Source organism: Litoribacter ruber (assembly GCF_018500185.1).
Classification (GTDB): domain Bacteria; phylum Bacteroidota; class Bacteroidia; order Cytophagales; family Cyclobacteriaceae; genus Litoribacter; species Litoribacter ruber.
In genome coordinates, this window is record NZ_JAHBGI010000012.1 from 1 (window position 1) to 115,343 (window position 115,343).

99 protein-coding genes (1 of these 99 running past the window's edge) are annotated in these 115,343 nt (G+C 43.9%); 52 read left to right on the forward strand and 47 right to left on the reverse strand.

The window, feature by feature from the left end; translation table 11 throughout:
- The first annotated feature begins 323 nt into the window (after positions 1 to 323).
- Positions 324 to 1,463: a 1-acyl-sn-glycerol-3-phosphate acyltransferase gene (locus tag KIH41_RS14850; protein WP_213945708.1), complete on the forward strand. Its 1,140-nt coding sequence runs from the start codon at positions 324 to 326 to the stop codon at positions 1,461 to 1,463.
- 11 nt (positions 1,464 to 1,474) lie between these two features.
- Here the strand turns inward: KIH41_RS14850 and KIH41_RS14855 are convergent, their stop codons facing one another.
- Positions 1,475 to 1,744 (reverse strand): GNAT family N-acetyltransferase, encoded by a 270-nt coding sequence (locus KIH41_RS14855; protein ID WP_214162890.1) that lies wholly within the window; start codon positions 1,742 to 1,744, stop codon positions 1,475 to 1,477.
- 52 nt (positions 1,745 to 1,796) lie between these two features.
- On the opposite strand from KIH41_RS14855, the gene KIH41_RS14860 reads away from it, so the two are divergent.
- The 4 genes from KIH41_RS14860 (at position 1,797) to KIH41_RS14875 (ending at position 3,923) form a co-directional block, all read left to right on the forward strand.
- Positions 1,797 to 2,378, forward strand: a complete 582-nt coding sequence (locus KIH41_RS14860) for an alpha-ketoglutarate-dependent dioxygenase AlkB family protein (RefSeq protein ID WP_214162891.1) — start codon at positions 1,797 to 1,799, stop codon at positions 2,376 to 2,378.
- 215 nt (positions 2,379 to 2,593) lie between these two features.
- A complete protein-coding gene (locus KIH41_RS14865; protein ID WP_213945705.1) occupies positions 2,594 to 3,184 on the forward strand; it encodes a hypothetical protein in 591 nt (196 codons plus the stop codon).
- Between the two features lie 152 nt (positions 3,185 to 3,336).
- A complete protein-coding gene (locus tag KIH41_RS14870) occupies positions 3,337 to 3,543 on the forward strand; it encodes a type II toxin-antitoxin system VapB family antitoxin (protein ID WP_213945704.1) in 207 nt (68 codons plus the stop codon).
- A complete protein-coding gene (locus KIH41_RS14875) occupies positions 3,540 to 3,923 on the forward strand; it encodes a PIN domain-containing protein (protein ID WP_213945703.1) in 384 nt (127 codons plus the stop codon). Before KIH41_RS14870 ends, KIH41_RS14875 begins: the two co-directional genes overlap by 4 nt.
- 11 nt (positions 3,924 to 3,934) lie before the next feature.
- On the opposite strand, the gene KIH41_RS14880 is transcribed toward KIH41_RS14875, so the two are convergent.
- Positions 3,935 to 6,883 (reverse strand): DNA polymerase III subunit alpha, encoded by a 2,949-nt coding sequence (locus KIH41_RS14880; protein WP_214162892.1) that lies wholly within the window; start codon positions 6,881 to 6,883, stop codon positions 3,935 to 3,937.
- 154 nt (positions 6,884 to 7,037) lie between these two features.
- Here KIH41_RS14880 and KIH41_RS14885 point away from each other — a divergent pair, with 154 nt between their 5' ends.
- Positions 7,038 to 7,937 (forward strand): mechanosensitive ion channel family protein, encoded by a 900-nt coding sequence (locus tag KIH41_RS14885; RefSeq protein WP_214162893.1) that lies wholly within the window; start codon positions 7,038 to 7,040, stop codon positions 7,935 to 7,937.
- Positions 7,938 to 7,974: 37 nt separating this feature from the next.
- Here KIH41_RS14885 and KIH41_RS14890 read toward each other — a convergent pair whose 3' ends face one another.
- Positions 7,975 to 8,700 carry a DNA alkylation repair protein gene (locus KIH41_RS14890; RefSeq protein WP_214162894.1) on the reverse strand — a complete coding sequence of 242 codons (726 nt, stop codon included), beginning with the start codon at positions 8,698 to 8,700 and terminating at the stop codon, positions 7,975 to 7,977.
- Positions 8,701 to 8,758: 58 nt separating this feature from the next.
- Complete coding sequence (gene dinB / locus KIH41_RS14895; RefSeq protein ID WP_214162895.1) at positions 8,759 to 9,949, reverse strand: DNA polymerase IV; 1,191 nt, start codon at positions 9,947 to 9,949, stop codon at positions 8,759 to 8,761.
- 184 nt (positions 9,950 to 10,133) lie between these two features.
- On the opposite strand from dinB, the gene KIH41_RS14900 reads away from it, so the two are divergent.
- Positions 10,134 to 10,829 carry an XRE family transcriptional regulator gene (locus KIH41_RS14900; protein ID WP_213945698.1) on the forward strand — a complete coding sequence of 232 codons (696 nt, stop codon included), beginning with the start codon at positions 10,134 to 10,136 and terminating at the stop codon, positions 10,827 to 10,829.
- 37 nt (positions 10,830 to 10,866) lie between these two features.
- Positions 10,867 to 11,775, forward strand: coding sequence for a cation diffusion facilitator family transporter (locus KIH41_RS14905; RefSeq protein ID WP_213945697.1), 909 nt, complete (start codon positions 10,867 to 10,869; stop codon positions 11,773 to 11,775).
- Here the strand turns inward: KIH41_RS14905 and KIH41_RS14910 are convergent.
- Entirely contained in the window at positions 11,747 to 12,118 is a 372-nt protein-coding gene (locus KIH41_RS14910; protein ID WP_213945696.1) for a hypothetical protein, read from the reverse strand. The two genes, KIH41_RS14905 and KIH41_RS14910, sit on opposite strands and share 29 nt — an antisense overlap.
- A 116-nt stretch (positions 12,119 to 12,234) precedes the next feature.
- Here KIH41_RS14910 and KIH41_RS14915 point away from each other — a divergent pair, with 116 nt between their 5' ends.
- From KIH41_RS14915 to KIH41_RS14950, 8 genes are all read left to right on the forward strand, one after another.
- A complete protein-coding gene (locus KIH41_RS14915; RefSeq protein ID WP_213945695.1) occupies positions 12,235 to 13,035 on the forward strand; it encodes a phytanoyl-CoA dioxygenase family protein in 801 nt (266 codons plus the stop codon).
- A 147-nt stretch (positions 13,036 to 13,182) separates the two neighbouring features.
- Positions 13,183 to 14,337 (forward strand): glycosyltransferase family 4 protein, encoded by a 1,155-nt coding sequence (locus KIH41_RS14920; RefSeq protein WP_214162896.1) that lies wholly within the window; start codon positions 13,183 to 13,185, stop codon positions 14,335 to 14,337.
- A 1-nt stretch (position 14,338) separates the two neighbouring features.
- Positions 14,339 to 14,923 (forward strand): acetyltransferase, encoded by a 585-nt coding sequence (locus tag KIH41_RS14925; RefSeq protein WP_213945693.1) that lies wholly within the window; start codon positions 14,339 to 14,341, stop codon positions 14,921 to 14,923.
- Between the two features lie 161 nt (positions 14,924 to 15,084).
- Positions 15,085 to 15,906, forward strand: a complete 822-nt coding sequence (locus KIH41_RS14930; RefSeq protein WP_213945692.1) for a polysaccharide biosynthesis/export family protein — start codon at positions 15,085 to 15,087, stop codon at positions 15,904 to 15,906.
- 1 nt (position 15,907) lies between these two features.
- Complete coding sequence (locus tag KIH41_RS14935) at positions 15,908 to 18,349, forward strand: GumC family protein (protein WP_214162897.1); 2,442 nt, start codon at positions 15,908 to 15,910, stop codon at positions 18,347 to 18,349.
- Positions 18,350 to 18,359: 10 nt separating this feature from the next.
- Entirely contained in the window at positions 18,360 to 19,652 is a 1,293-nt protein-coding gene (locus tag KIH41_RS14940) for a nucleotide sugar dehydrogenase (RefSeq protein WP_214162898.1), read from the forward strand.
- A gap of 237 nt (positions 19,653 to 19,889) precedes the next feature.
- On the forward strand, positions 19,890 to 22,991 hold the full coding sequence (locus tag KIH41_RS14945; RefSeq protein ID WP_214162899.1) for a T9SS type B sorting domain-containing protein: 3,102 nt from the start codon (positions 19,890 to 19,892) through the stop codon (positions 22,989 to 22,991).
- A 19-nt stretch (positions 22,992 to 23,010) separates the two neighbouring features.
- On the forward strand, positions 23,011 to 23,964 hold the full coding sequence (locus KIH41_RS14950) for a PorP/SprF family type IX secretion system membrane protein (protein ID WP_213945688.1): 954 nt from the start codon (positions 23,011 to 23,013) through the stop codon (positions 23,962 to 23,964).
- Between the two features lies 1 nt (position 23,965).
- Here KIH41_RS14950 and KIH41_RS14955 read toward each other — a convergent pair whose 3' ends face one another.
- Positions 23,966 to 24,889: an endonuclease/exonuclease/phosphatase family protein gene (locus KIH41_RS14955; protein ID WP_317194962.1), complete on the reverse strand. Its 924-nt coding sequence runs from the start codon at positions 24,887 to 24,889 to the stop codon at positions 23,966 to 23,968.
- Positions 24,890 to 25,271: 382 nt separating this feature from the next.
- Between KIH41_RS14955 and KIH41_RS14960 the strand changes: the two genes are divergently transcribed.
- Positions 25,272 to 26,066 (forward strand): thymidylate synthase, encoded by a 795-nt coding sequence (locus tag KIH41_RS14960; protein ID WP_214162900.1) that lies wholly within the window; start codon positions 25,272 to 25,274, stop codon positions 26,064 to 26,066.
- Here KIH41_RS14960 and KIH41_RS14965 read toward each other — a convergent pair.
- Positions 26,063 to 26,890, reverse strand: coding sequence for an aminotransferase class IV (locus KIH41_RS14965; protein WP_214162901.1), 828 nt, complete (start codon positions 26,888 to 26,890; stop codon positions 26,063 to 26,065). The two genes, KIH41_RS14960 and KIH41_RS14965, sit on opposite strands and share 4 nt — an antisense overlap.
- A gap of 156 nt (positions 26,891 to 27,046) precedes the next feature.
- Between KIH41_RS14965 and sdaAB the strand changes: the two genes are divergently transcribed.
- The 3 genes from sdaAB to KIH41_RS14980 are packed head-to-tail and all read left to right on the forward strand — an operon-like array spanning position 27,047 to position 30,387.
- Positions 27,047 to 27,724 carry an L-serine ammonia-lyase, iron-sulfur-dependent subunit beta gene (gene sdaAB, locus KIH41_RS14970; RefSeq protein ID WP_213945684.1) on the forward strand — a complete coding sequence of 226 codons (678 nt, stop codon included), beginning with the start codon at positions 27,047 to 27,049 and terminating at the stop codon, positions 27,722 to 27,724.
- A gap of 1 nt (position 27,725) precedes the next feature.
- Positions 27,726 to 29,069, forward strand: coding sequence for a TolC family protein (locus tag KIH41_RS14975; protein ID WP_214162902.1), 1,344 nt, complete (start codon positions 27,726 to 27,728; stop codon positions 29,067 to 29,069).
- A 4-nt stretch (positions 29,070 to 29,073) separates the two neighbouring features.
- Positions 29,074 to 30,387, forward strand: coding sequence for an efflux RND transporter periplasmic adaptor subunit (locus KIH41_RS14980; RefSeq protein ID WP_213945682.1), 1,314 nt, complete (start codon positions 29,074 to 29,076; stop codon positions 30,385 to 30,387).
- 52 nt (positions 30,388 to 30,439) lie between these two features.
- Here KIH41_RS14980 and KIH41_RS14985 read toward each other — a convergent pair whose 3' ends face one another.
- Positions 30,440 to 31,543, reverse strand: a complete 1,104-nt coding sequence (locus KIH41_RS14985) for an alanine racemase (protein ID WP_213945681.1) — start codon at positions 31,541 to 31,543, stop codon at positions 30,440 to 30,442.
- Positions 31,544 to 31,711: 168 nt separating this feature from the next.
- On the opposite strand from KIH41_RS14985, the gene KIH41_RS14990 reads away from it, so the two are divergent.
- The gene (locus KIH41_RS14990) at positions 31,712 to 34,867 is read left to right on the forward strand and encodes an AsmA-like C-terminal region-containing protein (RefSeq protein WP_213945680.1); all 3,156 of its coding nucleotides are present in this window, start codon (positions 31,712 to 31,714) and stop codon (positions 34,865 to 34,867) included.
- Positions 34,868 to 35,162: 295 nt separating this feature from the next.
- A complete protein-coding gene (locus KIH41_RS14995; RefSeq protein ID WP_213945679.1) occupies positions 35,163 to 35,375 on the forward strand; it encodes a hypothetical protein in 213 nt (70 codons plus the stop codon).
- 77 nt (positions 35,376 to 35,452) lie between these two features.
- Here KIH41_RS14995 and KIH41_RS15000 read toward each other — a convergent pair whose 3' ends face one another.
- The gene (locus KIH41_RS15000; RefSeq protein ID WP_214162903.1) at positions 35,453 to 37,522 is read right to left on the reverse strand and encodes a S9 family peptidase; all 2,070 of its coding nucleotides are present in this window, start codon (positions 37,520 to 37,522) and stop codon (positions 35,453 to 35,455) included.
- Positions 37,523 to 37,713: 191 nt separating this feature from the next.
- Between KIH41_RS15000 and mscL the strand changes: the two genes are divergently transcribed.
- Positions 37,714 to 38,130, forward strand: coding sequence for a large-conductance mechanosensitive channel protein MscL (gene mscL, locus KIH41_RS15005; RefSeq protein ID WP_214162904.1), 417 nt, complete (start codon positions 37,714 to 37,716; stop codon positions 38,128 to 38,130).
- A gap of 41 nt (positions 38,131 to 38,171) precedes the next feature.
- Here mscL and KIH41_RS15010 read toward each other — a convergent pair whose 3' ends face one another.
- From KIH41_RS15010 to KIH41_RS15020, 3 genes are all read right to left on the reverse strand, one after another.
- On the reverse strand, positions 38,172 to 40,268 hold the full coding sequence (locus KIH41_RS15010) for a ComEA family DNA-binding protein (protein WP_214162905.1): 2,097 nt from the start codon (positions 40,266 to 40,268) through the stop codon (positions 38,172 to 38,174).
- Entirely contained in the window at positions 40,265 to 41,089 is an 825-nt protein-coding gene (locus KIH41_RS15015) for a PorV/PorQ family protein (protein WP_246539157.1), read from the reverse strand. The genes KIH41_RS15010 and KIH41_RS15015 overlap by 4 nt, the downstream gene beginning before the upstream one ends.
- Before the next feature lie 87 nt (positions 41,090 to 41,176).
- Entirely contained in the window at positions 41,177 to 42,613 is a 1,437-nt protein-coding gene (locus KIH41_RS15020) for a BamA/TamA family outer membrane protein (RefSeq protein WP_246539158.1), read from the reverse strand.
- 166 nt (positions 42,614 to 42,779) lie between these two features.
- Here KIH41_RS15020 and yidD point away from each other — a divergent pair, with 166 nt between their 5' ends.
- Positions 42,780 to 43,001: a membrane protein insertion efficiency factor YidD gene (yidD, locus tag KIH41_RS15025; protein ID WP_213945675.1), complete on the forward strand. Its 222-nt coding sequence runs from the start codon at positions 42,780 to 42,782 to the stop codon at positions 42,999 to 43,001.
- A 2-nt stretch (positions 43,002 to 43,003) separates the two neighbouring features.
- Here the strand turns inward: yidD and KIH41_RS15030 are convergent, their stop codons facing one another.
- From KIH41_RS15030 to KIH41_RS15050, 5 genes are read right to left on the reverse strand one after another with little or no spacing between them, the layout of a single operon-like run.
- Positions 43,004 to 44,095, reverse strand: coding sequence for a prolipoprotein diacylglyceryl transferase (locus KIH41_RS15030; RefSeq protein WP_214162906.1), 1,092 nt, complete (start codon positions 44,093 to 44,095; stop codon positions 43,004 to 43,006).
- A gap of 26 nt (positions 44,096 to 44,121) precedes the next feature.
- The gene (gene nadE, locus KIH41_RS15035; protein WP_214162907.1) at positions 44,122 to 45,978 is read right to left on the reverse strand and encodes an NAD(+) synthase; all 1,857 of its coding nucleotides are present in this window, start codon (positions 45,976 to 45,978) and stop codon (positions 44,122 to 44,124) included.
- 60 nt (positions 45,979 to 46,038) lie between these two features.
- Positions 46,039 to 46,773 (reverse strand): ribonuclease III, encoded by a 735-nt coding sequence (gene rnc / locus KIH41_RS15040; RefSeq protein WP_246535394.1) that lies wholly within the window; start codon positions 46,771 to 46,773, stop codon positions 46,039 to 46,041.
- A gap of 2 nt (positions 46,774 to 46,775) precedes the next feature.
- Complete coding sequence (gene fabF, locus KIH41_RS15045; RefSeq protein ID WP_213945672.1) at positions 46,776 to 48,029, reverse strand: beta-ketoacyl-ACP synthase II; 1,254 nt, start codon at positions 48,027 to 48,029, stop codon at positions 46,776 to 46,778.
- Positions 48,030 to 48,053: 24 nt separating this feature from the next.
- Positions 48,054 to 48,290, reverse strand: a complete 237-nt coding sequence (locus tag KIH41_RS15050) for an acyl carrier protein (protein WP_010855324.1) — start codon at positions 48,288 to 48,290, stop codon at positions 48,054 to 48,056.
- Between the two features lie 149 nt (positions 48,291 to 48,439).
- Between KIH41_RS15050 and KIH41_RS15055 the strand changes: the two genes are divergently transcribed.
- Positions 48,440 to 48,868 carry an IPExxxVDY family protein gene (locus KIH41_RS15055; RefSeq protein WP_214162908.1) on the forward strand — a complete coding sequence of 143 codons (429 nt, stop codon included), beginning with the start codon at positions 48,440 to 48,442 and terminating at the stop codon, positions 48,866 to 48,868.
- 15 nt (positions 48,869 to 48,883) lie between these two features.
- A complete protein-coding gene (gene pyk, locus KIH41_RS15060) occupies positions 48,884 to 50,314 on the forward strand; it encodes a pyruvate kinase (RefSeq protein WP_214162909.1) in 1,431 nt (476 codons plus the stop codon).
- A 55-nt stretch (positions 50,315 to 50,369) separates the two neighbouring features.
- Here the strand turns inward: pyk and KIH41_RS15065 are convergent, their stop codons facing one another.
- From KIH41_RS15065 to KIH41_RS15085, 5 genes are read right to left on the reverse strand one after another with little or no spacing between them, the layout of a single operon-like run.
- On the reverse strand, positions 50,370 to 51,938 hold the full coding sequence (locus KIH41_RS15065; RefSeq protein ID WP_214162910.1) for an NFACT RNA binding domain-containing protein: 1,569 nt from the start codon (positions 51,936 to 51,938) through the stop codon (positions 50,370 to 50,372).
- A gap of 2 nt (positions 51,939 to 51,940) precedes the next feature.
- Positions 51,941 to 52,702 (reverse strand): MBL fold metallo-hydrolase, encoded by a 762-nt coding sequence (locus KIH41_RS15070; protein ID WP_214162911.1) that lies wholly within the window; start codon positions 52,700 to 52,702, stop codon positions 51,941 to 51,943.
- Positions 52,699 to 52,977, reverse strand: a complete 279-nt coding sequence (locus KIH41_RS15075; RefSeq protein WP_213945667.1) for a hypothetical protein — start codon at positions 52,975 to 52,977, stop codon at positions 52,699 to 52,701. The genes KIH41_RS15070 and KIH41_RS15075 overlap by 4 nt, the downstream gene beginning before the upstream one ends.
- A gap of 4 nt (positions 52,978 to 52,981) precedes the next feature.
- The gene (locus tag KIH41_RS15080; RefSeq protein WP_213945666.1) at positions 52,982 to 53,362 is read right to left on the reverse strand and encodes a response regulator; all 381 of its coding nucleotides are present in this window, start codon (positions 53,360 to 53,362) and stop codon (positions 52,982 to 52,984) included.
- Positions 53,363 to 53,380: 18 nt separating this feature from the next.
- The gene (locus KIH41_RS15085) at positions 53,381 to 54,148 is read right to left on the reverse strand and encodes a response regulator (protein ID WP_317194963.1); all 768 of its coding nucleotides are present in this window, start codon (positions 54,146 to 54,148) and stop codon (positions 53,381 to 53,383) included.
- Between the two features lie 50 nt (positions 54,149 to 54,198).
- Here KIH41_RS15085 and miaA point away from each other — a divergent pair, with 50 nt between their 5' ends.
- Entirely contained in the window at positions 54,199 to 55,110 is a 912-nt protein-coding gene (gene miaA / locus KIH41_RS15090) for a tRNA (adenosine(37)-N6)-dimethylallyltransferase MiaA (protein ID WP_262897969.1), read from the forward strand.
- On the opposite strand, the gene KIH41_RS15095 is transcribed toward miaA, so the two are convergent.
- Both KIH41_RS15095 and pfkA read right to left on the reverse strand, forming a co-directional pair.
- Positions 55,098 to 55,427 (reverse strand): hypothetical protein, encoded by a 330-nt coding sequence (locus KIH41_RS15095; RefSeq protein ID WP_214162913.1) that lies wholly within the window; start codon positions 55,425 to 55,427, stop codon positions 55,098 to 55,100. The two genes, miaA and KIH41_RS15095, sit on opposite strands and share 13 nt — an antisense overlap.
- Before the next feature lie 8 nt (positions 55,428 to 55,435).
- On the reverse strand, positions 55,436 to 56,410 hold the full coding sequence (gene pfkA, locus KIH41_RS15100) for a 6-phosphofructokinase (RefSeq protein WP_213945663.1): 975 nt from the start codon (positions 56,408 to 56,410) through the stop codon (positions 55,436 to 55,438).
- A gap of 88 nt (positions 56,411 to 56,498) precedes the next feature.
- Between pfkA and KIH41_RS15105 the strand changes: the two genes are divergently transcribed.
- Positions 56,499 to 57,785, forward strand: coding sequence for a glycosyltransferase (locus tag KIH41_RS15105; RefSeq protein ID WP_214162914.1), 1,287 nt, complete (start codon positions 56,499 to 56,501; stop codon positions 57,783 to 57,785).
- Here the strand turns inward: KIH41_RS15105 and KIH41_RS15110 are convergent.
- From KIH41_RS15110 to KIH41_RS15135, 6 genes are all read right to left on the reverse strand, one after another.
- Positions 57,782 to 59,260: an oligosaccharide flippase family protein gene (locus KIH41_RS15110; protein WP_214162915.1), complete on the reverse strand. Its 1,479-nt coding sequence runs from the start codon at positions 59,258 to 59,260 to the stop codon at positions 57,782 to 57,784. The genes KIH41_RS15105 and KIH41_RS15110 overlap by 4 nt on opposite strands.
- Before the next feature lie 30 nt (positions 59,261 to 59,290).
- Positions 59,291 to 60,313 carry a glycosyltransferase family 4 protein gene (locus tag KIH41_RS15115; RefSeq protein WP_214162916.1) on the reverse strand — a complete coding sequence of 341 codons (1,023 nt, stop codon included), beginning with the start codon at positions 60,311 to 60,313 and terminating at the stop codon, positions 59,291 to 59,293.
- 20 nt (positions 60,314 to 60,333) lie between these two features.
- Positions 60,334 to 60,597, reverse strand: a complete 264-nt coding sequence (locus KIH41_RS15120) for a hypothetical protein (RefSeq protein WP_214162917.1) — start codon at positions 60,595 to 60,597, stop codon at positions 60,334 to 60,336.
- A gap of 6 nt (positions 60,598 to 60,603) precedes the next feature.
- A complete protein-coding gene (locus KIH41_RS15125) occupies positions 60,604 to 61,314 on the reverse strand; it encodes an SAM-dependent methyltransferase (RefSeq protein ID WP_213945658.1) in 711 nt (236 codons plus the stop codon).
- Positions 61,298 to 63,736, reverse strand: a complete 2,439-nt coding sequence (locus KIH41_RS15130; RefSeq protein ID WP_213945657.1) for a YfhO family protein — start codon at positions 63,734 to 63,736, stop codon at positions 61,298 to 61,300. Before KIH41_RS15130 ends, KIH41_RS15125 begins: the two co-directional genes overlap by 17 nt.
- Positions 63,737 to 63,886: 150 nt before the next feature.
- Entirely contained in the window at positions 63,887 to 64,486 is a 600-nt protein-coding gene (locus KIH41_RS15135) for a hypothetical protein (RefSeq protein ID WP_214162918.1), read from the reverse strand.
- A gap of 881 nt (positions 64,487 to 65,367) precedes the next feature.
- Here KIH41_RS15135 and ffh point away from each other — a divergent pair.
- Positions 65,368 to 66,705 carry a signal recognition particle protein gene (ffh, locus tag KIH41_RS15140; protein WP_213945655.1) on the forward strand — a complete coding sequence of 446 codons (1,338 nt, stop codon included), beginning with the start codon at positions 65,368 to 65,370 and terminating at the stop codon, positions 66,703 to 66,705.
- Positions 66,706 to 66,746: 41 nt separating this feature from the next.
- Here ffh and KIH41_RS15145 read toward each other — a convergent pair whose 3' ends face one another.
- From KIH41_RS15145 to KIH41_RS15155, 3 genes are read right to left on the reverse strand one after another with little or no spacing between them, the layout of a single operon-like run.
- Positions 66,747 to 67,295, reverse strand: coding sequence for a hypothetical protein (locus KIH41_RS15145; protein ID WP_214162919.1), 549 nt, complete (start codon positions 67,293 to 67,295; stop codon positions 66,747 to 66,749).
- Between the two features lie 18 nt (positions 67,296 to 67,313).
- Entirely contained in the window at positions 67,314 to 67,796 is a 483-nt protein-coding gene (locus KIH41_RS15150; RefSeq protein WP_246539162.1) for a nucleoside deaminase, read from the reverse strand.
- A gap of 56 nt (positions 67,797 to 67,852) precedes the next feature.
- Positions 67,853 to 69,277, reverse strand: a complete 1,425-nt coding sequence (locus tag KIH41_RS15155; RefSeq protein WP_214162920.1) for a phytoene desaturase family protein — start codon at positions 69,275 to 69,277, stop codon at positions 67,853 to 67,855.
- A 104-nt stretch (positions 69,278 to 69,381) separates the two neighbouring features.
- Here KIH41_RS15155 and KIH41_RS15160 point away from each other — a divergent pair, with 104 nt between their 5' ends.
- Positions 69,382 to 71,124 (forward strand): L-aspartate oxidase, encoded by a 1,743-nt coding sequence (locus KIH41_RS15160; RefSeq protein ID WP_214162921.1) that lies wholly within the window; start codon positions 69,382 to 69,384, stop codon positions 71,122 to 71,124.
- A 274-nt stretch (positions 71,125 to 71,398) separates the two neighbouring features.
- Here KIH41_RS15160 and KIH41_RS15165 read toward each other — a convergent pair whose 3' ends face one another.
- The 3 genes from KIH41_RS15165 to KIH41_RS15175 all read right to left on the reverse strand — a co-directional run bounded on the left by KIH41_RS15165 (position 71,399) and on the right by KIH41_RS15175 (position 74,236).
- Positions 71,399 to 72,376: a pyruvate dehydrogenase complex E1 component subunit beta gene (locus KIH41_RS15165; protein WP_213945650.1), complete on the reverse strand. Its 978-nt coding sequence runs from the start codon at positions 72,374 to 72,376 to the stop codon at positions 71,399 to 71,401.
- An 89-nt stretch (positions 72,377 to 72,465) separates the two neighbouring features.
- Positions 72,466 to 73,827 carry an NAD-dependent succinate-semialdehyde dehydrogenase gene (locus KIH41_RS15170; protein ID WP_214162922.1) on the reverse strand — a complete coding sequence of 454 codons (1,362 nt, stop codon included), beginning with the start codon at positions 73,825 to 73,827 and terminating at the stop codon, positions 72,466 to 72,468.
- Between the two features lie 4 nt (positions 73,828 to 73,831).
- Positions 73,832 to 74,236, reverse strand: coding sequence for a rhodanese-like domain-containing protein (locus KIH41_RS15175; RefSeq protein WP_213945647.1), 405 nt, complete (start codon positions 74,234 to 74,236; stop codon positions 73,832 to 73,834).
- 176 nt (positions 74,237 to 74,412) lie between these two features.
- Here KIH41_RS15175 and KIH41_RS15180 point away from each other — a divergent pair, with 176 nt between their 5' ends.
- The gene (locus KIH41_RS15180) at positions 74,413 to 74,931 is read left to right on the forward strand and encodes a metallophosphoesterase family protein (RefSeq protein ID WP_214162923.1); all 519 of its coding nucleotides are present in this window, start codon (positions 74,413 to 74,415) and stop codon (positions 74,929 to 74,931) included.
- A gap of 54 nt (positions 74,932 to 74,985) precedes the next feature.
- On the opposite strand, the gene KIH41_RS15185 is transcribed toward KIH41_RS15180, so the two are convergent.
- The gene (locus KIH41_RS15185; protein WP_214162924.1) at positions 74,986 to 75,129 is read right to left on the reverse strand and encodes a hypothetical protein; all 144 of its coding nucleotides are present in this window, start codon (positions 75,127 to 75,129) and stop codon (positions 74,986 to 74,988) included.
- Between the two features lie 219 nt (positions 75,130 to 75,348).
- Between KIH41_RS15185 and hisS the strand changes: the two genes are divergently transcribed.
- On the forward strand, positions 75,349 to 76,719 hold the full coding sequence (gene hisS, locus KIH41_RS15190; protein WP_213945644.1) for a histidine--tRNA ligase: 1,371 nt from the start codon (positions 75,349 to 75,351) through the stop codon (positions 76,717 to 76,719).
- A 154-nt stretch (positions 76,720 to 76,873) separates the two neighbouring features.
- On the opposite strand, the gene KIH41_RS15195 is transcribed toward hisS, so the two are convergent.
- Positions 76,874 to 77,155 (reverse strand): hypothetical protein, encoded by a 282-nt coding sequence (locus KIH41_RS15195; protein ID WP_213945643.1) that lies wholly within the window; start codon positions 77,153 to 77,155, stop codon positions 76,874 to 76,876.
- A 206-nt stretch (positions 77,156 to 77,361) separates the two neighbouring features.
- Between KIH41_RS15195 and KIH41_RS15200 the strand changes: the two genes are divergently transcribed.
- On the forward strand, positions 77,362 to 77,694 hold the full coding sequence (locus KIH41_RS15200) for a YbaB/EbfC family nucleoid-associated protein (RefSeq protein ID WP_213945642.1): 333 nt from the start codon (positions 77,362 to 77,364) through the stop codon (positions 77,692 to 77,694).
- Entirely contained in the window at positions 77,694 to 78,710 is a 1,017-nt protein-coding gene (locus KIH41_RS15205; protein WP_214162925.1) for a glycosyltransferase family 2 protein, read from the forward strand. Before KIH41_RS15200 ends, KIH41_RS15205 begins: the two co-directional genes overlap by 1 nt.
- Here KIH41_RS15205 and KIH41_RS15210 read toward each other — a convergent pair.
- The gene (locus KIH41_RS15210; protein WP_213945640.1) at positions 78,699 to 78,917 is read right to left on the reverse strand and encodes a PspC domain-containing protein; all 219 of its coding nucleotides are present in this window, start codon (positions 78,915 to 78,917) and stop codon (positions 78,699 to 78,701) included. The two genes, KIH41_RS15205 and KIH41_RS15210, sit on opposite strands and share 12 nt — an antisense overlap.
- An 83-nt stretch (positions 78,918 to 79,000) precedes the next feature.
- Between KIH41_RS15210 and KIH41_RS15225 the strand changes: the two genes are divergently transcribed.
- Both KIH41_RS15225 and KIH41_RS15230 read left to right on the forward strand, forming a co-directional pair.
- On the forward strand, positions 79,001 to 80,812 hold the full coding sequence (locus tag KIH41_RS15225; protein ID WP_246539166.1) for a TPR end-of-group domain-containing protein: 1,812 nt from the start codon (positions 79,001 to 79,003) through the stop codon (positions 80,810 to 80,812).
- 180 nt (positions 80,813 to 80,992) lie between these two features.
- Positions 80,993 to 81,454 carry a CBS domain-containing protein gene (locus tag KIH41_RS15230; RefSeq protein WP_214162927.1) on the forward strand — a complete coding sequence of 154 codons (462 nt, stop codon included), beginning with the start codon at positions 80,993 to 80,995 and terminating at the stop codon, positions 81,452 to 81,454.
- Between the two features lie 19 nt (positions 81,455 to 81,473).
- Here the strand turns inward: KIH41_RS15230 and KIH41_RS15235 are convergent, their stop codons facing one another.
- Positions 81,474 to 82,244 carry a YdcF family protein gene (locus KIH41_RS15235; RefSeq protein WP_214162928.1) on the reverse strand — a complete coding sequence of 257 codons (771 nt, stop codon included), beginning with the start codon at positions 82,242 to 82,244 and terminating at the stop codon, positions 81,474 to 81,476.
- 165 nt (positions 82,245 to 82,409) lie between these two features.
- Here KIH41_RS15235 and KIH41_RS15240 point away from each other — a divergent pair, with 165 nt between their 5' ends.
- The 3 genes from KIH41_RS15240 to KIH41_RS15250 all read left to right on the forward strand — a co-directional run bounded on the left by KIH41_RS15240 (position 82,410) and on the right by KIH41_RS15250 (position 88,849).
- The gene (locus tag KIH41_RS15240) at positions 82,410 to 82,619 is read left to right on the forward strand and encodes a PLDc N-terminal domain-containing protein (RefSeq protein WP_213945634.1); all 210 of its coding nucleotides are present in this window, start codon (positions 82,410 to 82,412) and stop codon (positions 82,617 to 82,619) included.
- 92 nt (positions 82,620 to 82,711) lie between these two features.
- Positions 82,712 to 85,951 (forward strand): UvrD-helicase domain-containing protein, encoded by a 3,240-nt coding sequence (locus tag KIH41_RS15245; RefSeq protein WP_214162929.1) that lies wholly within the window; start codon positions 82,712 to 82,714, stop codon positions 85,949 to 85,951.
- Positions 85,952 to 85,975: 24 nt separating this feature from the next.
- A complete protein-coding gene (locus KIH41_RS15250) occupies positions 85,976 to 88,849 on the forward strand; it encodes a PD-(D/E)XK nuclease family protein (protein WP_214162930.1) in 2,874 nt (957 codons plus the stop codon).
- Between the two features lie 44 nt (positions 88,850 to 88,893).
- Here the strand turns inward: KIH41_RS15250 and KIH41_RS15255 are convergent, their stop codons facing one another.
- Positions 88,894 to 89,361: a YciI family protein gene (locus tag KIH41_RS15255; RefSeq protein WP_213945631.1), complete on the reverse strand. Its 468-nt coding sequence runs from the start codon at positions 89,359 to 89,361 to the stop codon at positions 88,894 to 88,896.
- 390 nt (positions 89,362 to 89,751) lie between these two features.
- On the opposite strand from KIH41_RS15255, the gene KIH41_RS15260 reads away from it, so the two are divergent.
- From KIH41_RS15260 to KIH41_RS15275, 4 genes are all read left to right on the forward strand, one after another.
- Positions 89,752 to 90,120: a response regulator gene (locus KIH41_RS15260; RefSeq protein ID WP_213945630.1), complete on the forward strand. Its 369-nt coding sequence runs from the start codon at positions 89,752 to 89,754 to the stop codon at positions 90,118 to 90,120.
- 78 nt (positions 90,121 to 90,198) lie between these two features.
- Complete coding sequence (locus KIH41_RS15265; protein ID WP_213945629.1) at positions 90,199 to 90,996, forward strand: MlaE family ABC transporter permease; 798 nt, start codon at positions 90,199 to 90,201, stop codon at positions 90,994 to 90,996.
- Between the two features lie 3 nt (positions 90,997 to 90,999).
- A complete protein-coding gene (locus KIH41_RS15270; RefSeq protein WP_214162931.1) occupies positions 91,000 to 91,749 on the forward strand; it encodes an ABC transporter ATP-binding protein in 750 nt (249 codons plus the stop codon).
- The gene (locus KIH41_RS15275; protein WP_213945626.1) at positions 91,749 to 92,729 is read left to right on the forward strand and encodes an MlaD family protein; all 981 of its coding nucleotides are present in this window, start codon (positions 91,749 to 91,751) and stop codon (positions 92,727 to 92,729) included. Before KIH41_RS15270 ends, KIH41_RS15275 begins: the two co-directional genes overlap by 1 nt.
- A 338-nt stretch (positions 92,730 to 93,067) precedes the next feature.
- Here the strand turns inward: KIH41_RS15275 and KIH41_RS15280 are convergent, their stop codons facing one another.
- Positions 93,068 to 93,211: a hypothetical protein gene (locus tag KIH41_RS15280; protein ID WP_213945625.1), complete on the reverse strand. Its 144-nt coding sequence runs from the start codon at positions 93,209 to 93,211 to the stop codon at positions 93,068 to 93,070.
- 195 nt (positions 93,212 to 93,406) lie between these two features.
- On the opposite strand from KIH41_RS15280, the gene acnA reads away from it, so the two are divergent.
- From acnA to pgi, 3 genes are all read left to right on the forward strand, one after another.
- The gene (gene acnA, locus KIH41_RS15285; protein ID WP_214162932.1) at positions 93,407 to 96,193 is read left to right on the forward strand and encodes an aconitate hydratase AcnA; all 2,787 of its coding nucleotides are present in this window, start codon (positions 93,407 to 93,409) and stop codon (positions 96,191 to 96,193) included.
- Between the two features lie 54 nt (positions 96,194 to 96,247).
- Positions 96,248 to 96,982 (forward strand): hypothetical protein, encoded by a 735-nt coding sequence (locus KIH41_RS15290; protein ID WP_213945623.1) that lies wholly within the window; start codon positions 96,248 to 96,250, stop codon positions 96,980 to 96,982.
- 252 nt (positions 96,983 to 97,234) lie between these two features.
- Positions 97,235 to 98,881: a glucose-6-phosphate isomerase gene (gene pgi, locus KIH41_RS15295; protein WP_214162933.1), complete on the forward strand. Its 1,647-nt coding sequence runs from the start codon at positions 97,235 to 97,237 to the stop codon at positions 98,879 to 98,881.
- A 38-nt stretch (positions 98,882 to 98,919) separates the two neighbouring features.
- Here the strand turns inward: pgi and KIH41_RS15300 are convergent, their stop codons facing one another.
- Both KIH41_RS15300 and KIH41_RS15305 read right to left on the reverse strand, forming a co-directional pair.
- Entirely contained in the window at positions 98,920 to 99,711 is a 792-nt protein-coding gene (locus KIH41_RS15300; protein WP_214162934.1) for an alpha/beta hydrolase, read from the reverse strand.
- Entirely contained in the window at positions 99,708 to 100,118 is a 411-nt protein-coding gene (locus KIH41_RS15305) for a VOC family protein (protein ID WP_214162935.1), read from the reverse strand. Before KIH41_RS15305 ends, KIH41_RS15300 begins: the two co-directional genes overlap by 4 nt.
- Positions 100,119 to 100,238: 120 nt before the next feature.
- Between KIH41_RS15305 and KIH41_RS15310 the strand changes: the two genes are divergently transcribed.
- Complete coding sequence (locus tag KIH41_RS15310; protein ID WP_214162936.1) at positions 100,239 to 102,797, forward strand: glycoside hydrolase 5 family protein; 2,559 nt, start codon at positions 100,239 to 100,241, stop codon at positions 102,795 to 102,797.
- On the opposite strand, the gene KIH41_RS15315 is transcribed toward KIH41_RS15310, so the two are convergent.
- Complete coding sequence (locus KIH41_RS15315; protein WP_214162937.1) at positions 102,775 to 103,446, reverse strand: ion transporter; 672 nt, start codon at positions 103,444 to 103,446, stop codon at positions 102,775 to 102,777. The two genes, KIH41_RS15310 and KIH41_RS15315, sit on opposite strands and share 23 nt — an antisense overlap.
- Before the next feature lie 203 nt (positions 103,447 to 103,649).
- Here KIH41_RS15315 and KIH41_RS15320 point away from each other — a divergent pair, with 203 nt between their 5' ends.
- A complete protein-coding gene (locus KIH41_RS15320) occupies positions 103,650 to 105,005 on the forward strand; it encodes an alanine/glycine:cation symporter family protein (RefSeq protein ID WP_214162938.1) in 1,356 nt (451 codons plus the stop codon).
- Positions 105,002 to 106,102, forward strand: coding sequence for a glycerate kinase (locus tag KIH41_RS15325; protein ID WP_214162939.1), 1,101 nt, complete (start codon positions 105,002 to 105,004; stop codon positions 106,100 to 106,102). The genes KIH41_RS15320 and KIH41_RS15325 overlap by 4 nt, the downstream gene beginning before the upstream one ends.
- Before the next feature lie 153 nt (positions 106,103 to 106,255).
- On the opposite strand, the gene KIH41_RS15330 is transcribed toward KIH41_RS15325, so the two are convergent.
- Both KIH41_RS15330 and KIH41_RS15335 read right to left on the reverse strand, forming a co-directional pair.
- Complete coding sequence (locus KIH41_RS15330; protein WP_213945615.1) at positions 106,256 to 106,681, reverse strand: nuclear transport factor 2 family protein; 426 nt, start codon at positions 106,679 to 106,681, stop codon at positions 106,256 to 106,258.
- Positions 106,682 to 106,704: 23 nt separating this feature from the next.
- Positions 106,705 to 107,688: an NAD(P)H-quinone oxidoreductase gene (locus KIH41_RS15335; protein WP_317194964.1), complete on the reverse strand. Its 984-nt coding sequence runs from the start codon at positions 107,686 to 107,688 to the stop codon at positions 106,705 to 106,707.
- Positions 107,689 to 108,034: 346 nt separating this feature from the next.
- Here KIH41_RS15335 and KIH41_RS15340 point away from each other — a divergent pair, with 346 nt between their 5' ends.
- The 3 genes from KIH41_RS15340 to KIH41_RS15350 form a co-directional block, all read left to right on the forward strand.
- The gene (locus KIH41_RS15340) at positions 108,035 to 110,242 is read left to right on the forward strand and encodes a sodium-translocating pyrophosphatase (RefSeq protein WP_214162940.1); all 2,208 of its coding nucleotides are present in this window, start codon (positions 108,035 to 108,037) and stop codon (positions 110,240 to 110,242) included.
- Positions 110,243 to 110,703: 461 nt separating this feature from the next.
- Complete coding sequence (locus KIH41_RS15345; protein WP_213945613.1) at positions 110,704 to 113,853, forward strand: SusC/RagA family TonB-linked outer membrane protein; 3,150 nt, start codon at positions 110,704 to 110,706, stop codon at positions 113,851 to 113,853.
- Positions 113,854 to 113,877: 24 nt separating this feature from the next.
- Positions 113,878 to 115,343 carry the 5' portion of a SusD/RagB family nutrient-binding outer membrane lipoprotein gene (locus KIH41_RS15350; protein ID WP_214162941.1) on the forward strand. It continues 7 nt past the right edge of the window, so the window shows 1,466 of its 1,473 coding nt (coding positions 1-1,466); its start codon is at positions 113,878 to 113,880; the stop codon falls past the right edge of the window.

Here is a 115,343-nt window from a genome sequence, read left to right on the forward strand (position 1 = left end):
GCCTTCAGAGAGATCTGGAGGCTTTTTTGCGTTTATCCGCCACACTTCTTCCCATCCCGATCCGCCGCAGCGGATAAGCTCCGCCACAGAGGGACAGGTCTGCAGCGCCGAGTAGTTTTAAGTCACATTTGGGGAGAGTAGCCCCGATGGCTATACCTGGGGTCTTTCTTTATTACAAGAACCTTTCGGGTAATCTGAAGGCCTTTCTGAGGATTAAGGGACATTAAGTGGAATACTAAGGGAATAACCACATGCTGAACCCTAACTAAGGGTTTTTTCAAGAAAATTTTGTTTCTTTGCAGTTAAGCCCAAATATAAAAGAGATGTCAAAATTTGATCATATAAGACCATATTATGATACTGAAGTAAATGCAGCGCTTCATGAATTCGCCCATGATCCCATGATGAAAGCGATCATGAATTTTACTTTTCCAGGCATGGAGGATCAGGAGTGGGTTGATAGATTGAAAAGAACTCACTCTATCCGTGATTTTCAGATCAATTTCATTTACCCGGCTTTAAATATGGTCCTTGAGAAAAGCTCCCAGGGTCTAACTACTTCCGGTTTTGACAAATTAGATGGGCATACTGCATATTTGTTCATTTCCAATCATAGAGACATCATCCTGGATACCTCACTTCTTAATTATAGCTTGTATAATCATAATATGATGATGACCACATCGGCTATAGGGGATAACCTGGTCAAGAAACCGTTCTTGATGGCCATGTCAAGGCTGACTCGGAATTTCATAGTGCAGAGAGGCTTGCCGGCAAGAGAGTTATTACTAAGCTCCAAACTGCTGTCTGAGTACATCAATAATTCCCTTTTCCATGAAAATAGATCCGTGTGGATGGCTCAGCGAGAAGGGCGGACTAAAGATGGCAATGATGCAACTCACAAGGGGGTGTTAAAGATGCTTGGCATGGCTAGGGGGGATATGAGTGAAATGGAATACTTCAAGAAAATGAAGATTGTTCCTGTTTCAATCTCTTATGAATATGATCCAACTGACGCCTTAAAAATGCCAGAGCTGTTGGCAAGGTCAAGAGCCGAAAAGTATGTCAAGGAAAAGAATGAGGATTTCATTAATGTCTTGACCGGCATTATGGGGCAAAAGAAAAGAATTCATTTTCATACAGGGGATGTTCTCCAAGATGAAATTGATGAAATCATTGAACAGCATGCTAGTCCCAATAAGCAAATACAAGCTTTATGTGACGCGATTGATGCTTCAATAATTTCAAATTATAAACTTTGGCCAACAAATTACATTGCTCATGACCTGCTTCATGAGTCAGATCAATTTGCCGATAATTACACAGCAGATGAAAAAAAGGAGTTTGTGGAAAGAATGACAAAAGGGATTAAGGTGGATAATCCCGAAATTGTTAGGAACTTCTTGTCCATGTATGCCAATCCTGTAATCAATAAAATGGCGCCACTCGTACATAAGGAATAAGGCCTCCAGCCTTATTCTTTTTCTTTCTGCAACACTTTTTTCGCATAAGGGCAATTTGATTCAATTCCAATATTTTTCTCTTCAGATAACTCTTTGGTTTTAAAAACTAGAGTTTTGGCTAATTCACCGCCTCTTTTTTCGGGACTGACTTCGGTATGATTGATAGTCAATTTTGATGATTGAAGGGAGAATTCAATCCTTCCCACTTCTTTTTCTTGTTCTACAGCTACAATGGAACTGTTTGATTGATCAAGATTTCTTTTGAATGTTATATCTTCCATAATTCTATTTTCTTAAAAGTAAACCGAACCAATGTCCAAAAGTTATAGGAATATGTCTAAGAATCTGCTTCCATCTTTCGGAGAGGTGTATTACCCGAGCATTTTTACTCCTGAGGAAAGTAAGAGATATTTTTCTCTATTAAGAGAACATGTTAAGTGGGAGCATCGGGCGATTCAATTGTTTGGAAAAAAAGTGATGCAGCCACGGTTAACCGCTCTGTATGGTAATTCTGATGTACCTTATAAATACTCCGGCTTGGAGCTACAGCCTCTACCCATGACCAAAGAGCTATTTGAAATCCAGGAAAGGATAGGAAGCCAAGTGCAATCTTCATTTACACACGTGTTGCTTAATTATTATAGAGATGGAAATGATAGCATGGGCTGGCACAGGGATAATGAAAAATCTTTAGGCGTAGACCCGGCCATCGCTTCTGTTAGTTTTGGTGCAGCGAGAAAATTCCTGTTAAGAAGGTATGAAAATAAGCAAGAAAAAGTACAAGTTCTGCTAGAGGATGGTAGTTTGGTCTTAATGAAAGGTTCTACTCAAACTTATTGGGAACATTCCCTGCCCAAGAGTACAAGAATTGCTGAAGGGAGAATCAATTTGACTTTTAGGAGTTTAACTGCTTGATATTCAGTAATTTTATTTGTCTTTTGGTTCTCTAAATAACAAATTTTTTGTAAATTTACAGTCTTTCTTAACGGGTGAATTGTTCTTCATGCAAGAACCAAAATATTATTCGGGTTTAATAATTAGTAATATCGCCCAGCCCTTCCCGCCAAAGGTCCTTTCCTATAAAGGTTTTTAAACATACTATTTCAATTTAACCTACTTTAAATTTTATTATGCAAGCCAAAAAAATAAGCATTTGGCTAAAGCTATCCATGATAGCCATGGCCTTGTTAGTGATGGGGTGCATGCCCGATCAATTGGAAGATGTGGATCTGGTGAATAATCCAGAGGTTATGTTTGTAGAGGAGTTGAGTGAAGAAAACTTAAGAGTAAATCCTGCAGCCCAAAATCAATTGGAAGCTGTTGTGAGAAAAGCTACGGCAAAGTATCAACGTGTGGAAGTGGCAGTAGCCGATGGTTATGAATTAGCTTCGCCATGTGTGGCAACCGCTGCCGGAGGAATGGGATTCCATTATGTAAATTTTGCACTGATGGATGGTATTCTTGATCCTTCCAAACCTGAAGCGTTGGTTTATGAGCCCTTACCTAATGGCCGCTTGAAGTTGGGAGCTATAGAATATATCGTGGTGGATAGTCTTTTAGACGTCAGAGGTGTAGCTCCAATGTTTGGTCGTGTACCCATGGATAATCATCTTCAAGGTGCCCCATTAGGTTTCCCCCATTTTCAGTTACACGTCTGGGTTTGGACACATAATCCAGCAGGAGTGTATACTCCATTTAATCCAAAAGTTAGGTGTTTTTGATCTGGTTTTCTTATGCAAATTGAGGCTGTTTCTTTAATAGAGACGGCCTTTTTTAATCCCTCTAAAATTGATGTCTCAGTTGTTAAATAATTTTTGCATGCTGTTTGCTTAATACGATAGTGTATCGTATTTTTATATAAATATCTAAAAACATGAAGGTTACAGCCATAATACCAGATGAGATGATTGAAGAGGCTATGAGGCTGTCCCAAGCTGGGACTATCACAGAGGCCCTCAAGACAGCGTTGCAGGAATATATTTCCATGCAAAAATTAAAGGAGCTGAGCAGTTCGGTCCTAAACGAGCCTTTGGAATTTAATTACTCGGCCAAGGGCTTGCGTAAAAAGAACAGGGAATGAGAGGGGTTGTCTTTGATACTTCGATATGGATAGAGTATTTTAAAGCCAACCCCAATTATTTCCCAGTCTGCCAAACTTTGCTTGAGCAAGGAAGTGTGTATGCAATGGATATAATTTTTGCAGAACTGCAGCAAGGTGCCAGAGGTAGACGTGAATTAAGCATTATTGAAGGGTATTTTGAAAGTCTTCCCAGATTACACAATGGCGGGATTATTTATGAAGCCGGTGTTTTTTCCCAGCAGGAAAAGCTAATTTCCAAAGGAGTAGGTTTAATTGATTCCATAATCATCTATGGAGTCATGAAACATCAACTGCAACTGTGGACCTTGGACAAGAAAATAATTAGCTTTTTAGATAGTGATTACCTTTATTCCCCTTAAACAAAAGCCCATCAATCTTCAGCATTCCAGTAAGCCATCCTTTCGCAGCGGCTCACTTCAATGGTGTAAAAGCTGAACTCTTCCGTTACTTTTCCCCGAATCAAATATATTCCCCTTCCCTTGAAGGGATGTTTTTTTACCACGGGAGGGAAGTGTACGGTATCTACCCAGTCTCCAGATCGATCTACAAATGTTCCAAAATTCATGATGTCCCCCTTTACAGTACGGGTGTACTTGATGGTGACCAGGTACCCGATGACCTGAACTTCCTTTCCCAAGAACTTTTTGAGTTTCTTGGCGGAAATACTGGGAACACTTTGGTCTTTCACCAAAAGGAATGGGGAGTCCAGCGGGAATTCCAGAATGTCAATCTGGTCAATAATTTCCTGGCGGGGATCATTGGCTTCCAGCTGAGGGACTTGGGCTTTGCGAAGGCCCTGTTTTTGAAAAAGACCCCCGGCCGGAACTACCTTCCGTTGTTGGTTGAATATAAAATGAGCTTCCCATAAGCACTCCTGCTTGGTCTTTTGCGTAAACCTGAAGCATCCGATACGGATAAGGATAAGCAACTGCTCAAGGCTAATCTCCACCCTGGCGATGAAATCCTCCAAGCCCGCAAAAGGACCGTGTTGGGAACGCTCCCGCAGCAAGCGTTCTGAGGTGGCGGTTTCTAGATTTTTGAGATGGATAAAACCCAGATAGACCACCCGGCCCTTGATATTGGTCAGGTAATCGCTTTCATTGATGTGTGGAGCCTCTATTTGGGCGCCGTTCATGCGGAGTTCATGGATGTAAAATTCGGTATGGTAAAAGCCCCCGAAATTGTTGACCACCGCCACCATGAATTCCAATGGAAAGTGCACTTTGAGAAAAAGGCTCTGATAGCTTTCTACCGCAAAGGAAGCCGAATGGCCTTTGGCAAAAGAGTAGCCGGCAAAGCTCTCAATCTGGTGCCATAGCTCTTTGGTGACATTGGGGTCCCTGCCCAGTTGCTGGCAGTTAATGAAAAATTGAGATTTCACCCGTTGAAATTCATCTTTGGAGCGGGATTTTCCGCTCATGCCTCTGCGGAGAATGTCGGCTTCACTCAGGCTGAGTTTGGCAAAATAATGGGCCACCTTGATGACATCCTCTTGATAAACCATGATCCCATAAGTTTCGGGCATGATGTCATAGAGTACCGGATGGGCCAGCTTGCGGCGGGCCGGATTGACATGCCGGAGGATGTATTCACGCATCATGCCCGAGCGGGCCACCCCTGGGCGGATGATGGAGCTTGCCGCCACCAGCTCTAAGTATTCGTCGGCTTTCATTTTGGCCAAAAGCATTCGCATGGCAGGGGACTCGACATAAAAAGCCCCGATGGTTTTGCCTTCCCGAAGGTGCATCTTGATTTTGGGATCCTTTTTGAATTCGCTGACTTGATGGATATCTACTTTTACCCCCTGGTTTTGCTCAATGATCTCTACGGCAGTTTTGATGTGGCCCAAGCCGCGTTGGCTGAGGATGTCAAACTTGTGCAAACCAATATCTTCGGCCACGTGCATGTCAAAGTGGGAAATGGGAAAGCCTTTTGGGGGCAATTCGGTGGCTGTATAATAATGGATGGGCTTATGGGCGATCAGAATTCCCCCTGCATGGATGCTTAGGTGCGATGGGAAGTTTTTCAACACCTGACTGTATTTGATAATCAGGCGGCCAAACTGGTCCGGTTGATAGCCAGGCTTGTCGGCATGGTAGATCAATGATTCAATTTCGGTCTTGGGCAAGCCAAATACCTTTCCCAGTTCCCGGAATACAGAATTGTATTGAAAGGTGGTGTGGGTGGCGAGCAGGCATACGTGCTCCTGCTCAGGAGTGTTGTATTTCTTGAAAACATAATCAATGATGTCATCCCGATCTTTCCATGAGAAATCTATATCGAAATCCGGGGGATTTTCGCGATACAAATTGATGAAGCGCTCAAAGTACAGGTCGAGCTCAATGGGGTCCACATCGGTGATGAAAAGGCTGTACGCCACAATGCTGTTTGCCCCGCTGCCCCGGCCAACGTGGTAATACCCTTTTTGCTGGGCATAGCGGATAATGTCATAATTGATGAGGAAATAGGAAACGAATCCTTTTTGCTGGATCAGCTCAAGTTCTTTTTCTATGCGGGTTTCGATTTCCGGAGTGGTTTTCCCGTACCGCAGAGTAGCCCCTTTGAAAGTCTCCTCCCGCAGGTAGTCGTAATCCTGCCAATCGGAACCCAAGATGTCCCGTTTGTTTTTGACCGCCTGAAAATAAAAGGAAAACTGGCATTGCTCAAGCAGTTTTTGGGCATTGTAGATCAGGTAGCTGTGGTTTTCGCAGCGAGCCACCATTTCCGCATATCCATATAGCCTATCGGATGCATTTCCCTGCTCAGAAAGGGGGAGCTTGCTCAATAAAGCATTCAGATCAATGGACCGCAGCAGGCGATGGGCGCTGAAATCCCTTTTGGAGGTAAAAGTGGCGGGTTGAAGCAGTACTAAACGGTCCTTGTGGCGAAGCCAAGGAGAGCGGTGAAACTGATTGAGGCGCTCGGGAGATACACCGATATATTCATTTTCCCGAAGGGAAAAATACTGATCAGGTAAGGGGTATATGATAAAGCTATTGGTGAATTCTGGCGCCCGGTCGGCAAAAGGAACCTGCTTTATCCTATGATGGGAAAGGTGCTTATTCAACTCAAAAAAGCCCTCCTGGTTTTTGGCAAGGCCAATGTATGCCTGCTGGGTGCCATTCCTGAAGTCAATGCCAATCACAGGGTGTATGCCATTCCTGCTGGCTTCCCTGAGAAAGGGAAACACACCAGCCGTGCTGTTGATGTCCGTTAAAGCCAATGCATCCAGCTTTTTCCCTTTGGCTTCGGAGATCAATTCTTCAATGGGCAGGGTCCCGTATTTGAAACTATAATATGAATGGCAGTTGAGATGCAAATGTTTATTGTTTTGACATTTTGTTGTTTATAATTTAATCAAAAAATAGAGAGAGAAGAAAAGTTTTAACAGAGAAATATGGAAAAAATCGGATTGGATGGAGAAGGGGGATTTTCTACCTATATTAGACTTCTTTTGAACGACCACCGCATTTATGAATGAGCTTTGGAATTATATAGATGAATTTGTGCCCTATGATGTCAGGCTGAAAGTACTGCAGACAATCATCATTATCCTCATCCTCTGGCTGATCAAAAAAGGGGCTACCAGGCTGGTGAGTCAAAACGTAAGTGGGGAGCTGAAGCGGCAGTATCACTGGCAGAAAACCATTCAGTATGTGGTGGTGCTGATCGGATTACTATTGGTGGGAAGCATTTGGATCACCAATTTTCAATTTGTGACCACCTACCTCGGATTGCTTTCCGCAGGTATTGCCATTGCGCTTAAGGATATCTTCGTCAATATAGCCGGCTGGTTTTTTATTTATTGGAGGAGGCCTTTTGATGTGGGGGACAGGATTCAGATAGGGGAGCACAAAGGGGATGTGGTGGATTTGCGGATGTTTCAGTTCTCGATTTTGGAAGTAGGCAGCTGGGTGGATGCCGAGCAGAGTACGGGCAGGATTATCCATATCCCAAATGGAAAGGTTTTTTCCGATGCGCAGGCCAATTACAGCCAGGGATTTGATTATATCTGGAATGAGCAGCATGTTTATATCAGCCTGGATAGTAACCATAAAAAAGCCCAGCAGATTTTGCTTGACATCATGAATGAAGAGTTGAAGGATGAGTTTAAGAAGATTGAAAAGGCTTTTAAAAGGGCCGAGAAGAAACATCTGATTTCCTTCATTTTTTATACGCCCACCGTTTATATCAACCTTAATGAGCGGGGGATACAGTTGTCCATGCGTTACCTTTGCCCGCCAAGAAAGCGGCGGGTGCTACAGCATGCCATGATTGAAGCGGTGCTGGAGAAGTTTAGAGACGAGGAGGATATCAGGATTGTCTACCCAATTACTTCTGTCCATTTGGAGAATAGAGGAGGGGAGAAGTGATCAGAGGCGCAAAGGGGCCAGAGAAATGAACGGGGTTTTAGATCAATCCCTTCAAGAATCCCATCCTTATCTCCGGTTCAAACTTTTCAATAGTATATCGGAGCATGGTGCGTGGCATTTGTTTATAGCATTTTTCCAAGAACGTGTAAGCGGTGTCGAAATCCTTTTCTCCAACTTCCCGCAACATCCAGCCCACGGCTTTGTGAATGAGATCATGGGGATGGTCAAGGAGGAGGTCAGCTAGTTGAAGCGTGTCGTCAAAATGGCCTTTCTTGATAAAATACTGGGTGGAAATGATGGCAGTCCGCTGTTTCCAAAGTTGACCGGATTGGGCAAAATCGTATAGCAGGCTTTTGTCCTGATCATACAGATACGCCCCCAAGATCTTGGGCGCAGATGAATCTACGAGATCCCAGTTGTTGACAAAATCCAGATGGTCTAGGTAGAAGTCCAGCAAGGTCTTCCGGTCTTCCGCGGATTTAGCTTTTTCAAACTTGAGTACTAGCATAAATAAAGCGGTCAGCCTGTATTCATGGACCTCTTGGGTAAGGAGGGCTTCGAGTTCATCCAGGAAGAGATCCCGATAATGCTTCTGAGCGACTTTCCGCTGGAAGGGAACCTTCACGCCAATAAACCGATCCCCTTCCCCATACCCTCCCGGGACTGCTTTGAAATATTTGGGCAAGAATTCCGCTTTTTCAGGGTCGGCATGTTGTAGCAGTTCTTCTTGGATGAGGGTTATTTGTTGGGAGGGGTTTTTCATAGAGATAAAGTTAATAATCTTCGAGAAATTAAACTGGTAGAATGTTTAATGCGGTTTTCTACATTTTCCTGCCGTTAAAGGGGTTAAACCTCCTTCTTCCCACCTGCATGCCCACTGCCCGGCATACGGTTTTGTCGCCGTATTTGATGTTGAGCTTGTCCAAGGCTTGATAGAGGTTGATCTGCTCTTGGGTGTCTTCGAAAAGGTTGATTTGATAATTTCCATACACCAGACTGCTAAATCTCACCCCAATCAGGCGGATGAGGATACGGCGGTTGTACAGTTTTCGGAAAAGCTCCTTCACCAATGGGATAAGGGTATGATCGGCAGAGGTATATGGGATTTTGCGCTGCATGGTGTGGGTGTCAAAATCCGAGTAGCGGATTTTCACGCTAACACATGCGGTCAGCTGGCCTTTCTGTCTGAGTTTGGAAGCAATTTGCTCGGTCATGGCTACCAAGGTGGCCTCCAGCATCCGCACATCTATAGTGTCCTGCTCGAAGGTGTTTTCAGTAGAAATGGATTTTGCTTCCGAGTAGGGAATCACCAGAGATCGGTCGATACCGTTGGCTTTTTCCCAGATCATGTTCCCGTTTTTTCCAAAAGTGGCTTCCAGTAACTCTGAAGGCATCGCTTGCAAGGTGTGCACCTTTCGGACACCCATATTGTAAAGTGTCTGCGAGGTTTTTTCCCCGATCATAGGGATCTTGCGGATGGATAAAGGTGCCAAAAAAGGCTTTTCCTCTCCATAAAGGATTTCCTTTTCATTATTGGGCTTGGCTTCCCCGGTGGCGACTTTGGATACGGTTTTATTTTCCGACAGCCCCAGAGAGATGGGGAGGCCGGTTTCTTTTATGATCCTCTGGCGTAGTTGGTGGGCCATTTTGGCACAGCCGAAAAATCGATCCATACCGGTATAGTCGATGTAGAATTCATCGATTGATGACTTTTCGAATAGCGGTACGTCTTCCTGAATGATAGCGGTGACCTCATGTGATTTTTGGCTGTATTTTTCAAAATCCCCCCGGATGATCAGCGCCTCCGGACACAGCTGCCTGGCCGTGCGCATAGGCATGGCCGAGTGCACGCCAAATTTGCGGGCCTCATAGCTGCAGGACGCCACCACGCCCCGGTCGCCCGATCCACCGATGAGGATGGGTTTGCCGTTGAGCCTGCTATCGTACAACCTTTCCACCGACACAAAAAACGAGTCCAGATCCATATGGACAATGCTTCTTCTTCCCTGCATATTTATATTGACAACATTATTGACATTTTTATGTTTATAATGTAGTCAAAGATTTTTATATTTGAGAGAAAAAAGGTTTCACGCAAAGGCCGCAAAGAAGTCGCAAAGGTTTTCATTTAGAAGATAAAATTTTCATCGCTTAGCCTAATCTGCTGGCGGATGGGAATGATAATTACAATGAGATATGTATTTAAACTCAAACATCAAATTTCTCCGTAAGAAAAAAGGCCTTACCCAGGTGGTGATGGCGGAGGCGATAGGCATCAGTAGGTCCAAGCTGGCCGGGTATGAGCTTAACATTACCCCGCCACTAGAGACGGTGCTTAAAATTGCGGACTATCTCGGGGTGTCGGTGGATGTGCTGCTTAGGCAAAATCTGGAGACTTTCTCCGAATACAAGCTCCGGGAGCTGCTGGAAACGGACCGGTACCTCAGCGGGCGCAACTTGAGAATCCTCTCAACCACTGTGGACGCAGAAGGGAGGGAGCTGATCGAGGTGGTTTCCCAAAAAGCCAAAGCAAGTTATCTAGCCGGTTTTGCGGATCCGGATTTCATCGGGGAGCTGCCCCGTTTTTCGCTTCCGTTTTTGCCGGCAGACAAAAAACACCGCGTTTTTCAGGTGGATGGAGATTCCATGCTGCCGATTCCTGAAGGGGCGTGGATTGTGTGTGAGTATGTAGATGATTGGAGAGATGTAAAAGATGGGGAGAAATACGTGATCGTAACTGAGCAGGATGGGGTGACATTCAAAATTGCCTACAATCACCTGAAAGGGGAGGAAAAGCTGCTTCTTTGCTCTGGGAATCCTATTTACAAGCCTTTTGAGGTGAAGGCAGAGGATATCCGGGAGGTGTGGAGATACAGGTTGGTGATGTATTGATGTTAAACCTTCCCGATTAGACTGCTGTTTCGCTAATATGGAGCCAGTCAGTGAAAGGTTTGTTTTAAAGGTTTCCGCCTATGGAGCCTTGGTTTTTGCCGTGATTGCCATGGTATGGGGTGTGCTGGGGCAATCCCAGATGATATTGTTTGATGGGGTGTACTCCCTGATCAGCGTTGCCCTTTCGGTGGGTTCGTTATGGTCGGCAAGCTATATCCAGAAGTATGATTTCAAAAGGTTTCCTTTTGGCAAGGAAATGTTGGAGCCGATTATCATTTTGCTGAAAAATGTGGTGATTATCATTCTTTGTGTGTTTGCCTTTTTCAATGCGGTGGCCAGTATCCTTTCAGGTGGGCAGATGATTGATCCGGGGATGTCGGCCTTGTATGCGCTTTTGGCTACCATCGGTTGTTTATTGGTATATCGCTATTTGGAAAGGAGGCACAAGGCTTTGCTGTCAGGCTTTATCAAGGCCGAAGCCGTGCAGTGGAAAATGGATTTTTTTCTGAGTATGGCGGTGCTTTTGGGTTTTCTCATAGCTTTTGGCCTGAATTTTACTATTTACAAAAACTTTGTGCCCTATATTGATCCCGTGATGGTGGTGCTGGTGTCAGGCTATTTTATAAAAGTGCCCATGGGGCTGATCAAAAAACAAGTGCGGGAGGTGATGGAAATGTCCCCCGACAGTGAGCTGAAACAGGAAGTTGACCAAATCATTTCAGCCACCAAGACCCGGTACGGGTTTGAAGAGTATTTCCTTCGGGTTTCCAAAGTGGGGAGCAAGCTTTTTGTTGAGGTGGACTATGTGGTAGACAGAAAGGCTTTTGAACCCACGATAGAGGAGATGGACCTGATCCGGCAAGAGATTTCAGACGCCCTGCAGGAGGTGCCCTATAAGAAATGGCTCACGATATCCTTCACCTCTGATCGGAAGTGGGCCCTTTAGCGCGCTTGTCGATGCGTTTTTCTGCGTAGTACTCACTTAAAACCCGCAACAGTTTTTGGTAATTTTCAGGTTGAATGCGGGAGTTGATGGATTTCCATTTGTTGCCTGCAAACTGCATGTTGATGGCGTACACTTTTCCCCACCACAGGAAATAGGCTTCCTGAACCTGCCAACTTATGAGGTCTTTTTCAAAGCTGATGCTTTCAGATTGTATGGGGGAAATAAAAGTGACTTCACTACCTTGGATTTTTAATTCAGTGCTTCTTCTCAAGAAAAGCCAAATGGGAAAAATTAGCACTCCGGCAATAACCAGAATGATCAGAATAATATACAGGTATTCCATGTTAGGTTCAGATTAAAATTATACAATTAAATTTCAGGGGAATTGTTTGTTTCTTGGATGAAATGCATTATTTTTAATACAAGATTTTTTATTTCGTATTTTTAAAACTCCCAGTCATGTTAGATAAATTTTTAGAGGATGGCTATACTGAAGCCATTGACCTGTTGAACGGGGATCAGATTGAGCAAGTTTTATCTGCCTGTGCCGCATTGCCTGAAAAGTTTCTGCCCTGGTTGAAAGGCAGACACAGTGTGGTGCCCGAAATGGTAGACCTGGGGAGCCATCCGGTGATGGTGGAGGCGGTGTCCAAGTTGCTTGGCGAGGATGTGCTGTTGTGGAGCAGTCAGATCATTTATCAAAAACCCCAAGTGACTCACAGGTGGCATATCGATGTGGAGCATTCTACTTGGGATGGCGTAACGGTTTGGTTGGCTATGCAGAATGTGACAGAGGGTTCGATGAAACTCATTTCCAAATCCCAGCATCTCAATATCACCCCGCAGGAATTGGGGGAGAAGTATTTTGTAGACCTCACTGATGACCGGCAGGTGCAGCATGAGGCGCAAAAGCGGAACTCGGAATGTAAATTAGTTCATGTCAAGGTTAAACCTGGGCAATTCATCATTTTTGACGGCAGATTGTGGCATGGTACTCAGAATTCTACTCCTAACACAAGGTCTTCCATGATTTTCCAGTATACCAGGCCTTCCAACAAGCTTTTTATCCCGTTGGACAACAATTATCCGGGCACAAGGTGGTCCCATCTTCAGCCTGATTGTGTGTTGGTGAAAGGAAAAGATGATTTTAAGTTGAATAAAATTATCGATAGGGATTATTCAGGTAGTTGGAAATCAAAGGCTAGAGTGATGATGGTGCATTTTCCACAAAAAATTCTAAGAAAAATCATTCCGGCGTAACTATCTAGGCATCCAATATGCTTATCTTTGATCAAGTGCAAAAAAATGGATTTAGGGTTCGGATTTTATGTTTTTTCCAGCGGGATCTGTACCCCATAATTGCCATGGTTTTATCTTTGCATTTTTCAGTTTAGTAATAAGAAATTCATGCCTAAATTAATACGGATTACCACAGTGCCCATGTCCCTGAAGCTTCTTTTGACGGGACAGATGAAGTTTTTAAAAGAGAATGGCTGGGAGGTAAAAATGGTCAGTGCTGAAGGAAGGGAAATTCAGGATGCCAAGAAAAATGAGGGGGTGGAACACATATCCATTCCTTTTACCCGGCAGATCACTCCTTTTCATGATTTATATTGCTTGTGGTTGTTAATTCAGCTTTTTCGCAAGGAAAAACCGGATATCGTCCATACTCATACGCCAAAAGCAGGTCTTTTGGGGATGTTGGCTGCATGGATCACCGGGGTGAAGGTTCGGATACACACGGTGGCTGGGATGCCCTACATGGTGGCCCATAAGAACAAAGCTAAACTTTTGATCTGGTGTGAAAAGCTCACTTTCAAATTGGCCCATCAGGTGTGGCCAAATTCTAAATCGCTGAAGGATTTTATACTCAAAGAAGAGCTGGTGGACCCCGCAAAGGTCAAGGTAATCGGCGAGGGGTCGTCAAATGGGGTGAACCTGAACCGTTTTAACCGTAATTCTTTGAAAGAAAACCATCTGGTAGCAGCGATGATGCGGGTGGTACCTGGAGATAACGAATTTGTGATCTTGGCTGTTGGCAGGATGGTCAGGGATAAGGGTATTGAGGATTTGGTGAAGGCTTTTTTGGATTCCAAAATTGTAAATAAGTCCAAGCTTGTCCTTTTGGGGCCTATGGAGCAGGAATTAAATCCTTTGGATGACGAAATTGTGAGGAAAATTGCCGACCATCCGAAGATTGTGCATATTGACTGGTCTGACCATGTGGAGCATTATATGGCCATTTCTGATATCTTGGTCCATGCTTCTCATCGCGAAGGATGTCCAAATGTTATTTTACAGGCAGGAGCTATGCAGTGTCCCGTGATTTGTTCGGATATTATAGGGAATATTGATATAATTACTCACAAAAAAACAGGTTTGGTTTACCCAGTGAAAAAGGCCCAAGTGCTTAAGGAAGCATTGGAGTTTGCCTATGTGAAGCGGGAAGTGATGTACGGATTTGCCCAAAACCTTTATGAGGAAGTTAAAACTAAATTTGACAGCAGGGTAATGCACCAGTTAATTCTGGAAGAGTATCAGCAACTTTTAAACAAAGAATAGAATGTACATCGTAGGCGCCTCCGGACATGCAAAAGTAGTAATTGACGCATTAGAATTGAGCGGAGGGCAGGTGTGCGGGGTGTTGGACAAAAATGAAATGCTCAGCAGTTGTCTGGGGCACGAGGTTTCCTTAAGGTCCCAATTTTTACCATCCTTGGATAAAACACTTTTTATTGCAATTGGCTGTAATCAAACTAGGGAGAAGATTGTGATGGAGTACTTGGGGAGAGTAGAGTGGGGAACGATCGTCCATCCCGCTGCTATTCTGAGCAAACATTGCAAGCTAGGCAAGGGGACCATCATCATGGCCGGGGCTGTGGTCCAAGCGGATTGCATGATCGGCAACCATTCCATCGTCAATACCAAAGCTTCGATTGACCATGACTGCATCATTGGGGATTTTGTGCATATCGCTCCCAGGGCTACGCTTTGTGGCAATGTGAGAGTGGACCACAATGTGTTGATTGGCGCAGGGGCTATTATCAAGCCGGGAATTCAGATAGGAGAAGGCGCGGTGATTGGTGCAGGTTCGCTGGTTTTGAGAGATGTGATGGATTGGGAAAAAGTCCATGGAGTAGTAAAGTAATTATCGTCAGTTTTTTTGCTTTGTCGGATTGAAAAATTGTGTATCTTTCCCCATAAAGCATAAGCCCAGTTAAGCTTATTGAAAGAAAATGGTACTGGGGTTTTATTGCTTAAAGAATTAACTAATTTTGAGCGGGATTTTTATACTTCCATTCAGTACTGATGAATAAAGGGATTTACTTATTACTTCTTTTGCTGCTAGCAAGTTCGTGTATCAGCAATAGGAGAATTACATACTTTCAGAACTTGCCTGGCAATGAGCCGATCGGGCTGGAGGAATTTATCCCCTATGCTGAAGTGGAATATGAGTATATTCTGCAGCCATTTGATATTGTGGATATCGATTTTGCCACATCAGACGAGGAGCTTACCAAAGCATTTGAGTTTCAGGGATCACGTTCCATGCGTGGAGGCATGGCCGGAGGCCGGGGCGGCATGGGCGGAGGTGATATTTTTTATTTCACGGGTTATACCATTGACAAGGATGGGTTTGTGGACATTCCCAAGCTTGGCAAAATCGAAATTGCAGGAATAAGCGAGGAATCTGCCAGATTGAAAGTACAGAGAGAAATCAATGAGTTTTTTCAGGAAGAGGTGTTTGTCCGCTTGAGGACAGGTGGGATAAGGTATACCACTCTGGGGGAATTTTCCAGTGTGGGCACCCAGCTGATTATGAGAAACAGGGCGACAATTTTTGACGCACTTGCCAATGCAGGTGAAGCCAATATTTTAGCCAAAAAGAACCAGCTTTTTATCATCCGTCAATATGATGGAGGCACTAAAATCCACCAAATCAACCTCAATGATCGGAGACTTTTGGCCTCTCCGTATTATTTTATTCAGCCCAACGACATACTATATCTGGAGCCGATGCGGATCCGTCAAGTGGGGACAGGTGATAATCTCGTACAATCCCTGCAGCTTGGCGCTACACTGGTGACCATGTTTATATTTTTCTATGGTTTAACACAAGGGTTGTTTTGAGATGGAGAATATTGATTTGTCAAAATTTGAGGAAGAGGAAAGACCCATTGATATAAAGTATTATATCACCAAGTATTCCCGTTATTGGCCATTGTACCTCACTTGTATAGCCATCGGCTTGGTGGCGGTATTCTTGTTTCATCGCTATACTGTGGAGCAGTACCAGGTGAAGGGCAGTATTATGATCAAACGCAGCCTTTCCCCTGAGGTGAGGATTTTGGACAGGTCGCAGATTTTTTCCGGAAACAACAACCTGGAAAATGATATTCTCCTTTTTACCTCAAAAAATCTCGCGGAAGAGGCACTCAAAAAGCTCCATTTTGATGTGAGCTATTATGCGGCCACTCATATCAAGGAAATTGAGATGTACGAAAACTCGCCCATCCGAATTGAAGTGGATTGGGAGTTTCCTCAAAACCTTCAGGGGATGGTGCATTTGAGCATACTTTCAGAAGATACTTATATGCTATCCCGTGAGGAAACCAGCTTTATGGATTACCTTTCGGCCAAGGCATCCGTAGGTGAGGAAGACATCCTCGGCAAGATTTTTAGGTTTGGGGAAACAGTGCATACAAGTAAATTCAAATTTAAAGCCCATTTGGTAAACCCCAACCGGGTGGGGGATATGGTTGGATTTAAGATCCATCATCCGTCTACCTTGGTTGATAATTACGCTAAATCGGTTACTGTAAGACCACAGAACAATTATGGTTCCGTGCTTGAAGTGAGCATGGTGTCGACGGTAGTTGAAAAAGGTAGGGATTATGTCAATGCACTGATGGATTCCTTTTTGGAATATGATCTCAAAGAGAAAAACCGTATTTCGGAAAATACCTTGGCTTTTATTGATGATCAGCTATTCTTGGTGGAGGATTCCCTCAAATCGGTAGAGAGAAGAATGCAAAACTTCAAAGTCAGCAACAAATTACTGGATGTAAATAAAGAATTTGGCGGGCTGCTTACCCGAATTGAGTCATTGGAAGAAACCATTCAGGGGTTTGAATTTGAATTGGCATATTACCGTTCACTAGAGCAATATCTTTCAGATAAGGGCAATGATTACAGTGAGGTGGTGGCACCTTCATTGGTTGGCGTTTCGGATTTACTTTTAAATGGCTTGGTTCAAAATCTGGTACAATTATCGTTAGAAAGACGAAAGTTACTTTCTGTGGTCAAGCCCAATCACCCCGATGTGGCCCAGCTTGATCAGCAGATAGATAGGCTCAGAGAAAACGTCTTTGAGAACATTCAGAACTTGGTGCAGAACACCGAAAACCGAAAGCGGGAAATTTATGAAAAATTGAGGTCTTACGACCATCAATTTGCCAATTTGCCGGAAGCGGAATCCAATTACACCCATATTTTCAGGGAGTTTAAGCTTAGAGAAAATCTCTATACCTATCTTCTGGAGAAAAGGGCCGAGGCTGGAATTGCAAAAGCCTCCAATGTGCCGGATAATGCGATTTTGGATTATGCCAAAAAGGGGAATTTGATTTACCCCAAAAAACCGCAGAATTATGGTATGGCAGTGGGCTTGGGTTTTATGGTTCCGTTGGCGTTTTTGTTAATGTATCACTATTTGAATAACCGAATAGTGGATCAGGTTCAGCTAAAAAGCTTTTTGAAAATACCTTTATTGAGTACAGTTGGGTTTAGCACAAAAGACACAAACCTCATCGTGGCGGAACATCCCCGGTCTTTGGTCTCGGAGTCGTTCAGGTCACTTCGCTCGGCACTTTTTTATATTGCCAGTGAGAAAAAATGCAAGACAATTTTGGTGACTTCCAGCGTGTCGGGAGAAGGCAAAACTTTTGTGGCTCTAAACTTGGCCTCTGCGATGGCTCTAAGCGGAAAGAAGACTTGTTTGATCGGGATGGATCTTCGCAAGCCCAAGGTGTCCCAGTATATGGGTGTTTCCAACAAGAATGGCTTATCCTCTCTGTTGGTGGGAACGGCCTCACCAGAGGAAGTGGTGCAGGCCACCAAATACGAGAATTTATACATCGTACCTTCGGGGCCGGTGCCTCCAAATCCCGCTGAACTTCTGTTGAAGGACAGACTGAAAGATTTTTTAAACGGTTTGAAGGAACAGTTTGATGTGGTGGTGCTAGATACCCCGCCTGTAGGCCTGGTCTCTGAGACAATGGATTTGTTGAGGTTTTCGGATGTGAATCTTTATATCGTAAGGCAGAATTACACCCATAAGAAGCACCTGCTGATGATCAACGATCTGTATTCCAGCAATCACGTTTCGGACTTTTATGCTGTTTTTAATGGCTTTAAGGGTGGGGGTGATATTTATGATTATGGAGGATATACGTATGGATATGGGTACAATTATTCATACATGAAGAAAAATAAATATACAGGGAATTATTACGAAGAGGAAGGTGAACTTCAGTCTTCATTTATTCAAAAGTGGATTTCAAAGTTAAATAAATAAGTTTTTTTCAATGTTAAGTATCAATGAGATAAAAGACCAGGGGATAGCCGTCATAGGACTAGGTTATGTGGGATTGCCCCTGGCAGTAGAATTTGCGAAGAAGTTTAAAGTTGTTGGTTTTGATATCAATGAGGGCCGTATTGCAGAATTGAGCAAGGGCCATGATCGCACGCTTGAGGTTGAAGATGACTATTTGAAGGAGGTCCTTGATATGGGCAACTTGTCATTTACCAATAAAAGCGAAGACATAGCTTCTTGCAGCGTTTTTATAATCACTGTGCCTACTCCAGTAGACAAGCACAACCGACCTGATTTGACGCCTTTGGTGAAGGCCAGTCAGACTGTAGGTAAAATCCTCAAAAAAGGGGATATCGTTATCTATGAATCAACTGTGTACCCAGGTTGTACGGAGGAAGACTGTGTGCCTGTTTTGGAAGAAGTAAGTGGACTTAAGTTCAATACTGATTTTTATGCAGGTTATTCCCCAGAAAGGATCAATCCGGGAGATAAGGAGCATACTGTAACCAAGATCAAAAAGGTAACTGCAGGTAGTACTCCGGAATCAGGGAAAGTGATCAATGACCTTTATGGTGAAATTATCGTGGCTGGTACCCATTTGGCCCCGGCAATCAAGGTGGCTGAAGCGGCAAAGGTGATCGAAAACAGCCAAAGAGATATCAATATAGCCTTTGTAAACGAACTTTCTAAAATATTCGCCAAATTGGATATTGATACCTTGGATGTGTTGGAGGCGGCAGGGACCAAGTGGAATTTCTTGCCTTTCAGACCAGGATTAGTGGGTGGCCACTGTATTGGGGTGGATCCGTTCTATTTGGCCCAGAAAGCGATGGAAGTGGGGTACAACCCTGAAATCATCCTTGGCGGTAGAAGAGTAAACGACTCCATGGGTAAATTTGTGGCTGACCAGGTAATCAAGCTTTTGATCAAAAATGAGCACATGATCGCTAAGTCCAGTGTTTTGATGCTTGGAGTTACATTTAAGGAAAATTGCCCTGATGTGAGAAATACCCGTGTGATCGATGTGATCCAAGAAATGAAAGCCTTTGGAGTGACCGTGGATGTATATGATCCATGGGCCGACAAAGATGAGGTAAAACATGAATATGGACTTGACCTTATTGATAATCCATTCGAGTCGGGGAAAAAATACGAAGGTGTAGTATTGGCTGTGAGCCACAAGGAATTTCTATCCTCCGATCTTTCCCAGCTAAAAGCTGAAAAAGGTGTGATTTACGATGTGAAGTCCATATTGCCAAAAGAGGAAATTGACGCTAGATTATAAAAGTTAAATTTGCTAACCAATTGAAAAGCCGACAGATATCTGTTGGCTTTTCTTTTTTCATATGTTAGATAATTTGATAAAAAATTTAATTTGATATGTGTTATGTTGAATAATTTATATTTATTTGTAACAGCTATTCGGTAAAATTTTATGGTAAAATAATAAGTTATACCAAATATGCTGTAGGTGCTGATGAAAAAGCATTTGGTGGTCTATTTTCAAGTATCCCCATTTTATATGGCAAAACGTTTACGGTTAATCTTCTCAATTTTCCTCATTCAATTTTCGCTTTTTGCAGCTGAAAATTACCTGCCGTTTACCGAGGCTCCGGTCGTTGTCACATCGGCACCTGGAGTCACCATTTATCCTCCTGGCACTATCGATATGTTGGTTGATCCAAATGTGAGGATTACCGATGTCGATTCTGATAATTTAATCCGTGCTGAGATTATTTTAAGTGATATTCTGGATGGGACTATAATTGAGCAACTTTTTCTTACAGAAAGGGGCACTGAATTAATCACTCAATACGGCCTTGCCTTTGAAGTAGAGTTTTCGCCAGTAATGAGGGTTCTGATTTCCGGCCCTGCCCCCGTGGCAATTTATGAGCGTATCCTTCGGGAAATCATCTACGACAACCGTCGCTCCTCTCCAACTCCCGGCGATAGACGGGCAATCTACACAGTTACCGATGAGGACAACAATATAAGTGAACCGGTTACCCGAATCATTCGCATTGAGGAGCCGCCATTGGAGATTGTTGAAACAGAAGTGGTCAATTTGCCTCCAAATGGCCTGTATGGAATTGATGATGTGATTGAATTACGGCTAGCCTATAGTGAGCCGGTTTTTGTGAGCGGTGGCACTCCCTATATTTTGCTGAACATTAACGGGGTAGAGGTGCGCGCTACCTATGTATCCGGATCAGGTACAGATGAATTGCTGTTTGCTTATACCGTGGAGGAAGAGCTTGAGCTACTGGATATGGATGGTATCGGAATCGCTTCTACGGTCACCTTGGACGGGGCGGATGTGCTTAATTCCAGCGGGGAGACCATTCCACTGGAGGTGGGAGAGATCGCCGGTAATATTTTTGTTGACGGCATACGGCCATTTGTGGTGAATGTGCAGGTACCGGCAGATGGCGTATATGCCTTTTGCGCAGAAGATGTAATGACTTTTACATTGCAATTAAACGAAGCTGTTCAGATTCATTTTGACAACCTTCCTGAATTGCAATTGCTATTTGATTCTGGAGAGGCTTGGGCTAGGTTTGATCAAGGGAATGTTAATGATTCTACTTTGGTTTTTACCTACGAAATCCAAGAAGGAGACCAAGACCTGACTGGGATAAGGATCGGTAGGATCCGGTTAAACGGAACCACTATTTTTGATATTGCCAATAATGATTTCTTGGATCTAGAAATGACCAGCGCGAATGTGCCTGATACTTCCGGGATTTTAATTGATACGAGCGAACCGAATGCCCCATTAGTTTGGGGAATCAGAGAAGATACTGGGATTTCAGACGAGGACGGCATCACTAACGCCCAAAACTTAGAGATTTTCGGGACTGGATTAGCCAATTCCACCATCGTGGTCTTTTTGGATGGTGAAGAAATCGGAAGGACAGATTCCAACGCTGATGGTTGGTGGGATTTGGACTATACCGATGTGACATTGGAAGAGGGGTCTTATGAAGTGACTGCATTTCTTATCAACGAGCTCTGTGCAGAAAGTCCAATAAGCGAACCTTATACTTTTATCATCGATCTGACGCCACCAACGGCCGATTTGCAGGAAATAACCGTTTCTCTCAATGAGGAGGGGAATGTCACGATTGATGGCCGGTCCTTAGACGCGGGTTCATCTGATAATGTGAGTGAAAACTCTACTTTGACCTTTACAGTAGAACCAGCTGAATTCAGCTGCGATGACTTGGGTGAAAATGAAGTGACCGTGACCGTAACCGATGAAGCTGGAAACAGTGTCTCGGAAACTGTGATGGTGACTGTTATTGATGATTTAGCTCCGACAGCTGAGGTAGAAAACTACACCTTGTACTTGGATGAAAATGGTGCTGCAACCTTTTCTGAGGAAGATATTGAAGCAATGATGTATGACAACTGTGGCATTGAGTCAATTGAATTTAGCCTTGATGAGTTTGGCTGCAGTGATGTGGGTGAAAATGAGGTGGAGGCAACCATTAGGGATCTTTCAGGAAATGAAACCGTTGCCACTTTCACAATTACGGTTGCTGATAATATGGGGCCTGTTATAGCCAATGCCCCTGATAGCTTTTCCGCAGGAACAAATGTAGATGGGGAATATACCCTTCCTGATTTCACCGAAGACTTACAATTAAGTGATAATTGCGAAGTGGCTTCAGTTGAGCAGTTCCCGGCGGTAGGGACGATATTAGAAGGTTTTGATACCCCGCATACTATTACCATTATTGCCACGGATATTCACGGCAACCAAACAGACATAACCTTTACCATCACCTTGGTTGATAATTCCATTGATGAGGTAATCATGCCTGAGATAATTTCCGTGCCTTGGAATACGCAGATAGATGACCTTCCACTTCCAAGTGTGGTCAGGGTGATTCTTAGAAACGGAGAGGAAGCAATCGTGCAGGTGACCTGGCAAATTGATTATTATGAGGCCATGGAACCCGGCTTTTATCAAAATGAGGGGGTAATTGTGCTTCCAGGGGATATTTTCAACCCTGATGGATTAATGGCATCCATTACCATTATTGTGGAGGACAAACCCCTTCCGGAAGATATCGAGTTAGATAATCAATCCTTCCAGATGGATCATGGTGTATCCAGACCGATTGGAAGTTTCAATACCATTGACCCTAGTGATGACCAACATACCTATGCTTTAGCAGATGGGGGTGCTGACAATGGCTATTTCAGAATCGAGGACGGACAGCTTTTCTGGAACACAGACGAGCAGCTTCCAGGTAGGACCGAATTTATCATTACAGTAAGTTCCACTGATCGGATGGGGAATATAATCACAAGGACTTTTACCATTACGCGTGTTTTCCCACCATTGTCTGAACTCAGAATTGTAAATGTTTTCTCGCCAAATGGTGATGGGATCAACGATACTTGGGGAGTGGAGGTGCTAGGTTTTTATGGTAATGTGCGGGTGATGGTGTTTGAAAGAAGCGGTAAGCGGGTGTATTACTCACATGATCCTTATGAACGATGGGATGGAAACTACCTTGGCGAGCCAGTAGTGTCGGGTGCATATTATTATATAATTGAAGTGGTGCCAACCGGGGAAGTGCACCGAAGTGTTTTGACAATTTTAAGAGATTGAGGGAGGTAAATAGGTGTATATGAAAAAATATTTACTGATACTGTGTTTCGTGATAGTTTCCTCCCATGGGTTTGCCCAAAGCAGGAAATACTTTACCCAGTTCAATTCATTGCAAGGGTATTACAATCCCGCACTGACAGCCCATGGAGGGAGCGCCTTGAGGGGTGTGGTAAGAAATCAATGGATGGGGCTGGACGGATCTCCTTCTTCCACTTTCTTCAGTGGTGAAATAGATTTTGCGGAGCTTTCCGGAGAGGATGATCCGGCATTGATGGGAAGAAATGCCGTGGGGGCAAATGTGCTATTTGATCAGCACGGTCCATTCGCAGAGACCGAACTAAATGTCAATTATGCCACTAGGGTAAGGCTTTCTGCCAAGCACAGTTTTAGGTTGGGGGCTGGGGTAAATTTTTCCTCAGTGAGGCTCGATGGGGCTTCTTTGACTCCAGAATTGGAGAATGACCCAACCATTGGGAAATACCTAGGTGGATTTGCCGATATGCAATCCTTGGATTTTCATATTGGAGGAGCATTGACCCATGAGCGTTATTACCTTGGATTTGCCATGAACAACGTCAACGGCGGTAAATTCAACAGAGGAGATGTATTTTGGCCTCAGAGACCCATCGGTTATGTTATATCAGCCGGCTATAGGGAGTCCCTTTCCGACCAGCTTTCAGTAATGGGAAATGCACTTTACCGTTATCAAGACGGGTTGTATGACAACATAGAATTTAACTTTAAAGCCTTATTTGCTGATACATTCTGGCTGGGGGGAGGACATAGAATCGATCACGGAAACAATTTCCAATTTGGCGTTCTCTTGCTTCACCAGTTCACTGTAGGTTATGTTTTCGAGTTTCCTACCAACGCCTCTCACCGATTACCGGGTACCACGCATGAATTTGTGGCTACTTTGAGGTTAGGCCGAACCCACATTAGAAGGGATAGAAGGGAAATTCTGATTTGGTAGGCTAATAATTTTCGTCAAAGGATTTTTGAGGAAACGGCGACTCCCAACTGAAAACAGCACTTACGGGATAATGATCTGAATAATCAACTTCCCGATGGGTGTTGAAATCTTTGATTTGGAATATTGGGGAGTAGAAGATGTTGTCGATCCTCAGAAAGAAAAGCACCCTGTTATAAGTAAAGCCAAAGCCTCTGCCTGCCTCTTCAAAAGCATTTAGCAAATCTTTTTTCAAGGTTTGGTAGGTGAAACTATAGGGGAGGTCATTAAAATCCCCAGCCACGATCACAGGGTGGGGGCTGTTGTTGATGTGTTCTTGGAGGATTTGTACTTGTGAAGCTCTTATTTCGGTGCCGTTTTTTAGTTTCCTGAAAGTGTCTTTGTAATTTTCCTTAATGCCATCCACATGGTTGAGGTCATCCGCTTTGATGCTCATGGATTCCAAGTGGGTGTTGTAGACCCGGATGGTGTCTTGGTTGACTTTAATGTCAGTGAAAATAGCACCATTGGTCCAGCGGTTTTGGAAAACTTTACCGCTATTGATTATTGGGTATTTGCTGAAAGTCGCCAACCCATAACTGTTCCGTTTGGCATCCCCCTCCATAATTTCATACTTGTACTCAAAGGCGCCATCTTGGTTAATCGCCTTGATGGAATTGTAGGTAGGGATGGTATAATTCTGATAAAATTCCTGAAAGCATTTGATGTCAGCCGGAAACTCCCGCGCCCATTGGATACTGTTTCTAGTGAAGCTTTTTTTCTCATCCTGTGCAATTCCCAAATTGAAGAGCCTGACATTGTAGCTCAAAACGGATAGCCCTTCGGCATTATCTACAGGAGGATTTAGCTGGTAAGTTGCCCCCAAAAACTTATAGCCAATTGCCAAAGCGATAATTGGCACCACCATGATCAGTCTTATCCTAAACATGTGGATCAAAAGCAAAACGAGATTGAGTATTAGGAATCCCGGTATCAACAGCGGCAAAAGCCCTGTGTAAGGTAATACCTCGGGGGATATCCTTACACTAAAGAACAAAATCATGGATATAATGAATACTAGAAAGGTAATAAATCGCATGTTGTCTAGGATGCCTGTGGGGGCGCTCTTACTTTTTCGGTTTGGAACTTGCTAAAATAGGTCTTTTGAAAGTGATGATTTTCAAAAGACTAGATTGCTGATGATAGGCAAAAATACGGCAATTAACAGCAGAATTGAAAACTGCGCATTAATTTACTTGAAATGAATTTAAATTCTTTCGATCAATCCCTATATTGCGGTTCAGCTAAGTCGTGAAAAATCCCATTCCAATATGAAACAATATCACCAATTACTTCAGCACATTTTGGACAATGGCGTCCAAAAAGGTGACCGTACAGGTACAGGAACCTTGAGTGTGTTTGGCTATCAAATGCGGTTTGACCTACAGGAAGGATTCCCGCTGGTGACCACCAAAAAATGTCACCTGCGATCCATTATCCATGAATTGCTTTGGTTTTTGAATGGTGATACCAACATCAAATATCTTAAAGACAACAAGGTGTCAATTTGGGATGAATGGGCTGATGAAAATGGGGATTTAGGGCCTGTCTACGGCTACCAATGGAGGCATTGGCCTGATGGACAGGGAGGGGAGATCGACCAGATCAAAAATCTGATCCAGCAGATCAAGAATAACCCAGATTCCAGGCGGTTGATCGTAAGTGCCTGGAATGTGGCAGATGTGGACCAGATGGCATTGCCGCCTTGCCACTTGCTGTTTCAGTTTTACGTGGCTGAGGGCAAGCTCTCCTGCCAACTTTACCAAAGAAGTGCTGACGTGTTTTTGGGGGTACCTTTTAATATCGCCAGTTATGCATTGATGGTAATGATGATTGCCCAAGTTTGCGACCTCCAGCCAGGGGAGTTTATTCATACATTTGGCGATGCCCACCTTTACAGCAATCACCTAGAGCAGGCGAATTTGCAGCTCAGCAGAGAATGCAGGCCTTTACCGGTGATGAAAATCAACCCTGAGGTGAAGGATATCTTTGGATTTAAATTTGAGGATTTCGAACTGGAGAATTATGATCCTCATCCGCATATAAAAGCCCCAGTGGCTGTTTAAATCACAAAAAGAGTTTCTATAAACTCGATCGGTTCGATGTTGAATTCGGTCGAGTTGATTTTTTCTATATAATGTATGCCAGTTACGTTGGTCGTAAAAACTAGATCGGCTTTCATTATTTCTGAAGGTTTGAATTCTCCTTCCACTACAGAGTACCCCTTTTTTTGCAACTTTTCCATCACCACTGTTCTTCCTACTCCTTCGATGCAGGAGGAAGTGAGGCATGGGGAATAGAATACACCGTCTTTTTTCCAAAATAGATTTGATGCTCCGGCCTCACAGACGTTTCCTTTTGCCTCAAGTAGGATTACTTCATCCATTCCTGCTTTTTTTCTGGAAATGCCCGCCTGCACGTATACCAAAGCATTAAGCGTCTTACAATTGCTCCAAGGGAGATTTGGAACAACAAACTGTTTGTTGATAAAAGCTGATTTCTGCTGTGGTGGGGTATAAGTAAAGGCCTCAAGTATCAGGGATTCGCTGGCATGATGGCTCACTGGGGTGTATTTCCCCACACTATCACGATAAATGTTCCACCTTACCCTTAGAATTTTACCCGGAAATTTTTCTTTCAGATATTGCTCCACATCTTGGAAGGCCTGCTCTACATTCAGTTCAATATTTAAAGTTGTACAACCTTTGAACGCACGGGAAATATGTTGCTTTCCAAATCTGATTTCCGCTCCTGTAAAAATCATCGTTTCAAATATCCCATCTCCATAAAGATAGGCACGGTTCGCTAGCTGTGAGGGGCTGGCGTCAAACTGGCCATTTTTGGATTTAAATAAAAAACATGTCTCGTTATCGGACAGGTGGATGTTCATTATCGTGCGAAATTTGAATTTGTGTTATAAAGCTAACGTTAAATAATTATAAATAACCTAGCTCTAATATTTATATAAGACCATTAATTGAATATTAATCATTTAATTGAAAAATAGTTGCTAGATTAGCACAGTTATAGTAAAATTTGTACCCAAATGGCAGGAAAAAGTAGTGTATTCGATATGATTGGACCAGTGATGATAGGCCCATCTTCATCCCATACGGCAGGTGTGGTTCGGATCGGGCGTGCGGCTATCCGTGTGTTGGGCGGTATACCCGATGAAGCCCTGATAACTTTCTACAATTCTTTTGCCAGAACTTATGAAGGCCATGGCAGCGACAGGGCCATAATTGGAGGCTTGCTGGACATGAAGACAGATGATGATAGAATCAAGACTGCCTTTGAGGTAGCCAAAGAAAAGGGCTTGCAATATTCTTTCAAATCTATTGGAAATGCATCTGTTTACCATCCCAATACTGTAAAAGTTAACCTGACCAAAGGGACCAAAAAAGTAGAGGTGATTGGTGAGAGCTTGGGAGGAGGGCTGATCAATATTTCTAAAGTAGATGGTTTTAATGCCGACTTTTCTGCCCAAGCGCACACTCTTATTATCAAGGCCCAGGATGTCTCTGGTGCAATTGCCTTTATTTCCAGCGTAATTGCCCAAGAAAAAACCAATATCGCCACCATGTCCGTATCCCGAAAAGGTAAAAATGACATTGCCTGTCATGTGATCGAGATGGATTCTGGCCTTCAACCCATCACGATCGAATATTTGAAAAGCCTTCCTTGGATCAAGGAACTGATTTATATCCCAGACATAGATTTATAGTATGAAGAAAGTTTACTTTTTGTTTAGTTTACTTCTGTTAGCCGGTCAACTTAGAGCCCAAGACTACCAAGTTACGGACCTGACCCTGCAGGAGTGTATCGAGATTGCTCTCGAGAACAATATCAACCTACAGCGGACCGAGCTCAATTTGGCCAATACAGAGGCAGCCCTGTTGGAGGCCCGCGGGAATGTTTTACCATCTTTTAGTTTTGGGTTTGCGCCCCAAATCAGATGGGGTCGAAATATTAACCCAGTGACCAACCTCTTCGAGACCAGAAGAATCGGGGCGGTTAATATGGTAGCAAATTCTAACGTGACTTTATTCGCCGGTAGGCAGATCCAAAACAGTATCAACCAGGCCTTGACCAATGTGGAAGCAAGTCAATTTGATGTGGAGGCAAGCCGCAATGATATCACCTTAACGGTGATCAATCTCTTTGTCAATGTGGTTTTTGCCAAAGAGCAATTGAACATTGCCCAAAGTCAACTGAAAACTGTAGCTGAGCAACGTGACAGGACGACCAGACTAGTGGAGGCAGGTTCTTTGCCAACTGCGGAAAGACTGGATATCGAAGCCCAGACTGCCACAAGTGAGCTTGAGGTAATCAATGCCTCAAACAACCTTCGATTGGCACGTCTGAATTTGGCTCAGATGCTTCAGGTGCCATTCTCAAATGAATTTGATATCAGCTTTCCAGATCTGGAAGCAGAAGACTATAATTTAGCCGAAACGGATGTCAACCAAATCTTTGCCATTGCCTTGGAAACCATGCCACAGGTAAGGGCAGCAGGGCTGGGGGTTGAGGCATCGGAATTCGGTGTTAAGGCCGCAAAAGGAGGCTTTTATCCAACCTTGTCTTTGGGAGGAAATGTATTCTCCAACTATATTGATCAGCCTTCCCTGCCAAATTTTGAAATCAATCCGTTTTTTCAGCAGATTGAAAATAACCTAGCCCAGCAGGTTACGTTAAATTTAAATATTCCGGTATTCTCTAATTTCCGGAACAGGGCCAACCTTCAGCGTGCCCGAGTGCAGCGCAGAATGAGCGAGCTTCAGCAAGTGGAAACCCAGAACCAGTTACGCCAGGATATCGAAACAGCTTTCACAAATGCCATGGCCTCCCGCCAGGCTTACCGAAGCTCCCAGAGAAGGGTGAGTTCCCTTGAAGAAGCCTTCCGCATGTCCCAGCAGCGGTATGACGTAGGCGGTATCAATGCCGTTGATTTCCAGATTGCCCAGAACAATCTGTTCAATGCGCAAGCAGATTTGATCAATGCAAAATACGAATACATTTTCCGGGTGAAAGTCCTGGATTTTTACTTAGGCAATCCCATTTCATTATAATACCATGGCAAAGAAAAAGAAATCCAATAAATTGATATTCATCCTACTCGGGGTAGTGGGCGTATTGTTACTTTTTATCATCATCGGCAGATCAGCCGGGTGGATTGGTGGAGAAAAGGAACTTGAAGTCGAGGTGGCCGAGGCAAACCGAAAGACTATCATTGAAAAAGTAAGTGCCTCAGGGGTGGTCCAGCCTGAGATTGAGGTGAAACTTAGCCCAGACGTGGCTGGTGAGATTATTAACCTAAATGTCAAAGAAGGAGATTCGGTGCGTGTAAATGACCTTTTGGTGAAGATCCGCCCTGACAACCTGATTTCTGCCCTGGGTAGAAGTGAGGCCAACTTGAATCAAAACAAGGCCAATTTAAGCCAAGCTAGAGCCCAGCTGAAGAGAGCTGAGGCTGTATTTAATAGGGCGGAACTGGAGTTTAAAAGAAATGAGAAGCTTTATAAAGATAAAGTGATTTCGGATTCGGATTTTGAGCAGGCCAATGCTGATTTTCTTTCTGCCAAAAATGACTTGGAAGCTGCTCAGCAAAATGTGATTGCAGCCGAGTACATCGTGAAAAGTGCCCAGGCGACTGTGGATGAAGCAGCGGAAAACCTGCGCTTGACCAATGTGTATTCCCCGATGAATGGAATAGTTTCCAAGTTGTTGGTTGAAAAAGGGGAACGTGTGGTAGGTACGCAGCAAATGGCCGGTACGGAAATGTTGAGATTGGCCGACCTTTCCCAAATGGAAGTGAGGGTAAATGTGAATGAAAATGATATTGTTCGGCTTTCCTTGGGCGATACCACTATTATAGATGTGGATTCCTATTCTTACAGCAACAAGAAGTTTACAGGGGTAGTTACCTCAATTGCCAATTCTGCAAACGAAAAAGCCAATCAGGATGCCGTCACCGAATTTGAGGTTCGTATCAGGATTTTGAATGAGTCCTATCAGGACTTGATTTCCGAAAAGAACAGGTATCCTTTCCGTCCTGGAATGACAGCCAGTGTGGAAATCATTACCAACAAAAAGCAAAATGTATTAGCTGTGCCTCTTGCAGCAGTCACTACTAGAGAAGGCCAAGTGAGAGAAGGAACCGACGGTAGACTGAAGGAACTTGTGTTTGTAAAAGATGGCGACAGGGCCAAGAGGGTAGAAGTCACCACGGGTATTTCAGATTTTGATAACATTGAAATTATTGAAGGCCTAGAAGAAGGTCAGAAGATTATAAGCGGACCTTATTTTATAGTCAGTAAACAAATTGAGGATGGCAAATTGGTGAAAGGTAATACTCCAACAGCCGAGCGCACTACCGCGTCTAGATAAATGAAAAAAAAGGCTTTCAATCACTGAAAGCCTTTTTTTATTATCAATTTTTCTATTTCATTGTACCCTCCAAATGGTCGATCAGGTCATTGTCCAAGGTCCTGTAGCTTCTCATGCAATCCGCTGTCATGCAGCTGTGGATGGGTAGAATACCAATCACATCACCTATTTTTATCCGCTCCATCAATGCGTCGGGAGCATGGATGAGCCCATGTTCTTGGGAAATGCTTTTCAGGAATGCCCTTTCGGCTGGAATTATCCATTTATCTTTTTCAAACAGTACTACTTCCCCGAAATTTTTAACCTCATTATCATTGAGCACATCTTTGGACAAGTGGACCCCGCCACCGTGTATCAATATTTCATTCTTGCCAACTTTCACATCCACCACAGGTGAAGCCAGCGCTACCGCTATGTCCTCTTTGTTGCAGCTGCCGATTGCTGCTTGGGTAAGGTCGTAAAAGACAAAATTTCCAGGTCCCAACTCATCAATATGGTCAAAGTTTTCCATCAGTGAAGCACTTGGAGTGTCCCCTGACCTGCACACCAATTCGGGATATTGACTTTGGTATTTGGCCTTCAGAACTCGAAACGCCTCTTGGTTTTCTTTGTGAATCTTTTTGATTCCCTCCAAGTTAGCGTGATAGGTGTGGCCTGCATGGATATAAAAACCTTTAAAATTCATGTTTTTATTCTCAGCGATGACCCTCAGGATGTTGTCAATTACCTCAAAGTTTTCTACTGGCACTCCGGTCCGACCGTATCCAGCGTCAATTTCAATGAAAAACCCGATGGACCTTTCTACTTTTTGGGATACCAGCCTTGCTACTTCCTCATTTACCAATTGGATAGAAACGGGCTGCCCCTGCATCAAGGATAGATCTTCGATGAGGAGTGGGTTGAAGGGGAAAGCAATATGAATGTTTTTAAAGCCCCTATCTCTAAAATAAAATGCCATTCGAAAGGATGAGACCGAAATTTCATCAATTTCATAGTCTTTGCACCACTCTGCCACTTTTAAAGATTGGTGGGTTTTAAAATGAGGTGCGAGTTTGAGGTTTAGAGATTTAGCTTTCACAGCCATCTTTTTCAAATTTCTTCGACAAATGGCCTCATCTAATATCAAAGTTGGGTTTTTAATCTGAAAATCAAGCATATAGTAGGTCTATTAGGTTTGGTTGAGGTCGTTTCTTTTCTTAAAAATCTGTAAAAATTACTGATTTCTAAAATTCTAACCCTATTCTTTAATTGTAGTTCTTAATTTTGGTAAAAAAAATCTATCTCCACTAATTTACGTTAACATTTTGGGGGAAGGGTAAATACCATGAGTAAGAAAATAATCATCATCATACTGGCCATCATCTTGGTGCCAGTGCTGCTGCTTGCCGGCACGATCGCCGCAGTATATTATAATCAACAAAAAATAGTCCAACGAGCTCTAATCACTGTCAATGAAAGTTTTGACGGGGAGTTGACTATTAAGGGAAGCCACATTTCTCCCTTTGCGAATTTTCCCTATATCTCCATCGACTTGGAGGAAGTGGCGTTTTATGAAAACAAAGCAATGGACACCCGCCCGCTATATACGGCTAGCGATGTGTATGTGGGTTTTGACATCAAAGATATCCTAGCGGGCAATTATAGCGTCAAGAGTATAAAGGTTAAAAATGGGCATCTGGATGTGGTCAGATATGAAAACGGAGATATCAATTTGCTTTTGGCAAAAGGGTTGGGAGAAGATGCTGAGCCGGAAACCAATGAGGCCTTCAATGGACAAGTTGAGTTGGAGTCCTTAAAAATTGATGGTTTTGAAATCTCTTATAAAGACCTTTCTTCCGCTCAGGTAATCTTGGCTCATATCAAATCGGTAGATACCAAACTGAAGTATAGTGCTGACCACTTCTACATAGATTTGGCATCTGATTTCCTATTGGATATTGTAGAAAATGGGCAACCTACATTTTTTGCCAACAAACATCTGGATATTGATCTCCACTTGGACTATGATATGACTGAGGAATTGGTCACCGTTCTAAAAAGTCAGGTGATGTTGGAACAGGCGCTGTTTTCTTTGGAGGGGTTGGTGGACATGGATGATGATATGGACATGGACCTCAAGTTTTATGGTGAAAAACCCGATTTTAATATTTTCGCTGCATTTGCGCCTGCGGAAATAGGGGAGGCTCTCAAACGCTATAGGAATGAAGGTCAGATTTATTTTCTGGGCAGTGTCAAAGGCAAGTCTGCAAACGGAAATATCCCGGCCGTATCGGTTGAATTTGGCGCCGATAACGCCTATTTCCTCAATACTGAAATGAACAAAAAAGTGGATGATTTGGCCTTTGCGGGTTATTTCACCAATGGAAAAGAGAGAACCTTGGAAAGCTCTGAGTTAAGGCTACAGAGGTTTACAGCGAGACCTGAGGAGGGCATCTTTGAAGGTAAAATGATTGTTAAAAACTTCAAAGATCCTTTTATCAAAGTCAACTTGCATGCTGATCTTGACCTGGAGTTTATCGGCCAATTTCTACAAGTGGAAGGACTTGAGAGGATCAAAGGACAAGTGCTTCTGGATATGGACTTTGACGAGTTGATTGACCTAGAGCTACCGGGTGAAAACCTGGCCCAACTAAAGCAGGGTATTGACAGTGAGTTGACCATCAAAAACCTAAGCTTTAACATTCCTGATTACCCCCATCCAATCCGAAACGCCAATGGCCATGCCGTGATGCGTGACGGCAAAATCGAGATGGATAACCTTTCATTTAACATCGCCGGGTCCGATTTCAAATTTACCATGGGACTAAGTGATTTCCCAGCCCTGTTTCACCAATATGATCAGATAGTAAACTTGGAATTGAATGCCAACTCCAAGAAAATTGACTTTCCTGAGCTGCTTTCATTTGATTCAGCACTACTTGCCATCACTGATGAGGTGATTGATGATTTTGAAATCAAATTGGCCTTTGAGGCAAATGCCAAGGACCTTTGGAACTTTGAGCACCTTCCAAAGGGTGAGTTTTTCATCAAGGATTTCCATGCAAAATTGAAAAACTATAGCCATGCCCTTCATGATTTTCATGCGGACTTGATTATCACCGATAGCTCGTTTTTGCTAAAAGATTTCTCTGGGTTCATTGATAAAAGTGATTTCCATTTCACAGGAAAGCTTGACAACTACAGGAAATGGTTTCAGGAGGTCAAAAAAGGGGACACCAAGTTTGAATTTGATTTCCATTCGGATTACCTTCAGCTCGCAGACCTGCTTTCCTATGATGGCCAAAATTACCTGCCTGAAGATTATAGAAACGAAGAGTTGAGAGGCGTAAAAGCGCATGGGCTTTTGGACTTGCACTATGATTCGGTTTTCCATTCGCTGGATTTTTACCTTTCGGGCTTCCAGGGCAAAATGAATGTCCACCCTTTGAAGTTTGAAAATTTCAAAGGCAGGGTGCATTATGAGGATGAGCATCTTTTGGTGGAGGGCTTTGAAGGCAAAATGGGAGCAAGTGATTTCAAAATTGACTTGGCTTACTACCTCGGGGAGGACAGTACCATCCGAAAGAGGGATAATCACTTTAGGTTTGTCGCAAAGGCGCTGGATCTCGATGCTCTGATGAATTATGATATTCAAGCCGACACTTCCCATGAGGATGCCTTTAATATCTTTGATTTGCCTTTTACCGACATGAAGTTTCAGGCTGAAATTGGAAAATTGAATTACCACACCTACTGGTTGGATAACTTTAAAGTGAAAGGCAGAATCCAAGAAGATCACTTCATGTACTTGGATACACTAGGAGTGAATGTAGCAGAGGGCTGGCTTGGTATGAAAGGATACTTCAATGGTTCAGATCCTAAAAATATATACTTCAACAGTACCTTGCAGGCGGAAAGGCTTGACCTTGATAAATTGCTGATCAAGTTTGAAAATTTTGGACAGGATTATTTCATCAATGAAAATATTCACGGAAAAGTCAGCGGGACCATCACCAGCAATTTTCTTGTACATCCTGATTTTACACCTATTCTGGAAAAGAGCGAGGCCCATATGGACCTGAGAATTTATGAGGGTAGCATCAATAACTTTGCACCCCTGCATGCTTTATCTGATTATTTTAAGGATAAGAATCTCAATATGGTCAGGTTCGATACCTTGGAAAATGCGATGGACCTAAAAGAAGGAGTCCTGTCTATCCCCAAGATGAACATCAACTCCAGCCTTGGTTTCATAGAGTTGTCAGGTAAACAAAGCCTTGACCTCAGCATGGATTATTTTTTGCGGATTCCGCTTGGCTTGGTGACCCAAGTTGGCTTCAGGTCCCTTTTTGGCGGCAAACGCAAAGAAGAAGTGGACCCTGAGCAAATCGACGATATTGTCTACCGCAACGAAGACCGCCGCGTCCGTTTTCTTAATATCAACATGAAAGGTACCCCTGATGATATTCAGGTGTCACTGGGGAGGGATAGGTCGAATTAAGGGTGATTTTCAGCAGTTTAAAATTTGATCAAAAAAAAATCAAAAAATCTCAAAATTTTTTTCAAAAGATTTTTGGGGTGAAATGCAATAAAGTTTTGGTGTGTTACAAAAATAAATTTATGTAACAATAGTTGGTGAATTGTGTCAGTATTAGGTTGATTGTTTTGGGTTTTTGGTGTTTTGGAAATAAAAATTTTTGTTTCATATTAGTGTCGTAATCAAAACCAAATGGGAATATCACCCAGGATTTGATACCCTAAATAAGAATCTTTTTAAAACATTAACGTACCATACTATGAAAAACTTTAAGAAAATTGCTCTGGTTAATTTTTACGCACTAGTAACTGTCGTAGCTATCTTTGCTGCCACCAAGATGTTGGGCATGGAGTTCGGATTCACCGCTTCTTCTCTTGTACCCACAGTTCTTTTGCTAGTTGTTCCTCAGGCTGGTTTTATCTATTACCTGACCAAGGATTATAGCCCAAAGAGACAAGAAGCCATCGCATAACAATCCTTTTACTTTAACCCAAAAAGCCCCAAGTAGCAATACTTGGGGCTTTTTTGGTTTTAGGAATAAGCTTTTGATCAGTCCTTGATGTTGGCCAATTTTAGAATAAATGCATACTCCATGGCCAATTCTTTGAGGCTGTTGAATCTTCCTGAGGCACCTCCGTGGCCGGCATCCATATTGGTGTAAAGGAGAAGCAGGTTATCATCGGTTTTCAACTCCCGAAGCTTCGCGGCCCATTTGGTGGGCTCCCAATATTGAACCTGGCTGTCATGTAGGCCAGAAGTGATCAATAAGTGGGGATAGTCTTTAGCCTCAATGTTGTCGTAGGGAGAGTAGGAGAGCATATAGTCATAATACTCCTTATTTTTTGGATTACCCCACTCGTCAAACTCCCCAGTGGTCAATGGAATACTCTCGTCTAACATGGTAGTGACCACGTCCACAAAGGGAACGGCTGCAATGATCCCATGATATAGCTCAGGACGCATATTCATCACAGCGCCCATCAGAAGGCCTCCTGCGCTGCCTCCCATCGCATAGAGGTTCTGCGGGGAAGTGTATTTTGCCTGGATCAAAAACTCAGAGCAGTCGACAAAGTCCTGAAAGGTATTTTTCTTTTGGAGCATTTTGCCGGTTTCATACCAGTTTCGGCCCATTTCCTGACCGCCTCTGATATGGGAAATAGCAAATACAAATCCTCTGTCCAACAAGCTCAGCCTGCTGGAACTAAATACTGGATCAGTACTGTACCCATATGAACCATAGGCATATTGTAGCAAAGGGTTTTGCCCGTTTTGTTTGAAAAGATCTTTTTTGTAGACAATTGAAATAGGAATTTGGGTTCCGTCCACGGCAGTTGCCCATTCCCTTTTCGCTTCGTAATCGCTTTGCTCAAAACCTCCCAAAACTTCCTGCTGCTTGAGCAAGTACCTTTCACGACTCTCCATGTCATAATCAAACGTGGAGGCTGGGGTAGTGAGTGAATTATAACCAAATCTCAAGATGTGGGTGTCAAACTCGGGATTGTGCCCTATCCAGATGGTGTAAGTTTCTTCATCAATCTCAATGAAATGGTTGGACCCATTTCGCATATGGCGGATCTGTATGCGCGAAAGGCCGTTGTTTCTTTCTTCAAGCACCAAGTGGTTTTTGAAAACCTCAAATCCCTCCAAAAGGACATCCTCACGATGGGGGATAATCTCTACCCAATTTTCGATGGATGGTTGGTCTACAGGAGCCTTGTCAAGCTTGAAGTTTGTAGCCTGATGGTTGTTTAGAATCAGAAAATGGCCGTTGAAATGTTCCACTTCATATTCCAAATCTCTTTTTCTCTTTTGCACCAAATGGATAAGTCCATGGGGGTCATTGGCATCAATAAACCTGTACTCGGAAGATACAGTGCTTTGAGATCCTATAAAGATGTATTCTTTGGATTTTGATTTCGCCACAAATGTGGTGAAAGTGTCATCTTTTTCCTCATAGACCAACTCATCCTCCTCTTGGGAAGTGCCCAGAGTGTGCTTATATATCTGAAATGAGCGCAAGGTATCTTGATCCTGTTTAGAGTAAAAAACAGTCTTGTTGTCATTGGCCCAAACAAAGTTTCCCGTAACTTCAATGATTTCATCAGCCAAAAAATCACCAGTGCTTAGGTCTTTAAATCTGAGGGAATAAATTCTCCTCCCGATTATATCCTGAGCAAAGGCCATCAGGTTTTGGTTTGGGGCCACACCTACAGCACTCACATTAAAATAGTCAAAGTCCTCAGCCAAAACATTTTGGTCCAAAATCACTTCCTCATCCGCTTCCAATGTCTCTTTTTTCCGGCAAAAAACCGGATACTCTCCACCCTTTATATATTTGGTGTAGTAATAATAGCCATCCTTGAAATAAGGAACACTCTCATCATCTTCCTTCACCCGTCCTTTCATCTCCAAAAAAAGTTTTTCTTGCAAGCCCAAAGTATCAGCCAACTGGGCATCCAAGTAGCTGTTTTCCTCATTGAGATAGTTGATCACTTCCGGGTTGGATCGGTCATTCATCCAGTAGTAGTTATCTACTCTGGTGTGCTGGTGCATGGAAAGGGTTTTAGCTATTTTTTTAGCCACTGGCTTATTGAGAAGGTGGGTTTCCGTAATGTTCATATAGGGATTTCGGTCAACTTTTACTCTAACGTTGCGACAAAAATAAATAGTTCGATTCGGATTATTTAGATTAAGTAAAAATAATTTGAGTATAGATTGATCTTTTGCGTTTTATTGAAATTTGTTTTTAAATGAGTATATTGAGTTGTTTTATTATTTGTTAGACTCATTTTTAACCAAACATTATTTTTATGACATTTATCAAAGAGTTTAAAGAATTTGCTCTTAGAGGCAATGTGGTAGATTTGGCTATAGCCGTAATTATTGGAGGAGCTTTTGGTAGAATAGTTACATCCATGGTCAATGACATCATTATGCCTCCCATCGGATTGGCACTGGGTGGGGTGGACTTTAAAGATCTCATGGTAGTACTGCGGGAAGCTTATATTGATCCCGCAGGAGAATCCATCAGTGCAGTCACCCTCAATTATGGCAATTTTATTCAGCAGGTGGTTGACTTTCTGATTATTGCCTTTATCATTTTTATGATAATCCGCTCTATGGCAAGGTTGCAGAAAAAAGAGGAGGCAAAACCAACTCCGCCACCTGCGCCTTCGCGTGAAGAAAAGCTGTTGGAGGAAATCAGGGATTTGTTAAAAAGACCTTAAAAAATTAACTAGGGGAGTTGTCTACTATTTTGACAACTCCCTTACTTATTAAAAGCATACCGGAGTTGCAAGGTACTTTCGGTAAGTGTTGAGCCGTTGATTTCCTGCAGGCCAGAACTGATTTTATCCCTGTCTGTAAAAGATGTGCGGGCTAGTCGTCCCCATACCGTAAGTTTAGGACTGATTTTATATTGGCTTAACAGGTAGTAGCGTATACCCTGACCATAATAGGCAGGGATGGAAAAGGCCCAAAGTACATTTTTCTCGTACACATACTGCCTGTTGTCATAATCATCAGTATCAAAAAGAGCTACCCTACCACTAAAGGAGGCTTTTTGGGACTTGAAAGTCAAGTCCTGCAAAATGGTGTATCCTTTAGTTTTTTGTCCCTCAAAACGATAACTGCTAAACTGGACCCGGGACTTTATGCTCCAATTCCTGTCTAAAACCATGTCTAAGCTTGTGGTGGAGTTGAATCTTTTGGCGCTTGAAAGAATATGGCCGGAAGGACCTGCCGGTGCCGCTCGATGATTTCTTTCTTTACTCTCTTGCCTAGTTTGGACAAACATGGAGATCTGTCGGGAAGGCGAGTATGTGATCCGCTGAAGCCATTCATAGCCCTCGGAAGGCGCATAGGCCTGAAACCTAAGCCATGGAAACCTGAATTGGTCATAATACCCAGACCAGGTGACTTTTCGGATAGGCTTTGCCTGGAGACCTATGTAAAAGCCTGTTTCATTGATGGGGCGGCTCCCTTCTCCGAACCCGTTTCCGTAAAATGTATGGAAGTTTTTGGCATAATTTCTATAAAGGAGGGATAAGTCTACTTTTGGACTCAAACTGCTCATCAAGCCCAGTACTGTCCCCATACCACCACTTTTTGATCGTGCGGACTCCCCAAAGAAAAAATAATTTTGATAATTATAATTGAAATAAAAGCTGTGTATATGATTTTGCTTTCCTCTAAATTCAAACTCGTTATACACTCTTTCTTGTCTTTGAAAAGGCTGGCTGTATTCAGTGAATAGCGTGTTAATACCCATTTGGAAAGAACGGTTGAGTGACGCGTATTGAATATTCCCGCCTATATTGTTTTCCCGAAGTTGGGCTTTTTGGGCGATTTCATTGGAAGTACGGTGAAGGCCGCTCAGCGTGAGGGATGAAATGTAGGCTTCTTCTCTTTCAAGGGTGTCCAAACCTACCTGCAAATTGCCATCTCTAGGGGTGGAGGAGGCCAAGGCAGTGATTTCAAACCGGCCTTCCTTTCGGGTAAATGCCGCCCCTCGAAAATACCCAAATTCCAACACTGATGTATAGGGCCGGATGCCTAAAGAGCTCCTCCGGACGGTTGTGATTGCCTCTGCCCCCTTGCCTACAGAAAACCCCGAACCAAACACCAATCCCTGTCCAAACTGCAGCTGATAATCGCCCAAGGCCAAGGTTTTCCATTTCCCCTTGTTGTAGAGGGTGAAATGATAAGATAAAAAATTGAAACCATAGCGATTTGTGGGCGTGTCCCACGTAAATTGTTCTCCCGGATCTTTATCCAGCGTAAAGCCAACGCTAAAATCCTTGGTATGTTGCATCCTAAACCTTACATATAAATCGTTAGGATCACCCAAATAGCGGTTGGTCAACCTGCCATTGGAAAGGGTATCAGGCGGGGAATAACCCTTGCGGGGTTCCCAAACTCTCCGGTGACGGATCATTAGGTAATTCTCTCTATCACTTGCCATCCGACTCCAAAGGTTGCCAGTAAACTGGTGCTCTCGGTCTTCAAGCGTCACAAAAGGCAATAACTTATAAATGGTTTCCAAGTCAAATTCAGGGATTGCCTGAAGCTCATAAATGGTTAAAAATTGGCCAAAAGTATTTCTGTAATTTATGAATTCCGTGATTTGAAGGGGAGTTAATATGTATAAAGACTGAAGCTCCTCTGCGGAGACCTTATTCAAATGGACTGGGTTGAGAAGTAGCTGCAGGAGACCTTCATAGAGGTTTTCATAATCCAGTTCCTCATCCTGGAACGCAAACAGGTCCTCTGCAAACTGCTCCAGATCAATTTCCCTTGGCTTGTAAGTTTGGGCTAAAATTGGAAATGCTGCAAGGAAAATGAAAAAGGCCCAGCACCACCTCATTGTCCAAAGAGAAGGTTAAATGAGAAATGGTGCGTGAAGCCGAGTTTATAATTTTGGCTTAAGGCATAATCTATGTGGTATTTTCTAGGCCTGAATCCAATCCCAAAAAACAGGTTGTTGGGGTTGGTGTTGAAGCCAAGCCGGCCCTGAAGCTTCTCCTGCATGTTATATTCCATCCCGGCCTTAAATTGGGGTGGGAGCAAAATATCTTTCTCGGCTTCCACATTCAAGATTAGGGCATTTGAAGGCCGTATTGACAAGCCTGCTTTCACGAGGGTTGGGAAGGTATCATCGGTATAGCGGCTCATTTTGGCCCGAGTGAAGTTGTAAATGTGGGCTCCAAAGAATAGGTGAGGGGAAAGCTCCGCCACTCCTCCAAATTCAAAAATCGGCACACCACTTCGGCCAAATTCATCAATGTTGGTCTGCAGGTAGTTTGCCTTTACGCCAAAACTCGCAATCCCCAGCTTATTCGAAAATCCAAGTCCCAAATTCTGCTGGTTAAAAAGCTGTCCTCCGAAATGGCTGACATTGATTCCCAAGTTGCCTTTTGTAGTTACCATCGCCAAGCCTGCCGAGAGAGTTGAGAGTTCAGATAGGTTTAGGCGGTGATCAAATCCGAAGAAGGCCTGGGATTGCTCCAGCCTACCCAGTGCACCAATATTGTTGAAAAGACTATAGCCATCCACCAGCGTAACATGGGAGTTGCCCATCCCCATGCTCCGGGCACCAGATGGATAGGTTTCCATCCCTGATTGGGCTACAGATACTATTACACAGCAAGTCCATAAGGACAGGGTCATCCATGCGGTATGCCTCATAAAAAATGAAAATAGGAGTTGAGGATAAAAAATTGAATAGTAATTTACTATAAAATTACCATAACCTATTGAAAATAAACGACTAAGTTAGAAAGGTGCCCTGAAGTTTATAAAAAAGTTTCCAAACCCGAGGTTGTTAACTGAGTATTCAAAGCGGAAAACCTGATCATAGAAGGTCACCAAGTCCAATCCCAAGCCGTAACCGTATAGATACCGATTGGTCAATCGGGCATTTTCAGGCAGGTTATTTCTGTCTTTAACATGGCCATGGTCAAAGTTAGCACTCAAATAAAGCCTCACTGGGAAGGTGGAGAGGGCATCGACAGGGACAAAGCTGGAAAGGTCATAAGCCTTGTTGAATAGCTCATATCGTAAACTGTTTTTATGGGCAACCGTTTGCTGGCCCTCAATTACGTTCAATTCATATCCACGGATAAAGTTTGGCAAGTAGCCTATACCCCTTACCAAGGTATAGGGCTGCTGGGGGCTCAAATAGGTGGAACCTGATACCCCCGTCACAAAATGGATTTTGGGAGTGATCCTCAAATATTTGTTGGCAATAAGAGAAAACTCTGTCTCGTTTACATCATCATTTGAAAAAAGCCCATAGCGGGTCAATCCTACATTCAAAACCTGCCCCTCGGTAGCATAGGCAACATTGTCCCGCTTGTCGTGGCGGTAGCTATAGCTGGCAGAGAAAAACCTTAGCTGGTTATCCCCATGCTGAAAGAAATCCGGATTTTCGGCCAAAACATCTTCATGGATAGAGGTCTGGTTATAGCCTACCGTGATGTTGTGGAAGTTGTAAAAACTGCCCCTATATGTGTACCGAATATTTCCAGCAATATTTTGCCTCAAGACATCCTCATTGTCATTGGTATAGAAAACCTGCCTATTGTCCACTGAGCGAAGGGGAATGGTTTTCATGGTAAAATAGGTGACCTGGGCAGCCAAGCCATGCTGTTGGTTCCGGTCTATATATGGCTTGGAATATATCAGGTCAAAAGCCTGCGTGAAACCAAATTGAGCCAATAGCTTTAGCTTTTCATTTCGCCCGCCCACGTTGTCATGGTTGAGTTTTACCCCATAGTTAACCCTTGAAAAATCCCGGTTTTGGTTGACCCACCATTCGGAGAAGTTCCGATCGGCAAGCGTGAAAATCACACTTGGAATCACATACCACCGCTCTTTTACGGTCACCAAAATTTCCACTTGGTCATCTTCTACGAAAAGGGGGGTGACTTCCGCTGTAGTAAACAGCTGAAGGTTGTAAATCTTCTTTTGGTCTTCGATCAGGAGGGAAATAAACTCTTCCCAATCATAGGTAGTCCTGCTTTGGATATCCATTTCCCTGGAAATGATGCTTTTCCTCGTTTTTTCATTTCCAATGATGAAAATATTGTTTACCGTCACCTGCTCCGGGGCCTTGGGGTCGATGGCAAGGGAATCCAGGTCTTGTGCGATAAGACAATTGGGAGCCACGCTCAGCAGTAAGAGGATGATATATTTCCAGTAAAACTTCAAATGACCTTTTTGTATTTAATAAATCAAAATTAGGAACTAACTTAGGCAGTTGTAACTTAAATACCTAAAGCCAGAATCAAATTAACGTGCCGTGGGTTTAATTATTTAACAGGGGAAACGACTTTAAACCCAAGCTATCATCTCTAGCCAGCTAAACTAAAACTGTGTGAGTACCATCTTCAAAAAAATTGCGATTTTACCCGTATTGTTTTATCAATACTTCATCTCCCCATTGCTGCCACCCATGTGCCGATACACGCCTACGTGCAGCCAGTACACAAAAGAAGCCATTTTAAAACATGGGGTTTTCAAAGGTGGGTGGCTTGGCATCAAGCGGATCGCAAGATGCAACCCGCTTGGCGGTCATGGCCATGATCCGGTCCCTTAAGACTAGGTTTGTTTTTTTCTCATGGCTAGGATGATCAAGGCCAATCCGCCCAATACGGCAGGTATACTCAGTACCTGACCCATGTTTAAGGTTAGTCCTTCCTCAAATTCTACTTGATTTTCCTTAAGGAATTCCCAAATAAACCTCATTCCAAATACTGCGACTAGGAAGATTCCAAGGTAAAGCCCTTCAGGAATTCTATTCTTGTATTTTACCCAACCTATGTATAGGCCGATGAAAATAAGCAGATAGGAGATAGCCTCGTAAATCTGTGTTGGATGTTTGGCTATACCAAAGGTTTGAATCGTAGCCACATAATGGTCGCCTCGGTCATGCAGGGTGTAATTAAGCGGTGTGTCGGGAGCCTCTGCCAAATATTTCTGTGAGCTCCTGAATTTGGTCAATACATATTTGACATCAGTTTCCAGCGCTGTTCTAAGATCTTTTTCTTCGTATCCGCCTTTGGCAATTTCAATGTCAAAATTCAATGGGACAATTCCGTTTCCAGACAATTCCTCCTGTCTGTTATCCGGTCTGTAGGCATTCACGTCCAATACAGGGATCCTTAAAGTTGCAAGGGTTTCTTCTGCATCTCTAGCGAAAACAAACCCAGAATCATTCTCAGTAGCCTTTCCGCCGATTTCGGAATTCATCAGGTTTCCAAATCGAATTAGACATCCAGTTAGCGCTACTACGATCACGATCCGGTCTACCGTCCACAAATAACTTTGCCCAGGGGTTTTTCTTGCGTACAACCAAAGGGCTATAAGAATGGCAATGGCCGCTCCATGGCTTGCCAGCCCGCCTTCCCATACTTTTAAGATGTCTAAGGGATTACTGAGGTATTTGTCGGGTTCATAGAAAAGGACGTGCCCCAGTCTAGCGCCCACAATTGTCGCCACTACCATGTAGATTGTAAGTTTGTCGACAAGGGCGGTATTGTGATTTTCTTTTTTGAAAATATAGATCATGATTTGCTGGGAAATGATAAACCCCAAGGCAAAAAGTAAGCTGTACCACCTCAACCGCTCAAAGCCAGGAAAAACGGCCGGGTTGGGGCTCCAAACTATGTAATCTAAAATACTATTGACCATTGTTTTAATTTTTTGCTAAGATAAGATTATTCCTCCTCTAGGGAAGCCAATTCGGCCAATTCTTCCTCAAACCCTCCGGAAAGGATAGGGAAACGCAGCCAGGTTTTGGGGTCTACATTATAATCATCCAAATGGAAAGCAGGTGCCAAGCGCTCCCGCTTCCATTGATTGCGGGACCACAATCGGAAAAATTTGGTGATGTAATCTTTAAGCTTTTTAGGCTCTATATCCAGTTCTTCTTTCAAGTTCAGGTAAACATCACTTGGTGACCGATGGTCTCTTAGAGCAAGTTTTTCGATCTCCAGCATGACAGCATAGGGCATCAAATCCTCCTCGTCCGTCTGCTTGTTGTCCTGGGGGCGGAGTTCGGCTGTAGGCTGAAGTGAATTGACGTACTGAAGCCCTTTATATCCTAATACTTTTTCTGCCCACTTCAACCAGTTGATGATAAAAGGCTTGTCAATGGCCGCAATTGGAGAAATGCTTCCGCTTGTGTCTCCATCCATAGTGGTGTAGCCCACCGACCCTTCATTTCTGTTTGAGGTGGCTAGAAGCAAGGCATTGTTTAGATTTGCAAGCATCCATATGATAGGAGAGCGGGTTCTGGCCTGAATATTCTGCAGGGTTATGTCATCCCTTTCCCAAGTCAACTCTCGCCCTATAGCTTTTTCTATTTTTGAAGTAAAACCCTTCACCTCCTCGCCGATCTGCCAGTCGTAAAAGGTAGCCCCAATGCTTTCAGCCAGATTTTTGGCACTTTTGAAAGTGTCCCCGCCCGAATTGTCACTTGCCTGATAAGCACAGGTCAGCAAATGGCCAACTAGCTCTTTCTGTGGGTTGTCTGTTTTAAGCTCACCTTTAAAATTGATTTTCTTGAGAAATTCATCCGTGCCCAATTCGGCAAGTCCTCTACGGACCATTTCAGAAACTAAGATGGCAACAGAAGAGCTATCCGCACCACCACTGAGTGAAAGCACAAAGCCATTGCTGCGGCTTTTGCGCATATAATCGAATAAGGCTAAGCTCACCGCTTGAGCAAACTCTTCCTCTTTGATTTGTTTTTGAATCTTCTTGATGGAGGCAGTTATCTCCTCATGGAATTTGAAACAGAGAAGCTGGTGATCCTTAAAGCTCAGCAGGTTGTTCTTTTCGACCAGTTTGCCGTTTTTGGCCACCATGATCTCGCCATCAAATATCATCCGGCCACTTTCATTGCCCAACAGGTTGGTGTAACAGTAGACTGCATCGAGTTCTTTGGAACTGCTTTTGGCCAGTTCCTCCCGCAGGGCGGTTTTCCCCAGGGCAAAGTGGCTGGCACTTGGGTTGAAAATCAGGTCAACTTTCCGGTCTTTTAGCCTGTAGCCAGGCCTCATTCCACCTCTCCAGGCATCTTCACAGATTTCAAAACCATATTTGATCCCTTTTTTCTCAAAAATAATGTCCCCCAAGGGTACATCCTCATCAAAAAACTCAATGGTTTTGATTTCCCCATGTTGCCAAGGGGTAAACCATCGGAATTCATAGTGAACCCCGTCGATGGCCATGAACTGTTTGGCGACCAGGCCTTTCAGATAGCCGTTTTCAATTACGGCCATACAGTTGTAAACCTTGTCATTGATGCGCACCGGGGTGCCGACACAAACGGTTATGTTCTGACAGTAGGGGATGAGTTTGTGGACATAGGCCAGAGCCCTTTCAGGATACCAATAGCTTAAAAATAAATCCTCACTTCCATAGCCGGTAATGGAGAGTTCTGGGAAACATAGAATATCTACTTGTTGGTGCTGGGCATCTTCAATGGCGGCAATTAGCCGGTTAAAATTACCCTTCCAATCCAGGGGAGTCTGATTTACAGTGGCTCCCGCGATTTTTAAGTGAGGCATAATGATTTTAAAGAATCTTAATGGCTTAAAACGAATTTTGCGGGTAGAAGTTCTATAGAGCTAGAGTTTGAGCTTTTCGCATGCCGTTTTTGCAGCTTCCTGCTCCGCTTTCTTTTTTGTTGGGCCTTTCCCCTCGGATACCTGTTCCTGATTGAGGGTTAGGTTTACGGTAAATTCCTTAAAGCGCTGGTTCCCTTGCACCCCTGCCAGATTGAACTCCAGCACATGGTTGTTTTTCTGGGCCCATTCAATAATCTTACTCTTGAAATTGATAGTGGTGCTGATGATATGCTCAATATCAAAGTGAGTTAAAATCCGGGTGTAGACAAACTCTTTGGTAAAAGCATAACCGCGGTCTAGGTAAACCGCACCCACCAAAGCCTCTAAAGCATCCCCAAAAAGGGATTTATGCATATACATGCCCTTTTCGGAAAGTTCGGATTCCACGATTTTTCCTAATCCCAACTTTAAGCCGATCTGGTTGAGCGATTCCCGATTTACAATTCTTGACCTGGTTTCGGTGAGGAAACCTTCATCACGGTAGGGGAATTTCAAAAATAAATGTTCGGCGATAATGGTGCCAAGTACGGCATCACCCAAAAACTCCAGCCTTTCATTGGAGGCTTTCACGCCGTTGCCTACATCTTCGGCAGCAGATGCGTGTTTTAAAGCGAGCTTGTACAGAGATAAGTTCAAAGGCTTGCGACCCACTATCATTTTGATAGCGGCCGCAAGCCTTCTTTCTTTTCTATTGTAAATAAGCTCCTGTACTCTGAGTAGCCTAAATATTTTCAATTTTATTCGGCGATTTTCTTGAAGATAATGGAACAGTTGTGTCCACCAAATCCGAATGTATTACTCAATGCAGCGTTTACTTTTCTTTCCTGAGCCTTGTTGAAGGTCAGGTTCAATTTGGTGTCCAGGTTCTCGTCATCTGTAAAATGGTTGATGGTAGGAGGAACCAGGTCCTTTTGAACAGCAAAGATGGCTGCAATCGCCTCAATAGCTCCAGCGGCACCCAAAAGGTGGCCTGTCATGGATTTTGTACTGCTGATGTTCAAGTTGTAAGCATGTGGTCCAAAAACCTTTTGGATAGCTTTCACTTCACTTACATCCCCAAGTGGTGTGGACGTACCGTGCACGTTGATATAGTCTATATCTTCGGGCGTCAATCCGGCATCTTCAAGGGCAAGTTTCATCACATTTCCGGCACCTTCACCCTCAGGGTGTGGGGCGGTGATGTGGTGAGCATCGGCTGTCATAGCTCCGCCAACTAACTCGGCGTAGATTTTGGCACCTCTTGCTTTGGCGTGCTCATATTCCTCAAGAATAAGGGCACCGGCTCCTTCACCAAGTACAAATCCTTCTCTATCCTTGTCAAATGGCCTTGAAGCTGTTTCCGGAGAATCATTTCTCTGAGAAAGCGCCTTCATGGCATTGAACCCGCCTATACCGGCTTCAGTTACCGCAGCTTCCGAACCACCTGAGATGAAGATGTCAGCTTTACCCAAACGGATATAGTTGAACGCGTCAATCAGGGCGTTTGTGGCAGATGCACAAGCAGAAACGGTGACAAAGTTAGGTCCTTTAAAGCCATACTTGATGGAAAGGAAACCCGCACTGATGTCAGCGATCATTTTTGGGATAAAGAATGGGTTGAATCTTGGGGTACCGTCTCCATGGGCAAAGGAGGTAACCTCATCCTGGAATGTTTTCAGACCTCCAATTCCCGATCCCCAGATTACTCCGGCGCGGTGGAGGTCGATGTTTTCCAGGTCCAGTCCGGAATCCTTCATAGCCTCTTCCACTACAATCATAGCGTACTGGGTGAAGGGGTCCATCTTTCTGGCCTCTTTTTTATCGATGTATTGCTCTACGTCAAAGTTTTTGATTTCGCAGGCAAATTGCGTCTTGAATTTTGATGCATCGAATCTAGTAATAGGCGCAGCACCGCTTACACCATTTGCCAAACCATCCCAGTACTCCTGGAGGTTGTTGCCAATTGGTGTAAGGGCACCTAAACCTGTTACTACAACTCTTCTTAAATTCATAAATGAATTTTCAGTGATGGAATTTTATTTCACGTTTGCTTCCAGGTAGCTCACTGCCTGACCTACTGTGCCAATTTGCTCAGCTTGGTCGTCTGGAATAGAGATGTTGAATTCTTTTTCGAATTCCATAATAAGCTCAACAGTATCAAGAGAGTCAGCTCCTAGGTCATTAGTGAAGCTTGCCTCAGGCGTAACTTCAGATTCTTCTACGCCTAACTTATCAACGATAATGGCTTTTACTTTTTGTGCAATTTCAGACATTTTGTGATCAGTTTAGTTTAAACACTCCGCAAAGAAATATATTTATCCCCTTATTGCCAAAAAAAACAGGAAACTAAATTTAGATATTCACCTTACGGCTGAAAGTTGAACTATAATTTTTACCTTTGGTTTTTTAAATTCTTCCTCGAATGAAGAAAACCAAGCTCCAAGTTGTACACGAATATGAATTTGATCTAATCGGCCTCGTAGCTCCCCTCAAGGACTATAAGATGGCCTGGGTGATCAATAATTCGCTCGATTTGGATCTTGCCAGAACGAAGGATTACCAGTTGGAATTTATCAACCAACCGGCTTTGGTTATTTCGCAGTATATTCTTGAAAAAGATCACGGATTCATCCAGCTGCTGCGAAACCGCTCCTACTCCAAGTCCGACAAGGCCCTGTACCTGGTGCCGGAGCTCAAAACCATCGATTACTTCCTCCTGTTGCAGGATTATACCTACGAATTGAATATAAATGCGTATATTGAGGAGCTTTCCAAACATCCCTATGTCCAAAACGTGGTCAAACTGGATGTGACAAAATTAAAATCAAAAGAAAACCTATTAACCTATTAAAACTGAAATTACTTTATGAAAGTACCTGTTTTTAATAAAACAAAAATCTTAGCAACAGTAGGCCCAGCCTGTAACAATGAAGAAGCTCTCACAAAATTAGTTCACGCCGGAGCAAGTGTTTTCAGACTTAATTTTTCCCACGGCAACCATCAAGGACATTCAGAGGTCATCAAGCTGATCCGCCAGATCAATAAAAAACTCAATCTAAACATTGGTATTCTCCAAGATCTCCAAGGCCCAAAAATCAGGGTAGGAGAGGTGGAAAACAATGGTGTTGAAATAGTGCCAGGTGATCCGATTACCATCACCACCGAACCGGTGGTGGGTACTTCCAGCCTGGTGAGCACAGTTTACCAAAATCTTCCCAACGATGTGCAAGAGGGTGACCGAATCCTCATTGACGATGGAAACTTGGAGTTGGTAGTGCTAAGCACAGACGGTAAAAGTGTAAAATGTACCGTGGTACACGGTGGGTTGTTGAAATCCAAAAAAGGGATCAACCTGCCAAGTACAAAAGTAAGTGCTCCATCCTTGACGGAAAAGGATTTGGTAGATCTGGAATTCGGGTTGGCAAATGAGGTAGACTGGATTGCCCTTTCTTTTGTAAGGTCTTCAGAGGATATTGTTGACTTGAGGCAAAGAATCGAAAAAGCCGGGAAAGCCTGTAAAATCGTTGCCAAAATTGAGAAGCCGGAAGCCCTTGAGGACATAGATGCCATCATTGAGGCTTCTGATGCTATCATGGTGGCCAGAGGTGATCTTGGGGTGGAAGTTCCGATGCAGATGGTGCCTCTATGGCAAAAGAAAATGGTGGAGAAATGTAAGCTTGCCTGCAAGCCGGTGATTATTGCTACCCAGATGATGGAAAGCATGATCGTCAATCCACGCCCAACCCGCGCCGAGTCCAATGACGTGGCCAATGCGGTATTGGACGGTGCCGATGCGGTGATGCTTTCTGCGGAAACAGCTTCAGGAAACTATCCCGTGGAGGCAGTGAAGGCAATGAGCAGCATTATTGACTATATCGAGCAAAACGCTGAAATCTACCATAACCTTTATAAAATTCCTGAAGACGATGAAACTTTCCTAAGCAACAACTTGCTTCTGATGGCCTCCAGACTTTCCAGAAATGTGAAAGCCAAAGCATTGGTAGGTATTACAGTCTCCGGCTTTACCGCTTTCAGGCTGGCCTCTCACCGTCCATTGGCTAATATCTTCATATTTACCAGCAACAAGAGTTTGATCACTCAACTAAGCCTGGTGTGGGGTGTTCGAGCTTATTATTATGAGAAGCAGACTTCTACAGACGGCACCTTCCAGGATATTCAAAACCAGCTAAAAAATGACGGTTTTGTCAAAAATGGGGAAATAATCATCAATACCGGTAGTATGCCACTTAAAGCCAAGGGGCGTACCAACATGTTAAAATTGCATATTGTAAATTGATAACGGTCATAGACCTCAACCATTTAAAAGGCTGGACAGCATGTCCGGCCTTTTTTTACTGGATTTCCTGCGGTCCTCTGGGAGGTACCATTATGACTTTTTCTTTATCCACCATCACAGCCCCAGGAGCAGAGCCTTTTACCTTTCTGACGTATTTGCAGGGGGTATAGATGACAGGGGTGAGACTGTCATTCTTACTTTTGGAATAATAGGCAGCCAATTGAGCAGATTTCTCCAGTACATCTTTGGGAATGTTGACCTTGCCTTTCCCTTTGATGATCACATGTGAACCCGCCACACCCTTGGCGTGCAGCCACAAGTCGTCTTTCCAGCTGTGATATCGCAGCATCTCATCGTTCCCCTTGGCAGACTTGCCGACCATTACAATATAACCGTCAAACTCAAACCTCTTATAAGGGATGGTTTCCTGTGAGGCGGAAGTTTTGGAAGTTAAATGGTGTTCCTTTTCGAATGCTTTAAGTTGCTTAAAAGAAGTAAAGCTTGCTACCTCCTCAGACTGCTCGAGCAGTTCTAAAAGATAATCTTTCTTTCTTCTGATATTTTCCTCCAGCTGCGCAATTTCAATTTTACGGTTTTTGCCTTTTCTATAAAGATTCTCGGCAAACTTCTGTGGGGTAACGCCTCTTTTTAGTTTAACCTTGATATTTTTATCCTGGTAGAAATCATACAGAATCACCTCTTCTTCATTAGAAGGGATCTGGTGGAGGTTAGCCATGATGATGTCGGCCAGCTGCTGGGGACTGGTTTCTTCTGTGAGGCTTTTCAATTTCTGATTAGACTTTTCCAGGTAGGATTCTGTCTTTTTGATTTTATCCTGGTAGCTCCTCAATAGCTTGTCTTTTTCCTTTTCAAACAAAGCATACACAACCGCATATCTGAAGAACTCATTACTTACCTCAATAGCCGAGCTGCTTTGGAAAGTAGGGGAGGAAACCGGGAGAAGGGTAAGTTTATAGTCACTGTTTTCCGGAACGATGGAAAAAACAGGACTGTCCAGCATGTCCATTAGCTCCTGCATCAGGCGCCATTTCTCCTCGATTGGTGCCTCAATGTAGCCTTTCTCTTTCAACCATTGCCTTGGGAGCTTTCCCAAAGTGGGGGCAAACTGTGCGGCATTACCTTCCAGAGATGTAAATCTCTTCCATGTAAAGTCCATGGGTCGGGATAAGTCTTCCGCCACTAAGTTCCAGTCTTCCTGCAGGTTTTTTTTGAAAATATCTTCAGGTTGCTGATTTATCTCATGGAAAAGTATCACGTTGCTTCGCGAGCCGTGCATTTTAAATACTAGGAGTTTAAAGGGATCAAATTTAATGTAAAAGGCCCTTTCATTTTCATAGGTCCTGATCTCCGCGACCTGAAGGCCTATCAGGGTTGGGAAAAGATCAATGTTGTTTTTTTTACTTCTGGCAAAGCTGTCGGGAAAGCTTAATACTGTGTTGGAGGGGTTTAGCAAGGCCCTTATGTAGCGGTATTGGCTATCTTTTTCAAACTCAAAAACTAACTCGTCTTTATTTTGTGAAAAGCAGTTGGTAAGGGTGTGACCTTTCAGCGCATTGTCCAGTTCAGAACAAAGGAATTTAAAAAAATGATAATTTAAATGCATGATTAGATTTCTATCTTGAGCCCATCATAGGCCAAACGGATATGGGGCGGCAATAGTTTTTCCACCTTGGAATGGCAGCCCAGTTGATGGCTGATATGCGTAAAATATGCTTTCTCGGGCTGTATTCTTTCCACCATTTCAATCGCTTCTTCGAATGTGAAATGGGAAATGTGGTCTTTTAACCTCAGCGCATTGAGCACAAGCACCTTGGACCCTTTTATTTTTTCAATCTCTGCCTCTGAGATAAAGTTGGCGTCTGTGATATAGGTAAAATCCTGTACTCTGAACCCAAAAACGGGAAGCTTATAGTGCAGCACATCTATAGGGGTGACAGGGACTCCTTCCGCAATAAATGGTTGATTAGTGATTTCCACAGGCTGCACCTTAGGCACACCCGGGTAGCTGTGATTTTCGAAAATGTAGGAAAACTCCCTTTTGATTTGCTCCAGCACCTGTTGCCTACCAAAGATGGGCATGTCCCGTTTGTGCATGAAATTGAAGGGACGAATGTCGTCAAGACCTGCAGTATGGTCTTTGTGCTCATGGGTGAAAATAACGGCGTCCACATCGCGGATGTTTTCCCTCAGCATCTGCTGCCTAAAGTCCGGGCCGGTATCGATGACGATACTCTTTCCATCTACCTCCAGGTGAACGGAAGTTCGAAGTCTTTTATCCCTAAAATCTAAGGAGGTACACACCTCACAACTGCACCCGATTACGGGTACCCCTTGTGAGGTGCCAGTTCCTAAGAATGTGATCTTCAAAGTTTGAGCTCGGTTTGTTGGAGTTCGCTGAGGAAATCCTGGTTTTTCTTGTTGGAAAAATCCTTCGGGTTAAACTTCAGTTCCCTGAGTATGTCCAAAAGGGTGTTGATTTTTCCTTCAGTTGTGTAGTATTTGTTGACGATGACCACGTTGGTGTCATTGAGTATACAATAGCCAGATTTGAAGTTTCCTTTTTCATACCTGAGAATGAAATCAGATTCCGCAAATAGGTTTTCCAGCTTGTCAAGGTAGGATTTGGTATACTTTACCGCCATTTACTTATTTGGAGATGTGCTTTTTGACAGTGGCCAAAAGGTGGTCGTAATCCAAAGGCTTTTGAACGTAATCATTTAAGCCGGCTTGTTTAAAATCGTCCAGAGTGTAATTTTTGTAATTTCCGGTGATGGCAACAATAGGAACATTGGCTTTTGACTTGTCAGGCAAAGCCCTAATGGCTTTCGTACACTCGATTCCGTCCATTTGAGGCATGTTGATGTCCATCAAAATCAGGTCAAAATCTTCTTTTTCCAATTTGGCCAATACTTGCTTGCCGTTTTTAACAGAGGTGATGTGGAAGTTTTCAAACATCAACACGTTTCTCGTCAAATTAATGATCACTGAGCTGTCCTCTGCTACCAATACTTTTTTAATATCGCTCATTCTTTATATTCCTATTTTTTATAAGATGGATTGCTGCTCGCTAAAATAATCCCGAAAGTTATCCAACAATTGTTTAAGCTTCAAATGTTCTTGTGAAATATTGTCAAAATTAGAAGTTTTGATGTTCTTTTCAAAAGATGCACTGAAGTGGTATATCTTGTTGGCACCTAAAGTGCCCGAATTACCCTTAATAATATGCAATTTTTCCCCTATTTCCTTGTAATTCTTACTTTCAATTAAATTTTTAATGTCAGCGGTAAGATCTTCGGCCTCCTCAATAAAGTCTAAGTATACTGTTTTGATATTGTCGGGGCTGTTATACTTCAATAACTGTTTAACTATTTTCTCATTAAGTTCCTCAGAATCTGCAGCCGGAACAGCTTCCACTGCTGTAGATTCCGCAACTACGGATGCACCACCCGGGTTGAGGTGTTGGAAAATAGTTTCCAGAAGGTTTTTAGGCTTGATCGGCTTGGCAATAAATTCATCAAAACCAGTGGCAATAAAATAATCCCTGTCGCTCTGGTCGGAATATGCCGAAACGGCAATAATGGGAGCCTCCGTTAAATGCTCCGTCTTGATCACCTTAAGGGTGGAAATGCCGTCAAGTTTGGGCATTTGAATGTCCATAAGGATGATGTCAAAATCTTTCTCCCTTAATTTATCCAATGCCACAAGGCCGTTTTCGGCTGTCTCGAAAAGATAATTATGTCGGATGATGTTCTCGAAAACCTTTCGATTTAATGCATTATCATCAACTATCAGCACCTTTTTATCTTTCATCATCAAGTTTTTGTAATTTTGCGGTAGAGTCTCAAAAAAATAGTTTACATCCATTGATAGATACCGCCAAGTTTTTAATTGTCGTCGCTGGTCCGACTGCCGTTGGTAAAACGGATATGTGCATAAAAATAGCCAAAAAATTTAATACTTCTATCATTTCTTCCGATAGTAGACAATTTTTTAGGGAAATGGAAATAGGGACAGCCAAGCCCACCTTGGAAGAGCGCCAACAGGTTGCCCACCATTTCATTGACTCCCTTTCTATACATGACCAATATGACGTTAGAAGGTTTGAAAATGACACCTTGAATCTTTTAAATTCCCTATTTGAAACTCACGACTGTGTCATCATGACCGGCGGTTCGGGTCTCTATATAGATGCGGTTTGTAAGGGTTTTGATGAAATGCCTGAAATACCATCCCAAATACGGGAAAGCTTAAATGAGCTTTTTCAAAATGAGGGAATAGAGGTTTTACAAAAGAGGCTCAAGCAGGTAGATCCCGAATACTTCGAAATGGTGGATCGGCACAATCCACAACGGTTGATCAGGGCATTGGAGGTTTTTGAAGGCACGGGCAAGCCATTTAGTAGTTTCAGACAAAAAAACACAGTGGAAAGGCCTTTCAATTTGATCAAAATCGGACTGGAAAGGGACAGGGAATTGCTGTATGAGCGCATCAACCTGAGGATGGATCAGATGATTGAGCAGGGATTGTTTGAGGAAGCCGGAAAGCTATTTCCTTATCGCCATCTCAATGCTCTACAGACGGTCGGGTATTCGGAAATTTTTGGGTACTTGGATGGAAAGTATGACAAGGAGGAGGCCGTGCGACTTCTTAAAAGAAATTCCCGTCGTTATGCCAAAAGGCAGCTCACCTGGTTTAAAAAAGATCCGGATATGGTGTGGTTCTCTCCGGATGAGGCAGAATCAATTATTAAGCATATTGGCCGTCAAATGGATTGACGGCCGCTGATTTTTGCTACAAAATTATACGGCTTTTTAGCCAATAGCCTATTATACTGATAAAGGTAAAGTTTTGACTGGGAGAGAGGGCCTTTTGCGGCTTCCTTTTCAGCCGGATTTTTCTTGAGGTAGATGTTTTCCAGATGGACCAAGTTGGCCCGTGTTGGCTTTAGGTGTTCCTGCACCGCAAGCCTTTCTTTCAATAGGTAAAATTTTTCCTCAAAAGCCTTTTGTTTGTTTTTAAGGCTGTTTTCTACTACTGTGTAAAACAGAAATACAAATCCTGCCAATGTCAGGAAGATAGGGATAAAGCCCATAGGGTGATTTAGATACTTAGGATTTCTATTAGTTTAAGGTAATCTTTCTTCAAAGGTTTGTCCTTGGTAATGCAGTCGTTAAAGTCTGTGTAGACGACTTCTTCGTGGACGATACCAGCCATGCAGTTGGTCTTGCCTTGCATCAATCCTTCTACGGCGGCCATGCCACACCAGCTACCCAGGATTCTGTCCTTTGCAGTAGGATTGCCCCCTCGCTGAATGTGTCCCAATGTAGTTACTTTAAAATCGAGTTCATCATTATTGATCTCTTTTTTTACCTTCTCCATAATCTCAGCCGCCCCACCTTCTTCATCACCTTCGGCAACCACTACGATACTGGATGTTTTGGTCTTTCTTAGGCCTTTGAGTGACTTGACCACATCCTTGATGGAGGTTTTGGTTTCCGGTACCATCACCAGCTCCGCGCCTCCACCGATACCGCATTCCACGGCTATATACCCACTGTCGCGACCCATTACCTCAATAAAGAAGATCCTGTCGTGAGCCGCAGCCGTATCCCTCACCTTGTCTATGGCCTCAAGTGCGGTGTTCAGCGCCGTATCAAAACCAATGGTGAAATCAGTGCCATATATGTCGTTGTCAATAGTTCCGGGGCAGCCTATCACCGGTATGCCGAATTCCTTACTCAGAATCTGCGCCCCAGTAAATGTACCGTCCCCTCCAATGGCCACCAAACCTTCAATTCCGTGCTTTTTGAGTTGCTCGTAAGCTTTTTGCCGGCCTTCTTTGGTTCTGAATTCTTCGCTTCTAGCAGATTTTAGGATGGTCCCGCCCCGCTGTACTATGTTGCTCACCGAGTGGGTGTACATTTTCTTGATGTCGCCGTTGATCATGCCGTCGTAACCGTACATGATACCGTAAACATCTAGGTTGTGGTATATTCCTGTCCGTACTACTGCACGGATACAGGCGTTCATTCCTGGGGCATCTCCACCGGAGGTAAATACTGCGATTTTCTTCATGCTTAATAGGTTTTCTAAGCTTAAAAATAAAGATTAATCCTTATTATAAGTAGAAGGGAGGCGAAAAGTTTATTTATTATCTTTGGGAATGCAAGAATTAAAAAAGGTTCTTATCATCACCTATTATTGGCCGCCCAGCGCCGGTTCAGGTGTGCAGCGATGGCTTAAATTTGCCAAATACCTTCCCCAGTACGGTTGGGAACCTGTTGTTTTTACTCCAGAGAATCCCGACTTCGAACTGAGGGATATGAGCCTTTTAAAGGAGATACCCAGGGATTTGGAGGTCCTGAAATTTCCTATCTGGGAGCCTTATGGGATTTTTAGGAAACTTAAAGGAGGAAAAATAAAGGATCCTTCCAAGATTTTGGAAAAGGGTGAAAAGGGACTTTTCGACAAGCTTTCCATCTGGATGCGCGCCAATCTGCTGATACCTGACCCCCGGAGGTTTTGGGTAAAACCTTCAGTGGAATACCTTTCCGATATTCTTGAGAAAAATAAAATCGAAACAGTGATTACCACTGGCCCTCCGCATAGCCTACACCTGATAGGGCGAAATCTGAAGCGGAAACTTGGAGTGAGGTGGGTTGCGGATTTTAGGGATCCATGGAGCAGTTGGGAATTTTTGGATACCCTGCCTATGACACCCTTGGTTAGGAAACAGCATGAAGAGCTGGAGAGGTCGGTTTTGAAGGAGGCCGATCGGGTGCTGACCATATCGCCGACTTTTCAGGAGGAAATCAGCAAGATTTACCCCAGATCGATAGATTTAATCACCAATGGTTTTGACCAAGCAGATTTGCCTGCTCAGTTTGCGGCAGCTCCCGAGGTTTCAAAAGGCCTGAAAATCGTTTATACCGGAATTATTGATGCGATTCGGGACCCCTTGCCGTTTTTAAAAGCGCTTAGACAGGCTTTTGAGGGGACTGCAGTTCCCGTGGAAATGACTTTTGTGGGCAAGGTTAGTGACAAGGTTATCCATTTCATCGAGTCGGATGAATGGTTGGCCAATCATGTGCATTTTGCGGGGTATGTGAGCCATGAGGAAGTATTTGGCTTTTATGAGCAAGCCAATCTCTTGCTTTTGATTCTGACCAAAACCAAAAATGCCAAGGGCAACATTCCCGGGAAAATATTTGAATACATGGCCACAGAAAGGCCGGTTTTGGCCCTAGGTGATCCCGCCGGTGATTCTGCCCAGATCTTGCAGGCAGCCCAAGCAGGGAAAGTGTTTGCCCACAAGCAAGTGGACGAAATCAAAAGCTTCCTACTTCGCTACGCAAAGGGGGAAATCCAAATAAATAGTGGAGGCAACGTCAAAAAATACGACCGAAAAGAGCTTACGAAAAAGCTGGCCGCCATTCTCGATGAACTTTAAGGTTTGATTTTATTCAACGCATTCAGAACCATGTTTTTTCCCTCCGGGGAAGGGTTGAACACATATATTCCTGTCAGGTAAATTATCATGATTAGCGCTGACCGGATGATCAGGTCTAGGAAGATATTGTCTAAAGTCGGTAACAATAGAGTTGGAATATAATAAGCCACTAAGCCCACCAAAATCACTTTCGCCAGATCCCAAGTGAAGGGTGTAAAGTGAAGCTTGACCTTGATGTAGTAATATTTCAACAGGTTATAAAAGAACATGGCAACAAAGGAAGCCATCGCCGCTCCTTCAATTCCATAACTTGGGATCAGCATCAAATTTAGCAATATCACCACCAGGCTCATCAGTAGGGTGGAGGTGATGTTAAATAGATAATATTTGCTAAAGACTATGATCTCACCGTTGACAGAAAAGATTACGTCGGAAAGCTTTCCCAAGCCAATGAGCAAAACTACCCACTTGCCGGCTTCATAAACGTCCCGGTTGGGCACAAAATGGTAAAGGTTATCAATATTGGCCCAAAGTCCAATGAACAGTAGGAGGCAAATAATCAGTTGGTTGACCGCCACTTTCTTATAGAGCTGGTGGATCTGGTCCAGCCTGCCACCCGCAAAACTTTCAGCAATCACCGGCATCACTACCTGGCTAATGGCTCTGCGGGGCATTTCGATCACCACGGCAATGGAAAACCCGATCGTATATATGGCATTTGCATCCAGACTGATCATCGCCGAAACCATCAGGCTGTCGATTTTCATGATCAAAATGGACCCAGCCGTCCCCAGAAAGGTGATCAAGCTGTATTTAATAAATTCACCCTTGAAAGACTGGGATAACACTCCGAAGTTGAACTTCAGCCTAAACAGGTCTCTTTTCAGCATGTAGGCAATCATAAACAACACTGCCATCAAGTAAAGCAGTCCTAATCCCATCATCACCTGGTAAAAATCTATCCAACCCAACAAAAAGGTTACAATCCAGGCACTCACCAGGAGGCGAACCATCACCTCTCTTATAAAAGTGGGAATAGCCACCTTGAGAAATGAGCGCATAAATGCATCCAGAATTGTGTGGATCACCGAAAAAAACGTGATGATCAACACCACGCCTAAATAGTTGTTTACCTGTGGGGAGTTGACCGAATAGGTGCGGATAATCTCATCCTTGAAAACCAAAAACAGCACCGCAACAGCCGTAAATCCGACTATGCACCAGATTAAGCTATAGGTGAAAAAGGTGAATTTGTGTTTTTTTACCTGGGGATAAAAGCGTGTGATGCCATGGCCCAGCCCTAATTGCGCAAATGGGACCAGCAACAAAGCCATATCCTGTATAGTACGAAATGCCCCAAATTCACTCGGCGTCAACGCACAAGGGAGCAGCCAAAGAATATTGACATAGCCAATCAGTACGCCTAAATAGGAGCTGATGGTGGTCAGAATACTTTGTTTGGCAATTTTACCCATGCGAAAATAAAAAGTTAAAGATAAGCAGGATCACTGGAAAACCTGTAGTAAGGCATTTTTTCGGTCTTCATAATCATAATGTGTCTTGATCCTGAGCGGGGCCAAAATTCTTAGGGTAATTAAATCAGCCTGGTTGGCATCCTGGAAAATCCTCACCAGTGCTGCGGAGTCCTTTTTTTCTAGAATAAAGCCGGTATCACCGATAATTTCCGGAATGGCTCCCACGGCTGAGCCAATAGGAATACACCCACAAAGCATAGCCTCCGCCAAAGCGTTTGGAAAGCCTTCAGACATGGAAAGTTGCAAATAAAAGCGGTGATGGTTAAAAAGGTTGCGTATCTCTTTTTGAGAAAGTTTTCCCAGTACCTTTATATTGGTGAGGTGGGTAGAATAATTTTCATCACCTACCAAGGTAAATTGGGCATCTGGAAAACGGGCTGCCATTTCCTCGATCAGATCAATCCCTTTGATCATCGCACGGTTGCTTTTGGAGATGCCGGTGGCTACCGTAATGTAAGTTTGGGCTTTCCGCTCTAAGCCCAGATCTTTCCAAAATTCCCCCGAAAAACCATTATGAATAACCTGAATGGGGGTTTTGAGCCCTGGAACCAAGTTTTTCAATCCTTGAGCCTCAGGTATCAGCGCAGAATAGCGGTAATCCTGCTTGACCAGCGCCTGGGCTACAGGCAAAATCTTCGTGCAGTTTCTGAAACTGTATTCGGTAAACTGTCTCAAAATATTCTTTCGGTAATTTCCATAGTTGATCGCAGGCATGTTCATGGCATCCGTGCCTCCACATTGTATAAAAACCTTTTTTTTGAAAAGCTTTCCGAAAATGACGGGAAGGTAGCTGTGGTAGCCGGCAAAAAAGCACAGATAATGAGTGGTCTTGGGTAAATAAAACAACAGCTGAAAAGCCTGTAGAATAAAGTAAAAGGGGAGTTTTACAGGACTGCCAGTGAATTTTAATGGCTTGATGGAAAAGTGGGGCTCAATCATTTCCACATCCCTTTCGGTAAATGCGGTCCTGACCGGATAGGTGTAAATGATCATTCTTTATGCTTAGCAGAAATTCAAAATAGCAAAACCATTACCGCCAGCAAAGATAGAATTAGCATCACGATGAAAGACCAGATAAACATGGACGTCTGCGCAATTTCCTGCCTGCGGTCATTTTGCCAATCTTTCAATTCCTCATATACCTCCATGGTCCCCGAAAAAACACGGGGGTCTTTTTGGTAGGCTTGATCCTTATAGGGCGTTCTGATCTGGCGCAGTTTGCGGTTGTCGTCAAACTGATCTTTACCCTGCTTGGCAAATCCGGCTCCTCCTGTCATAAAAAATTAATTAAGTCCGTTTCTGATTTTAATGCTTAACCGCTCTCTGAAAACCGACCACTTGTTTCGCAAAGTGGCTTTCTCCAGAGGTTTATGAGACCGTAGTACAAAATACTGATAGTCATTTTCTTCGTAGAAAATACTATAGGTTTCCATCTTTTCCAAATAAAAACCGTTGGCACTGATATTTTTAATCAATTCCCCTGTGTCCAAGGGCTGATCGATTACCTGAAGTTTTTCAGGTTCGTTATGCATCATCCATTCCAAAAAGCGTGGAGCGGGGATATTGATAAAAATCACCGAATCCTTATGGCTGTGCCGCTTGACCGTTTCAAATAATTTGAAATGCTGATCTACCGGGATGTGTTCCAAAACATCCGGAAAGACGAAAAAGTCATAAAGCTCATCTTTGGCAAAGTCCTTCATGTCAGAAACTTCAAAGGTGAGGTTCTCACAGACTTCCCACAGTTTTTTGGCCTTTTCGATGCTTTCAGGACTGATGTCCACTGCTAGCACCTTTCCTTTATTGACCTTTCTGGCAATCAATTGGCTGACTGTACCGATGCCGCAACCCACCTCAAGTACCTTGTGGTCATTCTTTAGCCCGGCAGACACCAACTTGTCCAAAATATGCAGGTGCCGGGAATTGACCCCCCGCTTTTCCTGTTCGGTGACAAACTGATCGTAATAGCTAACTATTTTATCCTTCTCTACCATGAGAAACCATTGGTTTTATTGTCAAAAATAATCCAAACCCTAGCAGTACTAAGATCAATATCTGGAAAATGATCATCAGGGGCTTGGCAGAATAATAGGAGCTAGGCTCAAATGAAAACCTCACTTCATACGTCCCTTCCGGCAAATCCAATGCTCTTAGCAAGTAATTGGCCCTTAAAATATCCACTTCCTGCCCATCTACAAACGCCCTCCAGCCTTCAGGATAATAGATCTCCGAAAATAAAGCCAGCCCAGACTGGTTTGCGCTTACATTGTAAACCAACTCCCTAGGTGAATAATTAACAAGCTCTATAGAACCAGAACCCGCATTAAGAGTGCCAAACTCTTGTGAGTTTAGCGTTGCAGTATTGCCAAGTTCGGAATTTTGCAGCACGCCTATCTCATCGACGTTAGAGGTCACCGGATATACGGCTTCAGGAAACCAAGCGGCACCTTTGGCGTTGTCGTTTCTAAATACTTGATTTTCTGATGCTCCAAAGTAAAAATATTTGGCATTCAGCATGTTTAAGGCGTTAAGGGTTTCAAAATTGAAATTCCCTTCTTGGGCCTGCTGAATAAAGCCTTGCATTTCATAGGACAACACCTCATCAATAAGGTCTTGATACCTGCGCATTTTGGCACCGTGATAACCGCCTATACTGTTGAACCTATAGCTAGTTCTGGCTTCGTTGAAAGGGTTTTCCAGGTTGAGGACCCTGTAATAGCCTTCATCAGCCATGATTCTATTGTCGGCAGGGGTAGCCTGAAAGTACTCCGCACTGGGATCGTTTACAAAACTGTCGTTTTCCAAGTATCTTTTATTGATAAACCAGATGTCTGCCAAAATCAAAAGGGCTATTCCAGCTGTAGCATACACGGCCTGGATCTTATATTTTAAAAACGCAAAAACCAACCCGGCTGCAAGTGCGATAAAGATAAAGCTACGCCAAGCATCCTTGCTCAACAGGGCTCGCCGGTCTTCGCGGATGGCCGAAATTAGCCAGTCAGGAAGGTATTGATCAGATGGGGAGCGGAAATCAAAGACGCCTGGAATCAAGGCCAAAATTAAAGCAATTCCACCCGTAACCCCAAACGCGAAAAGCAGCTTTGGCATTACCTGCGGGTGCGTGCGGTTGTTCATGTAGGACTCCAATCCCATGGCGCCCATTACCGGGATGGCAAATAGGGCCATTGATAGCGCCATGGTGACAGCCCTAAATTTGTTATAGCCCGGGAAATAATCAAACATCGCATAATTGAACCAAGCCATGTTTTTACCCCAAGCCAGCATAAAGGATAATATGGTGATGACAAGAAAGATGTATTTGAACCTTCTTGGCCCCCAAACCATGCCCATTACAAACATGAAAATTAAAATAGCTCCACCGTAGATGGGCCCGCCTGTACCCGGCTGTTCTCCCCAGTAGGTTGGCGCATTCCTTATAAAATCACGGATCTGACCCGTCTGTGCACCCTGTCTTCTCAAGGCTTCCTCCGAAGCCGAGCCCTCGCCAAGGTCTTCCCTGCTGCCTCCTCCGTAGAAATTTGGCACCAAAAAGGTCATGGTTTCAAGTATTCCCTGAGACCAGTTGAAGGCGTAATCCTTGCCCAGACCTGAGTCGGGGGAATCAGTAGTTTCCAAGGTTGCTTTTCCCCGGATGGAGTAGTCCCCGTATTCGTAGGTAGTGGCTAGCCTGCCGGCATTGGCCATGACGGCAAACACTGCCCCGACCACCAAGAAAGCCATGATTTTGCCAAGTGCGGGCAATTGATTGGTTTTGACAAAAGAAATGATCTGACCCAGCCCGTAAATCAATACGATTAAAAGTGTGTAATACGTGATTTGAAGGTGGTTGAACTTTAACTGAAGCATAAGTGCCAGTGCAAAAATGCCCGTACCAAGTATCAAGCGCCTGCTAAAAGCCATATGGATACCGGCCAAAATTAATGGTATAAGACAGATTGCCCATATCTTGGCATTGTGGCCCGCTTCAAGGCTTATAATATGAAAGGTGTTGAATGCGAAAGCCCAAGCACCACCCATGCTGATCGTGGGCCTGATGCTAAAGCTTAGTAGGAGAATATACATCCCGATCATGCCCATAAAAAGGGAATTGATGGGGTGGGGTAGGCCCAAAGTTAAAATTTTGGTGATAGCGTTGGTAATGTCGCCCGGAAATTCGGTGCTGATCAGATAGGCCGGCATGCCCCCAAACATGCGGTTGGTCCACAAGGCGTCCTCCCCGGTAGCCTCTCTATATTCCAGCACCTCTTTGGCAGAACCTTCCCACTGCAGGATGTCATTTTGAAACATCATTTTGCCATCAAAAACAATGGGGGAAAAATATACTACGACGATAAGGTAAAAAGAAATGATGCCCAGCAGGTGGGGCAACACTTTATGTTTGAAATCAATCTGCATGCAAGCTTGGTTTTAAGGCTTTTGGCTTAATAAGCATGCAAATTAATCATTTCAGGCTATTTTTAATAGGGATGCCCAGGAAAGTGGCCTTGAAGGGAAAGGTACAAATACCAAAAAAGCGCAGAAATCAAATCTCTGCGCTTTTTTGAATTAGGCTTTTACATTCCTTTTATTCATTTCATCCACCAGTTGGCGGTTAAGTTTTCTTTCTCTTTCGAGGGTATTTTTGCGGTGCTGCTCAAACTCTTCTTTCGTTTCATCAAGTGTCTTGAGCGTCTCAGCGGTTACTCTATGGCTTTTGTTGAATTTGTAAAGGAAGAATAAAAGTGCCATACCAAGGACAGCTACAATGCCCCACATCAGGTTATTGTAGTTGGATTTGTGTATAGGCATGCCCAAAAAGGCAAAGTTGTCCTTCGCTTCAATGGCTGCATTTTTTTCGGCCTCGGCCTTCGCCATTTTTTGCTCTAGGCTGGCAATATGTGTTTTTTGTGAAGCCAGCTCTTTTTGCACATCTACAATCTGTACTTTGTAGAAATCAAGGGAGTCGGTAATGTTTTTCTGGATCTTGTCAAGGTTGGTTTTTTTGACCACCTTATACTCCTGATAATTGTTGGAGATTGAGTTAAGGTATTCAAATTGGCTGGAGATGGTCCCGCTGTTGAGGCTACCTTCCTGTTCAGACTCCTGGGCTACGGCCACAGTCGCCATCATGCAACAAGCTAGGGTGAGGCGGTTAAATTTTTTCATGCTCAATATTTTGGTGTGTTTTTTCTAAAGGACTTATTAAGTTCTAACACGAGTTTAAGCCATTTATTGCTTAATTAAAAAAAAAGAAAGGGAAAAATTGAGTGTTATGTTGAGGACTAAAGTTTTGTATGATTTAACCGTGAAAATTGTGATTTTTTTCTCTACAGTTGATGGGTTGAAAAAAGTCAAGCATATACAGAAAAGCTCCATTCCTGTAAAANAAAGTTTTGTATGATTTAACCGTGAAAATTGTGATTTTTTTCTCTACAGTTGATGGGTTGAAAAAAGTCAAGCATATACAGAAAAGCTCCATTCCTGTAAAAGAGAAAAGTTTTCCGCACCTTGACCGGTAGTCAGAGGTTCAGAAAACTTTTCTGAAATAAATTTTATTTTTTTGCTTCTAAATATAACTGTCAGTTAGCTACATTGTCCGAGTAGCCACCAAAGAAGTGCAAAGATGATAAGAGTACTGAGGCATCCCCCGCCAAGCTTGCTGGCGCCCCATCCGGCTAGTAGTCCTTTAAATAAATTACCCATAGGTTAAATGTGTTTTAGTGGTTATAATAAAAGTTTCAAGAAAAACATTCTTTATGATAAGAGTCCTTTGCGGGGTTTTGTTTAAATAAATGTAAAAAAAACACCTGACCTTGGGACACTTTTGGTATTTATCCCGTATAGTGGACATAATCTTCAGGACTTTCCGCGAAATGTCTTTTGGAGGGTGTTAAATTTTTGGTTTGTTCGATGTATTCTCACTTTATTTTTTGAGGCCACCCTTGGGGTGGCCTTTTTCTATGCCTATCTTTGTCCAGAAAAATTGGCCTTTTATGGCCCTCAATGAATATATATTTTTATTTTTGCAGTAAATAGACGAAATCAGCATGTTTGATAATCTCAGTTATAAATTAGATAAAGCTTTTAAGACCCTCAAGGGGACCGGTACCATCACCGAAATCAACGTGGCCACCACCGTAAAGGAAATCAGACGGGCGTTGATCGATGCGGATGTTAACTATAAAGTAGCCAAGGAAGTAACTGACTCTATCAAGGAGAAAGCCTTAGGTCGTGATGTATTGATTTCCGTATCTCCGGGACAGCTTTTGGTGAAGATCACCCAAGAAGAGCTGACTGAGCTGATGGGAGGATCCAAAGAGGATATCAGCCTCAAAGGTGACCCAGCCGTGGTATTGATCTCAGGTCTTCAAGGTTCCGGTAAAACGACTTTTTCCGGTAAACTTGCCACACATTTAAAGAAGCAGGGGCGCCAGGTGCTATTGGTGGCTTGTGATATCTACCGACCTGCCGCCATCGACCAGCTGAAGGTGCTAGGTGAGCAGATCGGGGTAGAAGTATATGCAGAGCCAGAAAACAAAAATGCCCTTGAAATTGCCGAAAGGGCAATCGCCTATGCCAAGAAATCAGGTAAAAAGACGGTAATCGTCGATACCGCCGGTCGTTTGGCAGTGGATGAGCAGATGATGAATGAGATTTCCGAGCTTAAGGAAAAACTCAATCCGTCTGAGACGCTATTTGTGGTCGACTCCATGACCGGTCAGGATGCTGTCAATACTGCAAAGACTTTTGATGAGCGCTTGAATTTTGACGGGGTAGTGTTGACCAAGTTGGATGGTGATACCCGTGGTGGTGCGGCCATCTCAATCCGACACGTTGTCAACAAGCCTATCAAATTCATCTCCACAGGGGAGAAAATGGAAAACCTGGATGTTTTCTATCCTGACAGGATGGCCCAAAGGATTTTGGGTATGGGTGACGTTATTTCCCTTGTGGAAAGAGCCCAGCAGACTTTTGACGAGGATGAAGCCAAAAGGATCAACGCCAAGATCAGGAAAAACCAGTTCAACTTCGATGATTTCCTTTCTCAGTTGGAGCAAATCAAGAAGATGGGTAACCTGAAAGACCTGATGGGCATGATCCCAGGAATGGGCAAGGCGATCAAAGGGCTTGATATAGATGATGAGTCATTCAAGCCAATTGAAGCTATCATCAGAAGTATGACACCTGCTGAAAGAAACCAGCCAGAATTGATTGACGGTAGCAGAAGAAAAAGAATAGCGGACGGTAGTGGCCGGAGCATTCAAGAAGTCAACAACCTGATGAAGCAGTTTGGTGACATGAGGAAAATGATGAAGCAAATGAATAAAATGGGTGGTGCACAAAATGCACTAAAAGCCCTAAACCCAAAGATGGGTAAAAGATAAAATAAAAAAGGCCAATCCTGCGATTGGCCTTTTTTTGTAATTTATGGTGTTGGTACTTCTTCAGCGTTTTCTTCCGGATCGTAGTCGATGTCAAAATTGATGTCAGCTTCATCTACTTCCATCAGTTCTACAGCTTCCTCTTCAGTAACGGCTCCACGCTCCACCAATTCGGCAATGATATCCATTTGTTGCTCGTAGGGGGCCAGGTCTTTGTGCAGCTGGTTAAATTGTTCGATTAATTCCTTGTCCGAGTACTCGGCGTACCTTTCCTTTCTGGCCTGTTTGATTTTATTTTTTTGTTCCACCAAAAGGGTTTCTTTTCTTTCGGCCAATCGGGTATTGTAGCGCTCCAAAAACTCATCTGCCGCCTCCGTGCCGTAGAAAGGAGTTTCTTCATAAGTGACAGTCTCCTGTTCGCCGTCAGGATGAGTGACAGTGTAAGTATCTTGGTCTTCCACCATATATTCATCACCCGTTTCGGTGTCTACAATTCTGTCGTTTTCATAGGTAAACCTTTCTTCTTCAGACTGGTTTTGCGCACAGGAAAATAAAATGGCGGTGGTCAATAAACTTAATAGTATCTTTTTCATGTGTAGTTCTTTATTTGGTTAATATATGGTTTTATCGTTTTTTTCCTGCCAAAGGTTGAAGGCTTTCGCAGAGTTTTCCATGGTGATTTTATACATGGGAATACTTCGTTGGGCGGGATCGACTTCTAGTTGCTCATATATAAAGGCATCATCAAAACCCGCTTGAGCCGCGTCAAATTTGTCATTGGCAAAGAAAACCCGATCTGGCCTGGCCCAATAAATTGCCCCAAGGCACATGGGGCAGGGCTCACAGGAGGTGTATATGTCACAGCCGCTAAGCTGGAAATTTCCCAAATGCTGGCAGGCATTACGGATGGCTACCACCTCTGCATGGGCAGTGGGGTCTGTGGTGGAGGTCACACTGTTGCTTCCCTCTCCGATGATCTGGCCATCTTTGACAACCACGCAGCCGAATGGCCCACCTTTGCCGGACTCCATGCCTTCTTGAGCTAGGTCCAGCGCTCTTTGCATAAAATGCTTCTGTTCTGTTGACAAACTCATACTTCTATTCTTACCTATATATACCCACGAAAATATAAAATAGTTTTGGCAGGGGCTTATTTGAAATGATCTGAATAAGCTTTTTCCGCTGCATTATAGCCACACATTCCATGCACCCCGCCTCCTGGAGGAGTAGAGGAAGAGCAGATATATACCCGTTTGTCAGGGGTGTTGTAGGGAGTAAAGCTTGCCACCGGTCTGGTGAACAGCTGGCTGATATCCTGTAAGCCGCCGTTGATGTCCCCACCGACCAAGTTGGGGTTCCAAGCTTCCATTTGTGAGGTGGTCTGGGTATGCCTGGCCAAAATAAGATCCTTAAATCCCGGTGCGGCTTTCTCAATCTGCGCCTCTATAAAGGATGTCATATCTGTCTCATCCCCATTGGGTACATGGCAATAGGCCCATGCGGTATGCTTTCCTTTTGGTGCCCTAGAAGAGTCGAAGATGGTATGCTGGGCCAATAACACATAAGGATCGGGAGTCACATAGCCCTTGCCACTTCTTCTTGCACTGTTTTCGATTTCCTTGGTGGAGTACCCAAAATGTATGGTCCCCGCTTTCCTGCACTCTTCACTCAAAAAAGGAATAGGCTCACTCAAGGCCCAGTCAATTTTGAACACACCTTTTCCATATTTATAATTTTCAAGTCTTTTTCTATAGCCTTCACCAAAATTGGTACCCTTGATATTGAGCAACTGTTTTGGGGTCAGGTCAAATAAATAGGCTTCAGCCCGCGGAAGTTCGTTGATGTCCTGGATGGGACTGTCCCTAAATACTATACCCCCCATGGATCTGTAATAGGCTGCCAGGCTCTCGGCAATATTTTTCGCTCCACCTCTCGGGAAAGGCCAGCCATACTTATGTGCCACCCCGTGAAGGACTAATCCAAATGAGGCAGAAGCCAGTTTTGTCAAGGGCAAGGTAGAATGGGCTGCTGCACCGTAGAAAAAAGCCCTGGTTTTTTCTTCTTTGAAAAACAGGTTAGAAAATGTGGTGACCGGCAAAAGAGCGCTCATGCCAAACCGGCCCATCTTGATCGGGTGATTGGGGAGCTTCATGGGGCTAAGGATGTCACCCTCCAAATCTGCCCAGTTTTCCGTCAGCCAGTTCATCATTTCAAAGTAGGTATGCTGATCCCTGCCCAGTTGTCGGGCAGTTTGGTCAATATCCTGATAGGCTGCTATGCCGGATCCATCGGCAAAAGGATGCGCAAAGGGAATATCGGGATAAACCCACTCCAGCCCGTACTCATCCAAAGGTAACGTTTTGAAAAAAGGAGAAGCCATTCCAAGCGGATGGATGGCTGAACCCAGGTCATGGATATATCCCGGTAGGGTAAGCTCACCTGATCTACAGGCGCCACCCACCTCGGAAGCCTGCTCATAGATAGCTGTTGAAAGTCCTTTTTGTTGCAGGTAGATCGCTGCGGCCAGTCCATTGGGGCCGCTTCCTACTACTATTGCATCAAGATGTTTGCTCATGCTCAAAGGTTTGTCAAAAGGTTCGTTCAAAAATAGTACAGGAATTCTCAAATCCCCTTAAATCGAACATTCGAAAGGTATGATTGTTTGAAAAGTAAAAAGGCATGATGGTTTTTAAGGACATTGACAAGGAACTGACTACAGTTGTATTAATCATAGGGGCCGGAGCGGCGGGAATCAGAACCGCTATCGCCCTGAAAGAAGCCGGGGTGGATTGCATGCTGGTCTCAAAGAGGGAGTTTGGGGATGCCCATACCAAAATGGCCGCAGGTGGGATCAATGCTTCCTTGGGTAATCTGGACCCTGAGGACCGCTGGGAGATTCATGCGGCGGATACGCTCAAGGAGGGACATTTTGTCAATGATCCAAAAGCCGTCGAACTGGTTTGCAAAAATGCCCCCGATGCCATCAGGGAACTGGCGGAATGGGGCTGCCCCTTTAACACTAATGAAGATGGGGAAATCAATCAACGCTTTTTTGGCGCACAGTCCTACCGCCGTACCTGCTTTGTAGGTGACCATACCGGAAAGGCTATCTTAGACACCCTGGTCCAAAAAGCCAAAGATATGGGGATCGAGTGTCTGGATGGAAAATATGTATTTGAGTTGTTGAAAAACAAGGATAGGGTGGTTGGTGCCTTGGTTTTAGATAAAAAGGAAAAACAACTTCTCAGAATTAAAAGCCAGTACACCGTAATAGCCGCCGCGGGGTATGCTTCCATCTATAGCAGGTCTTCTTCTAGGAAAAATGAAAACCTCGGCGACGCAATGAGGCTTGCCCTTCGAGCCGGTGCCCAGCTAAAAGATATGGAAATGGTGCAGTTTCACCCCACGGGCATGGTAAAGCCGGAGAAATTTGAAGGGAAGCTGGTCACAGAGGCCGTGAGGGGGGAGGGCGGCCATTTGCTCAATGCGGATAAAAAAAGGTTTATGGAGGATTATTCTCCTGAAATGATGGAATTAGATGCCAGAGATGAAGTGGCCCGTGCGATTGCAAGGGAAATTGCCAAAGGGCGGGGCACAAAAGATAAAGGAGTGTACCTGGATATATCCCACAAGGAGGAGGGGTTTATCAAAAAGAAACTTCCCGATATGTATGAAAGATTTGAATCCCTCGGGATCAATATTTCAGAAAAAGCCATGGAGGTAGCCCCTACAAGCCATTATTCCATGGGAGGGCTGCTGGTGGATTTCGAAAACGGCTTTACCGGGGTTCAGGGCCTGTATGCAGTAGGGGAGGCGGCTTGCGGCTTGCACGGTGCTAACAGGCTCGGTGGCAATTCCCTTATTGAAACCGTGGTCTTGGGGAAACTTACGGGTGAGGAGTTGAGCAGAAAGATCAAAGGTGAGGATAATGGGGAAAAGATAAGTATCCCTGAACTGGAACAATCCTTTTCACCAAAGCACTACCCATGGCAGGCTCAGCCAAATCAGGTCCTTGTGAAAATTAAAAACTTGATGTGGGACCATGCCGGGATCATCAGAAATGAAAAAGGCTTGAAGGAAGGGCTGCAGCAACTTGAAGCTATAGAAGAGGAAATAGTTGCCGGTTCCGTTTCAGTGGAGGGGCTCGACTTTGAAAATGTGTGGGCCAATATGGATCTTTTTACCGTGCTGGAGGTGTCGAAACTCGTCCTTAAGGCGGCCTTGGAACGAAAAGAGTCAAGAGGAGCGCATTACCGGGAAGACTTTCCGGACAAGGATGAAAACTGGGAGGCCAACCTCGTTTGGAACCTGGATCAGGATGGCCAGCTCAAATTCGAAAAGCTTAAAGTTCCAGCCATTTCACCCGGTGTCCAAAGGGCTTTGGACGAAGGCCATTCCCTTAATTACCATCAGCTGGAGTAAACTCCATTCTATTTTTAGAAAAGCTACAATATCAGGTTTCCATACACCAGTCTAAAACCAATGTTAGACCAGTATTAAACCAGTGTAAAAACAATCTGGTATTGGTTTAATGTTGGTGTAGAATAGGTTGAATAAAGATATATAACTTACTTAATGTTTTGTGATCAGTGGTTAATGTGTAAATTTTATTCGGATTTGACATCGCCTTGTAATGGGTTGTAAATTGATGGAGGACAAAAAAAAAGGCCGATCAGATGATCGGCCTTTTAAGTGCTTATTTGTAGCAGACTTTTTTGACTGCGTCGATTGTTCTCTTGACATTTGGAATGGTAGCTTCGATGTATTGAGGAGCGTAACTCAATGGAATATCCATACTGTTAACTCTCAAAACTGGGGCATCTAAGTAGTCGAAAGCGTTTTTCTGAATGTTGAAGGCCAGGTCAGTGGCAAGTGAAGCGATTGGATTGGCTTCCTCTACGATCACGCATCTGTTGGTTTTTTTTACAGATTCCACGATAGTGGCATAATCGATGGGTCTTACCGTTCTTAAGTCGATCACTTCGGCATCGATGTTGTCCTTGGCCAGTTCCTCAGCAGCTTCCAAAGCAACTTTCATCATCTTGCCAAAAGAAACGATGGTCACATCTTTACCTTTTTTCTTCACATCGGCTACACCAATTGGAAGCAAGTATTCTCCCTCTGGAACCTCGCCTTTGTCACCATACATCAGTTCAGACTCCATGAAAATCACTGGATCGTTGTCACGGATGGAGGCTTTCAAAAGGCCTTTCGCATCATAAGGATTGGATGGAACGACTACTTTCAAACCTGGAGTGTTGGCAAACCAGTTTTCAAAGTTTGAGGAGTGCTGAGCGCCCAATTGCCCGGCGTTACCGGTTGGTCCTCTGAATACAATAGGACAGCTGTACTGTCCGGCTGACATGGAATAGATCTTAGCGGCAGAGTTGATAATTTGATCAATTGCCACCAAAGAAAAGTTGAAGGTCATGAATTCAATGATGGGACGCAGACCGTTCATGGCGGCACCCACGCCCAAACCTGCGAAACCAAGTTCAGCAATTGGGGTGTCATACATCCTTTCCGGACCGAATTCGTCCAACATACCTTGGGTCACTTTATATGCCCCGTTGTATTCAGCTACCTCCTCGCCCATGACAAACACATTTTTGTCACGTCTCATTTCTTCGGACATAGCCTCTCTTAATGCTTCTCTAAATTGTATTTCTCTCATGTAACAGCCAAAATTTATGGGCGTAAAAATAGAAAGTTAATCGGCAATTCACAAGATAATTTCAAATTCCATGGCCTTTTCAAGGCCGATCAGGCAAAGGTTACGGTTTTGATGTTGACAAACTCCTTGATACCCAATTCCGCCAGTTCCCTGCCATACCCCGAGCGCTTGATGCCCCCAAATGGGAGGTATGGGCTCGATGCCACCAGCCCGTTGACAAATACAGCCCCGCTTTCTATCTGAGCAGCAAGGGTATCCGCCTTGTCCATGTCCGAAGTCCAAAGTGAAGAACCCAGGCCATATGGAGAATCGTTGGCGATTTTGATGGCCTCCTCTTCGGAGCTGACCTTAAATATGGTGGCTACTGGCCCAAACATCTCTTCGCTATAAGCCGGCATTTCGGGAGTGATTTCCGATATGATGTAAGGGCTAAATATAGCACTTCCTTCCTCAGGCCTGCCTCCATCCAAAATCACCTTAGCACCCATCTCAATGCTTTTATTTACCTGCTCATATAGCTCAGCAGCCAAGTCAGGCCTGGCCATGCAGCAAAAATCTGCCTCTTCATCAAATTGGTCTCCCTGCTTGAGATTTTCAATCTCCTTCTTGAAGATTTCCACAAAGGAATCATAAATATCCCCGTGCACGATAAATCTCTTGGCAGCGATACAGCTTTGCCCAAAGTTAATCATACGCGCCTTGGCGGCAGTTTTGGCTGCTTTCTCCACGTCGGCATCTGCCAAAACGATGAAGGGATCACTGCCCCCGAGCTCAAGTACGGTCTTTTTCAACACCTCTCCGGCCTGTGAGGCAATTATTTCCCCCGCTTTTTCGCTACCCGTCAAGGTGGCCGCCTTTACATGGGGGTGGTGGAGAATGGACTTGACTTTGTCCGAAGAGATCAACAAGCTCTGAAAGCAACCTTCGGGAAACCCTGCCTCCTGGAAAATTTCCTCAATGGCCAAGGCACACTGGGGTACGTTGGAGGCATGTTTGAGCAATCCTGTGTTTCCCGCCATGAGATTGGGGGCCGCAAAGCGAAAAACCTGCCAGAAGGGGAAATTCCAAGGCATTACGGCTAGTATCACACCTAAGGGGTTATACTTGAGTTTGGCTTTCTTATCATCGGGAAGTTCGAGCGGTGTGTCTGCTAAAAAGCCCTCGGCCTTTTCAGCATAGTATCGGCAAACCCAGGCGCACTTTTCAATTTCGGCTACCGCCTCCTTCATCATTTTTCCCATTTCCAGTGAAATGAGTTTGGCATAATGATCTTTTTTGCTTTCCAAAATATCGGCAGCTTTATTCATTAAAGATGACTTTTCGGAAAATGGAGTTTTTCTCCATTCCAAATAGGTATCATGGGCTCGTGTTATGGCCTCATTTATTTGTAGCTCGCTATGGGGGTTGTAGAGTTTTAAGGTTTCGCCGGTATAGGGGTTGATGGATTTCATAGGGTTATGTTTGTGGATGAATTATCTTCTTGCCCTGCTGGTGCCACTGTTTGATGCCGCCCTGCAGCACAAATACTTTCTTGAAGCCCATTGAGCTCATGAGCCTGGCGGTGTGGATGGTTTTGTCAGCAGAGCTGCAATAAATATAATAAGAAAGGTCTTTACGAAGGTAAGCCAGCTGCTCCTCGAAGTGCTGGTCATGGTAATCTATAAAAATGGCATCCTTCAAATGCCCGTTTTTTATTTCTTCTGGAGTGCGGATATCGATAAGGATGGCATCGGGATGCTTGGAATAGCCGATTTCAAATTCATCAGGGCTAAGGATTTTTTCCTGGCTCATGAATGAGCTGTGACAGCTGCCCAAGGCCAGCGTTAGCGCTAAAATAAAAGTTCCGAGCCAAGTTTTCATGGTTAAACAGTAAGAGGGTGAGCATTTTGCAGTTCAGGTCAGGGCTATCAGTATCAAAGCATAAATAATTCCAACTATTCCCATCAGCGTATTCCACGGCGGCATATTTCGCAATAATTGTAAAATATATTGTCCGCTATCTTTATAACTTGCGGGGAAACCAATTTTGTTTGAAAATGGGAAAATTAATAGGATTGATATCGGATTCGCACAGCTATATAGATGAGGCGGTATTGAGGCACTTGGAGGATGTGGATGAAATATGGCATGCTGGAGATATTGGGGAGTTAAACGTGATTGAACAGCTGCCCAAGGGGAAGCAGTTGCGGGTTGTCACGGGAAACATTGACGACAGTTCTGCTCAGGCGGAATTTCCTGAAGAGCAACTTTTTGAGGTAGAAGGGGTGAGGGTGTTGATGATCCACATCGGGGGCAAACCTCCCCGCTACGCAAAAGGAATCAAGAGCCGGATCCAGCAAACCGCTCCCAAGCTGTTTGTTTGCGGGCATTCGCATATTCTCAAAGTAGAGTTTGACCAGGCGTCAAACGTCCTTTATATGAATCCCGGCGCCATTGGCATCCAGGGATTTCACCAGGTAAGGACACTTTTGAAGTTTGAGCTTGCCGAGGGGCAGATCAAAAACCTGCGGGTGGTAGAACTTGGGAAAAGGGCCCAAGCCAGAATGAAGCAATAAAAAAGGCGACACCGTCGGTATCGCCTTCTTTATATGTCTTTTCACAAATAAATCTTATTTGTTGAAATCTTTTTTCAATTCTTCAATATCAACATTCTTGATTACTGGCTTAGCATTCAATTGTTTGATCTTGATAACTCTCGTGTTTTGAGATTGTCTCTTTCTTTTCAGTTTTCTTTTTAAAGTAGTAACAGCCATATCGATATCTGTTTATGAGTTTTCAAATTTGAGGTGCAAAGATAAGAATATCTATCAAACTATGAACGGATATTCCTAAATAAATCAGCGGATTTGCTCCAGGCTTTGTGAAAAAAGCTCCAATCCACATGGATTTAGGCCCTTTGATGGCAATCCTTGGCTAGAGAAAAACAAATATTCTGCTTCAATTTATATAACTTTGTCCAAAATATCAGACAAATGAGCATTCAAAAACCGACTTTGCCAAAAGGAACCCGTGATTTTGGACCACAGGTAATGGCCAAAAGGAACTATATTCTGGATACGATCAAATCTACCTTCAAACTTTTTGGGTTTCAGCAACTCGAAACGCCGAGCATGGAAAACCTTTCCGTGCTGACGGGCAAATATGGGGATGAGGGCGACCAGCTCTTATATAAAATACTCAACAGCGGGGATTTTTTAAAGAAGGTTACTGCCGAAAAATTATCAAAAGGATCGAATGCGGTATTGCCATTAGTGGCCGAAAAAGGGTTAAGATATGATCTGACGGTGCCATTTGCACGCTACGTGGTGATGAATAGAAATGACATCACATTTCCCTTCAAAAGATTCCAGATCCAGCCGGTATGGAGGGCCGACCGTCCGCAAAGAGGGCGCTACAGGGAGTTTTACCAGTGTGATGCCGACGTGGTAGGCACGGACAGCTTGGTGTGCGAAGCTGAGATCATCCTGATGATCAAAAGGGTGTTCAGTGAGCTAAAGCTCAACGATTATAGCATCAAAATCAACAACAGAAAAATTCTTACAGGTATATCGGAAGTGATAGGGGAGCCGGGACGCGAAAGTGATCTTTGTGTTTCTATTGATAAACTGGATAAGATTGGCTGGGAAAAAGTGCGGGAAGAATTGGAGCAAAAAGGCTTTTCAGAGGCTTCCATTGAGAAACTGGGGCCTATCATCGATATGGGGTCCAAAGATAAATTTGAGTTTTTGCAGATCTTTCTTGCGAGTAGTGAGGTTGGGCTTCAGGGCTTGAATGAACTGAGGGAAGTTTTTGACCTTTTAGGAAGCTTCAAGGAGGACGAGGAGTTTGTGGATTTTGATGTGGTTTTAGCCCGGGGACTTTCTTATTATACCGGGGCAATTTTTGAGGTCAAGGTTAATAACGTTTCCATTGGATCAGTAAGCGGTGGTGGCCGATATGACAACCTTACCGGAGTTTTTGGGCTGGAAGGTGTTTCGGGCGTTGGTTTTTCATTTGGAGTGGATAGGCTTTATGATGTTTTGGAGGAGCTGGAGCTATTCCCTGAGGAAAGCCTTAAGTCAACGACCTTGATGGTTGCCCACTTCGGAGAAGATGCGCTGAGCCACGGTTTGAATGTGTTGACAGAGGCAAGAAAATTGGGAATCAGTGCTGAAATTTTCCCTGATGACGCAAAGATGAAGAAGCAATTTAACTATGCCGATAAAAAGAATATTCCTTTTGTGATCATAATCGGCTCGGAGGAGATCAAAAGCGGTGAAGTGACTCTTAAAAACATGGAATCGGGAGAGCAAAGGCAGATGGGGCTTCAAGAGGCCTTGAAGCAGATTAAGCAGTCGGTCTGAAACTACATGGTTGTCCGTTAGGTTGCCAGCAGCCTTCCTGTACTTTTAGGGACGGAAGACCGAAGACCGAGGACCGAATAAGTAAAAGCAAACAAGAAAAAAGCCCTTTTCAGTTTCGAAAAGGGCTTTTTTCTTGTTTGCCTTACTGTATTTTTCAGTTTACTTCTACGATGGAGTTGATGGGGATGTGTATTCCTCCTTTAAGGGTCACAAATTGGTCACCTACCGACCATACGGTAGTGTCCACACAATAGGTGTTTTCCTCCCGGTCTTCAAAAATGATGTTGACCTTGCTTTGAAGGAGATTTCCCAGTGTCAGCGCCCTTTGAAGGTCGGCTGCACGGAATTTTTTTGCCTCCGGGCTATCCAATACCTCCCTGCGGCTGAATCGTAAATCTCTGATGTGCTCCTTATCAATCTTCGTGATGGTTTTCATTGTTAAAAGAATTTTTGAGTTCTACTTCTAATACGTATATAAGTCGATTTTATTGTAAAAAGTTCGAAGAAAGATATATTATCTTTTAATATTTGTAAAAAAAGCATAAAATATTGTAAATAGGTGTTATTTCCTTTGGTTGGAAAATTGTGTGTATTAAAACCTGATGTAAAATCAATTATCTTTGTAAAAAAAGCAGATAGGATATGTTCGACTTTATGAATATCATGAATAAGGTGAAAGAGGCCCAGGCGAAAATGAAGGAAACGCAGGCCCAATTGGTCAACGTGACCGCTGAAGGGGAGTCAGGGGCCGGTATGGTCAAGGTAACCGTCAACGGACACCGTCAAGTCATTGACATGACCATGGATGAATCACTGATAAATCCCCAGGATAAGGATATGCTCAAGGATTTGATCGTGGCTGCCACCAACAAGGCCTTTGAAGCTATCGATGTGAAGATCAAAGAAGAGATGAAAAACGCCACTCAAGGCATGATGCCAAATATTCCAGGTATGGATTTCGGCAATATGTTTTAATGGAGGCGGCAATCGTCATATTAAATTATAATGGGAAGGAAATGCTTGAACGCTTCCTTCCCAATGTTTTAAATTATTCAATTTTCCCGGTAATCATCGCCGATAATGCCTCCAGCGATGATTCGGTTGATTTTTTAAAAAAATCCTACCCAGAGTTAAGGGTTTTGAATATCGGTCAAAACCTAGGCTATGCAGGTGGATACAATAAGGCCTTGGATCAGCTGAAAGGCCAATTTGACTACTTTATATTATTGAATTCCGATGTGGAGGTTAGCCCAAATTGGGATACCATTCTTGTTGATTTCTTAAAACAGCATCCTGACACCGCCGCTGTGCAACCAAAGATTTTGTCCCTTCAAAATGAAGGATACTTCGATTATGCAGGGGCCTGTGGGGGATTTTTGGATAGCTTGGGATATCCCTATTGCAGGGGTAGGATTTTAAATACCATCGAAAAGGATGAGGGACAGTATGATCAATCAATAGAGGTAGATTGGGCTTCGGGAGCATGTTTGGGGGTCAGAGCAGAGTTTTTTGAGGAACTTGGAGGTTTTAGAGCTGAATTTTTTGCCCATATGGAGGAGATAGATTTTTGTTGGAGGCTGCGAAAAAGAGGGAGAAAATTATACTGTGTCCCCGAAAGTAAGGTTTTTCACTTGGGAGGCGGCACACTGAGCAAGGCGAATTCTTACAAAACCTACCTAAACTTTCGAAACAGTATTTTAATGCTTTACCTGAACTTGGAGATGCGGGGTTTTAGAGAGGTGTTTTGGAAGAGATTGCCCCTGGACATGGCTGCAGGGATGCATTTGTTGCTTAGCCAAGGGCCAGCCCACTCCAAAGCGGTCTTTAATGCATACAGTGATTTTTTCAAAATGCGCCGTAGAATGTCTAAAGACAGCCTTTTGGCACCAAAATTGGTAAAAGGATGTTCGGATAGAAGTGTCCTTTCGATAATCTTGACATATTATTTTCAAGGAAAAAAGAAGTTTAGCCAATTGAGATCAGTCAAATAGCACAGGGTTGTTCATCTTGCGGAAGTATTTCCGCACTTTCATCATCATGGCCATGGTAACATAAAAAATTACCGGGGAACCCAGTGTGATAAAGGAAGAATAGATAAAAAACAGCCTGATACTGTCTATGGGGAAATTCAACCTTTCACCCAATTTGGAACAAACCCCAAAAGCCCGATCCTCAAAGAATATCTTGATTTTTTCCATGATAATAATGGTCTTGTTATAATAAATCAATTTGATTTTATCGGGAATATAATAAATAATCGAATAAACCAACAACAATGTTTATGAAAAAGGCAACTTTTTTGACAGTAATGGGTGGGGCAATAGCCTTATCCGCCTGTACAAACGTGCAGTCCGTCATCAAACGTTCCGCTGATCAACAGGTGGAAGTCAACCCTAATCCCCTGGTGCTTGAAGGCGATTCTGTCAAATTTGATATGGAAGCCCAGCTTCCTCCCAAAATGCTCAACAAGAATTTCAAGTACACCCTGCAGCCGGAATTCCAATATCAGGGCAAAATCCAGCCGATTTCCGACAACCTGGAATTTGACGGTGCTGCGATAAATACCAAACAGCAGAATACCCAGCAGCAGACCTTTGCATTCCCTTACAAAGAAGGGATGGAAGCTGGCTCGCTCAAAGTTGCTGGCCGTGCCACCCACAAAAAGAAAGGCGGGTCGGCGTCCACTGAAGCCATCAAGGTTGCAGACGGAATCATCACCACTTCCCGACTGGCCAGAATCGGCCAGGTGACCGAAGAGGAGGGGATACCAAATCTTGGCTTATACATGGGCCATGACTATGAAGCCTCGGACGAACTGGAGCCAACTGAAGTGGAGTTTTTCTTCCAGCAAGGTAGTGCAAACCTGCGGTCTAGCGAAGTTGAGTCGGATAGAGGAAGATATTTGAAAGCCTTCATTGCTGATAACAACGTAACCAAAACCGTAACCATTACCGGAACCCACTCCCCGGAGGGGTCAGAAAGGGTAAACAGAAATCTTTCCAAAAACCGCGCGGAGGCTATTGAGCGTATGTACAGAAGGGAAATGGAGAGGTTTGACTACCGCGATGAATCAAAAGATGTACAGTTTATCATCAAGCCAGTGGTGGATGACTGGTCTGATTTCAAAGTGTTGTTGGAAGATTATGATGGCTTGAATGAGAGTCAGAAAGAAGAATATTACGAGGTGATCGATGGATCGGGGGATTTTGACAGCAAGGAAAGACAAATGCGTCAGCTACCCACTTATAAAACGGTTTTCAATGACCTTTACCCTAAAATGAGAATTGCCAAAACTGAGATTCTAACTACCAAGGACAAAAGATCAGAGGCGGAGATTTCTTTGCTGGGTTCACGAATAGCTAGGGGAGATGTGCATGCGGATACGCTTTCAGAAGCTGAACTTGCCTATGCAGCAGAAATCAGTCCTAGTTATGGCGCCAAGGAAAGCCTGTATAAAGCCCAAGTGGAGGCCTATGGTACTCCAATGGCCCACAACAATCTTGGGGTGGTCTATTTGAATATGGCCAACAGAACGGCTTCAAAATCCGAGAAAGATGAGTACCTGAGAAAAGCGGTGAGGGAATTTGAAACGGCAAATGCTGAGGAAGAAAATGCCTATGCTATGCACAACCTTGGACAGGCCCATTTGATGCTGGGTGATTATCAGACAGCGTATAAATACATGTCAGATGCTTCTACCAAGGATCAAAGTGAAGAGTTTACCCATGTAAACGACGCAACCCGAGGCGCTGTGGACATCATCAATGGGGATTACAAACTGGCAACCATTCGGTTGAACAATGTTCCTGAAAATGAAACCAACCTATTCAACAAAGGACTAGCTTACCTTTTGGCGGAAGATTACAGAAACGCTACTAATGCTTTTGAAGAAAGTGTCATGGTAAATAGGGATTTTGGTTACGGATTTTACGGACTAGCCATCGTGGCGGCCAGAAGCGGCAACCAGGATGTGATGTACGAAAACTTGAAAAAGGCTGCGGAGAGAAGCAGCGAGCTTAAAAGGAGAGCGGCTACCGATCCGGAATTCAGAGCATACAAAGAGGAGTCAGCATTCAGAGATGCCATCAGATAAACAAAACAACTAAACCAAACAATGCAAGCCGACAGTCCCCTGGATTGTCGGTTTTTTTATTCGGTCTTCCGTCTCCGGTCTTTTTAATAATCTTCCGAGTTTAAAGATTTTTCAGTAAGGTGATTTTGAAATTTATTAGATTATATCTATATTAAATGTTCAACTTAAAAGAAATACGAAATGGTAAAAAGTTATCAAGGAGTTCGAGTAGTTGAGGATAAGAAAAAATCCCTTCAGCCTATTTATGTAAAAGATTACATGACCACTAATCTGATCACCTTCAATCCGGAAGACGGCATCGACAAGGTGGTGGATATTTTGACTTCCAAAAGGATTTCAGGTGGTCCCGTGGTGGACAATTCCGGTAAATTGGTGGGAATGATCTCCGAAGGGGACTGCCTTAAGCAGATCATCAAGGGGAAATACTCCAACACCCCCGACCTTGGCGGGAAAGTGTCGGAACACATGTCCACGGAAGTGCTGACCATGGGGCCTGACTTGAGCATTTTCGACGCCGCTCAGAAGTTCCTTACCCTCAAAGTGAGAAGGTGCCCCGTGATGAAGGACGGCAACCTGGTAGGACAGATCAGTATCAGCGATATCATCAAGGCTGTGCAGGACCTCAAATCTACAACCTGGTAATGGCCTCAAAGGGATGGGCTCAAATATATCCTACCAATTTATATACTAATAGGCCAGCCCATTCCTTAAACATTTTTTGCCAGATCATCAGCGCATCAGGTGCGGGCTGGAAGAGGGACTTGAAGTTTGCCCCGCTGTCTGAACCATAATAATCCACCGGGTAGGTTTCTGTTTGTAACCCCACTTTATCAAAGCATTTCTTGGACCTTGGCATGTGAAAAGCCGAGGTGATCAACAGGTAAGTTTCATTTTCATCGAAACCTTTTTCTATGAGTGTTTCCCTGGCTAAAAGGGCATTTTCCCGAGTATTGACTGCCTGATTTTCGATAATTACATCCTCCATTGGCACCCCCGCGGTGTACATAAAGTTAGCCAATAGATCTGCTTCCCGATTGGTATTGGCATTATAGAAACCCTCGCCTCCAGTAATTAGGATTTTGTTGATCTTACCTTCTTTATAAAGCTGCATGGCGTGGGTAGCCCTATCGGCTCCTCGGTCGAAAAAGGTGCGGTCAGATGCGGTTTTATTGATGTTGGTAACTCCCGTCAACACTATTCCCACCTCGTAGGTTGGTAATGTTGCAATTTCCTTAAACTGGGGTTCCCAAGCATTCATCAGTTTATTGGCCAAAAAGCGGTTGCTCATCAAGAGAAGGAGAATCAGGGAGGCCCAAAGTAGCTTTCTGCCTATCGGTTTTTTGACCATAATCAAACCCGAAATGAAAAGGATGAGAATAATGGTGAGGGGAAGAATCAGGAAGCTGAAGATCTGGGATAAAAAGTAAACCATGGGATTGTTTTTTGTGCAAAAATAGAAAATTATCCCATGTTTGAAATATTCCAAAGGAAGGACCCGGGAGTGACTTTTGTTTAATCTTATTGAATAAAAGTCATTTTGCTGTTTTATAGATATTTACATTTGCTTTTTGTAAATTTAAGTCAAAATGAAAGCGCTATGGATGAATTCGATTTGCCGCCATTTATTTGGATGGGATGGAAAGTAGCCGGAGGGATTATCCTGATATTTTTTGTCATTGCCTTGGTAATGATTCTCAACAACAAAGCCCTGCCTACCCGCGAAAAAATGCTTTGGATGTGGGGTTCTTTTTTACTTCCTATATTGGGACCCTTGCTCTATATTGTTTTGGGCAGGTATGGAAAATGAGATTTTGTGACATTCCATGTCCCTAGCTCAGCCAACTCTCGTGATTGGGTGAGAAATTAATTAACTTCGACATTCATTTTATTAGGAAGCCAATGTCGGAGAAGCCATTCATCATTTATAAATCCTCTGCCGGATCGGGGAAAACTTACACGCTTACCAAGGAATACCTCAAACTTGCATTAGCCCAGCCTTATGCCTTCAAGTCCATTCTTGCGGTGACCTTTACCAACAAGGCAACACAGGAGATGAAGGAAAGGATTTTGGAGGTGTTGTCAAGAATGAAGCGGGAAATCCGTCCCAAGGAAGATCTTGATGCGACACTTCTTGCGCATTTCCAGATTACCCCCCTGGAACTGCAAGATAGGGCTCGGCAAACCTTGCTGGCCATACTTCATGATTATGGGAGTTTTTCTGTGAGCACCATCGACAGCTTTTTCCAAAAGGTGGTCAGGTCCTTTGCACGGGAGATTGATCTTCAGGCAAAATTCGACGTCGAGCTTGACCAGGATGCGGTGCTTTCCAGGGTGGTGGACCGGATCATTACCAAAGTGATGGATGACGAACTGCTTCACAAGTGGCTGGTAGACTATGCCCAGGAGCAGGTGCAGGAGGGGAAAAGCTGGGATATCAGAAAGGGGATACAGGGTTTGGGAAAACAGCTATTCCAAGAAGGTTTCAAGCAGTATCAAGGTGACATCAAAAGATTTCTCGCAGATCCTCAAAACGTACAGGATTTAAAGAGCTTCATTCAGCAGCAGAGGAAAAAGCTTTTGGATTACTGCTGCGAACTAAAAGAGGAGGCTACCAGAATTCGTACCGAGTACGGCTTGGAATGGACGGATTATAGTGGTGGAGGGCGATCTTTTGCCAAGAGATTTGAGGATTTGGGGGCTAAACCCTGCCCAGTGCCGGCTTTAACTGACGCCCAGATGAAAATGGTGGACAACCCGGAGGGCTGGGCTACCAAGACCAGTAAGAACAAAGATCTGATTGAGGCTTCCTTCCATGCCGGTTTGGGAAGGATAATTTCTGAATTTGGCACCTTAACTAGGAGCTGGAACACGCTTGAGGCCGTAAGGAAGAATTTTTATGTATATGGGATTTTCAAAAACCTGCTTGATGAGCTCATTGAGCTGAAAAACGATGAAAATATCCTGCTGATTTCAGATGCAAATGATTTTCTCAAAGAAATTACCAAGGAGAATGACGCTCCATTTATTTACGAAAAAGTAGGAAACCAATACCAGCACTTTTTAATCGATGAATTTCAGGACACCAGTGGCTTTCAATGGGAAAGCTTTAAGCCCCTTTTGGAAAACTCGCTGGCCGAAAATAAGACCAATTTATTGGTTGGGGATGTGAAACAGTCCATTTACCGCTGGAGGGGCGGGGAATTAAGATTGCTTTTGGAGGAAGTGGAGCGGCAAATAGGTGAAGAAAAGATCCGGGTGGAGAATCTGGAAACCAATTACCGGAGCCTTCCCAATATCATTAATTTCAACAATACAGTTTTTACCCAGCTCAATAAATTGCTGCAGGGCACTTTGAGTGAGAAATATGGGGAAGAGGCTGCTGGCATTCTGGCAAAAGCTTACGCTGATGTGGAGCAGAAGGTATCTGACCGAAAGTCAGCTGCTGCTTTCAAGGGGAAAGTTCGGATGGAATTTATTCAGGAAGATAAGGATGCGGAAGAAGGGGGCTGTGAGGCCCAGATGCTGCAAAAGCTGCCCCAAGTGGTGATGGAGCTGCAGGATAGGGGGTATGCTTTGAAGGATATCGCGTTTTTGGTGAGAAGGAAGTCTGAGGGGGAAAGGATTGTGCACACGATGATGCAGGCGGCAGAGGATTTTTCGGATTATAGGTTTGATGTGCTTTCAGATGAGGCCATGTATTTGGGGCAAGCTTCCTCGGTGAAGGCATTGGTAGCAGGGATGAAATATATTTTTGATACAGGGGACAGGGTTTCCTACACCTCCATGTGGTATTTCCGCGGGGTGATTTTTGGGGAAAGTGTTTCGCATGAGCTTTTCAGCATTACAGAATTGCCGGCAACCTTGGAGGAAAAAGCCAAACAGTTGGCCGACAGGATCCCGCAGTTTTTGCAAATGCCCCTCTCCGAAATGTTGGAAGAATTGATCCAGATTCTGGATTTGGCAAAGGCAGGAAAAGAAAAGGCCTATATCTCTGGGTTTAAAGAGGCTGTATTTGATTATGTGGGAAAAAATAGAGCCGATCTTGCGGGTTTTTTGGAATGGTGGGAGGAAAACCAGCAAAAGCGCACCGTGAAGATCCCCGAAAACCATGATGCCATGCGCATATTGACCATTCACAAGTCAAAAGGCCTTCAATATAAAGTAGTCCTCATGCCTTACTTGGACTGGACCATTTTTGATACCACCAAGGATAACATTTTATGGAGTCCATTTGAATTGGAGGGTCTTCCCTCGACCATCATCCCCCTGTCACTTAAAAAGGAACTGGCCAACTCGGCTTTTGAGCAAGTCTATGCCAGCGAAGAAATCATGGCTTATTTGGATACACTGAACATGGTGTATGTAGCCTTGACTAGGGCAGAGGAGGTGTTTTGGTCCTTTACGGCTTATAAAGATACCAGCAAGTCAAAATCACTGAATGCACTGGGTATAAATCTGCAATTGCTGCTCGAGCAATGCAATTCCGTGAATGCTGCTGTTAATCTACCAACATACTTTGACGGTGAGTCAAAGGTTTTTGAATTTGGTGAATGGGGGGAGAAAATTATTTCCCCAACTATCAAAACCGTCCCGACCGATTTGCGCTGGGATTACACCCCATGGCAGGAGCTGTTGAAAGTGCGTGAGCTTGACCAAAACTTGGAAGGCTCGGACGTGCTTGACCAAAAGAGGAAGTATGGTTTGCTTATTCACCGCCTCCTCGAGCATTCCAAAACCAGGGAGGAAGCCAACCAGTGGGTTGATTCATTCATGTTTGAGGGGGAAATCACACAGGATGAAAAAGTTATTCTCCAGAAACAGCTGGAAGTACTTTTTGAACAAGAGTTATTTAGAAGTTGGTTTGGAGGAAATGGAGTGCTGCTGGCAGAGCAGGGGATTATTCTCCCGGGTGGCGAGCAAAAGCGGCCTGACCGGGTGATCCTTAGGGAGAATTTGGCTGTCATCGTAGATTTTAAAACGGGGGAGGAAAAAAAATACTATAAAAATCAAGTCCAGGATTATATGGAGCTGGTCAGTGAGATTACCAAGTTACCGGCCAAAGGTTACCTCTGCTACCTGGAATCCGGGAGGATTGTGGAGGTGTCACTTGTGGGCAAGCAAGGTCAACTTTTCAATTAAACTCATTTAGCAATCATCAGGTATATGCATAGTTTTCTTAGAAATACAGCACAGGATATATTACAGAGTTTTCCCTTACTGAAAGATGTGACCGTGGTATTTCCCAATCGGCGGGCAGGGCTTTTCTTTACCCAGCATCTGGGCAAAATCATTGACAAGCCTCAATGGCTTCCGGAAGTCAAAACTATCGAGGACTTATTTTACGGCTATGCCGGGAATAGACCTGCGGATAACCTGACGTTGATCTTTGAGCTTTATAAGGTTTATCAAAAGCTGCACCCAGCCCCAGAGGAATTTGATCGGTTTTATTATTGGGGAGAAATGATCCTAAAGGATTTCAATGACCTGGACCAATTTCTCGCCAATGCTGAGAAGCTCTACCGTGATCTTTCGGAAATCAAAGAAATTGAAACTGATTTAAGTTACTTGACTCACGATCAAATTCGGCTGATAAGGGAGTTTTGGAAGTCTTTTAACCTTCAGGACAAAGGGCATCAGGATAAATTTCTGAAATTTTGGCAAATGCTCCATGGCCTTTATGTGAACTTTAAAGACGAACTGGAAAACAAGCGGCTAGCATATGGTGGGATGTTGTACCGAAAGGTGATAGAATCCCTTGAGAGCATACCCAAACCAGACAGGCAATATGTATTTGTGGGGTTCAATGCTTTTACGAAAACTGAGGAGGTGCTTCTCAAGCATTTCATCCAAAAGTTTGGAGCAAAGATTTATTGGGATCTGGATGCCTATTACATTCAAAATTTGAATCAGGAGGCCGGCCTCTTTTTCAGGGAATACATGAAGGACCCTGTATTTGGTCCTACTTTCCCCGAAAACTTGCCTACGGAGATTGCTAACAGGAAAGCCAAGATAAAAACCTACGCCATTCCACTGAAGGTCAACCAGGCAAATCTGGTAGGAAAGCTGTTAGAGAAAATCAAAGGGGAGGAGCCCCTGGAGGAAACAGTGGTAATTTTGCCGGATGAGCAGTTGCTTTTTCCCACGCTACATGCCATGCCCCCCAATATTGACAAGATCAATGTAACGATGGGCTATCCGGTCAAAAATGCCCCTGTTTACGCATTTTTGGAAGGAGTGCTTGATCTTCAAAAATACACCAAGGTCGAGGAAGGGAAAGTCATGTTCTATCACAAGCCTGTGCGTGAACTTTTGGCCTCACCTTATTTGCAATTTGAAAACGCCAAGGAAGTACAGACCCTGTTGAAAAACATCCAAGAGACCAACCTGGTCTATGTGCCGCAGGAAATGCTGGCAAAGGTCAATGGGTTTTTCAAGATGCTTTTCGTAAAGCTTTCCCCTTCCCAGATATTTCCCTATCTGGGGGAAGTGATCAAGCGGTTGCATAGGCAGGCATCAGAGGAGACTCTGCAGAAAAGCTATTTGATGCAAACTTACAAGCAGCTAAACAGGCTGGGGGAGATTCTTTCCGGTCAGCAGGATGTGGGGATGAGCATGGATTTTTTCATCCGCATATTCCGTCAGGTTTTCAGGGAGGTCAAATTGCCCTTTGAGGGTGAGCCGCTGGCCGGTCTGCAGGTGATGGGGGTGTTGGAGTCGAGAAACCTGGATTTCCGAAGGGTGATAATCTGTAATATGAACGAGGAGAGTTTTCCGCCAGGCGGAGGGATGAATTCCATGATACCATTCAACCTTCGCAGGGCATTTGGCTTGCCCGTGCAGGAGCAGAATGATGCCATCTATGCTTATACCTTCTATAGGTTGATGCACAGTGCGGAGGAAGTTCATATGATCTATACTACTGCGGGTGACCAGGGCAAGGCCGGGGAGAAAAGCAGGTACATTCAGCAAATGGCTGAAGAAATGGATTTGGCCGAAGGGGCAATGGAAGAGGAAGTGGTGTTTGTGCCGGTAGACTTGAGCAAGTCCCAGCCTATATCCATTCCAAAAAACGAAAAGATTTATAAGTCTCTTGAAAGGTATGTGCTCAAAGAGGCCGGTGAACGGGTGACCGCCTTTTCGCCATCTGCCCTGAATGTCTGGCTCGACTGCAGGCTGAAATTTTATTTTAAGTATATCGCAGGCATGGATGAAAAGTCGACGGTGAACGAAGAAGTGGATCCGGCAGTTTTTGGAAATCTCGCCCATTTGAGTTTGGAGATTCTTTATCAAAATTACATTGAAAGGAAAAAAAGCGCCGTCATTGAAAAGACGGATTTTGAAAGATTGAAGCAACTGGTTTTTCCCTCCATTGAAAAAGCCATACGGAAGCAGTATTTTTTGGAAGACAATGCAGAGGTCAAGCTCAACGGCCAGTTGGCTATTGCCCGGGATGTGCTTCAGAAATATGTGTTGGGAGTATTGGCCATTGATGAAAACACGGCGCCATTTGAGATCATCTCCTTGGAGGCGGAGAAAAAGTACAGGACTGCTGTGGAGATAGACACGCCGGCAGGACTGAAGAGCGTGGCAGTGGGTGGAATCATCGATAGGGTGGACCGAGTGGGAGAGACTGTGCGGTTGATTGATTACAAATCAGGCACAGATAAGAAAACCTTTCCCGACATTCCCTCCCTTTTTGACAGGCAGCTCAAGAGCCGAAATAAGGCAGCCATGCAGACTTTGTTGTACGGACTTCTATATGACTCCAAGTTCCCTTCAGAAAACAGTCCGCTCAAACCAGCGATTTTCAACCTAAGGGAAATCTTCAAACCTGACTTCAATCCCTATCTTCAGGTGAAAGTTGGAAGAACTCAAGGGGAGGAGTTGAATGATTATAGATATCACAGAGAGGATTTCGGGTCGGAGCTCAGAAAGCTCCTCGAAGAAGTGTATGATCCCGAGGTGCCTTTTGACCAGACCGAGCATGAGGACAAATGTCGATACTGTCCTTATCAGGAAATCTGTGAAAGAGGATAAAATAAAAACAAGGGCCTTCCCAAAACGGGAAGGCCCTTGTTTTTTTAGAAGCTTTTCTTCTGCACTTTTTTGCTAAGCTCTGGGATGGCCATGAGTGCGGCTGATCCATACCATTGCACCAAATCCATTTTCAATACACCGGCCTTGATGGCGGGGTCCCGAGAAGTCAGCTCCTCGGCCTCTACAAGGGTGGCTACATTAAAAAGAAAAATACCCCGAAGTTCATCACCATCTATAAAAGGGCCGGCCAAAATGAGTTTGCCTTCAGCCGCCAGTTGGTTGATGTTTTCCATATGTCCTTTTTGAATTTCGGCTCTTTCCTCGGTACTGTATTTCTCCACCTGATCACCTCTTTTTAGGAAGGCCATTACATAGGTCTTCATTCCATAGTCATCTGCCTTGTATTGCTCGGCCAGCTTCTGATCGTAGGTCTCTTGGGCCATCAAGGTTTGGGAAAAAAGCAGGGTGAGAAGTAGGGGGCAAATCCTTAAAAGTTGTCTAATTATCTTCATAGGTAGGTAAAGTTTTGAAAGGCAATTTACCAAAATAATCTGATCCCTGATAGCAAAGTTTTACTCCCAAAAGCAGAAGCCCCCACTGAAAAGCAGAGGGGATTGTCAGACCAAGTTTCCCAAAATTACATGCTGAAAGGAAGAGATTAGGCCAATTTCCCAAAATGGCCCTGAAAGGCCTGGGTAAAATCAGGTAATTGATAAATGGGTTTAAGTAGATTGATTTAAATATTTGATTTATAAATGATAAAGCCTAATTTAGATTAATCTAAATTAGGCTAACCTAAATAATTACGCTTAGGCTAAATCAACTTTTTGCGCAATTTTGCCGTATTTGAAGCCATTTTTTCCTACATTCGATATCGTATTAATTCGAGCCAAAACCATATTATGAGTTCCGATAAAATCAAGACCGTGGTCATTGTGGATGATGATAAAGTGCAGCATATGATCAACCGGAAAATTCTCTTGCGAAGCTGTCCCGATTTGTGTCTTCAGTTTTTTGAAAGTCCCCTTACAGCTTTGGATTGGCTGGCCGAAAATCAGGCAGATCTTTTGCTGTTGGATATCAATATGCCCGAGATGAAAGGCTGGGAATTTTTGGAGATTTTGGAATCCAAATCCATAGAGCTGGATGTGAAAATGCTTACCTCAAGTATGGACGCCGATGATGTGGAGAAGAGTAAAAAATACAGGTTGGTCAGCGGTTTTTTAATTAAGCCATTGAACAAAAATGAAGTAGAAGTGCTTTTGAATTGAGAAAGACAACTTTTATGCTTTTTTAAGAGACTTCTAAAGTGATATTTAGTAGTTTCGCATTTTGATTTCTAGTAAAAGATGGCAGAAAAAACAGCTGAGAAGAAATATATCATATCTAAAAAAATAGACCAATTCTTCATTGACCTGGCGAGTATCTTCAGGTTTATGAAGCGCTTTTTTGTAGAAGTGTGGTTGCCGCCTTACGAGTTTAGAGAGGTGATTCGCCAATGTTATCAGATTGGGGTCAAATCCCTTCCTCTGATATCCCTCACTGGCTTTATTGTAGGGATAGTGTTTACCAACCAGTCCAGGCCCTCGCTGACCGAATTTGGGGCCACCAGCTGGCTACCTGCCCTGATTTCTATTGCCATTGTAAGGGCCATGGGACCTTTGGTGACGGCACTGATAGCTGCAGGAAAAGTCGGTTCCAGTATTGGTGCGGAGATCAGCTCCATGAAAGTGACCGAGCAGATTGATGCCATGGAGGTATCCGCGACCAATCCTTTCAAGTTTTTGGTGGTGACCAGGGTTATTGCCTGTACCGTCATGATTCCACTACTGGTAATGTATGTGGATTTTGTGGCCCTTTTGGGAGCCTTTTTGAATGTCCACCAAAATGAACTTACCAGTCTGACCACCTTCTTTGTGGAGGTTTTTGAGGCGCTTACCTTCTTGGATATCTTTTCATCCATCATAAAATCTACCGTATTCGGCTTTACCATAGGGATCGTGGGCTGCTATAAGGGCTACACATCCTCCAAAGGAACCGAAGGGGTGGGGAAGGCAGCCAATGCATCCGTGGTAATGGCTATGTTTCTGATCTTTATCGAGGAGCTGTTGGCTTTGCAGATTGTTAACTTCTTTAGATTTAATTAAGCCATGAGGGAGAAGGTAATTGAAATAAAAGGGCTTACAAAATCTTTTGGGGACCTGCATGTGCTCAAAGGGGTGGATCTGAATCTTTATAAGGGAGAAAACCTGGTTGTGCTGGGTAAATCCGGTACAGGTAAGTCTGTTTTGATTAAGATTGTAGTTGGGTTGTTGACCCAGGATGAGGGTTCGCTGAAGGTATTTGGTCAGGAAGTGAACAGCCTGCCAAGCAAGGAGTTGGATAAATTGAGGTTGAAGATCGGCTTTTCTTTCCAGCACAGTGCGCTTTATGATAGTATGACGGTGAGGGAAAATCTTGAATTTCCCTTGGTGAGAAATGTGAAAACCATTACCGAAAGTGAGAAGGAAAAAAAGATTCATCGCGTATTGGAATCTGTAGGCTTGAGCCAGGCCATTGACCAGATGCCGTCTGAGCTTTCCGGTGGACAGAAGAAAAGAATCGGTATTGCCAGGACTTTAATTTTGGAGCCCGAAATCATGCTCTACGATGAGCCCACAGCCGGTCTTGACCCCATTACCTGTGGCGATATCAACGACCTGATCAATCAGGTGCGGGATGAATATAAGACTTCTTCCATTGTTATTACCCACGACCTTACCTGCGCCAAAGTAACCGGTGATAGGCAGGCGGTTTTGCTGGATGGCAAGTTTGGGGCAGTGGGAGAGTTTGAAGAAGTGTTTCATTATACTTCAGATGATAGAATTAAGGCGTTTTATGATTATAACTTCATTAATTGATGAAAAGTGAAAATAGAAAATCCGTTATCGTAGGCATTTTCACCTTGATCGGGATAATTATTCTCGTGGCGGGTATCATGACTTTGGGCGGGCAGCAAAAGAAGTTTGTCAAAAGCTTCAGAGTAAAGGCCGTATTCGATGATGTTGCCGGTCTGCAGGTAGGTAACAACGTATGGTTTTCAGGTGTGAAAATCGGGACCGTCCGAAAAATCAATTTCTATGGGGATTCCCAGGTGGAAATTGAGATGAATATCGAAGAAAAAACCCGTGAGTTTATCCGAAAAGACTCCAAAGCCACTATTAGCTCTGACGGTCTGATCGGTAACAAGATCATTGTCATCTATGGGGGAACCACTCAGGCTCCAACTATTGAAAACGATGATAGGCTGGTCTCGGTGATGCCGCTGGATACCGATAAGATGATGGAAACCCTTCAGGAGAATAATAGAAACTTGGTTTCTATTACTAATGACCTAAAGAACCTTACGGGCAAAATCAGCGAGGGTGAGGGGATCATAGGGGCTGTGCTTACGGATAGTCTGCTTGCGGAGAATTTCCGAAACATGCTAAGCAACCTTGAAAGCACCACGGTCAATAGCAACCAAATCACGGCAGACCTATCACGCTTTGCTTCAAAAATGAATCAGGAAGGGACTTTGCTTGATAACTTGGTGAAGGATACCACCGTGTTTAAAAGCCTTCAGGCAACGGCTAAGAGTTTGGAAAGTACCACCGAGGAGGCTTCTGCTGCCGCGGCTAATTTCAACGCAGCAAGTGAGAAAATCAAGGAAACAGACAATGCCCTGGGGATGCTTCTGAATGACGAGCAATTTGCACAATATCTCAAAGGGACCTTGGAGAATCTGGAATCAGGTACAGATAGACTAGATGAAAATCTTGAGGCTTTACAGCATTCTTGGTTGCTTAGGAGGTATTTTAGACGTCAGGCCAGACAGCAAGCGGCAGAAGAGGCGAATTAATAAACGACGTTTCAGATCATATAAAATACATTTCAATTGGTTGAATTTACAATTGATTTAAAAAGCCTGAGTATACTTACTCGGGCTTTTTGTGTAGGGGTGAGATTAAAATGAGGCCTATAAAATTCTTCCAGAAGAAGAAAACTTGCCTGCACAGGCAGGTCTATGAATCTTATCTTTCTGCCATTAGGTGTGAGTTTGTAAGATCCCAAACTGAACTCTGAGAAACGCCGTGTCTCTTTTCATTCCACGAAGGGGTTTTTGTTTTCATACTTTGTGCCTTTATTTTATGCTTTCGAATGGGTAATTGGAACGGTTTAAATCGTAATGACCCCGTCTTAGAAGGAAGCTCCGAATACTACTACGTCGAACTCAGCCTCCCGTTCTTCCGTCTCCCGTCTTCGGTCCCAAAATCCAAATCTTTCTCCGGCCAAAGCATCGTTTAAGGTTTTAATTCCGTGAATAAAATTAAAGCCTGACATCAGGTAACTTGGTATAAGTTTTACTTAATCAAGCTTGTATATTTACTTTGGCAACCTATTTTTTGGCATAAGGAACATGGATTTTGAAGTTTGTGATTTTTCTTAAAACAAACCTCTCCATGGGAGGTTAATTTTTTGCCGGCTTCACTTTTCCTTCCGGCCATGAGTTCAATCTTTTAAATCTACCCCATTCATATGTCTTTGGATCCATATCAAATCAAGCGTTCTCTTTCAACCCCACAGGGTGATCTTACTTATTGGAGTCTATTTGAGCTTTGCCAGCAGGGTAAAAGCATTCAGAAACTGCCTTTTAGCATCCGTATACTCCTTGAAAATGCCCTCCGCAACTTTGATGATTTTGCCATTACAAAAGAGAATATTGACACGATTCTCAATTGGTCTCCCAGCCCTTCTGATAAAGATATACCATTCAAACCGGCGAGAGTGCTGATGCAGGATTTCACCGGTGTGCCGGCTGTAGTGGACATCGCCTCCTTGAGAGCCGAGGCTGTCCGGAAGGGTAAAGATGGGCAGAAGATAAACCCGCTTATCCCCGTTGATCTTGTGATAGATCACTCGGTTCAGGTGGACTATTTTGGAACCAATTATTCCTATAAAAAGAACGTAGATGTAGAATATGAAAGAAACGGCGAAAGGTACCAGTTGCTAAAATGGGCGCAGACCGCATTTGACAATTTCTCGGTAGTGCCTCCGGGCATGGGCATTTGCCACCAGGTAAATTTGGAGTACCTCGCCCAAGGGGTAATTGTAAGGGACGGTCAGATTTTTCCAGACACCTTGGTAGGCACCGACTCCCATACCCCCATGGTGAATGGAATTGGCGTAGTGGGGTGGGGTGTTGGCGGGATTGAGGCCGAAGCAGCGATTCTGGGCCAGCCTATCAATTTTATCATGCCGGAAGTAGTTGGGCTCAAACTAACAGGCTCTTTGCCGCTGGGGACTACGGCCACGGATATGGTGTTGACCATTACCCAGCTGCTCAGAAGCCATGGGGTAGTGGGCAAGTTTGTGGAGGTCTTTGGGCCGGGGCTGGATACCCTGTCGGTGCCGGACCGGGCCACTATTGCAAATATGTCTCCTGAGTTTGGCTGCACAGTGACATATTTCCCCATAGATGACCGCACGCTTGACTACATGGCCAAAACCAACCGAAGCGAGGAGCAGATCAAGCTGGTGGAGCAATACTGCAAGGAAAACCTGCTTTGGAGAAAAGATGAGGAGCAGATCGAATACTCAAGTGTAGTAGAATTGAACTTGGACAATGTGGAGCCAACCGTAGCTGGACCAAAGAGACCACAGGATAAGATTTTGCTTAGGGAGTTCAAAAGTAAGTTTGGTGAAATCCTGCAGGATGTTCACGGCAGGGAATACATTCCAATAGATAAAAGAGATGTGAGCAGGTGGTATGAGGAAGGGGGGAGCAGCCAGCCAACTGAGCAAGCCTCCAGTATTCCTTCCGATGTTGAAATTGAAACCAAACTTCGGGATGGACTTAAAACTGTAGTGGTAAAGCTGCATAATGAGAAATTTGCACTTCACGACGGCTCTGTGGTGATTGCGGCCATCACCTCCTGTACAAATACCTCCAATCCAAATGTGATGATAGGGGCGGGTTTGGTAGCTCAGAAGGCCAGGCAGCGTGGACTGGATGTAAAACCTTGGGTAAAAACTTCCCTTGCTCCAGGATCGAAGGTAGTAACCGACTACCTGATAAAAGCCAACCTGCTTGATGATCTAGAGGCATTGAGATTTCATCTGGTGGGGTATGGTTGCACTTCATGCATTGGTAACAGTGGTCCTCTGCCAAAGCATATAGCCAAAGCGGTGGAGGAAAATGACTTAGTGGTCGCTTCTGTCCTTTCGGGTAATAGAAACTTTGAAGCCAGGGTACACCCCCAAGTTAAAATGAATTATCTCATGTCGCCAATGCTGGTAGTGGCCTATGCATTGGCAGGGAGGGTGGATATCGACCTTAACTCGGAGCCGTTGGGCTACGATCCCAATTTAGAGCCGGTGTATCTCAAAGATATCTGGCCTAGCAATGAGGAAATTTTCGAAGTGGTGAGCAAGGTGCTTAGCCCGGGGGATTTTGAGAAGAATTATGGGGAGATATTTGAAGGTAATGAGCAGTGGAAAAACCTAGAAGCACCCAAAGATCCTGTTTATCAATGGAATGAAAAGTCCACATACATTAAAGAAGCCCCGTTTTTTGATGGGATTTCGGAAGAAATCGCAGAACCCAAGGATATTAAAAATGCACATGTGCTCCTAAAGCTAGGGGATAGCATTACTACCGATCATATTTCTCCGGCAGGGGCATTTTCGGAGGTCTCGGCTGCAGGCAAATTCCTTTTGGAGCGTGGGGTGCCTAAGGAGAATTTCAATTCCTATGGATCCAGAAGGGGAAATGATGAGATTATGGTGAGAGGTACATTTGCCAATGTGAGGATAAAAAATGAGCTTTCTACCAAGGAAGGTGGCTATACCATCCACATTCCAAGTGGTGAGGAGATGAATGTGTATGATGCTGCCCAGATATATAAGGAGACAAATACCCCATTGCTGGTATTGGCAGGCAAAGAATATGGAAGCGGGTCATCCAGGGACTGGGCCGCTAAGGGTACCAGCCTGTTGGGGGTAAAAGCGGTATTGGCAGAAAGCTACGAAAGAATCCACCGCAGCAACCTGGTTGGCATGGGAGTGCTTCCTCTCCAATACGCAGAAGGTGATAATGCCGAAACGCTTGAACTTAGTGGAAAAGAAAAGTTTTCCATAGAAAACATTGAAAGTGGTTTGGAAGTGGGAAAGAGGCTTTTAGTCCACGTGGAGAATGAAGATGGGCAAAGAAAAAGTTTTGAAGTTATCAGTAGGCTCGATTCTGGCATTGAAATTGAATACTTCAAACACGGAGGTATCCTGAATTATGTTTTTCGTCAGTTTTTACAGCGTGACAATTCTTAAAGGATGTTTTTTTATAAAGTTTATTGATATTTTAATTATTTAAAGGAGGTAATCATGTTAAGGAAAATTTGTGGTGTAGCACTTTGCGCTATCGCGTTGAGTAGTTGTACATCAGACGACCAAAGAGACTACAGCGAAGTCTATGTCCCAGAGATTTTGGAAATTGCACCAGTGGAAAGAATCCAGCAACTTGAAAGAATGAATTTTATCATGCACGAGGGCAAAACACCTCCTCAGGTTTCGGGATCTTACAAAGCCAGCCCTTACTATATGACAGCCAGTAACGAACAAAACTGGACTTACCAGTCAGGTGAGCGGGTAGAGGATTATTATTACCGATTCAGGGACCAAAATATGTCCGACTTGTCCATTAGAATGGATGTAAGGGGAGTGGATCCTGAGTTTGAAAACATTGTGTACGATTCTCCCAATGAGAAAAGATACATGTCAGGTAACGGCAACAAGTTTTCTGCTTTTTCAATAGTTGAAAACTATTACGTGTACCATGAAAGAGATAGAATTGACACTGCCCGGTTCAGAAGCCTTGAAGTGGTGAGTGCGGAAGTGTCAGATGAAGGATTGAGAAATTATCAATATGCGTTTGTAATGTTGGATAATTATGGTGATCCTTTGAATAAGTTAGCGCAAAATGATGCCACTAGAATATTCTACGATGGTGATAGAATGGCACAAGCCCATCCGTTTTTTGAAGGTGAAATGGCCGATGATGAGGTTGGGGTAAGAAGAAAGTTCAGACCATTGGAAAGACAAGATATTGATCAGTTTTAAGGATTTTTGAGTTCTATATTAATTCAACCCGTTGCTAAAAAGCAGCGGGTTGTTTGTTTTTAATTAAATCTGAACAATAGGGGGTAATAAACCCAGGCGTCTTTTGGGTTGATTAGAGACCCTCAAAATATGGATCATATTTGAATTCTAAAAATCCGGGTCAGATTTTAATCTCCAAACCCCCGCAGAAGATTTCGTCAGTCGAATATAAAACCGTATTTTTATGCCTTTAAACCATTAAACCGATTTTAAATGAAAAATATTAACCCCACCCAGACCAAGGCTTGGAAACAGCTGGATATTTTTGCCCAAAACAAAAAAGAGCAGACCATCAAGTCTCTTTTTGCCCAAAGAGATAGATTCGAAAAATACCATATACAATTTGAAAACATCCTGGTTGATTTTTCCAAAAACAGGGTGGATGATGAGACTTTTAAGGTTTTAAAACAACTAGCCGAAGATGTTGACCTTAAGTCAGCGATTGAGGCAATGTTTACAGGTGAGGCCATAAATAAGACAGAAAATAGAGCAGTATTGCACACAGCCCTCCGAAACCGGTCCAATATTCCTATTAAGGTGGACGGTGCGGATGTGATGCCTGATGTAAATGCTGTTTTGGAAAAAATGAAGGCATTTGCGGATAAAGTGGGAGCAGGGGAATGGAAGGGTTACACGGGTAAGCCAATCAAATCATTGGTCAACATCGGTATCGGTGGGAGTGACCTGGGACCAGTGATGGTGACTGAGGCATTGAAGCCTTACCAAAAAGAGAACCTTGAGATTTTCTTTGTCTCCAATGTAGATGGCACGCACATGGCTGAGACCTTGAAAAAGGTTGATCCTGAAACGACTTTGTTTTTCATTGCTTCCAAGACTTTTACAACCCAGGAAACCATGACCAATGCCCATACGGCAAGGGATTGGTTTTTGGATAAAGCAAAGGATGAGTCTGCGGTAGCCAAGCACTTCGTTGCCCTTTCCACCAATGGCAAAGCGGTCAGCGAATTTGGTATCGACACCGATAATATGTTTGCCTTTTGGGACTGGGTTGGTGGAAGGTACTCCTTGTGGTCCGCCATCGGGTTGCCCATAGCATGTGCAATTGGGTTCGACAATTTTGAGAAACTATTGGATGGCGCCCATGCCATGGATAAGCATTTCAGAAATGAGCCTTTCGAAAAGAATCTTCCGGTGGTCCTTGCCTTGATCGGAATCTGGAATACCAACTTCCTGGGAGCAACTTCCGAGGCTATTTTACCCTATGATCAATACCTGCACAGATTTGCCGCCTATTTCCAGCAGGGAAATATGGAGAGCAACGGAAAATATATCTCTCGTGACGGGGAAAAGGTCAATTACGGCACGGGACCGATCATTTGGGGCGAGCCAGGCACCAATGGGCAGCATGCGTTTTATCAATTGATCCATCAAGGAACTCACCTGATTCCTTGCGATTTTATCGCTCCTGCGATTTCTCACAATCCGATTGGTGATCATCACACCAAGCTAATGTCGAACTTCTTTGCCCAAACAGAAGCTTTGATGAATGGTCAGAGTTTGGAAAAAGTAATGAGTGAGATGGAGAAGGCTGGAAAATCAAAAGAAGAGATTTCGGTGATTGCTCCTCATCGAGTATTTGAAGGCAATAGGCCTACAAATTCTATTTTGGTCAAAAAGTTGGATCCATTTACCCTTGGTGCCTTGATCGCCATGTATGAGCACAAGATTTTTGTGCAGGGGGTAATCTGGAATATATTCAGTTTTGACCAGTGGGGGGTAGAGCTTGGTAAAGTGCTAGCTAAGGAAATCCTACCGGAACTGGAAAATGAGGAGAACATCGAATCTCATGACAGTTCTACAAACGGATTAATCAACGCATTTAAGCAAATGAGAAAATAAATTAAAAAGGCCTGCAGAACTCTTCTACAGGCCTTTTTTTATTTCCACTTAAAAAGAAATTTTATGGCATCATTGAACTCTCTGGCCCAATACCACTCTTTATGCTCGCCGTCTTCATGTATAAGAGATTTGAATTGACTCTGGGTTAAAACATCGGTCAGGACGGATTCAGCTTTTACCTGATCCTTGGGAAAATCCACTTCACCGAAGACTTCCTTTGCTCCGCTGATCATATAAATTCTAGTATCGGAGCTTATTTTCTCCAGATATTCTCTTTCAATGGTTTTGGGGTTAAACCAAAAGGCGGGCGAAAATATCCCGGCTACCGTAAAAACTTCTGGAAATTCGGCTAATGCCTGAATGGAAATCAGTCCGCCAAGACTACTTCCCATAATACCAACTTTGTCTTTATCAATATTGAAATTTGAATTGATTACAGGCATGACTTCCTCCAGGATAAAGCTGAGGTAATCCTTTCCGTTTCCAGAGGAATGGTCGGGGTTATAATAATAGGAAAGTTCTGCCATCCTTTTCTCCCCTCCATTTGCAATACCCACTACGATCAACTCCAATCCCTCTTTTTCCAAGACAAATAGGTTTTCCTGAAGCTGCCAGGTCCCTGCATAAGCGAGGGAGTCATACCATAAATTCTGCCCATCATGCATATATAATACGGGATAGGTTTTCCCGGAGTCATAGCCAGATGGCGTGATGATCCAGATATCTCTGGCTTCCCCTAGGTGCTCACTGAAGATTTTTTGATGGGCAATCTTTTGGGCAAAGCCTAAAGTAGAAATAAAGCTCAATATGATAACTAGAAGCGATTTCATTTAATGTTTGGGTTTTTGGAACTAGGTTCAATCAGGTCCCAAAGGTTGCCATAAAGATCCTTGAAGACAACCACTTTCCCGTATTCTTCATTCACAGGGCCCCGCACAATTGGAATGTTGTGAAGATTTAAATTTTCTAGATCCCGCTCAAGGTTGTCTGTGTAGAGGAAAAGAAAAACCCTCCCCCCTGCCTGATTGCCGACATAGTTCAGCTGTTCTGGATTGGCCGCTTTTGCGAGTAAAAGGGAGGCACCACCGCTTCCTTGGGGCTTTACCACCACCCATCGTTTGGTTTCCGACAGCGGGGTGTCTTCGATAAGAAGGAATTTTAGCTTTTTCACATAAAATTCAATGGCCTCATCATAATCCCGCACCAGTAATGACATTTGGACAAACCGTTGGTTCATAACTTTAGAATTGAAAGCTGGTTTTTGCCTTAAAAATACGCCTTACATATAAGAAAAGTATGATCATAAGTGAAAAAACTGGAAATTAGGCACGTAATTCCAAAATTCAAACCTGTTAACATGCGTTTATTATTAATCTTATTATTGCTATTTCCTTTTGGTCTCATGGCCCAGCAAATCTCAAGCACCTACTTGGATGAGTCGGGGGTCATCCGCTGGTCTGAAGATGAAGCCGAGGTAAAAGGGTTCGGTGTGAATTACACGGTTCCTTTTGCACATGCCTATCGGACTGCCGAAAGGTTGGGCGTGAATCAGAAAGAGGCCATTGACAATGATTTGTACCATTTTACCCGCCTGGGTTTTGATCTTTATCGTGTACATGTGTGGGATACGGAGATCAGCGATTCATTGGGAAGCCTTCTGGAAAATGAGCACCTCGATCATTTCGACTATTTGATCCACAGATTAAATGAACTGGATATAAACTATGTAATCACCCCGATTGCCTTTTGGGGAAACGGATGGCCGGAGCCCAATGAGGATACACCCGGCTTTTCTGAAAAATATGGAAAGGATGAATGTCTTACCGACCCCAATTGTATTAAGGCCCAAGAAAACTATTTGACCCAATTCATGAATCACACCAACCCTTACACTGGTGTAGCATATAAGGATGATCCCCGCCTGATAGCTGTGGAGGTAAGCAATGAGCCCCATCATAGGGGTGAGGCTGCGGAAGTTCAGAAATTTGTGCAAGGCATGGTGGAGGCCATTCGTGCCTCGGGGACCGAAAAGCCGATATTTTATAATGCCAGCCATGGAACTCATTTCATTGAGGAATATTTTGAAGGGGGAGCCCAAGGTGGTACTTTCCAATGGTATCCCACTGGTCTGGGCTACAAGAAAGAAATTCCAGGCAACCTGCTACCAAATGTAAACGACTACCATATTCCATTTTCGGAGGCCTTTGAAAAACACCATGCGGGCAAGCTCGTGTATGAGTTTGATGCTGCGGATGTGGGGCGTACCTATATCTATCCGGTGATGGCCAGGTCTTTCAGAACGGCGGGTATACAGATTGGGACGCATTTTTCCTATGATCCCACTTTTATGGCTGATGTCAATACCGAATATGACACCCATTACATGAATCTGGCCTACACACCAGGTAAAGCAATTTCCTTGTTGATTAGCGGCGAAGTTTTTCGCAAAGTGCCCATGAGAGCGGAGTTTGGGAATTATCCCCAAAACCTCGAGTTTGATGATTTTACAATTGACTACCATTCCGACCTTGCTCTTTTCAATTCGGGCAAAAAATATTTCTACACCAACGCCCATGAACATGAACCCAAGAATATTTCCTTGCTCCAGCAAGTGGCGGGCGTAGGAAACAGCCCCTTGATTAAATACCAGGGGACTGGAGCTTATTTTCTGGACAAGCTTGATGAGGATAGCTGGCGACTGGAAGTGATGCCTGATGCAATCTGGGTGGAGGATCCTTTTGGGAGAAACAGTCCAGACAAAATTTTGGCTGTAATAAATTGGGCGAGCCATTCCATGCGCATCAACCTTGAAGGTTTGGGGGAAGATTTTAGTATCAAAGGTATCAATGATGGAAATACTGTGGATGTGACCGCAGAACAAAAATCATTTGAAATCCAACCGGGCACCTACGTTGTACAACGTGCCGGCTCATCGAAGTCATGGCCTGCAGATGAGGATTTTGGCAAAGGAAAGTTGGGCGATTTCTATGCCCCGAAGGCAACAATAGAAAAATCCTATTTGGTGCATAACTCAATTAAGTCGGCATCCTTGGATCAACCTTTGAAAATTGAAGTAAAGTATGTAGCTAAAGAAAAACCAAAAGCAATCAAAATCCAACCTGGATTTAGGGATCCAATAGCGTTGGAAGAGGTTAAGCCATACCACTACCAGGCAGAAATTCCTGCAGATTTATTATATGAAGGCTTGTTTGAATACCACTTGATAGTGAAAAATAAAGACGGCAAAAACATTACCTATCCGGCAGGAAAGGAAGGACGACCTTCTGATTGGGATTTCTATGATCGTGAGGCCTACAAAGTGAATATTACCCCTGCCGAATATCCTATTCATCTCTTTGATGCCAAATCGGATTCAGAGTGGCTGGTAAGGCAATGGAGGGAGGGGTTCCGGCTAGTGCCAACCAAGCATTCCACGGAATTTGAGTACCTAATGCCTATTGAACAGCTATTTGTGGAAGACCCGGAAAACCTGAATGCTGAGCCGATCTACGATTATAGCTTCAAGCATTTTATACTGGATGCTATAAAAGGAAGGAAAAACGATCTTTCCTCTAAAAACAGGTTGGTCTTGAAAGGCCGTTCTTTGGAGGAAAAGCCCCTAAATCTTCAGGTTGCGTTTGTGATGGATGATGGAAGCGCCTATGGGTGCATGGTTGAAATAGGAGCAGAGATGGGAGAGTACACTTTGGATCTGAATTCTGTTCAACCGGTGAAAACGGTTACCTTACCAAGGCCTTATCCAAGTTTTCTTCCTTACTATTTTGAACATGATCTTCCTGAGGATTTTGATATCACTAGGGTCGAAAGTCTGCAGTTTTCGATAGGGCCTGAGCTGGATGAGGATGAAAAGAAGGCTTCCCATGGATTGGGGATTATTTCCATCCGGCTAGAGTAATTAGGCTTTCTTCAGATCTGCCATTATATCCAAAACCCACAGTAGAGATTACGCCCATAAGCCAATACATGGTGGTCGGCACATCAGAAAACTCCTCCGGTTGGGCGGAGTTTTCTGCATAATAGAGCAGTATGGAAGAGAGTACCAGAAAGAAGAAGGTAAACAAACTGAAGATAACCAGATAGCTGAGCCTCTTTTTGTAGACCTTGTACATAAAGTCAAGGGAGTCAGTGAACCTCACTAGTCGCAAAATGGCGAAGATTCTGAACAGCCGCATGATTCGGAAAAACCGGAGATCCAGTCCAAAAAAGGGGAGATAAAATGGTAAAATAGCCAGCAGGTCAATTACCATCATGGGAGAGGTGGCAAATTTGAGATTTCCTTTTGCGGAATTAGGGTAGTCGGGGTGCATATTGCCCGTCCAAACCCTGCCCAGGTACTCGATGCTGAAAATAACGATGCTGAAAACTTCAAAACCATTGAAGAGCGCGGGACTCCATTCATAAATATAGTCCACAGACCTCAATATGATGCCCAAAACATTTAAAAAGATCAAGGAGATGATGAACACATTTATCCACCAGCTGGCCGAACCTGTTTGCTCAGGAGGTGAAAGTAAGTGATAAGTTATTTCCTTCAACTTTTTCATGGGCAAAAATTAGGATCATTGACTCCCATATTCATAAAATAATGGGGCAGGCTATGGTGTAATTATTTGCAAATGCAGAAAATAGCTATTAATATTCCTACTTGTATAAAGCCAAAAGCAACTCAAAAGTTTTTTGTTTTGTGTGCCCATCCGGGAACCAGGCTTTTGGTGATTATTAACTGTTAGAAAATCAATCAATTAACGTGGGTGAACTTATAGTCAATTTCAGTAATTGGATTTGGGATACCCCTATGCTTATCTTATTGATGGGTGGGGGATTAATATTATTGGCCTATTCAGGCTTTTTGCCTTTTCGAAAACTAGGGCATGCCATGAAGGTAGTCAGGGGAAAATACGACGACTCCAACATGCCCGGCCAGATTACCTCCTTTCAGGCGCTTTCCGCAGCGATTGCCGCTACCGTGGGCCTTGGGAATATAAGCGGGGTAGCCATTGCCATTAATATGGGTGGGCCTGGCGCCATCTTTTGGATGTGGATGTCTGCCTTTGTGGGTATGGCTACCAAGTTTTTTACCTGTAGCCTTGCTATCATGTACAGGGGCAAAGACACTGCTGGGGTGATCCAGGGTGGTCCCATGTATGTCATTGAGGAGGGAATGGGCCGAAAGTGGAAATTCCTTTCCATCATCTTTTGCGTGGCGGGGATACTTGGTCTGTTGGCTATTTTCCAGGCTAACCAATTGACAGCAACGTTTAGGTTTGTACTTCTTGAGCCTGCCGGACTCGATAGGGGGGCGACTACACGTTGGATAATCGGTATCAGTATGATGGTCATTGTGGCAGGTGTGATCTTGGGGGGGATCAAAAGAATCGCCCTTGTGGCCTCCAAACTTGTTCCTTTCATGGTTGGACTTTATTTCGCTACCGTTTTACTCATTGTTTTCAAATACATCGGCGAGGTACCTGCTATGCTATGGCTTATCGTTGAGGATGCCTTTACGGGCAATGCCGTGATGGGCGGTGCTGTTGGAGCCGTGATTGTAACCGGGGCAAGAAGAGCTGCCTTTAGTAATGAGGCCGGAATCGGTACTGCACCGATGGTACACGGTGCTTCCAGAAACAACGAGCCCGTTAGAGAAGGCTTGATCGCCATGCTGGGACCGTTTATCGACACCATTGTGGTTTGTACCTTGACCTCTTTGGTTATCCTATTGACTGGGGTATGGCAGACCACCGAAAATGATGGTGTAAGATTGACTTTATCTGCATTTGAGATGGCCTTGCCTGGTTTTGGGAAGTACCTGTTGATGACAGCGGTGTTGGTTTTTGCCTTTTCTACCATGTTTACCTACAGTTATTATGGGCATAAATGCTTTAATTACCTCTTTGGAGCTAAAAAAGCCGATTATTATAACTATTTTTACTTAATAACAATCGTGGCAGGGGCGGTGGCCTCTCTTGAGGTGGTGATCAGTTTTGTGGATGGGATGTACGCTATCATGGCCATTCCGACCATGATTTCGGCAATTTACCTTTCTCCAAAGGTGAGGGCCGCTACGAAGGATTATTTCAGAAGAATGAAGGAACTGGATGTATGAAAATCTTAATCGCACCGAATGCATTTAAAGGCACCATGAAGGCCGGTGAGGCTGCTGAAATCATTCGGACTGCGATCCTAGATAAACATCCTGATTATGATATCAAAGCATGTCCCATTGCCGACGGAGGTGATGGGACATGTTTGTTGTTAACCCAAGCCATGGGGCTTGAAAAGCGGGAATTGCTTGCCTTGGATCCCCTGGGGAGACCTGTCAAAGGTTTTTATGGTTGGGACATAGGGAGTGAAAAAGCCTTCGTCGATGTGTCGACTGTTTCCGGGGTTGGCTTGTTAAAAGCCGAAGAAAGGGATCCTTTCATCACCTGCACCTACGGAACGGGGGAATTAATCAAAGCTGCTTACCAAGAAGGAGCCAGGGAAATCGAACTGGGGCTGGGAGGCAGTGCCACCATTGACATGGGTGTCGGGATTCTTAATGCCCTGGGCTTCAAATTTCTGAATCAATGGGGGAGGGAAGTAGCCATGTTTTCCCCTTATTTTTTGGACAAAATCAATTTCATCCAAAGGCCCATTGAAAAACTCAACTTAAAATTTAGCCTGCTCTGTGATGTGCAAAATCAATTCCTTGGACCAGCGGGTGCCGTGCCTGTCTTTGGACCGCAAAAGGGCTTGGAGGCTGAAAGGGTGGAGGAAATAGAAGGCATTACAGCGCGTTTTTTTGAAATGCTGCAGGAAAAAAGCCCATTTGAGCTGGAAGATAGGCCGGGATTTGGTGCAGCAGGCGGAATTGCGTTGGGCTTGAGTGCTTTTTTCCCCACAAACTTGATAAGTGGGCCCGAATATTTCTTTGCCAAAGTAGGTATGGAGGAGAAAGTGAAATGGGCTGATTTGGTTATTACCGGGGAGGGCCGATATGATGAACAATCTGCTGAGGGGAAAGGAAGCTTCATACTGCTGCAGATTGCCAAAAAACACGGAAAACCCATACATTTAATTACTTCAGGTGAGATACCCGGTCCTGGTTTCGACGAAACCATTTTTTTACCGCCACTTCCTGAAAAGGGAGATAGTGAATCTGCCAAAAAGTTTCTGCTTCAGTCGGTTATAGATTTTTTTAAAGAAAACCCTCCAGAGTAGGCACAAAAAAAAGGTCTCCGATACGGAAACCTCTTTTTTAACATAAGCCCTTATTAAATGTATTGAAAACATGAATGCATGTTCAATTCTTTATACGTAGAGAATGGATCAAACGCTACAATAGTTTCAAAAAAATCCGTTAAAAAATCTTAACTACTTGATAAAGTAAACCTCTGCAATCTTTTCGTCCTTGATCTTGTAGATTGCAATGGCGTGCGTGGGCTCCTCTCCCCGAACCCTCGTAACTTCTTCTTGGTCAATCACCGTGTTGCCCTGCACGATTCTATTGATCAGCTTGCAGTACAAGTCTGGTGTCATGTTAAAGTATCTGGCGTAGTTTTCACGCATTTTTTCTTTTCCTTCATAAAGTAGCGTTTCAGGAAACTGAAAAACCTTGACATCATCGCTATAAGGCACCAAAAAGGCATCAATATCTCTCTTATTATATGCGTCAAGTTGCTCTTGGGCTAGTCGGCGTCCGGTACGCTCTTCTTTGGTAAGTTCCCTGAGTTCTTCCTGCTGAGCCCAAAGGGGCAAAGAGAAAGCAAGGGCGAGGGCAAATAGTATAAATTTTTTCATGTCTAATTTGTCTTTAAGTTATATTACGGATTTATGAGCAAAAGTTTTCCAATGTGCACCGAGGATTCCATCATGTTGTGTGCTTCGGAAGCATTTTGGAGAGGAAAGGTTTTGAAAATCACAGGTTTTAAATTCAAAGGAAAGAGTGGCCAAATGTACTCTTTCAGCTTATCTGCAATTTTCCCTTTGTATTCAATCGATTGGGGTCTCAAAGTGGACCCGGTAAGCACAAGTCTTTTCTTCATGATTTGAATAAGATCCACTTCTGCATTTTTACCTTTCATGGCATTGATCATCACAATTCTGCCATGCGGATTCACTATTCGGATGTTTTTGGGCGTGTAGTCCCCGCCAATCATATCCAGCACAATATCGACGCCCTGACTAAGTGTTGAGTTTTTTATCTCTTGTTCAAAATCCTGGGTTTTATAATTTATGGCCAGGTCAGCCCCAAATTCCAAACAGGCCCTACACTTCGCATCAGAGCCGGCGGTGATGATGACTTTTCCACCCATGGCCTTCACCATCTGAATGGCCGTCACTCCAATGCCGCTACTGCCGCCATGGACCAAAACGGTTTCTCCTTTTTGGAAATTTGCAATGTCAAATACGTTGTTCCAAACGGTAAAAAAGGTTTCGGGTAAGGAGGCTGCCTCTTCCAGCGAGATCCCTTCCGGCACAGGGAGGCATTGTTGCCAAGGAGCACAGGCATATTCCGCATAACCCCCACCGGACATTAATGCGCAGATTTCTTTTCCTTGAAAATCAGACGGAACACCTTCTCCGATTTCCTCAATTACTCCTGAGACTTCTAGTCCTGGAATATCAGCAGGGGCATCTGGCGGAGCGGGATACCGTCCTTTCCGTTGGGCGATATCGGGTCGGTTTACACCTGCGGCCTTTATTTTAATTAGAACTTCTCCTTCCTTGGGAACAGGTTTGGGTTTTTCCACCAACTTTAGTACCTCTGCTCCACCAGGCTCAATTATGCTGACTGCTTTCATCATTTTTTAATAGTTCTTGGCAAAACTTAAAGATAGCAAAAATAGCATAGGCTTTCTAAATCAGGTTAACTCCCCTCATTGAATGACCTTGATCATGTTTTGCATAAGGTTACTATTAGAATGGATAAAATAATCTATTTTTAAAATGTGTAAAATTTGATGGTCTTAATTATGGTAATGTCAAAATTAAGCTTAAATTTTTATTTATAGTGTAACAAATAGCCCTTGAGTTGATTTTTTGATGTGCACATATTTTGTATTTTTGACCTATTACCATCATATTAATTGTCTGGTGCGTGATAAATAATATATTTGCTAAAGTTAACTAACACTATTAATCCACATTAACATGGAACAAATCTTTACGTATGCGGTCCCAGCAATGGGTATAATTGGCCTGATCGTAATGGCCATCAAATCTTCTTGGGTGTCCAAGCAGGATGCCGGAGAGCAAAATATGATAGAGCTCGCCGGACACATTGCCCGCGGGGCAATGGCTTTTCTAAAAGCAGAATGGAAAGTGCTTATTTATTTTGTCATTATTGCTGGGATCATTCTGGCCTGGTCAGGCACGCTGGTTGAAAATTCGAGCTGGATCATTTCGATTTCCTTTGTAATAGGAGCCGTGCTTTCAGCCTTTGCAGGCTATGTGGGGATGAACATCGCCACCAAGGCCAACGTGAGAACCACGCAGGCAGCCAAAACCAGTTTGCGAAAAGCCCTTCAGGTATCCTTCACCGGTGGATCGGTAATGGGACTTGGCGTGGCAGGTTTGGCAGTTTTGGGAATGGGCTCCTTATTTATAATATTCTATAATATGTTTGTCCTTTCCGTGGGAGGAGACGTCAACGGGATGGAGATGGAAACAGCTTTGGAAGTTTTGGCCGGTTTTTCACTTGGAGCGGAGTCGATCGCCCTTTTTGCTAGAGTAGGTGGGGGGATTTACACCAAGGCGGCCGATGTGGGCGCTGACCTTGTGGGAAAAGTGGAAGCGGGCATCCCTGAAGATGATGTCAGAAACCCGGCAACAATTGCCGATAACGTAGGGGATAACGTGGGTGATGTGGCCGGTATGGGCGCTGACCTTTTTGGGTCATATGTTGCCACCATTTTGGCATCCATGGTATTGGGACGTGAAATAATATCAAATGACAACATGGGAGGTATTGCCCCGATTTTGTTGCCGTTGGTGATTGCAGGTGTAGGATTGTTGTTTTCGATCATAGGTACTTTCTTCGTTAGAATTAAAAAAGACACCGACAGCGTGCAGGCCGCCCTGAATATGGGCAACTGGGTTTCCATACTCCTTACGGTGGGTGCTTCCTATTTTATAATTGATTATATGTTGCCGGCCGGTGAGCTAAATCTGGTGAGGAACCCGGAGGTTACCTTTACCAAGATGGGGGTATTTGGAGCTGTATTTATAGGTCTTGTAGTGGGAGCCCTGATGAGTATCATCACGGAATACTATACTGCCATGGGCAAAAGGCCTGTAAACTCAATAATTAAGCAATCTTCAACGGGTCATGCCACTAATATCATTGGTGGCTTGTCAGTCGGTATGGAGTCTACGGTTCTTCCAATTCTTGTGTTGGCCGGTGGTATTTACACCTCCTTTTTGGCAGCAGGTCTGTATGGTGTGGCCATTGCGGCAGCAGGGATGATGGCGACTACAGCCATGCAGTTGGCGATTGACGCTTTCGGACCGATTGCTGATAATGCAGGTGGTATTGCAGAAATGTCGGGACTTCCAAAAGAGGTGCGGGAAAGAACAGATATTCTTGATGCGGTGGGCAATACCACAGCTGCTGCCGGAAAAGGGTTCGCCATCGCTTCTGCGGCCTTGACCGCATTAGCCTTGTTTGCGGCCTATGTTGGCTTAGCGGGTATAAATTCTATAGATATCTATAAAGCTGATGTATTGGCTGGGCTATTTGTAGGGGCCATGATTCCTTTTATTTTCTCTTCTTTGGCCATAGCCGCTGTAGGTAGGGCTGCTATGGACATGGTGAACGAGGTAAGAAGGCAGTTTAGGGAGATTCCAGGGATTATGGAGTACAAGGCCAAGCCAGAGTATGATAAATGCGTGGAGATTTCAACCAAGGCGTCTATTCGCGAGATGGTGGCTCCTGGTGCTATAGCATTGATTTCGCCCATTATAGTAGGTTTCGCTTTTGGACCAGAAGTATTGGGTGGGTTATTGGCCGGCGTGACCGTTTCGGGTGTGTTGATGGGTATTTTCCAAAACAACGCCGGAGGCGCTTGGGATAATGCCAAGAAATCCTTCGAAAAAGGGGTGGAAATCAACGGGGAAATGTATTACAAAGGCTCTGAACCCCATAAGGCCTCCGTGACTGGGGATACCGTAGGGGATCCATTTAAGGATACTTCAGGTCCATCCATGAATATCCTCATTAAGCTGATATCTATCGTGGCATTGGTGATTGCGCCGCATATTTCGATCAACCCCCACCACAATTTACCCGATGATGCTGTGATGGAGATAAAGGCGGAAAAGGAAACTGTAGCCGAGAATGTGGAGGTACTAGAACCTTAAATTGATAATTGCAGCAATAAATGCCGATGGAAAATGGAAACCATCGGCATTTTTTTTTAATTTTAGTGAAAATATTTTTCGATCCTTTATCTGACCTATTTTCCATATAAAAGCAAGAATCTCAAGCTTCAAAAATTTTTTATACTGAGGAGGGGACATAATTAAAAATTTTGTATAAGATTTTTATCATTGCCTTTTTTATAATTTAAAACTGCCGTTGGTGTAATGGTTGGGATTTTTGGGGGGAATGTTTGAAAATCTTAAAAAATTAACCAAAATTAGCCTTAATTCTTAAAGTTTATTAAAATCGAAAAATGTTTGCTGCGCCTTTTTCATCAGCTTTGAGGATTTTTCGACCGGTTTTTTTAGCCAGCCTGCTAGGGGGCAAGTGTCTGCATAATTGATCTTTAACTTCAACCTTAAATATTTTAATCTATGTTACACCCAAAATTTCAAAGTAAATGATGCAAAATTGTACAAAATCAGTCTTTTTTCTGATGCTGTTTTTGCTGGCCATACCCTCGTATGCCCAGATTACAGTGACAGGAAAAGTGACCTCCCAAGAGGATGGTGGGCCTTTGCCGGGAGTGAGCGTACTGGTACAGGGTTCGACCACTGGTGCGGTGACGGATCTTGATGGAGAGTATTCCATTGAGGTGCCTTCAGGGGATGCTACCCTGGAGTTCTCTTTTATTGGCTATACCAGACAGAGAGTTCAGGTTAGAAACAGAAGTGAACTAAATGTGGTTTTGGTTCCTGATATTGCCCAGCTTTCCGAGGTCGTGGTAACGGCCTTCGGTATCGAGCAGGAGAAAAAAGCCTTGGTATCTTCCACTCAAGAGGTGAAAGGTAGAGAACTGCAACTTTCCCGTGAACCTAACATGGTAGATGCCTTGAACGCAAAAGTTGCCGGTGTGCAGGTAACCCGTCAGGGTGGTTCGGCCGGTGCTGCCTCAAGTATAGTGATTAGGGGTATGTCTTCCATTTCAGGAGAAAACCAGCCTCTATTCGTAGTCGATGGTATTCCGATCAACAACGAATACAGAACTCGCTCCAGATCATCAAGTGTGGATACCCCTAACAGGGCCATTGATATCAATCCAAATGATATCGAATCCATGAACGTATTGAAAGGTCCTGCGGCTACCGCTCTTTATGGTATCCAGGCTGCAAGTGGTGTGGTAATCATCACCACTAAAAAGGGATCCAGATCTGATACCCAAAACCTTTCTGTAAACTTCAGCTCCAATACAGGTGTAGACAGAATCATGCAGAACTTCCCTGCACAGATGACTTATGCGCAAGGGGATAGAGGTGTTTACGGAACTACAACTTTTGGTCACTTTGGACCACCATTGTCAACTTTAAGATTTGATGGTCAGTCCACTTATAGAGATCCAAGAGGGAATCTAGTGGATATGAACGATCCAAACGCGACCAACCAAATGATGGATCCGGTGAACAACCAAGACGTTTTCTTCCAAGACGGTTTGACGTTGGACAACAGTATCAGTATTTCAACTGGTAACAAGCATAGCTCTTTCTATGTATCCTTGGCGGATTTCAGCCAGACGGGTATCATTCCTAACAATGAATACAACAGAAGATCATTTAAGGTGACAGGGGAGTCCTCTTTGACTGAAAAACTTAGAGTAACGGCCTCTGCTAACTATGTGCACTCTACAAGTACAAGATTCGGAAGAGGGGATAACTTCTCTGATGTTGTGCAGGGTTCTTTCAGAACTCCTCCAAGTTATGACAACAGCTTAGGTTGGTTGAGACCGGATGGTGGACAAAGGGCGTTTAGAGATAACTCTCCAGATAACCCTTTCTGGACAGTGAACAACAACCCTTATACAGATGAGGTAAACAGAGTAATCGGGTTTATCCAAGCCAATTATGATCCTTTGGATTGGTTGAACATCATGTACAGAATCGGTACTGATGTATCTTCGGATAAGAGAAACCAGCAGTGGGCTGTAGGTTCATTCGGTGGCGATGCCCTTCCGGGTGGTAGAGTTCAGGAGACTACTTATAATGATAGATTGCTTAACTCTGATTTAATCATTACGGCAAACACGCAGTTGGGTGAAGATTTCAACCTACAGGGTATGGTAGGTCAAAACTTCTATTCTAGATCATACAGAATGCAATTCTTTGACGGTAGAAATCTGGCCATTCCAGGCCTTTATCGAATCACTAATGCACAGACCAACCTTGTGCAGGATCAATTCACTGAATTGAAGCAGACTGCAGCGGTATTCTCCAGGGTTTCATTGGATTTCCGTAACTATGCTTTCTTGGAAGCGACGGGAAGAAATGAGTGGACTTCAACTTTGTTGCCTCCTAACAACTCCTTCTTCTACGGTTCTGTAGGTACTGGTTTGGTGTTTACAGAAGCCTTGAACATCGACCAGGGATTCTTCAGCTTTGGTAAATTAAGAGCTTCTTACTCTGAAGCTGGTAGAGATACTAACCCATATAGAGATCAAACTTACTTCGGCCGTTCTTCAGTGAGTGGTGCATGGGGTGGTAGCCTAGTGTTCCCACTTCCATCTGGTGTAGGTGGGGTGCAACTTGCAGGTCTTGCGGGTAATCCCAACCTTCGTCCTGAGAGAAACAAAACTTGGGAATTCGGGGGTGAATTCAGGTTTGCAGAAAACAGACTTGGCTTGGACGTGACTTACTATAGAGAAAGAAACGTTGACCAAATTATTGCGGTATCTGAGCCGGGAAGTACCGGTTTCTCTTCCAGATGGATCAATGCAGGTACTATCGAAAACCGAGGTTGGGAGATTGTTGCCAATGCCTCTCCATTTGTGGGTGACTTCAAGTGGGATATCGTGGCCAACTTCTCCAGAAACAGAAACACCGTGTTGGATCTTCCAGTTGACCGCTATGCCCTTGCAGGTTTCGGTAACTTGAGACCATCCTTGATTGAAGGACAGCCTTATGGTATCTTCATGGGTACAGGTTTCTTGAGAGATGATCAGGGTAATAAAATCATCAATGAAAATGGTTACCCTCAAAGGGTTCTTCCTTCTGATGATAACCCTTCTGGTGACATCATCATCGGTGATCCTACTCCAGACTTCCTTTTAGGTTTGAGAAACAACCTTTCATATAAAAACTTCCTTTTGACTTTCCTTTGGGACATCAGGGTAGGGGGAGACGTAGCTAACGTTACCGCCAACTGGATGAGAGCTCAAGGTATAGGTGAGTTTACCGAAGACAGAGGCAGCCAGGTTATCTTTAGAGGTGTGAAAGGAGATGGTACTCCAAACGACATCCCTGTAGTAATCGATGATGCGAGATATTACAACAATACTACTGGTAACAGAGATATTGCTGAAAGATTTATCGAAGACGGTTCTTGGGTACGTTTGAGAGATATCACCCTGACTTACCAAGTGCCAGCGGCAATAGCCAACAGATTGAAAATGAGAAACCTTGACGTCAGCTTGTACGGTAGAAACTTATTGCTATTCACTGCCTATACGGGTGTGGATCCTGAGACAAACCTTGCAGGTCCTAACTCTTCTATCGGTGTGGATGCTTTTGGTACTCCGACCACAAGAACAGTTGGTATCAACTTGTCAGCTCAATTCTAATTTTCGTTTCAAAAAAGAGATCAAATGAAATCAATAAAGAAAAAAATTATAAATGGCTTGGCAGGAGCGCTCCTTCTTTCTACTGCTGGTTGTGATTTGCAGGAAGCAAATGTCAACCCCAATGCAGTGACTGAGGTAGGGGTGAATGTATTACTTCCCGCTACACAGGCCAATATGACTTGGGCCGTGGGAGACTTCACTTCCCAAGCCACGGGTATCCTACTTCAATATATGACAGGTACCCTTAACGTTCAGCAGAACGTAACCTTCTATGCATATGTGCCGCCAAATTTCAATACCCCTTGGAATCATTTCTATACGGGTTCATTGATAGATTTGAAAAACATTATCGACATTTCAACTGAAAATCAGGCTTTCCACTATAGAGGTGTTGCCAAAATTCAATCAGCCTTGCTATTGGGTTATTTGGTGGATCTTTGGGGAGACGTGCCTTATTCTCAGGCATTGAACATTGATGAGTTTCCTCAGCCGGTATATGACTCTGGAGAGCAGGTTTATGAAGAGGTTTTCCGACTTTTGGACGAGGGAATCGCTGATCTTCAAAGTGAAAGTACCATTTCACCAGCTGCCAACGATTTGGTGTACCCAGCAGCCAACGAAGGTGCCTGGAGAAGCACTTCTCTTCCAAGATGGATCAAGGCTGCCAATTCTTTGAAAGCCAGATATTACAACCACTTGAGCAAAGTAGATCCTCAGGGTTCAGCTACTAACGCATTGGCAGCCATCAACGCTGGAGCGTTTGAAAGCAATGCTGATGACTTGAATACCGTTTTCGGTAATTCAGCGGATGCTGCGGGGCCTTGGTTTGGATTCCTATTGGGTTCTTTCGGCCAAAATAACATTGCCGTGGCTCAGAGATTCATTGATATGTTGGAAAACAGAATTGGACCAGGTGAAAATGATCCACGTCTTCCTTACTTCATCGGACCAAACTCTGCCGGTGGATTTGTAGGCGCAGAATATGGCGCTGCTTCCATTCCAAGCAATGTGTCCAGAGTAGGTCCTTATTTGAATAGAGAAGATGCTCCAACCAGCATCATGACTTATTCTGAATTGAAGTTTATTGAAGCAGAAGCGCATCAGAGACTAGGGCAGTATGCTTTGGCCGCTGAAGCCTTTAACCAAGCAGTGGAAGCTTCTCTTTTGAGGGTAACTGGTACTGCCAGCCCTGCCTACATTGCAGCCTTCGGATCTGAGACGGCCGCTACCATGGAAGCAAATGGTATGGAGAGAATCTTCAACGAGAAGCATATCGACATGTTCTTAAAGACTGAATCTTGGGCAGATTGGAGAAGAAGTATCCCTGCTGGTGCAGAAGGAACTGCTAGCGGAATTCCTTTCTTGGAGCCGGCAGATGATAACTTTACCAATGATGTATTCCCTAGAAGATTCCTTTATCCAACTTCTGAATTGGACAACAACTCGGGCAATATCCCGACCGGTTCTCCAACAGTAAAAGTGTTCTGGGA

Excerpts from the sequence above, each read along its gene's own strand:
- KIH41_RS15280 (WP_213945625.1), bottom strand. The coding sequence starts at position 93,211 with ATGTCAGGCTTTAATTTTATTCACGGAATTAAAACCTTAAACGATGCT.
- KIH41_RS15230 (WP_214162927.1), top strand. The coding sequence starts at position 80,993 with ATGGTAAAAAGTTATCAAGGAGTTCGAGTAGTTGAGGATAAGAAAAAA.
- KIH41_RS15120 (WP_214162917.1), bottom strand. The coding sequence starts at position 60,597 with ATGACAGGAGGAGCCGGATTTGCCAAGCAGGGTAAAGATCAGTTTGAC.
- KIH41_RS15250 (WP_214162930.1), top strand. The coding sequence starts at position 85,976 with ATGCATAGTTTTCTTAGAAATACAGCACAGGATATATTACAGAGTTTT.
- KIH41_RS14980 (WP_213945682.1), top strand. The coding sequence starts at position 29,074 with ATGGCAAAGAAAAAGAAATCCAATAAATTGATATTCATCCTACTCGGG.
- ffh (WP_213945655.1), top strand. The coding sequence starts at position 65,368 with ATGTTTGATAATCTCAGTTATAAATTAGATAAAGCTTTTAAGACCCTC.
- dinB (WP_214162895.1), bottom strand. The coding sequence starts at position 9,949 with ATGCAGGGAAGAAGAAGCATTGTCCATATGGATCTGGACTCGTTTTTT.
- KIH41_RS14935 (WP_214162897.1), top strand. The coding sequence starts at position 15,908 with ATGGAGAATATTGATTTGTCAAAATTTGAGGAAGAGGAAAGACCCATT.
- KIH41_RS15030 (WP_214162906.1), bottom strand. The coding sequence starts at position 44,095 with ATGGTCAATAGTATTTTAGATTACATAGTTTGGAGCCCCAACCCGGCC.
- KIH41_RS14955 (WP_317194962.1), bottom strand. The coding sequence starts at position 24,889 with ATGTTTAGGATAAGACTGATCATGGTGGTGCCAATTATCGCTTTGGCA.
- KIH41_RS15260 (WP_213945630.1), top strand. The coding sequence starts at position 89,752 with ATGAGTTCCGATAAAATCAAGACCGTGGTCATTGTGGATGATGATAAA.
- KIH41_RS15290 (WP_213945623.1), top strand. The coding sequence starts at position 96,248 with ATGTTAAGGAAAATTTGTGGTGTAGCACTTTGCGCTATCGCGTTGAGT.
- KIH41_RS14950 (WP_213945688.1), top strand. The coding sequence starts at position 23,011 with ATGAAAAAATATTTACTGATACTGTGTTTCGTGATAGTTTCCTCCCAT.
- KIH41_RS14910 (WP_213945696.1), bottom strand. The coding sequence starts at position 12,118 with ATGGAATACCTGTATATTATTCTGATCATTCTGGTTATTGCCGGAGTG.
- KIH41_RS15270 (WP_214162931.1), top strand. The coding sequence starts at position 91,000 with ATGAGGGAGAAGGTAATTGAAATAAAAGGGCTTACAAAATCTTTTGGG.
- fabF (WP_213945672.1), bottom strand. The coding sequence starts at position 48,029 with ATGAATTTAAGAAGAGTTGTAGTAACAGGTTTAGGTGCCCTTACACCA.
- KIH41_RS14900 (WP_213945698.1), top strand. The coding sequence starts at position 10,134 with ATGTATTTAAACTCAAACATCAAATTTCTCCGTAAGAAAAAAGGCCTT.
- KIH41_RS15055 (WP_214162908.1), top strand. The coding sequence starts at position 48,440 with ATGAAGAAAACCAAGCTCCAAGTTGTACACGAATATGAATTTGATCTA.
- KIH41_RS14855 (WP_214162890.1), bottom strand. The coding sequence starts at position 1,744 with ATGGAAGATATAACATTCAAAAGAAATCTTGATCAATCAAACAGTTCC.
- KIH41_RS14945 (WP_214162899.1), top strand. The coding sequence starts at position 19,890 with ATGGCAAAACGTTTACGGTTAATCTTCTCAATTTTCCTCATTCAATTT.
- KIH41_RS15170 (WP_214162922.1), bottom strand. The coding sequence starts at position 73,827 with ATGAAATCCATCAACCCCTATACCGGCGAAACCTTAAAACTCTACAAC.
- KIH41_RS15345 (WP_213945613.1), top strand. The coding sequence starts at position 110,704 with ATGATGCAAAATTGTACAAAATCAGTCTTTTTTCTGATGCTGTTTTTG.
- KIH41_RS15185 (WP_214162924.1), bottom strand. The coding sequence starts at position 75,129 with ATGGCTGTTACTACTTTAAAAAGAAAACTGAAAAGAAAGAGACAATCT.
- mscL (WP_214162904.1), top strand. The coding sequence starts at position 37,714 with ATGACATTTATCAAAGAGTTTAAAGAATTTGCTCTTAGAGGCAATGTG.
- KIH41_RS15315 (WP_214162937.1), bottom strand. The coding sequence starts at position 103,446 with ATGAAAAAGTTGAAGGAAATAACTTATCACTTACTTTCACCTCCTGAG.
- KIH41_RS15095 (WP_214162913.1), bottom strand. The coding sequence starts at position 55,427 with ATGGGCTTTATCCCTATCTTCCTGACATTGGCAGGATTTGTATTTCTG.
- KIH41_RS15080 (WP_213945666.1), bottom strand. The coding sequence starts at position 53,362 with ATGAGCGATATTAAAAAAGTATTGGTAGCAGAGGACAGCTCAGTGATC.
- KIH41_RS15075 (WP_213945667.1), bottom strand. The coding sequence starts at position 52,977 with ATGGCGGTAAAGTATACCAAATCCTACCTTGACAAGCTGGAAAACCTA.
- KIH41_RS14930 (WP_213945692.1), top strand. The coding sequence starts at position 15,085 with ATGAATAAAGGGATTTACTTATTACTTCTTTTGCTGCTAGCAAGTTCG.
- KIH41_RS15010 (WP_214162905.1), bottom strand. The coding sequence starts at position 40,268 with ATGAGGTGGTGCTGGGCCTTTTTCATTTTCCTTGCAGCATTTCCAATT.
- KIH41_RS14940 (WP_214162898.1), top strand. The coding sequence starts at position 18,360 with ATGTTAAGTATCAATGAGATAAAAGACCAGGGGATAGCCGTCATAGGA.
- KIH41_RS15310 (WP_214162936.1), top strand. The coding sequence starts at position 100,239 with ATGCGTTTATTATTAATCTTATTATTGCTATTTCCTTTTGGTCTCATG.
- KIH41_RS15305 (WP_214162935.1), bottom strand. The coding sequence starts at position 100,118 with ATGAACCAACGGTTTGTCCAAATGTCATTACTGGTGCGGGATTATGAT.
- KIH41_RS14905 (WP_213945697.1), top strand. The coding sequence starts at position 10,867 with ATGGAGCCAGTCAGTGAAAGGTTTGTTTTAAAGGTTTCCGCCTATGGA.
- KIH41_RS14960 (WP_214162900.1), top strand. The coding sequence starts at position 25,272 with ATGAAACAATATCACCAATTACTTCAGCACATTTTGGACAATGGCGTC.
- KIH41_RS15335 (WP_317194964.1), bottom strand. The coding sequence starts at position 107,688 with ATGATGAAAGCAGTCAGCATAATTGAGCCTGGTGGAGCAGAGGTACTA.
- KIH41_RS15165 (WP_213945650.1), bottom strand. The coding sequence starts at position 72,376 with ATGAGAGAAATACAATTTAGAGAAGCATTAAGAGAGGCTATGTCCGAA.
- KIH41_RS15275 (WP_213945626.1), top strand. The coding sequence starts at position 91,749 with ATGAAAAGTGAAAATAGAAAATCCGTTATCGTAGGCATTTTCACCTTG.
- KIH41_RS15150 (WP_246539162.1), bottom strand. The coding sequence starts at position 67,796 with ATGAGTTTGTCAACAGAACAGAAGCATTTTATGCAAAGAGCGCTGGAC.
- KIH41_RS15205 (WP_214162925.1), top strand. The coding sequence starts at position 77,694 with ATGGAGGCGGCAATCGTCATATTAAATTATAATGGGAAGGAAATGCTT.
- KIH41_RS14870 (WP_213945704.1), top strand. The coding sequence starts at position 3,337 with ATGAAGGTTACAGCCATAATACCAGATGAGATGATTGAAGAGGCTATG.
- KIH41_RS15330 (WP_213945615.1), bottom strand. The coding sequence starts at position 106,681 with ATGAAAAAATTTATACTATTTGCCCTCGCCCTTGCTTTCTCTTTGCCC.
- KIH41_RS14890 (WP_214162894.1), bottom strand. The coding sequence starts at position 8,700 with ATGAAAAACCCCTCCCAACAAATAACCCTCATCCAAGAAGAACTGCTA.
- KIH41_RS15105 (WP_214162914.1), top strand. The coding sequence starts at position 56,499 with ATGCAAGAATTAAAAAAGGTTCTTATCATCACCTATTATTGGCCGCCC.
- KIH41_RS14850 (WP_213945708.1), top strand. The coding sequence starts at position 324 with ATGTCAAAATTTGATCATATAAGACCATATTATGATACTGAAGTAAAT.
- KIH41_RS14990 (WP_213945680.1), top strand. The coding sequence starts at position 31,712 with ATGAGTAAGAAAATAATCATCATCATACTGGCCATCATCTTGGTGCCA.
- KIH41_RS14865 (WP_213945705.1), top strand. The coding sequence starts at position 2,594 with ATGCAAGCCAAAAAAATAAGCATTTGGCTAAAGCTATCCATGATAGCC.
- KIH41_RS15155 (WP_214162920.1), bottom strand. The coding sequence starts at position 69,277 with ATGAGCAAACATCTTGATGCAATAGTAGTAGGAAGCGGCCCCAATGGA.
- KIH41_RS15235 (WP_214162928.1), bottom strand. The coding sequence starts at position 82,244 with ATGGTTTACTTTTTATCCCAGATCTTCAGCTTCCTGATTCTTCCCCTC.
- acnA (WP_214162932.1), top strand. The coding sequence starts at position 93,407 with ATGTCTTTGGATCCATATCAAATCAAGCGTTCTCTTTCAACCCCACAG.
- KIH41_RS15300 (WP_214162934.1), bottom strand. The coding sequence starts at position 99,711 with ATGAAATCGCTTCTAGTTATCATATTGAGCTTTATTTCTACTTTAGGC.
- KIH41_RS15050 (WP_010855324.1), bottom strand. The coding sequence starts at position 48,290 with ATGTCTGAAATTGCACAAAAAGTAAAAGCCATTATCGTTGATAAGTTA.
- KIH41_RS15340 (WP_214162940.1), top strand. The coding sequence starts at position 108,035 with ATGGAACAAATCTTTACGTATGCGGTCCCAGCAATGGGTATAATTGGC.
- KIH41_RS14860 (WP_214162891.1), top strand. The coding sequence starts at position 1,797 with ATGTCTAAGAATCTGCTTCCATCTTTCGGAGAGGTGTATTACCCGAGC.
- KIH41_RS14985 (WP_213945681.1), bottom strand. The coding sequence starts at position 31,543 with ATGCTTGATTTTCAGATTAAAAACCCAACTTTGATATTAGATGAGGCC.
- KIH41_RS15135 (WP_214162918.1), bottom strand. The coding sequence starts at position 64,486 with ATGAAAAAATTTAACCGCCTCACCCTAGCTTGTTGCATGATGGCGACT.
- KIH41_RS15255 (WP_213945631.1), bottom strand. The coding sequence starts at position 89,361 with ATGAAGATAATTAGACAACTTTTAAGGATTTGCCCCCTACTTCTCACC.
- pyk (WP_214162909.1), top strand. The coding sequence starts at position 48,884 with ATGAAAGTACCTGTTTTTAATAAAACAAAAATCTTAGCAACAGTAGGC.
- KIH41_RS15210 (WP_213945640.1), bottom strand. The coding sequence starts at position 78,917 with ATGGAAAAAATCAAGATATTCTTTGAGGATCGGGCTTTTGGGGTTTGT.
- KIH41_RS15125 (WP_213945658.1), bottom strand. The coding sequence starts at position 61,314 with ATGGTAGAGAAGGATAAAATAGTTAGCTATTACGATCAGTTTGTCACC.
- KIH41_RS14920 (WP_214162896.1), top strand. The coding sequence starts at position 13,183 with ATGCCTAAATTAATACGGATTACCACAGTGCCCATGTCCCTGAAGCTT.
- KIH41_RS14995 (WP_213945679.1), top strand. The coding sequence starts at position 35,163 with ATGAAAAACTTTAAGAAAATTGCTCTGGTTAATTTTTACGCACTAGTA.
- KIH41_RS14965 (WP_214162901.1), bottom strand. The coding sequence starts at position 26,890 with ATGAACATCCACCTGTCCGATAACGAGACATGTTTTTTATTTAAATCC.
- KIH41_RS14885 (WP_214162893.1), top strand. The coding sequence starts at position 7,038 with ATGAATGAGCTTTGGAATTATATAGATGAATTTGTGCCCTATGATGTC.
- pgi (WP_214162933.1), top strand. The coding sequence starts at position 97,235 with ATGAAAAATATTAACCCCACCCAGACCAAGGCTTGGAAACAGCTGGAT.
- KIH41_RS15115 (WP_214162916.1), bottom strand. The coding sequence starts at position 60,313 with ATGATCATTTACACCTATCCGGTCAGGACCGCATTTACCGAAAGGGAT.
- KIH41_RS14975 (WP_214162902.1), top strand. The coding sequence starts at position 27,726 with ATGAAGAAAGTTTACTTTTTGTTTAGTTTACTTCTGTTAGCCGGTCAA.
- KIH41_RS15180 (WP_214162923.1), top strand. The coding sequence starts at position 74,413 with ATGGGAAAATTAATAGGATTGATATCGGATTCGCACAGCTATATAGAT.
- nadE (WP_214162907.1), bottom strand. The coding sequence starts at position 45,978 with ATGCCTCACTTAAAAATCGCGGGAGCCACTGTAAATCAGACTCCCCTG.
- KIH41_RS15085 (WP_317194963.1), bottom strand. The coding sequence starts at position 54,148 with ATGATGAAAGATAAAAAGGTGCTGATAGTTGATGATAATGCATTAAAT.
- KIH41_RS15245 (WP_214162929.1), top strand. The coding sequence starts at position 82,712 with ATGTCGGAGAAGCCATTCATCATTTATAAATCCTCTGCCGGATCGGGG.
- KIH41_RS15015 (WP_246539157.1), bottom strand. The coding sequence starts at position 41,089 with ATGAGGCATACCGCATGGATGACCCTGTCCTTATGGACTTGCTGTGTA.
- pfkA (WP_213945663.1), bottom strand. The coding sequence starts at position 56,410 with ATGAAGAAAATCGCAGTATTTACCTCCGGTGGAGATGCCCCAGGAATG.
- KIH41_RS15200 (WP_213945642.1), top strand. The coding sequence starts at position 77,362 with ATGTTCGACTTTATGAATATCATGAATAAGGTGAAAGAGGCCCAGGCG.
- hisS (WP_213945644.1), top strand. The coding sequence starts at position 75,349 with ATGAGCATTCAAAAACCGACTTTGCCAAAAGGAACCCGTGATTTTGGA.
- KIH41_RS15065 (WP_214162910.1), bottom strand. The coding sequence starts at position 51,938 with ATGCATTTAAATTATCATTTTTTTAAATTCCTTTGTTCTGAACTGGAC.
- KIH41_RS15160 (WP_214162921.1), top strand. The coding sequence starts at position 69,382 with ATGATGGTTTTTAAGGACATTGACAAGGAACTGACTACAGTTGTATTA.
- KIH41_RS15130 (WP_213945657.1), bottom strand. The coding sequence starts at position 63,736 with ATGCAGATTGATTTCAAACATAAAGTGTTGCCCCACCTGCTGGGCATC.
- KIH41_RS14875 (WP_213945703.1), top strand. The coding sequence starts at position 3,540 with ATGAGAGGGGTTGTCTTTGATACTTCGATATGGATAGAGTATTTTAAA.
- KIH41_RS14915 (WP_213945695.1), top strand. The coding sequence starts at position 12,235 with ATGTTAGATAAATTTTTAGAGGATGGCTATACTGAAGCCATTGACCTG.
- KIH41_RS15240 (WP_213945634.1), top strand. The coding sequence starts at position 82,410 with ATGGATGAATTCGATTTGCCGCCATTTATTTGGATGGGATGGAAAGTA.
- KIH41_RS15225 (WP_246539166.1), top strand. The coding sequence starts at position 79,001 with ATGAAAAAGGCAACTTTTTTGACAGTAATGGGTGGGGCAATAGCCTTA.
- KIH41_RS15175 (WP_213945647.1), bottom strand. The coding sequence starts at position 74,236 with ATGAAAACTTGGCTCGGAACTTTTATTTTAGCGCTAACGCTGGCCTTG.
- KIH41_RS15145 (WP_214162919.1), bottom strand. The coding sequence starts at position 67,295 with ATGAAAAAGATACTATTAAGTTTATTGACCACCGCCATTTTATTTTCC.
- KIH41_RS15195 (WP_213945643.1), bottom strand. The coding sequence starts at position 77,155 with ATGAAAACCATCACGAAGATTGATAAGGAGCACATCAGAGATTTACGA.
- KIH41_RS15110 (WP_214162915.1), bottom strand. The coding sequence starts at position 59,260 with ATGGGTAAAATTGCCAAACAAAGTATTCTGACCACCATCAGCTCCTAT.
- KIH41_RS15000 (WP_214162903.1), bottom strand. The coding sequence starts at position 37,522 with ATGAACATTACGGAAACCCACCTTCTCAATAAGCCAGTGGCTAAAAAA.
- KIH41_RS14925 (WP_213945693.1), top strand. The coding sequence starts at position 14,339 with ATGTACATCGTAGGCGCCTCCGGACATGCAAAAGTAGTAATTGACGCA.
- sdaAB (WP_213945684.1), top strand. The coding sequence starts at position 27,047 with ATGGCAGGAAAAAGTAGTGTATTCGATATGATTGGACCAGTGATGATA.
- KIH41_RS15265 (WP_213945629.1), top strand. The coding sequence starts at position 90,199 with ATGGCAGAAAAAACAGCTGAGAAGAAATATATCATATCTAAAAAAATA.
- KIH41_RS15325 (WP_214162939.1), top strand. The coding sequence starts at position 105,002 with ATGAAAATCTTAATCGCACCGAATGCATTTAAAGGCACCATGAAGGCC.